This is a genomic window from Gordonia marina (assembly GCF_052036135.1).
GTDB lineage: Bacteria > Actinomycetota > Actinomycetes > Mycobacteriales > Mycobacteriaceae > Gordonia.
In genome coordinates this window covers 57672-168990 of record NZ_JBPSDN010000009.1, presented here as the reverse complement: position 1 = coordinate 168990, position 111319 = coordinate 57672, and the positions used below count along the sequence as shown (strand labels likewise).

Here is a 111319-nt window from a genome sequence, read left to right as displayed (position 1 = left end):
ACCAGTGACACCGAACGCGCAGCGGCCTACCAGCACTGGCTGCACCACTACAATCACCACCGACCCCACACCGGGATCGGCGGCCTCGTCCCCTCAGCCCGCGTTCACAACCTCACGGGGAAGTACATCTAGGCCGTGCGAAGGTCCCTCCGCCGGGTTCGGCGGAGGGACCTTCGTCGTTTCGGGGCGTCGCTCTACGACCCGAACGCGCCGGCGGTGATGCTGCTGAACTGCGTACGCAGGTCGTTCTCGGGGCTGCGCGGAGAATAGAGGTGCACCACGTTGCTCGTCTCGCCTGCGCACCGGACGCTGAACTTCCAGTCGCCCTTGGTCGTGAACGGCGGGCCGGTGAGATATTCGTGACTCAGGGAGAACTTGTCCTTCGCGATCCATGTTCCGCTCATGAGGATGTCGCAGGACGTGGCCGGACTGCCGTCCCAACTCAGCTTCCAGCCGTCCGTTCCGGCGAGTGCGACGGACACGGTGGGCGGGGTCGCCGCGGATACCGGGCCCGCCGCGAGCATCGCGGTGGTGGTCGCGGCGACCGCGGTGGCGACGGCGAGCACCGACCGGGCGGCGGTGCGGCGGGTGACGGCGTGCGGGACTCGCATGGTCTCTCCTCGGATGACAGGTGGCGGCCCCGTGCGGGCCGGCGCATCCAGTGGACCGTGACCGCGGCGAATCCGGTCGAGTAGAGCACTACCCGAATTCCCGGGCTGCGCCGCCCGAGGGCCTCGGCGGCGCGGTCGTCGACGGCCGATCATCCGTGTGACCTGGGGAAACAAGAAATTTCAAAAATTCTTTGAGCGATGTGTAACGCCCCGGCGAGGTCCGGCGACATACGGAATAGCTCCGGCTGAACTGCCTGACCCCCGACCCGGCAGTTCGGCCGGAGTTCTCGTTTCTGCCGTTTTGCGAGACTCCACCTAAGATCGACGACGTTGTGACTCATTCCGATATGCGGCGCGGCGGGCGCCGGACCTCCGCACGCGTGTGGTGGATCCGCGGTGTGCTCGCGGTACTGCTGCTGGCCGGGCTCGCGCTGGCCGCCGATCTGGTGGCCGGGCACGGCAAGACCGCGCGCGGCGCACAGATCGCCGAGTTCTCGATGGGGAATCTCAGTCCGGATCAGGCGCGCGCCGCGCTGGCGAAGCTGTCGGGCGCGGCGGAGGCGCCGGTCGTCGTGCGAACCGATTCCGGGCAGGCCACCCTCGATCCGGCCGCGCTCGGCCTCACCTTCGACGCCGACGCCACTCTGGACCGGCTGCTTCACCAGCCGGCGAACCCGTGGTCACGACTCACCGCGCTGTTCGGGGCGCGCCACCAGGTGGCCCCGGTGGTCCACCTCGACGACGCCGCCTTCGGTGAGGAGCTCGACGCCCACCGCAAGAGCCTGGAACGCGCGGCCGTGGAGGGCGGGGTCCACTTCGACGGTACGACGCCCGTCGCAGACCTGCCGTCGTCCGGTCTGCGTATCGACCGCGCCGCGGCCAAGCGGAAGATCCAGCGGGAATGGCTGACCGGCGGTCCGATCACCCTCGCGATGGAACCCTTCGATCCGACGGTCTCGGCGTCGACCGTGCAGCAGACGATGGACGGTCCGGCGCGGCGGGTCACCGCGTCCGCGGTGCGTCTGACCGGCCGCGGCGCGACGGTGACGGCGAGCCCCACCCAGCTCGGGGCGCTCGTCACCTTCGAGCCGGACGGCCGGGGTGGGCTGGCCCCCGCGATCAGCCAGCGCGGCCTCAAGGGTGTGCTCGGGACGGATCTCAAACGCGCCGAGTCCGCGCCGGTCGACGCGACCTTCCGCATCTCCGGCGGTGCGCCGCGGGTCGTGCCGTCGACCGACGGCGCCAAGGTCGACGCCCCGGCCACCGCCGCCGCGCTCGCCCGGGCCTCCGTCGGCGACGACCGCCGGGCCGACATCGTCTTCACCACGGTCAAGCCTGCGCTCACCACCGCGCGGGCCCGCGGTCTCGGGGTGAAAGAGGTGGTCTCCGAGTTCACCACCGGCGGTTTCTCCGGGCCCTCCGGCGAGAACATCCGGCTGGTCGCCGAGAAGGTGAACGGCGCCGTCGTGCTGCCCGGACAGACGTTCTCGCTGAACGGCTACACCGGGCCGCGCGGCACCGCGCAGGGTTACGTGACCTCGACGATCATCGACCACGGCCACGCCGCGAAGGCCGTCGGCGGCGGGATCTCGCAGTTCGCGACCACGCTGTACAACGCGTCGTACTTCGCTGGACTGGAAGACGTCACGCACACCGAGCACGCGTACTACATCTCGCGGTATCCGGAGGCGCGGGAGGCGACCGTCTTCGAGGGACTGATCGACCTGGCGTTCAAGAACACCACCAAGCATGGGATCTACATCGAGACGGCCTGGTCGCCGTCGTCGGTGACGGTGCGGCTGTGGAGCACCAAACAGTACGACGTCGAGTCGATCACCGGACCCCGCACCGATCCGACCAGCCCGCAGGAGGTGCAGCTCCCGGCCGGCGACGACTGCATCCCGAGCGGCGGTGCCCCCGGGTTCACCGCGTCGAACACCCGGGTGATCCGGGATGCGCGCAGCGGCCGGGAGATATCCCGGCACACCCGGACCGTCCGGTACGCGCCGGAGCCCATCGTCCGCTGCCGCTGAACCGGTGGCGGCCGGGACCACCGACCAAGCACTCGCTTGTGTCCGGCATCACAGCGCCTCGTCGCCGGTGCCTGTGGTGCGCGTCACCGCGCGGGCGATAGGCTCGGCCGCATGGACATCAATGGAGCAAGTGCAATCGTCACCGGTGGAGCCTCGGGCATCGGCGCCGCCACCGCCCGCCAGCTCGCCGCCCGCGGCGCCAAGGTCGTCATCGCCGATCTGAAGGCCGACGACGGTGAGGCCCTCGCCACCGAGATCGGCGGCGCGTTCGTGCCGGTCGACGTCACGAACACGGACCAGATCATCACGGCCATCGAGAAGGCCGTCGAGCTCGGGCCGCTGAAGGCGGTCGTGAACTCGGCCGGTGTCGGCTGGGCACAGCGCACGGTCGGGCGCGACGGCGAGTTCTCCTCGGCACACGACCTGGACCTGTACAAGAAGGTCATCTCCATCAACCTGATCGGCACCTTCGACGTCACCCGCCTGGCCGCCACCGCGATGAGCCGCAACGAGCCGGGGCCGGACAACGATCGCGGCGCCATCGTGAACCTCGCGTCGGTCGCCGCCTTCGACGGCCAGATCGGCCAGGCCGCGTACTCGTCGTCCAAGGGCGGCGTGGTCGGCATGACCCTCCCGGTCGCCCGCGATCTGTCGGCCATCGGTGTGCGCCTGAACACCGTCGCCCCCGGCCTGATCGACACCCCGATCTACGGCAGCGGCCCCGAGTCGGAGGCGTTCAAGGCCAAGCTCGGCGAGTCCGTCCTGTTCCCGAAGCGCCTGGGCGTGCCCGACGAGCTCGCCTCGATGGTCGTCGAGCTGCTCACCAACTCGTACATGAACGCCGAGGTGGTCCGCGTCGACGGCGGCATCCGGATGCCTCCGAAGTAGCCTTCGGCCCACGCGACAGGCAACATCCCGCGGCAGCCGCGTCCCTCCCGGGGACGCGGCTGCCGCGTTGTCGGTCACCCCCGGGCCGGCCCGCGGGCAGCGCAGCCGAGGAGCGCACCGCTCCGGTGCACGCAAACCACCTCGCCGGGCACCTCGAAGTCGTCCCGGCCGGAAGACGCGGCGGGTCCGCAGATCGTCGCGGAAGCGGGAACTGTGACCGCATGTGCGACAGTCTGCGAATCCGCCGTGCGGGGCGGCAACCGGCTGCGGAGACCGGCCTCACGAAATAGGCTTCGGGCCATGCGGAATCTCGTGCTGTCGGTGATCGGCGACGACCGGCCCGGCCTGGTCTCGGCACTCTCGGAGGCGATCGCCCGCAGCGGCGGAAACTGGGAGCGGAGCCAACTCGCGCAGCTGGCGGGCAAATTCGCCGGGATCGTCGCGGTGGCGGTCCCCGCCGAACGCGCCGAGGGACTGATCACCGCCGTCACCGGGCTGGACGGACTCCTCGAGGTCCAGGTGCATTCGGTCGACTCCGCGGCCGCGCCGACCGCGGAGTGGACGGCGCTGACCATCGACGTCCTCGGCAACGACCGGCCCGGCATCGTGCAGGAACTGTCGACGGCGCTGAGCCGCAGCGGCGTCTCGATCGAGAAGCTCACCACCGGCACGCGGCAGGCGCCGATGGCCGGCGGCATGCTCTTCGAGGCGCAACTGCACGTCATGGTGCCGCCGACGGCCGAGGCGGCCACGATCCGCGCCGATCTGGAGAAGATCGCCGAGGAACTGCTCGTCGACCTCGATGTCGACGAAGTCTGACCGGACCGTGACGTAGCGAGAGCCGATCGCCGCGCCGGGGAATCGTTCGCGCTGGTCGGGGGATTCCGGGCCGAGGATGCCCGAAGGCTACGTCACGGTCGGGCCGGTCGTCGGCGGTAGTCGCTCGGGTCGAGCGGCAGACCGACCAGAATCCGCGCCATCAGGTATCCCGAGGTGCGCGGAATGCGCCGGCCGTCGTCACCGGTCGCGCTGCCCAGCCGCGGATAATCGGCGTGCGCGTGCGCGCCCTCGCGGGCGATCCCGTCGGGCGTGGTCCGCGGACCGACGTCGAGCTGCCGGAGCGAGGTCTCGGTCGGTCGCGGCCCGTTGAAGCCGAGCCGCAGGCCGTGGAAGTTCCGGGTCTGGAAGTACCGGATGTAGTCGCGGTCGCCCTCCATCACGTAGCCGTGCCCGTCGGCCAGCCCCAGCTGACTCTCGCTGCCGGCCATGAAACCGGGCGAGCCGTAGAAGACGGCGTCGGCGATCGGATGGCCGGGTTCCCGCAGGGCCATGCCCTGGGTCAGCGACCCGTAGGAGTGGCCGAACGCCACGAAATGCGGTGCCGGATCGGTCGAGGTGACCGCGAGCCCCCGGTAGAAGCGCGCGAGGTCCTTGGCGCCGCGCCGTGCACGACCCCGCGCCGCGGCCTCCCCGAACCGGAAGTACTCGGCGAACGGGCGGGTGTTGTCCTTGTCCGGCGGCTCGTAGCCCAGCCACGAGATCGTCGCGATCGACGGCTCCGGTTCGCCGGGGTGAGCGTCGCGCAGCTGGCGCCGCGCCTCCCGGGTCATGTCCTGCCCCTCGTTGAGCATCCCCACCATGCTGCCGCGGATCGAGGTGTCCATACCGGGGACCAGGATCGCGACGTGGTGGGCGGTGGTCGGGTCGCCGTTGGTGACGACGGCCTTGCCCTGTTCGCCGGTCCGCATGTCCATCATCAGCAGCATCTGCCCGTCCGGATGCTCCGGGGACCACGGATTCCGCAGCACGTGCTGCAACATCTTGACGTCGTCGATCTTGCGCCGCACCTGCTCGCGTTCGGCGTCCTCGTTGGTGAACAGCCCGCGGGTCCGGTGTTTGGCGATCTGCGCGAAGAGCTGAGCCTGCCGGGCCTGGAGCCGGATCAGCTCGGGCCCCAGCCGCAGCAGATTCACCCGGTGGCGCACCTGCGGCGGGATGCCATCGGTGTTCCCGACCCACTCGGGCCGCGCGTGCAGCAGCTCTTCCCGGGCCTGCGGACTCAGCGCGGTCCAGTAGTCGTGCACGACGCCGGGCGACGCCGATGCATCCGGGGGCGGCGGCAGATAGGCGGGTGCCTCGGCGGTGGCGGCATGCTCGGCGGTGAGGATCACCGGGAGTTCTTCGACGCGGGCGCGGCGATCGCCGAACAGTCCGAGGAGCGCGGCGCCCAGGCAGCCGAGCGCCACGGCCGCGGCGAACCAGGGGAAGATCGCGGCGGTGCCGTACCGGCTGGCGAGGGCGCCCGCGACCACCGTCGGCACACCCATCGCGAGGTAGCCGAGCAGGTAGTACGCGCTCATCACCTGGCCGCGCGCGTGCGCCGGTGCGACCTCGCTCAGGTAGCGCAGCGAGCCGCCGAACGCGAGGCCGAAGACCGCGCCGAGGACGAGGGCATCGATCAGCACGGCGACCGTCGAGCCGCTGTGCACGGCGGCCACCGCGAACCCGAGGGCCACCACCATGCCGAGGTCGCCCGCGATCGCGGTGGCGCGCGGAGCGAACCGGCCGCCGATCCACTGTGACGCCGAGGCCGCCCCGGCCATCATGGAGATCACCACGCCCGCGAAGATCGCCGAATGGTGGCCGGTCGTGTGCTGGGTGAGCGCCGGATACAGGCTCAGGTACACACCGAGCACCGACCACGACGTGAGGATGCCGATCCCGGCGAACCAGAACTCGGCGCGGATCTCGTGCGGGATGGAGGGCCGCTGCAGCCGGACCCGCCCGCCGGTGCGTGCGCTGTGCGGCTCGACCAGGGCGATGACGGCGACCAGCAGCACCGCGACGATCACCGCCACGATCGCGTAGGGGATCCGCAGCGGGTACGACGCCCACTGCGCCGCGCACGCCGCGCCGAGCACGGTGATCGCGATGCCCGCGTTGAGCGACGCCCCGCTGACCGCGCCGTTGCGCGCACCGTCGTGCGGACGGACGTCGAGCAATGCGGCGCCGGCGACGACGATCGTCGCGCCGATCGCGGCGCCGTGGATCAGGCGGGCGATCAGGAGCTCCCAGACCTGCGTGGCGGCCAGGAAGATGCCCAGCCCCACCAGGATCATCACCAGCGCCGTGATCAGCACCGGTTTGCGTCCGACCGCGTCGGAGATCGGCCCGACGGTGAGTGCCGCGGCCAGCGCCCCGGCCGCGTAGACGGCGAAGATCACGGTCGTGGTGAGCGGGCTGAAATGCCACTCCTGCGCGTAGATCGGGTACAGCGGCGAGGGCAGCGCGGACGTGCCGAGGGCCAGCGCGAGGAGCGCGAGCAGCAGGGCGAACGACCAGGACTGCGGATGGTCGTGCCGCGGCCGGGCGTCCGCGGCTTCTCCTGTCATGGAGTCGAGGGTAGACGAGCCGCCCGAGCGATCGTTCAGCGGATTTCGGTCGGCCGGGCCCGGGCGTCAGCCGGCCGTGAGAACCACCTTCAGGGCCTTGGTCTCGGCGGCGTTCGCGAACACCTCGTAGGCGTCGAGGATCTGATCGAGCGCGAAGCGGTGACTGATGAAGACGTCGGGGTCGAGCTGGCGGGAGGCGACCATCTTCAGCAGGGTGCCGAGGGTGTTGGTGTTCACCAGACCCATCGAGATGTCGATGTTCGAGATCCACAGATCCTGCAGGTCGAGCTGGACGGGCTCGCCGTGGACGCCGACGTTGGCGACGGTGCCCGCCGGGCGGACCAGGTCGACGCACATCTGCCAGGTCGCCGGGATGCCGACCGCCTCGATCGCGACGTCCACGCCCAGGCCGTCGGTCATGGCCAGGACCTGCTCCTTCCAGTCCGCATCGGAGGAGACGACGCCGTCGGTGGCGCCGAACTTCGCGGCCTCGGCCACGCGGTTCGCATCGATGTCGATCGCGATGATCCGGCTCGGGCCGTAGAGCCGCGCGGTGGCGATCGCGGCCAGCCCGACCGGTCCGGTGCCGACGACGGCGACGACGTCGCCGGCCTTCACGTGGCCGTACTGCACGCCGATCTCGTGGCCGGTCGGCAGGATGTCGGAGAGGATGACGCCCTGCTCGGGGCTGACGGTCGCGGGCAGTTTGTACACCGAGTTCTCGGCGAACGGTACGCGCACGTATTCGGCTTGGGTGCCGTCGATCAGGTGGCCGAAGATCCAGCCGATGCCGGGTGCGCCCTCGGGGGCCTGGCAATGCGAGTAGACGCCCTCCCTGCAGTAGCCGCACTTTCCGCAGGCGCTGACGCAGGCGAGGATCACCTGGTCGCCGACGGCCAGGGTGGTGACCGCGCCGCCGATCTCGATGATGGTGCCGACACCCTCGTGGCCGAGGATCCGGCCGGGCGTCACGGCGGGGACGTCGCCCTTGAGGATGTGCAGGTCGGTGCCGCAGATGGTGGTGGCGTCCATCTTCACGATGACGTCGGTCGGCTGCAGGATCGTCGGATCGGGGACGTCGTCCCACGACTTGCGGCCGGGACCGTGGTAGACGAGTGCTTTCATGCTCTGCTCCTTATGGGTCGTCTACCGGCGACGCTAGAGAGCGGGGCGCGGGTTACGCGGCGGTACGCGCGGAGGCGGGACCAAGGACACTGGGTGCGGCCGCGAGATGCAACGAACCCCGCCGGGAGTACCGGCGGGGTTCGCGGTGGCTCGGGTCCCCTTCGACGTAGCTCAGGGAGCGAGACGTAGCTCAGAGAAGCGAGACGCAGCTCTCAGAGAAGCGAGACGCAGCTCGGGGAGCGAGGCGTCAGAAGGCGGCCTCGTCGAGCTCCATCAGATCGTTGTCGACGTTCTCGACGATCCCGCGGATCGCGGTGAGCAGCGGCAGCATGTTCTTCGCGAAGAAGGTCGCGGTGGCGACCTTGCCCTCGTAGAACGGCTTGTCGGTGTCCGAGGCGCCGGCGTCGAGGGCGGCCAGGGCGACCTCGGCCTGACGCAGCAGCAGCCAGCCGATCACCAGGTCGCCGACGGCCATCAGGAAGCGGACCGAGCCGGTGCCGACCTTGTACAGCTGCTTCGGGTCCTCCTGGGCGCCCATCAGCCAGCCGGTGAGGGTGGCGGCCATGCCCTGGACGTCCTCGAGGGCCGTCTTGAGCAGCGCGTAGTCGGCCGACAGGCGCTCGTCCGCGGCGGCCTCGATGGTGGCGTTGATCTGGCCGGCGACGTGGGCCAGGGCCTGGCCCTTGTCGCGGATGATCTTGCGGAAGAAGAAGTCCTGCGCCTGGATGGCGGTGGTGCCCTCGTACAGCGAGTCGATCTTCGAGTCGCGGATGTACTGCTCCAGCGGGTAGTCCTGCAGGAAGCCGGAGCCGCCCAGGGTCTGCAGCGACTCGGTGAGCTTCTCGTAGGCGCGCTCGGAGCCGACGCCCTTGACGATCGGCAGCAGCAGGTCGTTCACCTTGTGCGCCATCTCGGCGTCGGCGCCGGAGACGATCTGCGCGGCGACGGGATCCTGGTGCGAGGCGGTGTACAGGTACACGGCGCGCAGGCCCTCGGCGTAGGCCTTCTGGGTCAGCAGGGCCCGGCGCACGTCCGGGTGGTGGGTGATGGTGACGCGCGGGGCGGCCTTGTCCATCATCTGGGTCAGGTCGGCACCCTGCACGCGCTGCTTGGCGTAGTCGAGTGCGTTGAGGTAGCCGGTCGAGAGGGTCGAGATGGCCTTGGTGCCGACCATCATGCGGGCGTGCTCGATGACGTCGAACATCTGGGCGATGCCGGAGTGCACCTCGCCGACCAGCCAGCCCACGGCGGGGACGCCGTGCTGACCGAAGGTGACCTCGCAGGTGGCGGAGGCCTTGATGCCCATCTTGTGCTCGACGTTGGTGACGAACGCACCGTTACGCTCGCCCAGCTCGCCGGTCTCGTGGTCGAAGTGGAACTTCGGCACGAAGAAGAGCGACAGGCCCTTGGTGCCCGGTCCGGCGCCCTCGGGGCGCGCGAGGACCAGGTGGAAGATGTTCTCGGTCATGTCCTGGTCGGCCGAGGTGATGAAGCGCTTCACGCCCTCGATGTGCCAGGTGCCGTCTTCCTGCTTGACGGCCTTGGTGGTGCCCGCGCCCACGTCGGAGCCGGCGTCCGGCTCGGTGAGGACCATGGTGGCGCCCCAGCCGCGCTCGGAACAGATGGCGGCCCACTTCTTCTGCTCGTCGGTGCCGTTGTTGTAGAAGATGCCGGCGAAGCCGGAGCCGGCGGCGTACATGAAGACCGGCGGGTTGGCGCCGAGGATCATCTCGCCGAGCGCCCAGTACAGCGAACGCGGGGCGGGCAGGCCGCCGAGATCCTCCGGGATGCCGACCTTGTCCCAGCCGGCGTCGATGAAGGCGTTGTACGACTTCTTGAAGCCCTCCGGGATGGTGACCGAGTGGTCGGCCGGGTCGAAGACCGGCGGGTTGCGGTCGGTGTCGGCGAAGGACTCCGCGATGGGGCCTTCGGCCAGCGTCTTGACCTCGCGGATCATGTCGACGGCGGTCTCGTGGTCGAGGTCACCGAACTCGCCGGACTCGAGCACCTTGTCGAGCTCGTACATCTCGAACAGGTTGAAGTGCAGGTCGCGAACGTTGGACTTGTAGTGGCCCATCAGTCTTCCTTTATCTCAGGTTCTTGGAGTGAGCTGACCCAGCAAGTTACTTGCCGGTAACACTGGACAGAATACTGGGTCCCAGCGAAAGGGACAACCTGGTGAAATGTGTCTCCGCTTACAATTGCAAGCACAAGCTCGACGCGCCGGATGTCGCCTCTTCGCATGCCTCTGACCTGCGGCGACCCCCGGTGCCATGACCGCTATCGGCCGGTGAGGTAGGCGAGGTCGGCCGGGATGCCGTCGGCCGGGGTCTCCAGGATTCCTGGAGCGTCGGCACGGGCCATCAGCTCGGCCAGAACGTCGGCGTCGATGTGCCCCGACTCGAGGTTCGCGTGCCGGTCGCGGCCCGAGTCGAACTCGTCGCGCGAGTTGTTCAGATGCACCAGGTCGATGCGGCCCGTGATGGCCCGGATGCGCTCGACCAGTCCGACCAGTTCCTCGCCGCCGGCCCAGGCGTGGCAGGTGTCCAGACAGAAGCCGGCCTGCTCGAAGTCGCCCACCGCATCCCAGAGCCGCTCGATCGATTCCAGGGTGCGGGCCATCGCGTGGTCGCCGCCCGCGGTGTTCTCGATCAGGATCGGCACGCCGAATCCGCCCTTGTCCTGCTGGCGCTCGAAGAGCTTGCGCCAATTCGCGAAGCCCTCGGCCGCGTCCTCCCCGTCGCGCAGATGTCCCCCGTGCACCACCAGCCCGATCGCCCCGAGCTCGGCGGCCGCGGCGGCCTGCTGCTCGACGGCCTTCCGCGACGGCATCCGCAGCCGGTTGTTCAGGCTGGCCACATTGATCTGATAGCTGGAATGGACGACGACGTCGATGTCGGAGTTCCGGATCTGCTCCGCGAACGGGTGCGGCTCCGGCTTGTTCCACTTCTGCGGATCGGTCACGAACATCTGGAAGATGTCGATCCCCAACTCCTCCGCGGTGGCCACCGGATTCGCGTCCTGTCGCAGATGCGCCCCGACTCGCAGTCCTGTCCGATCTCCCATGCCACCAACGATAGGACAGTCCACCGACACCGGGTCCGATCCGCCGGGAGAGCCGGATTTGCGCTGGCCGACGCGCGGGCCGCTGGTTCGGAGTGGGCGCCGTCGCACTAGGCTGGTCGGGAATGAACGGCCCGTCCCCGGACCGGCCGCGACCGCAGGAGCAACACGACGTGACTGAGCAGAACCCGGCCTCGACCGTCGGTGACGCCGATTCTGACTCGAGTACCGGCGACGTCATCGAAGTCGATCAGGCCCGCGGCACCGAGGCCGCAGAGGCGGCCGAGACCGCCCGCGCCGACGGCGCCGACCAGGACTTTCGCACCGAACAGGACTCCGGCGCCGAGCAGGGCGCCGAGCGGGATTCCGGCGACGGGCCCGATCCGGCGACCCCGGCCGACGGGGAGAACGAACTCGTCGTCGTCGACGAGAAGGGGCACGACCTCAAGTGGGTCCGCCGCGGCCTGCTGCTGATCTGGGCCGCCGCGGTGGTCTGGGAGGTCCAGGCGCACGGTCTGGCGATCGACCGCACCCGGCTGATCCTCTACCTGGCCTTCGGCATGGTGGCGGCGACCGTCGGACGACGCCGGGCGATCACCGTGCTGATCGACTGGCTGCCGTTCGTGCTGATCCTGATGCTGTACGACTGGACGCGCGACGTCGCCGTGTGGCTGAACATGCCGACCCAGTGGACGCTGGCGCCGGACGTCGACCACTGGCTGTTCGGGGTCAACCCGACCGCGTGGCTGCAGTCCGAACTGAAGCAGTCGAAGCCGCCGTGGTGGGAGGTGCTCGTCAGCCTCGTCTACATGTCGTACTTCATCATTCCGTACGCGACGGCGGCGGTCCTCTGGATCCGCAACCGGGCCACCTGGCGCCGATTCGCGGTGTGCTTCATCGCCACCAGCTTCATCGGTCTGATCGGCTACACCCTGGTGCCGGCGGCGCCGCCGTGGGCGGCCAGCATGTGCACCCACGAGCAGGTGGCCGATCATCCGCACGACCCGCCCTGCATGTTCAAGAACGAGCGCGTGGAGGGCAATCTGCTCGGTGACGTCAACCCGAAGCACGAGGGGGCGGCCGACCACGTGGAACGCATCTCCTGGCGTGGGTGGAGCGTGCTGGGACTGGGCACCGCGGGCACGCTGATCAAGACCGGCCAGAGCAAAGCCAACCTGGTGGCGGCGATCCCGTCGCTGCACGCCGGGCTGACGATGATGCTGGCCCTGTTCATGTGGCCGCGCACCAAGGCGCTCGGCCGAACGCTCTTCGTCGGCTATGCCCTGGCGATGGCCTTCGCGCTCGTCTACACGGCCGAGCACTACGTCTTCGACATCCTGCTCGGCTGGCTCCTCGCCGCCTGCGTGGTCGGCACCGTCACCTGGGTCGACAAACGCTACATTCAGCCGCGGAACCGCCGCCGGGCGGAGGAGAAGGAGGCCGAGCGCGAACAGGCGGTCGCCGCCGCGGTGGCCGGGGCTCCGGCGACCGAGTAGAAGTGAAGCCATGACCGTTTCGACCGCTTTCTCTCGCCGCCTCGTCCTCGCCGCCACGACCCTGGCCGCCGCCGGCCTGCTCGCCGCGTGCGGGTCGGGCGACGACGCCGCCGGGCACGACGATCACGCCGCCCACAGCCATGCGCACGGCGCGAGCGATGCGCCGACGTCGGTGTCCGCGCAGGTCAACTCGGCGGACGTCGAGTTCGCCACCATGATGATTCCGCACCACCAGCAGGCGATCGAGATGGCCGACCTGGTGCCCTCGCGCACCCAGAACGCCTGGCTCCGCGGCTTCGCGCAGCAGGTCAAGGGCGCGCAGCAGCCGGAGATCGACCAGCTGACGCAGGCGCTGAAGTCCTGGGGGAAGCCCGTTCCGGACAGCCACGCCGAGCATCAGATGGACGGGATGATGACTCCCGCGCAGATGGCCGACCTGGAGGCATCCTCCGGGGCGGACTTCGACCGGAAGTGGATCACCATGATGATCGCCCACCACGAGGGCGCCGTCGCCATGGCGAAGGTGGAACTCGCCAAGGGCGAGAACCCGCAGCTGCGCACCATGGCGCAGCACATCATCGACTCCCAGCAGGCCGAGATCACCGAGATGCGCGCGCACCTCGACAAGTAGCCGCCGTCAGGCCTGGGGCGTCCATCCCGGTGGCCGCACATCGGTGGAGAAGTCGATGAACGCCCGGCTGTTCTCCACCGCGGTCACCAGCCCGGTTCCGAACCGCCCGCGGGGGTCGTACAGGGTGGCCGTGCCGACCGAGATACCGTCGGATTCGTCGTGCCCGTCGGCCTCCACGCCGATCCGCGGTCCCTCCGGCAGGCGGGACAGCGCGACGGTCAGGTCACAGTTGATGAAGCCGATGCCGCCCTCGCCCCAGTTGGTCATCAGGCTCGTCGACTCCGCGGTGATCACCGCGCGCTGAAACGGGGTCAGCGCGATGTCCGGGGCCACCGGAATCGGCTCCGACCAGAGGCGGTGCCGATGTGCGTGCTGCTGGTCGGCGAGGGACCGGCCCCAGCCGTCGGGGCCGCCGAACCGCGGCGCCGCGTCGGCGGCGGGAACGTCGGGCGGGAAGAAGGTGCGCGCCGATTCCGGCGGCGACCAGCGCGCCCCCGGCGGATTGGTGCTCTCCTTCAGGAAGACGGTGACGCCCTGGGCCACCAGGGTCTGCTCGGCGCCGTCGTCCTGCCGGATCCGGAAGGTGATCACCCGAATCCGCCCGCCGGCCCGTTCGACCTCGGTGGTGACCGTCGTCGGCAGGGCGCGGGCGGATTTGAACAGTTCGACGGTGAAGCGGGCGGGCCGCCATCCGGGCGCGCTGTGCTCTGATTCGACGGCGCAGGCGGCGACGGCGCAGAGTGCCGGGCCGTTGAGGGCGTCGGGTCCCCATCGGCTGTGCGCCACCGCGGTCGGCAGAAAGCGGCCCCGGTCGTCTCGGGTGAAGAAGGTGCTCGCGCTCACGGTCGTGACGCTACGCTGTGCAGGTGATCAACCAAGAACTTCGTCCCTCGCTGCCCGCGGAGGCCGTCAACGCGGTCCGCGCCGGCATCGTCTTCTCCTCGATCGTCGGCATCGTGCTCGGCGTCCTGATCATGGTCTGGCCGGGGGTCACGGTGTTCATCGCCGGCCTCCTGTTCGGCATCGCGCTGGTCAGCGCGGGACTGTTCCGCCTCTTCTTCACCTTCGCCGCCACCGGCGTCACCTTCGGCATGCGGATGCTGATGCTGGTGATGGGTGTTCTGATGGTCGCCTGCGGCGTGATCGCCATCATCAGCCCGGAGAACGCCTGGTGGATGCTCGCCATCTTCATCGGCGTCGGCTGGATCTTCGGTGGCTTCCAGGACATCTTCGGTGCGCGCACCGGTACCTCGATGGCGCCGCGCTGGCTGGTCGTGGTCGGCGGTGTGATCTCGGTGCTCGCCGGCATCGTCATGCTGATCTTCTCGCCCGGCGTCACCCTGCCGACCATCATGTGGGTGCTCGGCCTGATGCTGATCATCGTCAGCATCGTGAGCCTGGTGTCGCTGCCGGCGAAGATCAAGATCGACGCGTAGCCCTGCCTACTGGACCGGCGCCCCATCGAAATCGGTCGATGGGGCATCGTCCGTCAGGCGGCCCTGCAGGTCGCGGAACGCGCCGGCGAGTTCGGTGGTGTGGGCCAGCGTCAGCCCGGCCAGCGGATCGACGACGACGCGCCGCGTGTGCACCGCCGCCGCGCCCAGCAGGCGCCGCGCGGCCGGCAGGTCCACGTCCCAGAGCGCGTCGGCCGTCCGCACGTAGAGCGTGGCGGCGCTGGAGACGGCGTCGAGCTGGACCATCGCCCACGCCCAGTGCTTGGCGACGTCGACGGTGTCGGCCTCACCGGGCCCGTGTGTGCGGACGTACTTCGCGTGGAGTTCGCTGCACAGGAGATCGGTGTCCTGCCACAGGGCGAGGTGCCGCATGCACCGCACACTGTCGTGCAGGGCGCGCAGGTATTTCACCGAATAGGGGCCCTCGCGCCGTCCCCTGACCTCCCGGAGCACCGAGAAGTCGGCGAGCGCGTGTGCGTACTCGCCGGCCGCGTACATCTCGCGGGCCTGGGCTTCCAGCTCGTCGAGCATGACTCCAGGGTGCCCCGCCAGGCGGCCCGGGGGAGTGCCCTCCGGGAATTTGAGACGGATCGACCCATCGGTCTCGCCGGTATCGGCGAGTACCGCGGTGGTGTTGGATCGAAGACGTGGAGAAGAACGCCGACCTCAGCCGCTGGGCCCTGCTGAGCATCGCGGTCGCGATCGTGACGATCGCGCTCAAGACCGGTGCCTGGCTGCTGACCGGATCGGTGGGGCTGCTGTCCGACGCCGCCGAGTCGGTGGTGAACCTGGTCGCGGCGGTCGTCGCCTTCATCGCGCTGCGGGTCGCCGCGCGGCCCGCCGACGACGACCACAACTTCGGCCACGCCAAGAGCGAGTACTTCTCGGCCGTGATCGAGGGCGTGATGATCGTGATCGCGGCCGTGGTGATCATCGTGACCGCCGTCGACCGGCTGCTGCACCCGGCCCAGCTCGAATCGCTCGGCATCGGTCTGCTGATCTCGGTGGTCGCCGCCGTCCTCAATGGGGTGACGGCGCTCGCCCTGCTGCGCGCCGGCCGCACGCACCGGTCCATCACCCTGGAGGCCGACGGCCGACACCTGATGACCGACGTGTGGACCACCGCCGGGGTGATCGTCGGAGTCGGGCTCGTCGCTCTCACCGGCTGGCTGCCGCTCGACGCGCTCGTCGCGATCGGGGTCGCGATCAACATCGTGGTCGTCGGGTTCCGGCTCATCCGGCGGTCCACGGCCGGCCTGATGGATGTCGCGCTCGACTCCGGCGATCTCGCCGCCATCACGGGGGTGCTCGGCCGGTTTCGCGACGGTGACGCGGCGATCGGCGCCGGTCCCGGCGAGATCGAGTTCCACGACCTGCGGACCCGGCAGTCCGGGCGGCTCCGGTTCGCGCAGCTGCACATGCTGGTGCCCGGCCAGTGGCGGGTTCAGCGCGCGCACGACGCCGCCGAGGACGTGGAAGCGGCGCTGCGGGACGTCGTGCCCGGCCTGGTAGTGACCATCCACACCGAACCCATCGAGGATCCGCGGGCATACGAAGCCTGGCGCCGATAGGCTGGAGGCATGAGCGATCCGGACGACGAAGTGGACCAGCGCGAGGACTACGAGACCGACCAGCTGCAGCCCGAGGACACGCTGGAAGCCATGGAGTTGTCCGATGTCCTCGACCGCGGGTACTCGCCGCCGGACCACCGGCCGGCCGAGCACCCCGAGCACGAGGATCTGGACGAGCGGCTGGCCGACGAGGAGCCGGACGTCTTCGCCGCCGAGGACGAGGCGGAGCGCGACCCGGACTTCCCGTCGAACGACGAGGTCGGCGACCGCCGCGCCGGACGCCTGGTGGCTCCGGACGAGGGCAGCCTCCCGGACGTGGACGCGCAGCTGCTCGCCACCGATGCGGGCGTCGACGGGGCCGGAGCCTCCGCCGAAGAGGCCGCGATGCACGTGATCGACTCCCAGTAGGTCATGGATTCGGAAAAACTGGTCGACGTCGGCGTCAACCTGATCTCGAGTTTCGGAGCGCGGGCGCTGAGCCTGACGTCGGTGGCACGACAGGCCGGCGTCGCGCGCGCCACCGCCTATCGCATGTTCGGCGGCCGGGACGCGCTGGTCGCCGCGATCGTGCAGCGCGAGCTCACGCTGATGCGCGAGAAGCTGGTCGAGTGGGGCGCCGATGAGCCCGACGTGGGGGCGCGCGTGCACAAGCGCGTCGTCGAATCGCTGCGCTACATCCGCGAGCACGAGGCCCTGCAGTACGTGCTCACCCATGAGCCGGAGGAGATCGTCGGGGCGCTGGTGACCGCGCGATCCGACACCGAACCGTCGCTCATCGAGATGATCGTGGAGGCCACTCTCCCCGAGCTCGAGGACGACGAGGCCGCTGCGCTGTACCCCAACGCGCGCGCCGGCGTGGAGTTCATGGTGCGCACCGTCTACTCGTGCATGCTGGTGCCGCAGAGCGCGTTGAGCGACAGGGAGATCGCGGACCTCGTGGTTCGCGCCATCGTTCGCCGATGAGTCACGCCGCCCCGATACGCTGAGCGGTATGACTGGCAACGGGACACGGTCCGCGCGCGGGATCTACATCGCCTCGGCCGAGGGGGACACCGGAAAATCGACCGTCGCGCTGGGCGTGCTGGTCCAGCTGGCCGCCACCGGGGGACGCGTCGGCGTGTTCCGGCCGATCTCGCGGGGCGGGGCGGGCGAGCGCGACTACATCCTCGATCTGCTCATCGAGTACACCACCGTCGACGTCTCCTACGAGGACTGCGTCGGCGTCACCTACGACGACGTCCACGCCGACCCGGACGCGGCGATCGCCGAGATCGTCTCCCGCTACCACGCGATGGCGAAGTACTGCGACAACGTGGTGATCGTCGGATCGGACTACACCGACGTCGCCTCGCCCTCGGAGCTCAGCTACAACGCGCGGATCGCGGCGAACCTGGCGGCGCCGGTGCTGCTGGTGGTGAAGGCGCTGGACCGCACGCCCGCCGAGGTCGTGTCGATCATCGAGCTGCTGGTCGCCGACATCCGCGCCTCGCACGCCGCCGTCGCCGGGGTGGTGGCCAACCGCGCCGACGAGCACCAGCTCGCCGAGGTCCACGCCGCGATCGAGGACACCGGCTGCCGCGCGTGGGCCGTGCCGGAGGAGCCGCTGCTGATGGCGCCGACGATGGCCGAACTGGCCGAGGCCCTCGATGCCACGCTGTACAGCGGCGACCCCGACCTGCTCGACCGGGAGGCCATCGGCGTGATGGTCGGCGGCATGACCGTCGAGCACATCCTGGAGCGGCTCAGCGAGTCGATGGCGGTGATCGCCCCCGCGGACCGCTCGGACGTGCTGCTCTCGCTGGTGAACGCCAACGCGGCGCAGGGCTTCCCACGGCTCGCGGGCATCATCCTGAACGGTGGGCTCCGGCCGCACCCGATGATCGACGCGCTGGTCAAGGGCCTGCGGCCGACGCTCCCGATCCTGCAGTGCGACCACGGCACGTACGAGACGGCGCGGATCGCGTCGACCACGCGCGGGCGGATGGCCGCCGGTTCGGTGCGGAAGATCGACGCCGCGCTCGCGCTCGCCGAGCGGTACCTGACGGCGTCGCCGGAACTGCTCTCGGAACTGAACCTGCATGTCTCGGACGTGGTGACGCCGCAGATGTTCGAGTACCAGCTGCTGGCCCAGGCCAAGTCCGACCCGCAGCACATCGTGCTGCCGGAGGGCAACGACGACCGCATCCTCCGCGCCTGCGACCGGCTTCTGCGGCGCGGCGTCGCCCGGCTGACCCTGCTCGGGAACGCCGACGCGGTCCGCCGCCGCGCCGACGAGCTGGGCGTGGACCTCACCGAGGTCGACGTGCTCGACCCGCAGACGTCGCCGCTGGTCGACGAGTTCGCCGCGGCCTACGCGCAGCTCCGCAAGCACAAGGGCGTGACGCTCGACCGGGCCATGGAAGTGGTGCGCGACGAGTCGTACTTCGGCACCATGATGCTGCACACCGGCATGGTCGACGGCATGGTCTCCGGTGCGGTGCACACCACCGCGCAGACCATCCGGCCGGCGTTCGAGATCATCAAGACGCAGCCGGGCGTGTCCACGGTGTCGTCGGTGTTCTTCATGTGTCTGGCCGACAAGGTGCTCACCTACGGCGACTGCGCCGTGGTGCCCGACCCGACGGCCGAGGAACTGGCCGACATCGCGATCTCGTCGGCGGCCACCGCGGAGGCCTTCGGGATCGAGCCGCGGGTGGCGATGCTGTCGTACTCGACGGGCGGGTCGGGCTCCGGCGCCGACGTCGACAAGGTGCGCACCGCCACCGAACTGGTCCGCGAGCGCGCCCCGGAGCTGCTGGTCGAGGGGCCGATCCAGTACGACGCCGCCATCGAGCCGTCCGTCGCGAGCACCAAGATGCCGAACTCGCTGGTGGCCGGCAAGGCGACGGTGCTGATCTTCCCGGACCTGAACACCGGCAACAACACCTACAAGGCGGTGCAGCGCAGCGCGAGCGCCATCGCCATCGGCCCGGTGCTCCAGGGGCTCAACAAACCGATGAACGACCTCTCCCGCGGCGCCCTGGTCTCCGACATCGTCAACACCGTCGCCATCACCGCGATCCAGGCGCAGAACCTCTCTCGCGCCGCCGCCTCCGCCGACTGAGGTCTCGACGGCGATGTCGGTGGCCCTTCGACCCCATGTCCTTCGACCGCGCGTCCTTCGACGGCGCGTCCTTCGACCGCGCGTCCTTCGACGGCGCGTCGTCGCAGGCTCCGCCACGCCTGCTCAGGAACCGTCTTACGCAGGCTCCGCCACGCCTGCTCAGGAACCGTCTTACGCAGGCTCCGCCACGCCTACTCAGGCCCCGCGAAGTCGAGACCACTGTTCCCCGCCGAACCCCTGTCCGCAGCCGGCCGAGCCGGCCCGAGTCCCGTTGCCGAGATCCATCCGCCGCCGGCTGAGCCCTTCGACTTCGCTCAGGAACCACCGGCCGAGGCGCTGGCCGAGACCGTGTCGAAGCCAAGCCGCTAGCAGAGAGCAGAGAACATGACCGCACCCAAGGTCGACATCGCCCCCGGCGCCGTACTGGTGATCAACGCGGGCTCGTCGTCGCTCAAGTACCAGCTGATCGACCCGCACACCGAGCAGGTCTACGCCGACGGCCTGGCCGAGCGGATCGGCGAGCCCACCGGCTCGGCCATCACCCACGAGGCGAACGGCCGCAACCGCCGGATCGACGTCGCGCTGCCCGATCACGCGGCGGCGATCGCCAAGGTCGCCGAACTGCTCCGCGAGGACGGCATCTTCCTGCGCGAATCCGGACTCGCGGCGGTCGGTCATCGCGTGGTCCACGGCGGCCGGACCTTCCACGCCCCGACCGTCATCGACGACGAGGTCCGCGCCGAGATCGAGCGCATCGCGCCGCTCGCCCCGCTGCACAACCCGCCCAATCTGGTCGGTATCCAGGCGGTGTCGGCGCTGCTCCCGGACGTGCCCGCGGTCGGCATCTTCGACACCGCCTTCTTCCACGACCTGCCCGCCGACGCGGCGACCTACGCGCTCGACGCCGAGGTGGCGCAGAAGTACGCGATCCGCCGGTACGGCTTCCACGGCACCAGCCACCAGTACGTGTCGCGCCGGGCGGCGGAGTTCCTGGGGCGCGACTACGGCGACGTGAATCAGATCGTGCTGCACCTGGGCAACGGTGCGTCGGCGTCGGCGATCCGGGGCGGCCGCCCGATCGACACGTCGATGGGCATGACCCCGCTGGAGGGCCTGGTGATGGGCACCCGCACCGGCGACATCGACCCCGGCATCGCCTTCCAGCTCGCCCGCGTCGGCGGCATGAGCATCGACGAGATCGACCACCTCTACAACAAGAGGTCCGGGCTGAAGGGACTGTCCGGCGACAACGACTTCCGCGCCATCCTGGAGCGCGTCGACGCCGGCGACGAGGCCGCCGCTCTCGCCTACCACGTCTATCTGCACCGGCTGCGCCACTACCTCGGCGCGTACATGATCGAGCTCGGCCGGGTGGACGCGATCGTCTTCACCGCCGGTGTCGGCGAGAACGCCGCTCCCGTCCGCGCGGATGCCCTGGCGCACTTGGAGATGTACGGCATCGAGATCGACCCGGATCGCAACGCGGTGCGCTCGCCGGAGCCGCGCCGGATCTCGACGGATGCGTCCTCCGTGGCCGTCCTGGTGGTCCCGACCAACGAGGAACTGGAGATCGCGCGCCAGGCCGCCGCGGTGGTCGCCGGCGCCTGACCGGGTGGCTTCGTCGGCCACCCCCGAATACCGGGTCACGAGGGACGATTCCCCTCGTGACCCGGTATTCGGGAACGACCGACGCGGTATCGCCGCGAGGTGTGGGCCGCTGGGGTGTTCGCTCGACCTGCTCATCGCCGCGCCGCCGCATGTGCACTCTGCGTGCCTGCTCACCGGGAATCCGGCGGACATCGTCGGGCTGGATGACGTGCCCGAGGCCGGGTCGAGCCGAGGGCGGCGTCAGGCGTCGTACAGCCGGAGGAGCAGGCGCAGGACCTTGATCGCCATCGCCTTGTCCAGGGGTTCGTTGCCGTTCCCGCACTTCGGCGACTGGATGCACGACGGGCAGCCGAATCGGCACGCGCACGACTCGACCGCGTCGGCGGTGGCCGCGATCCACGCGCGGAACGCCTCGTAGCCGCGCTCGGCGAAGCCCGCGCCACCCGGAAAACCGTCGTACACGAACACCGTCGGAAGGCCGGTCCCCGGATGGAGATTGGTGGAGAGGCCGCCGATGTCCCAGCGGTCGCAGGTGGCGACCAGGCCGAGCATGCCGATGGCGGCGTGCTCGGCGGCGTGCAGCGCACCGGGGAACTTGTCGGGCGCGATCCCGGCGGCGATCAGCGTCTCGGGCTCGATCGTGTACATCACCGCGCGGGTCGGCAGGGTCTCCTCGGGCAGGTCGAGCGGCACCGAATCGAGGATCTCTCCGGAGAGCGCTTTGCGCAGGTAGCCGACCACCTGATCGGTCACCACCACCTCGGTGAAGGCGACGGTCAGCGGCCCGAAGGTCCGGGCGTCGAGGGTGCGGATCACCTCCACCTCGCTGACCTCGCGGACCGAGGTGGTCCAGTCCGGTTCCTCCGGGTGTGCCAAGGCGAGGCACTCGTCGAGGTCGAGTTCGTCGACCACGAAGCTCTCGCCCTGGTGCAGGTAGACGGCACCGGGATGCACGCTCTGCTTGGCGCGGGCCGAGTCGACGGTCCCGAGCAGCCGCGACGTCGTCGAGTCGACGATGAGCACCTGGCCGCCGATACCGCCGCGGATGTCGATCTCGGACCACGGGTCCAATCCGGGGGCCGGATACCAACCGGCCTTGCGGCGCCGGAGCAGGCCCTGCCGGGTGAGGTCGTCCACGGCCTCGTGCGCGTCGAACGCGGTGACGTCGGCCTCGGTGAGCGGTGATTCCGCCGCGGCGCACAGCAGGTGCGGGCCCAGGATGTAGGGGTTGGACGGGTCGGTGACGGTCGCCTCGACGGGCCGGTCGAGGAGGGCTTCGGGATGGTGCACGAGATAGGTGTCGAGCGGGTCGTCGCGGGCGACCAGCACCACCAGCGAGCCTTCGCCGCGGCGCCCGGCACGACCGGCCTGCTGCCAGAACGAGGCGACCGTGCCCGGGTATCCGGCGACGACCACCGCGTCGAGGCCGCTGATGTCCACGCCGAGTTCGAGGGCGTTGGTGGTGGCGACGCCGAGCAGCTCGCCGTCGGCGAGGGCGCGCTCGAGGCGGCGGCGGTCGTCGGCCAGGTACCCGGCGCGGTAGGCGGCCACCCGCTGGGTCAGGGCCGGTGCGGATTCGGCGAGCAGTTGCTGGGCGCGTAGCGCGGTGATCTCCGCGCCCCGGCGGCTGCGGACGAAGCACAGGGTGCGTGCGCCCTCGATCACGAAGTCGGCGAGTAGCCGGGCGGCCTCGGCGCCGGCCGGCCGGCGGACCGGGGCGTCGTTCTCGCCGCGGTGCGCATCGTCGGTGAAGCCGGGTTCCCAGAGGGCGACGGTGCGCTCCCCGTGCGGGGAGGAGTCGCCGGTCACGGCCACGACCTCGTCGTTGATCAGCCGGGAGAGGGCCTGCGCGGGATTGGCGACGGTGGCGCTGGCACCGATCACGACGGGGTCCGCGCCGTACATGCGCGCCAGGCGAAGGGTGCGTTGCAGGACCAGTGCCGTGTGCGAGCCGAAGACACCCCGGTAGTGGTGACATTCGTCGACGACGATGTAGCTCAGCCGCGCGAAGAACTGACGCCACTTGGCATGGGTGGAATTGATCCCGAGGTGAAGCATGTCCGGGTTGGTGAAGATCCAGCGGGAGTGCAGGCGCGCCCACTGGCGGAGTTCCTGCTCGGTGTCACCGTCGTACATGCACGGCTGCAGATGGCTGTAGGCCGGCCGGCCCGCGATGAGCTGGGAGACGGCGCGCAGCTGATCCGTTCCGAGGGCTTTGGTGGGGGAGAGGTAGAGCGCGGTGGCGAGCGGGTCGTCGGCGAGGCGGCTGAGGATCGGGAGCTGGTAGGCGAGCGACTTGCCCGACGCGGTGCCCGTGCAGATGCACACGTCGCGGCCGGCCACCGCGTGGTCGGCCGCCTCGATCTGATGCCGCCACGGCCGGGCGATCCCGCGCTCGGTGAAGGTCTCCCGCACCTGCGCCGGCACCCACTCCGGCCAGTCGGCGAACTGCGCGGTCCGCGTGGGGATCACCGCGGTGTGGGTGAGGGGACTCTCGGACTCCGGGTCCTCGCCGGCGAGGGTGCGTTGCAGCAGTTCGGTGCCGTAGGTGGCCTGCTCCATTCCATCCCTTCCGGTCGTCGTGCCCGATGTTCCATCGTAGTCGCGGGCGGGTGGTGCGCCTCGTCGCCGTTTCCGCACCGCGCGGCGTTCTCGTCGGTGCGGCCGGTCGTGCTTAGCTGGACCGGCCGGGCCGCGGCGGCGAGTGCGCGTGACCCGGTTCGTCGGCAGGGAGGCAGAAGATGGCACTGGGCACCGTGAAGTGGTTCAACTCGGAGAAGGGCTACGGCTTCATTGCGCCGGACGACGGCAACCGCGACGTCTTCGTCGATTACACCGAGATCGCCGGCGAGGGCTTCCGGACGCTCGCCGAGGACCAGCGCGTCGAATACGAACTCGGGCAGAGCGATCGTGGGCTGCAGGCGACGGGCGTCCACCCCGCCTGACCCCCACACCGGCCGAGGAGTCGAGACCCTGCCCGCGGGCCGAGCCGCACCATGCTGATCGAGCGAAGTCGAGATCGCGTTCACCGTCTCCGGCGAGATCACTCCCCGCCACTGTCCTGACTGTGACGTCCATCCGGCCACCGGACCAGTACATCTCTGAATCGACGCTGGTCGGGCACGGTTGGCCAACGGCAGACCGAATGTCTACGTCACAGTAGGGACAAACGTTGCGCCTGTCGGGCCCCATCCGCCGGTTGAGCCCGACGGGCCGGGCCTCGCTGTTTGAGCGAGTCGGGTCTGGGCCCGCTGGTTGAGCCGGTCGGGCCCGCCAGGGCCCGGCCGAGTCGAGACCTCGGCCCGGACGAGAGTGCGTGGCCTCGACGGGCTCAGCCGACGGCGGGCGCAGTCCGAAGCCCAGGCCGGTCGGCACCACGCAGATCGAGGTCGCCCCCGCCGTTGTCCCGACTGTGACGTCTATTCGGCCACCGGACCAGTACATTTCTGAATCGACGCTGGTCGGGCACGATCGGCCAACGCCAGACCGAATGCCTACGTCACAGTACGGTCAGACGTTGCGCCTGTCGGCCCGAATCGGCGTCCTGCCCGCCGTAGAGTCGTGGGGGTGAGCCAGTTGTCGTTGTTCTCCGCCGAGACGGAGGACCCCGCGATCGACGACCTCGCCGGACTCCTTGCGGCACAAGGGCAGTCGACGCACATGGCCTTCGGTGCGCGGGTATCGGTGGTGGTCGCCGCACGGTGGCGGGCGCAGGCCATCTGCGACGACATCCGTGCCACGGGTCTCGAAGCGGAGATCGCCGAATCCGAGGAGGGTTCGCCGATGGCGCGCACCGAGGCCAACCCCCGGCTCACCGCACTGCACCGGCGCTGGTCGGCGGGCGCGGTGAAGACCGTCCCGGAAGCGTGGGCGCCGTCGCCGCGGGCATTGCGCCTCTGGGTTCTCGCGTCGGGCCACCCGGAGGGTGCGCACTACGTCCTCGGCCTCGACCCGCATGCCCCCGACACTCACGGCCCGCTGGCGACCGCCCTGATGCGGGTGGGCATCGCGCCGACCCTGGTCGGCTCGGGCGGCCAGCATCCGGCGCTCCGGGTGACGGGCCGCAAGCGCCGGACCCGGCTGCTGGAGACCGTCGGCGGTCCGCCCCCGGTGGCCGAGGCCTACGCCTCCTGGCCCACCCCCTAGTCGCCGCGTGACCGCCGGGGACCGTGCAGGCTTCTCCGGGGAGGAGCGCCCCGCGGTGCGAACCAACGGGTCGCGGGCCGGTACGGAATCACCCTCGAGTCAGTGAACGCGGTGGGTTCCCGCGTCGATCGATCGTTGCGCGGGTGCCTGATCCCGGCCGTTGTACGCGGTCCTCGGTGGCCTCAGCGGGCCGACTCGGCGAAGCGGCGATGTGCAGAAGACGCTATATATAAGGTACAACGGCAACGAGCAGCGATTCATCAGAGCGAAGGGCACCCGTGGCCGCCACCGACACCGATTCTCCCGCCGTCCGGCGACTCGTCATCGTCGAGTCCCCGACGAAGGCCCGCAAGATCGCGGGCTACCTCGGCGGGAACTACATCGTGGAATCCTCGCGCGGACACATCCGTGACCTGCCGCGCGGTGCGGCCGATGTGCCGGCCAAGTACAAGGGGCAGCCGTGGGCGCGCCTCGGGGTCAACGTCGACGACCGCTTCGAACCGCTCTACGTGGTGTCCGCGGACAAGAAGTCGACGGTCACCGAGCTGAAGTCCCTGCTCAAGCAGGTGGACGAGCTCTACCTCGCCACGGACGGTGACCGCGAGGGGGAGGCCATCGCCTGGCACCTCCTGGAGACGCTGAAGCCGAAGATCCCGGTGAAGCGGATGGTCTTCCACGAGATCACCGAGCCCGCGATCCGTGCCGCCGCGGAGAACCCGCGCGACCTCGACATCGACCTGGTCGACGCCCAGGAGACCCGCCGCATCCTCGACCGCCTCTACGGCTACGAGGTCTCGCCGGTGCTGTGGAAGAAGGTCATGCCGAAGCTGTCGGCGGGCCGTGTGCAGTCGGTGGCGACGCGCATCATCGTCGACCGCGAGCGCGAGCGGATGGCCTTCGTCTCCGCCGACTACTGGGACATCGCCGCCACCATGGACGCCGGAGCCGAGGCGTCGCCGCGCACCTTCGGCTCGCGACTGCTGTCGGTGAACGACGCCCGCGTCGCCACCGGCCGAGACTTCGGCCCGGACGGCAAGCTCCGCAAGAACGACGTCGTCGTGCTCGACGAATCGGGTGCGAACGCGCTGGTCGCCGGCCTGCAGAACGCGCAGCTCACCGTCACCTCGGTGGAGGAGAAGCCGTACACGCGCCGTCCGTACGCGCCGTTCATGACGTCGACGCTGCAGCAGGAGGCCGGCCGCAAGCTGCGCTTCTCGTCGGACCGCACCATGCGCACCGCGCAGCGGCTGTACGAGAACGGCTACATCACCTACATGCGTACCGACTCGACCACGCTGAGCGAGTCGGCCATCAACGCCGCGCGCAACCAGGCGCGGGAGCTGTACGGACCGGAGTTCGTGCACGCGACGCCGCGCCAGTACAACCGCAAGGTCAAGAACGCGCAGGAAGCACACGAGGCGATCCGCCCCGCCGGAGACACCTTCAAGACGCCCGGGCAGCTCGCCTCGGCGCTGAACACCGACGAGTTCCGGCTGTACGAGCTGATCTGGCAGCGGACCGTCGCCTCCCAGATGGCCGACGCCAAGGGCACCACCATGACCCTCCGGATCGGCGGCACCGCCGCCACCGGTGAGCGGGTGGTCTTCGCGTCGTCCGGCCGCACCATCACCTTCCCCGGCTTCCTGTCCGCGTACGTCGAGGGCGTCGAGGAGCAGACCGACACCAAGGCCGACGACGCCGAGAACCGTCTCCCGAATCTGCGCGAGGGGCAGGCGCTCACCGCGTCGTCGCTCACCGCCGACGGGCACACCACCAACCCGCCCGCCCGCTACACCGAGGCCTCGCTGGTCAAGGTGCTGGAGGATCTCGGGATCGGGCGGCCGTCGACGTACGCGTCGATCATCGGCACCATCCAGGACCGCGGCTACGTGGTGAAGAAGGGCAACGCCCTGGTGCCGTCGTGGGTGGCGTTCGCCGTGGTCGGCCTGCTGGAGAGCTACTTCAACAGCCTCGTCGACTACGACTTCACCGCGGCCCTCGAGGACGACCTCGACCAGATCGCGAACGGCTCCGCCGACCGCACCCGCTGGCTCAGCGAGTTCTACTTCGGCGCCGAGGACCAGGGCGCGGCCGACGACGACGGTTCCGCGCACGAGATCGCCAACCTCGGCGGGCTGAAGAAGCTGGTCGGCGTGAACCTGGAGGGCATCGACGCCCGCGAGGTGAACTCGATCAAGCTGCTCGACGACGAGCAGGGGCGGCCGATCTTCGTCCGCGTCGGCCGCTACGGCCCCTACCTGGAGCGCAATGTCGCCGGTCCGGACGCGGAGCCGGACCTGCAGCGTGCGAATCTGCCCGCCGACATGACGCCCGACGAGCTCACCCTGGAGGTGGCCGAGAAGCTGTTCTCGACCCCGCAGGAGGGGCGCGTGCTCGGTGTCGACCCGGTCACCGGCCACGAGATCGTCGCCAAGGAGGGCCGTTTCGGCCCGTACGTCACCGAGATCCTGCCGTCCGACGACGATGAGGACGGCGGCGAGGCCGCCCCGGCGACCATCCCGCAGGGCCCGACCCCGCGCGACGGCGGATCGCCGCTGCCCAGCACTGCCGGCGAGGAGGTGGTGGCTCTCGACGAGGTCGCCACGGCCGGTTCGGTCGCGACCAAGGCTCCGGCCAAGAAGGCGGCGAAGAAGGTCGCCAAGAAGGCGGCTCCGAAGCCGCGGACCGGGTCGTTGCTGCGCACCATGGACATCTCGACGGTGACCCTCGAGGACGCGCTGAAGCTGCTGTCGCTTCCGCGTGTGGTCGGGGTCGATCCGGCGAGCGGCGAGGAGATCACCGCGCAGAACGGCCGGTACGGGCCGTACCTGAAGAAGGGGAGCGACTCGCGGTCGCTGGCCACCGAGGAACAGCTGTTCACGGTGACCCTCGAGAAGGCGCTCAAGCTGTACGCCGAGCCGAAGCGGCGCGGTCGTGCCGCGGCCGCTCCGCCGCTGCGCGAACTGGGTGAGGACTCGGCCAGCGGGCAGCCGATGGTGATCAAGGACGGCCGCTTCGGCCCGTACGTCACCGACGGCGAGACCAACGCCAGCCTCCGGAAGGGTGACGAGGTCGCCACCATCACCCCGGAGCGGGCGATGGAACTGCTGGCGGAGCGTCGTGCGCGGGGCCCGGCCAAGAAGGCCGCGAAGAAGACCACCAAGAAGGCGGCGGCCAAGAAGGCCCCGGCGAAGAAGACGGCGGCGAAGAAGACCGCCGCCAAGACGAGCGCCGCCAAGAAGTCGACGGCGGCGAAGAAGACGACCGCCACCAAGTCGACGACGGCCAGGAAGACCGCCGCGAAGAAGACGACCTCCACGTCCACTGCCGCGACCAAGTCCACCGCCGCGAAGAAGGCGCCGGCCAAGAAGGCTCCGGCGAAGAAGGCAGCGGCGGAGAAGGCAGCGGAGTAGGCGCCGGAACTCGCGGAATGGCCGGGGCCGTGGTCCCGACTGTGACGTCAGCAGGGGTTCTTCTCACCCCTGACCTGCGATTCCACTGCGGTGAGGCGGGATGGACGTCACGGTAGGGTCAGCGTCGGGTCGTACCTGAGGTCGGCCGCGGGCATCGGCAGGTGGTCGCCTCGCTCCACCACGGCGAGGACGGCCTTCTCGCGTTCGTCCCACTCGTGGACCACGTGCCGGTACGCGAACCGCATCGGCAGATAGCCCAGCCGGTACGCGATCAGGTCGCGCTCCCGGTCGATGTGGAATCGTTCGGTGGAGTAGTGGTACTCCTCGCCGTCCACCTCGATGATCAGCCGGTTGCCCACCAGGAGATCGACGCGGCCGAGTCCGGGGATCTCGACCTGGGTGCGAACCCGCAATCCGCGACGCCGGAGACGGAAGCGGGCCATCGACTCCGTCCCGGCCTCGGCCGTCGCGCATTCGTCGAGGAGCGACTGCACGGACCGTGGAGCGGTGCGGAGCGTCACCTCGATCTGGTCCGGGTCCATCAAGCCGAGATGCCGAATCGAGTCGAGCACCACGACGAGTCCCTCGTCGTCCAGGCAGCGCGCCGCATGCGCGAGGGCCGTCGGTACGTCGTCGACGGCGCCGTCTTCGGCGAGCGGGCGACCGTAGCGACGGCAGTAGCCACGGATCTTCCTGTTGTGCGCCGCGGGACGGGCGCGCTTGTGGACTCCGGTCGGCAGTTCGGGAATCCATACCCCGTGGAGTCTGAGCGCCGAGACGCAGCTGCACACTCCGCCGGCGGCCACCGCGGCGACGACAGCCGGATGCGCCGTATCGGTCGCGTACCAGCCGCGGCGCAGCAGCCGGAGACTTCCCTCGGCCAGCGCGTGCCGAAGCTCCGTCCGGGTCATTCCCGCCTTCTGCAGGGCGGCCCAGGAGGCCACACCACGGCCCTGTGCGAGGAGTCGATCGATACCCATGTGAACCACGCTCGACCACCGGGACCTGCGGCGATAGACCCGATGCGGCGATCCTGTGGACAATTCCGGTTGTCCACAGCGCGGAGGGCGCGGGGCTGGATTCCGGCCGTACCGTGACGTATAAGTCGCGGTCTCCGGGGGCGTCACGACTCGACCAGCGGGTTTGCGGACGGCGCCGAGACTGTCCGTCACGGTAGGGATACGCGTCGTGGCGACGGCTCGGACGGGCCGTCAGATCGGGCCGTCGGCGTTCGTCTCGACGTCCTCATCGGCCGCAACCTCGGCGATCACGTCGGGGGCGGTCTCGACCAGATTCGGCCGCGCGAGCAGGGTCTCGATACCGCGTCCGCGGAGTTCGATGCCCTCGCCGATCTGCCAGTGCTCGGCCTCGGCATCGCTGGCGAGGAAGACCGCGCGAGCCGAGCCGAGCACGCGGGTCGGCTCGTCCTTGGCCAGCTCGGTCAGCCGGGCCGCCTCGTTCACCGGGTCGCCGATCACCGTGTACTCCAGGCGCTGCTGGGCGCCGATGTGGCCGGCGACGGCCTTGCCCGCGGAGACGCCGATGCCCATGTCCACATCGCCCAGCCTGCGGGCCAGCTCGACCCGCAGCTCACGGCCCGCGGCCAGCGCCGCACCGGCGAAGTCGGCCTGATCCAGCGGGGCGCCGAAGACCGCCAGCGCGGCGTCGCCCTGGAACTTGTTGACGAAGCCGCCGTGCCTGCCGACCACCTCGACCACGATCTGGAAGAACTCGTTGAGCAGCTCCACCACCTCGCGCGGCGGGCGGTTCACCGCGAGCCGCGTGGACCCGACGATGTCGACGAAGAGCACCCCGACATAGCGTTCCTCGCCGCCGAGTTCGGTACCGCTCTCGATGGCCCGACGGGCCACGTCCTCGCCCACGTAGCGGCCGAACAGATTGCGGAGCTCCTGCCGTTCGCGCAGGTCGTCGACCATCTCGTTGAAGCCGGCCTGCAGGAGGCCCAGGTCGTTGCCGTCGTAGATCTTCACGGCGACGTTCAGGTTGCCGGCCCGCACCTGCCGCAGCGCGGTGCGCATCTGTTTGATCGGGTCGGTGATGGACCGGACCAGCCGGCTGATCGCGAGCAGGCCGAACACGATGGAGGCGACGGCCATCCACAGGATCGGCCGCTCGAGGTCCTGGGCGGAGGCGTCGATGGTGCCCACGCGCTGCAACACGATCAGCACGACGATGACGGACATCGGCACCGCCACGCTGACGGTCCAGAACGCCGCGATGCGCACCGCGACACCGGGCGCTTTCGCGGTCTCCGGATTGTTGGCCATCGCCGCGACGGTGATGGGCCGCAGCACCTTCTCGGACTGCATGAAGCTCCGCACCGCGGTGACCAGCGCGCCGATCAGGCTGGCGAGGCCCACCAGGATCGCGTTCTTCCCGGAGCTGCGGAGATTCAGCATGGCCAGGAGGACGCCGCCGAACATCCACAAGCCCAGGTTCACCGCGGTCAGCAGGCTGGGCAGGCGCAGAGCGCGCCGCCGGGCCGCTTCGTCGTCGAGCCTGGACCGGCGTCGATGCCAGATGAGCACCGGCATCGACAACTGGATGGAGGCCCAGGCGCCGACGGTGATCGCCACGACCAGATACACCAGGAAGTAGAGCTGATTCTGCGCGTTGATCTCGCCCAGCGAGATGGAGTCGGCGTCGGGCATGCCGAAGCGGAGGAACGCGAAAGTGAAGAGGGCGCCGATCAGGTTGGCGCGCAGCATGTCCAGGGCGAGGATCGGCCACGGAGTGTGCGAGAGCCAGCGCAGGGTATGTCCTGCACTCGCCAGGCGCGACCGATGCTTCACCACAAGACAACGGTACCGGGGTGCTTGCAGTAGTTAAACGCATCACCGTGAGTCCGGCTGTCTGAACAGGGCCTTACTCTGGTCCCTGTGACCAATGTCTTCGACGGGCTGATCGGCCAGGAAGCGCTGGCCGCGGAGCTGGCGGCCGCGGCCCGGGCGGCCCGCGGTGTGGCGGCCGAGCTGGACCACACCGACGCCGGCGCGGTCTCGATGTTCGGTGACGCCGAGCTGCCCGCCCCGAACTCGTCGGTGATGACGCACGCGTGGCTGTTCACCGGGCCGCCGGGGAGCGGTCGATCGGTCGCGGCGACGAGCTTCGCCGCGGCGTTGCAGTGCACCGACCCCGAGCGTGTCGGCTGCGGTGAATGCCGGGCGTGCACGACGGTCATGGGCGGCACGCACGGCGACGTCCGGCACATCGTGCCGGAGGGCCTGAGCATCGCGGTGAGTCAGATCCGGGAGATCGTGAAGCTGGCCGCACGCCGTCCGACGACGGGCCGCTGGCAGATAGTGATCGTGGAGGACGCGGACCGGCTCACCGAACACGGCGCGAACGCGCTGCTCAAAGCGGTCGAGGAGCCGCCGGAGCGCACGCTGTTCCTGCTCTGCGCACCGTCGGTGTCGCCCGAGGACATCTCGGTGACCATCCGTTCCCGGTGCCGGCACGTGGCGCTGACGGCGCCGCCGGTCGGCGCGATCGCCGAGGTGCTGATCCGCCGGGACGGCATCGACCCGGAGCGGGCGGCCTGGGCCGCCGGTGTCGCGGGCGGGCACATCGGCCGTGCACGACGACTGGCCACCGACGAGCTGGCCCGCAGCCAGCGCGAACAGGCGCTCGCCCTGGCCCGCGCCGCGGTCCGCGAGGGTGAGATGTACGCGGCGGGCGAGCTGCTGGTGTCCTCGGCGAAGACCGTCGCCGACGAGATCGCCGCCGAACTGAACGAGCCGGAGACGGCCGAGCTGATGACCGCGCTCGGCGCGGGCGGCACCGGCAAGGGCACCGCCCGGCCGCCCCGCGGGACGGCCGGCGCGATCAAGGAACTGGAGAAACGGCAGAAGGTCCGGCACACGCGGATCATGCGCGACACCCTCGACCGCGCGCTGGTCGACCTGGCGGCGCTCTTCCGCGACGCGCTCGCGCTGTCGATGGGCGCCTCGGTGGCGATGATGCATCCGGACCGGGCGGGTGACCTGTCCGGGCCGATCGCGTCGTTCGCGGCCCCGGAGAATCTGCTGCGCGCGCTGGAGGCGGTGCTGGACTGCCGCGATGCGCTGGAGAAGAACGTCAAACCGCGGTTCGCGGTCGACGCCATGATGGTGCAGCTCAGCCGGGAACTCTCCCGGCGCTCACGTCCGGCCTGAGCGTCCGGCCGGGCTCACCGCACCCCGCCTCCAGGTACCGGTCGTCAGGCGGTGGTCTCGCCCGAATCGCCGGCGTCCTCGGAGTCGTCGTGCTCGGCCAGCGGATCGTCGCCGCCGGCACCCTCGAGCACGGTCAGTTCGTTGTCGATCGCGGCGGAGACGGCCTCGGCCGCTTCCTTGATCTTGTGGGTGAAGTCGGACATGGACCCTCCTGAGTTCTCCGGAATCTCCTGTCGACTATAGGGATCCGGCGGGCGGGGCCGATCACCACTCGTCGAGAGTGGTGTATCCGTCTTGGACGGCGCGGGCGAAGAGCGCGGCCTTGCGTTTCGCCGGACGGCCGACGGCGGCGTACTTGGCGCGGATCCGGATGATGTGGGTACTCACCGTCGCCGGGCTGATGAACAGTTCACGCGCCGCGTCCTCCTTGGACTCGGCGCGCAGCCACGTGAGCAAGACCTCGATCTCGCGCTGCGAGAGGTTGGGGCGGCGGAATCCGGTGTCCCCGGCGGAGCGCTGGGGAGCGACGCACCGCAGCCGCGCCGGATCGGCGGCGTCGACCGGATCGTCGGGGACGGGGCCATGGTCGTCGACAAGCATCTCCGGACTCCTCTGACGGCTGCTGCGAAGGGGTACGGTCATCGTGTCGCCCGGGCTGCGCAGGGCGCGCGTCAAAACGTCGTCGAACCGCAAGTCGATACGCTTGTCGATACGACGACCTGGGGAAACGCAAGTGGGGAAGCGACGATGACGACGCTGGGACCGGACTCGGTCTACGGTCGCGAGGACCTCGGAAAGGCCCTCACCGAGCTGCGGCTCGCCAACGATCTGAGTGTTCGCGAGGTGGCCGCGGAGGCCGACGCGCTGGTCGGCACGGTGGCCGGCTGGTTCGCCGGGCAGCACGCGCCGACCCGGGCGAGCCGGGAGATGTTCGAGCGGGTCCTGACCGTCTGCGGTGTCGTCGATCCGGCCGGCCGCGAGGAGTGGTGGGCCGCGGTGGAGCGGACCGGCCGGCGCGGTGGACGCCGCCGCCAGCGCGCCGCGTCGCCCTACCGCGGATTCGATCCCTTCACCCCCGACGACAGTGCGCGGTACTTCGGCCGCGACGAGGTGATCGCCCGGGCGGTGGCGCTGGTTCGCCGGCGGAGTGAGGCCGCGGTGGATCCGGACCCGGGCGATTCCGGTGCGGTGCTGCGCCGGGCGGTGGTCGTGGTGGGGACGTCCGGGGCGGGCAAGTCGTCGCTGGTGCAGGCCGGCCTGCTGGCGCAGACGCGCGAGGGCGGCGCGCTCGCCGGCATGCCCGCGGTACTGATGACTCCCGGGGACCGTCCGGTGGCCGCGCTCGACGTCGCCCTGGACCGGCTGGCGGCCGCCGACGATGCCGCGAACGGTCCCGCGCTGCTGGTGATCGACCAGTACGAGGAACTGTGGACGCAGAGCACCGGCGCGGACCGCGCCGCGTTCGCCGAGCGGCTCGGCGAACGACTCGCCGGCCGCTCGGTGGTGCCGGTGCTCGCCCTGCGCGCCGACTTCTACTCCCAGGCGTCCGAGGTGCCCGGCCTGGCAGAGGCCTTCGCCGAAGCGCAGGTCGTGGTTCCCCGGATGACCGAGGAGCAGCTGCGGGAGGTGATCGTGCGTCCGGCCGAGACCGTCGGTGCGACGGTCGACGACGAGTTGGTGCAGCTGCTGCTCAGCGACCTGACGGCGCCGGGTTCGGGCGGCCGCGTCGACGCCGGGGTGCTGCCGCTCCTGTCGCACGCGTTGCGGGCCACCTGGGAGCAGTCCGACGGACGACGCCTCACCGTGGCCGACTACGTCAAGACCGGCCGGATCGACGGCGCCGTCGAGCAGACCGCGGAGGAGGTGTACGGCGAACTCGATTCGGGCGAGCAGACGATCGCGCGCGACCTGCTGCTCGTCATGGTGAACGTCGACGAGGACACCGTCACCCGCCGCACCCTGCACCTCGACGAGGTGACCGGCGAACCGGTCCACCGGGTGCTGGAGGCCTTCGCCGATGCGCGCCTGCTGACGTTGAGCGCCACCTCGGTCCAGGTGACGCACGAGGCGCTGCTGACCGCGTGGCCCCGGCTGACCGGGTGGCTCGACGCGGACCGCGAGCGGCTGCTGCTGCAGCGCCGACTGCGCGCGCTCAGCGAACCCTGGGACGCCGACGGGCGGCCCGACGACCTGCTGCCCGGTCGTGCGCGGCTCGAGCTCTTCGCGCCGTTGGAGGCGGGCGCCGAGTCGGGCGTCGCCGATCGGACGAGCCGGGAGTTCCTCCACGCCGGACACCAGAAGGTGGCGCAGGAGGACGCGGCCGAGCGCCGCCGAACCCGCCAGCTGCGGCGGTTCGCCTGGTCGGCGGCGATCTTCGGACTGGTCGCCGTGCTGGCGGCCGTCCTCGCCGTCGTCGCCGGCCGGAGCGCGGTGCACGACCGGAACGACGCCGAGCGGTCCCGCAACGAGACCCTGAGCCGGCAGCTCGCGATCCAGGCGAATCAGTTGCGTGACCGGGATCCGCTGCTGGCCGCGCAGCTCGCGATGGTCGCCTATCGGACGGCCCCCACCATCGAGGCGCAGTCGACGCTGATCGACACCATGGCGATCGGAGTGCCGACGCGGTTCACCGGCGCGGGCGGGTCGTTGCTGCTGTCGCGGGCCGGTTCGCTGATGGTCGCGGCGAGCAGCAGCGGCCAGGTCCGGCTGTTCCGCCTCGCCGACGACGGGATCGACCGGCAGATCGGCGAGTTCCGCGCGGCCGACGGCACCGAGGAACACCTGGGCGGGGTCGCGCTGACCCCCGACGGTCAGACGCTGCTGCTCGGCGGCCACAGCCTGATCCAGGTGTGGGATGTCGCCGATCCCGCGCATCCGCGCAGGACCGGCGCGGTGCCGGACGTGCGCGGTGACGCGAATGCGCTCACCACCAGCCCGAACGGGGAGTATCTGGCAGCCGCCGAGCTCGGTGCCGGATTGCAGGTGTGGCGCCGCGGCGGCGCCTCGGCCGGGAACGCCGACTGGCGGCCGGTCGCGGTCCCGGGCGATCCGGGCACCGTGTCAGGCGCGGTCGAGTTCACCCCGGACGGTCGCGGGCTCGCGTCGAGCACCGTCAACCAGCGGGTCGACCTGTGGGCCGTCGACGGCGACAGCCTGCGGCCGACCGGGCGGATCGATCTCGGCTGGCGTGACAATCAGCTGGCCCAGGGACTGGCCTACAGCCCGGACGGCAAGACGCTGTACGCGGCGCTGCGCAGCCGCACCATCGGCGTCTGGGACGTCGCCGATCCGGCCGCGCCGAAGCGGCTGCCCGACCTGGAAGGCCACACCAGCTACGTCTCGGCCCTCGACATGGGTACCGACGGCGACACCCTGGTCAGCGCGGGTGCGGACAACACCGTCCAGGTGTATCGCCTCGACCGGCCCGGCGGTGCGCCGCGGATCCTGCCGGTCGCCGCGAACTCGTCGTCGGCGTTGCTGGTCGGCGACCACGTGGTCTCCGCGAGCGATGACGGCCGCATCCAGGACTGGCCGCCCGTGACGAACCGGACCGTCGTCGGTCCCAAGACCGTGTTTCAGATCCCGTACAGCGCGCGGAGCCGCCGGCTGCTGGCCGCCGACACCGAGATCGACGGGCGTCTGACGCAGTGGCGGGTGGACGACGGTGCGTTGCACAGTGGCGGCCCGGTGCTGCTGCCGCCCGCCGGGGCGGTGTTCTCCGGCGCGGTGGTCGTGACTCCGGACGGGGACACGGCGACCCTCGGCTCGGTGTCCGGCACCGTCTACTTCGCCGACTACAGCGACCCCGCGCGGCCGCATCTGCTCGGCAGCGTCCTGGCGGGCACGGGACTGAACGAGACGGTGGACTACAGCGCGGCCTCGCATCTGGCGGTGACCGGCGGTACCGATCAGCGCGCCCTCACCGTGGTGGACGCCGCCGATCTGACGGCGCCGCGCGTGGCCGGGACCTTCGATTCCGGCAGCGGGGTCTGGTGGGCGTCGCTCAGCCCGGACGGGCGGCGCGCCGCCGTCGCCACCAACTCCGGGCAGGTACGACTGCTCGATCTGAGCGATCCCGCGCACCCGCGCGCGTACCCGAATCCGCTGGACTTCAACGGTTCCGCGCTGGCCGTGCGGTTCTCCGCCGACGGAAAGCGGATCGTCGCGACATCCGAGGACAAGTCGGTAGCCGTCGCCGACGTGTCCGATCCGGATCATCCGCGGACCGTCGCGGTGATGACCGGTCCGGCCGGGCAGCTCTACAGCGCGGCCTTCTCCCCGGACGGCAAGCGGATCGTCGCCGGGGGCGGCAACTCGGAGATCTGGGTCTGGTCGCTCACCGGCCACGGCGCGCGCGAGGACGTGGTGCTGCATTCGTACCCGGGCACCGTGTTCGACGTGCGGTTCCTGACCGGCGGCGAGATCGTCGCCGCGGGCCAGGGCGGGCTGATCATGTCATGGCAGATCGACTCCGGCGACCTGGTCGGCGCGGCCTGCGCCCGTCCGGGCGACCGCATCAGCCGGGCCGAATGGGACACCTACCTGCCGGGCGTGCCGTACCAGCCGCCCTGCTGACGGGCCGCGGCCGAGCGGTCTCGTCGGTCACCCCCGAATGTCGGGCCACGGCGGAATCGTCCCTCGCGACCCGGTATTCGGGGGTGGCCGACGCGGCCCGACGTGTGGAAGGGCTCACCGGCGATGCCCATGTGGTCCCTGTGCGGCCCGCTCTCGATGGCGGTATCGCAGCAGTTTCACGCCGAACACAGACTTCGACGGTGTCAGGTGGCCGGCTCAGAAGAGCGTGAGGGCGGGCTCCCGGGGTGTGACCTCGGTGTCGTTCGGGTCCGGGGCGGGCGCGGGTTCGGGCCGGGCCAGGCCGTGGCGGGCGACGAGCGGCGCCATCTTCTCGCGCAGGCGGGCCGAATACTCCGGGCGGACGTAGCCGCCGCGGGCGTACAGGGAGCGGTAGCGGCGGACCAGCGCGGGATGGTGCTCGGCGAGCCACTCCAGGAAGACGCCCTGCGTCGCGCCGCGCAGGTGCAGCGGAAACGCGGTGATGCGGGCGGCGCCGGCGTCGGCCAGCGCGGCGAGGAGCGCGTCGAGCTGCGAGGAGTCGTCGGTGAGGTAGGGGACCACCGGGGCCACCATGACGTGCGGTGCCAGGCCGGCGTCGGCGAGTGCGGCGATCAGGTCGAGCCGGGCGCGCGGGGAGGGCGCGCCCGGATCGAGTTGCTTGCGCAGGTCGTCGTCGAGCATGGCCAGCGAGACGCCGACGCTGACGTCGACCGAGCCGCGTGCCGCGCGGAGCAGCGGGAGGTCGCGGCGCAGCAGGGTGCCTTTGGTGAGGATCGACATGCCGGTGCCCGACTCGGCCAGTGCGCGGATCACGCCGGGCATCAGCCGGTAGCGGCCCTCGGCGCGCTGGTAGGGGTCGGTGTTGGTGCCGAGGGCGACGGTCTCCCGCTTCCACGACTTGCGGCGTAATTCCTTGCGGAGCACCGCGGCGACGTTGAGTTTCACGACGATCTGCGAATCGAAGTCGTGCCCGGGGTTCAGGTCGAGGTATTCGTGGGTCGGGCGGGCGAAGCAGTATCGGCAGGCGTGAGTGCAGCCGCGCATGGTGTTGACCGTGTAGGTGAACGGCAGCTGCGCGCCCTCGGGGATCTTGTTCAGCGCGCTCTTCGCGAGCACCTCGTGGAAGGTGATGCCCTCGAACTCGGGAGTCTGCACGGTGCGGACCAGCCCGGCCCGGTCCAGGCCGGGCAGTCCGCCGTCGTCGGCATCCGCCGCCTGACTCGACCACCGCATGATTCAATACGAACATGCGTTCGAGTCTTCGTCAAGGCGGCGTGGTCAGGGCCGGAGAAAGACGACGTAGATCACGGCGGCCACGGCGACGATGGCGATGTTCACGGCCAGGCGGGGCCAGAGGTCGGCCCGACCGCGGAGAAACAGCACGTCGACGCCCGCGACCAGCACGATCATCCCGATCACATAGAGGATGGCGATCAGCTTGGCGCTCATCTTCTGACCCTACCGTGGCGTAGGGCGGGCCGGGAGGCCGCCGGAAGTGTCGAGAATCTTGAACAGATGCGGACCGCCGATACGCGTAACTTCCGGGAAATGAAACTACGTGTAACGCTCGTCACAGCGGTTCTGATGGCATCGGCCCTGGTCGGAGGGGTGATGTCGCCGCGCGCGGCCGCCGATCCGCCACCGTCGGGCAGGGTGTCCGGCGACGTTCCCTACAACCTGTACACGCACGGCTTCCTGAGTACGCCGATCGTCGGCTACCGCACGACCGATCGCGGTCCGGTGCGCAGGATCGGCGGCGATCCGATCGCCGGGATGGGCTCCTGGCCCAAGACGGCCTCCCCGGACGGGCGGTTCCTGGTGGTCGGCGCCGCGGTGCCGGCACAGCTGCGTAGCTACGCGATCGACTGCGCCGGACGCCTCCACCTGCGGCAGAGCGCGTCGTTGCCGGACGTTCCCGTCGGGCTCGAATTCGCTCCGGACGCACGGACCTTCTACGTGACGATGGGGGTGACCGGCGCCAGGATTCAGGCGTACCGGCTCGGCGGTGACGGGGTGGCGCACCGGATCGGGGCGCCCCGTCCGCTGGGTCTGCCCGTCGACGGGCTGGGCACGGTCGCCGTCACGCCGAACGGCAAGTCGTTGATCGTCGGCAGCTACCTGCTGCACCAGTTGCTCCGGTTCGACCTGCGGGCCGATGGCACCGTCGGCGCCCTTCGGCAGCGGCTCGCGACCGGGAGTGGCCCGATCTTCCCGGTCATCACGCCGGACGGCAGGCACGTCTACATCATGAACGAGACCGGCAACAGCGTGTCAGGCTACAACATTCTCGGCGACGGCCGGATCGTTCCGACCGGACAGCCCGAACAGCCGACGGGGCTCTTCCCGCACGTTCCGGCGGTCACCCCCGACGGCAGGTTCATGTACGTGCCGAATCTGGCGTCGACCTTCATCAGCGTGTTCGCGATCAACCGGAACGGCACGCTGCGGGCCCTGCCGAATGCGCAGGCGGGCACCGGTGCGCTCGGCCCGATGCCGGAGTCGGCGTCGCTCTCGCCCAGCGGTAAGGCGCTCTGGACGCTCGGCCAGGACGCGGCGACGGGCACCTGCATCCTGCAGCGGTTCTGGGTGCGGCCGAACGGCACGCTGCGTCACGACAAATCGGTCTACGTCGACACCGGGACCCTGGTGTCCGACGGCAAGATCATCACCATCGCGCCCGGCTACTGACCCGCGCGTTTCGGGTCAGGTCTCGTCGGCCTGATCGTCGGGCCGTCGTGCACGGCGACGCTGTTCCTCCGCTCGTTCGCGGGCCTTGCGGCGGAACTCGGCGTCGTCGTGCGCACGCACGGCCGCTTGATACTCGGGCCGCTCATACTCGGGGAAGCCGGTCGTCCGGGGCGGGGGCGTGGCCGCGGCACCCTCCGGGCGCCCGACCAGCAGCCACATGATGGAGCCGACCAGCGGCAGCAGGATCACGATCACCAGCCAGATCACCTTCGGCAGGTGCCGGACCCGGTATTCGTCGGCGACGATCACATCGACCAGGGCGATCACCCAGATCGCCAGCACGATCAGGCCGAGATACGGCACGACGACCTCCCGAGACGGACATTCCGGATAGTTCGTCTTACTCTAGCGCGGAGACCATCGGGTCGTGGCCGGCCCCGTCGGTGACCGGACGCGAGTGGAGACGGAACGTCGTCGGCGATCGCCCGGACGAACGACGAAGGCCGTGACATCAGAGGATGTCACGGCCTTCGTCGTGGAGCCGCCTGGGGGAATCGAACCCCCGACCTATTCATTACGAGTGAATCGCTCTGCCGACTGAGCTAAGGCGGCGTGCCGCGCGAGACGACAGCGCTCACGATCGTACCGAGCGGGTCGGGCGTGAGGCAAAACGGGGTCAGGCGGTGACGCCTTCGGCCCGGGCGGCGTCGGCGACGGCGGCGGCCACGGCGGGTGCCACCCGCGGGTCCAGGGCGCTCGGGACGATGTAGTCCGCGGCGAGGTCGTCGCCCACGACACCCAGGATCGCCTCGGCGGCGGCCAGCTTCATGCCCTCGGTGATCCGCCGGGCGCCGGCGTCGAGCGCCCCGGCGAAGACGCCGGGGAAGGCGAGGACGTTGTTGATCTGGTTCGGGAAGTCGCTGCGCCCGGTGGCCACGATCGCGGCGTGCTGGGCGGCGACGTCGGGGTGGATCTCCGGATCGGGATTGGACATGGCGAACACGATCGCCTCGCCGGCCATGGCGGCGACGGCGGCTTCGGGGACGGTGCCCGCCGAGACGCCGATGAAGACGTCGGCGCCGGTCAGCGCCTCGGTGATGCCGCCACGGAGACCGCGCGGATTGCTCCAGCTCGCCAGGTCGGTCTTGAACTCGTTCAGGTCGGTCCGGTCGGTGCCGATGATCCCCTTGGAGTCCAGGATGACGATGTCGCCGATCCCGGCCGCGCGCAGGATCTTGGCGCAGGCGACCCCCGCGGCGCCGGCGCCGGAGATCACCACACGCAGGCCGTCGAGGTCGCGTCCGAGATGCCGGGCCGCGGCCTTGAGGGCGGCCAGCACGACGATCGCGGTGCCGTGCTGGTCGTCGTGCATCACCGGGCAGTCGAGCGCTTCGATCAGCCGCCGCTCGATCTCGAAGCAGCGGGGCGCGGAGATGTCCTCCAGATTCACCGCGCCGAAACTCGGCCGCAGGCGGATGATCGTCTCGACGATCTCGTCCGGATCGGTGGTGTCCAGCACGATCGGGATCGAGTTGAGGCCCGCGAACGTGCGGAACAGGGCCGACTTGCCCTCCATGACGGGGAGGGAGGCGCGCGGGCCGATGTCGCCGAGTCCGAGGACGGCGGTGCCGTCGGAGACCACGGCCACCAGGCGATCGGTCCAGGTGTACTCGTCGACCAGCCGCGGCTCGGCGGCGATGGCGCGCGAGACCTGCGCGACCCCCGGGGTGTAGACGATCGAGAGGTCGCGCTGGGTGTCGATCGGAGCGCGCAGTTCGACGGAGAGCTTGCCACCGACGTGGGCGGCGAAGATCTCGTCGTCGGTGATGGGGGTGGCGATGCTGGTATCTGGCGTGGTGGTCACGGTCGCTCCTTCGAGTGGGCGGCGTATCGGCGGCCTGCATCGCACCGTCGCGCCGGTGTGGGGTGGTTCGATTCTGCACCCCGGTGGTGACGGCGCTCACCGTGGCCGGATATTCGGTGGACCCCGGACGCACCCGGAGAGTAGAAATACATCTTGTGTCTATGACGTATTCGGCGGCCGACCGGGTGTACGGCGAGGTCAAGGAGCTCATCCTGACCTGCGCGTTGCCCGGCGGCGAATTGATCAGCGAGGGCGAGATCGCCGAACGCTTTCAGGTCAGTCGCACCCCGGTGCGGGAGGCCTTCCTGCGCCTGGCCGCGGAGGGCTGGATGCGGCTGTACCCCAAGCGCGGCGCGCTGGTGGTGCCGGTCGGCGAGCGCGAGTCGCGGGAGGTCCTGGAAGCGCGGCTGCTGATCGAAGGCCACGCGGTGCGCGGTGTCGTCGAGCGGCCCGAGGCGATCGCGGCGCTCGTCGAACAGTTGCGCGCCAATCTCGCCGAGCATCGCGGGGCGCGGGGCGACGAGTTCGCCCGCATCGACACCGAGTTCCACCAGCTGATCGTCGCCGCCGGCCGCAACAGCCTGCTGCGCGACTTCTACGACTCCCTCGGCGAACGACGGCGCCGGATGACCGCGGCCAGCATGCACCGCGATGAGGGCGTCACCGCCCGGATCCACGACGACCACGCCGCCCTCGCCGACGCGATCGCGGCGGGCGACGCCGCGCGGTTCGACGATCTGCTGGCCGCGCATCTGGCCGGGGTCCACGAGGTTCCGGGGGTCGCCCGATGAGCGCCGCGACCCGGTACGGCTGGCCCGGCGTCAGCCTCGCCGTCTTCACCGCCGCCTGGGGCGGCAACGAGTTCACGCCGCTGCTGGTGATGTACCGCGCCCACTCGCACGTGTCAGCGGTGGTGGTCGACGCGCTGCTGTTCACCTACGTGCTGGGCATCGTGCCGGCACTGCTGATCGGCGGGCCGCTCTCCGACCGGCTCGGCCGCCGTCCGCTGATGCTGCCGTCGCCGATCCTCGCCGCGATCGGATCGGCGCTGCTCGCCGCCGGGGCGCATTCGGTGGCACTGCTGGCGGCCGGCCGGGTGTTCAGCGGGATCGCGCTCGGTCTGGCGATGGCGGTCGGCGGCAGCTGGATCAAGGAACTCTCCGACGCCGCCGGCGCCTCGGTGACCGCCGGGGCACGACGTGCCGCGCTCAGCCTCACCGCCGGTTTCGGGCTGGGTGCCGGCGTGGCGGCGCTGCTCGCGCAGTGGGGGCCGTGGCCCGACCAGCTCGCCTACCTGGTGAACATCGCGCTCGCCGCGGTCTCCTTCGGCCTGCTCCTGCGGACCCCGGAGACCCGCCCCGGCACGCACGACGGCCGCCTGCTCGACGATCTCAAGATCCCGTCGGCCCGCCGGCTCCGCTTCTGGCTGTGCGTGGCGCCGACGGCGCCCTGGGTGTTCGGCACGTGTGCCGTCGCCTACGCGGTGATCCCCGCGCTCCTCACCCCGAAGACCGGTGGCTGGGAGATCGTCTTCGCCGGTGTCTGCTGCGTGGTCGGTCTCACCGCGGGCTTCGGTGTCCAGACGTTCGGCCGGCGGATCGACCGTCCGGGATCGTCGCGCGCCCTGGTGACGGCGATGGGACTGGTCGTGGCCGGGATGCTGCTGGCGGCGTACACCGCGCACGTGCTGACCGTGCCCGTCGCGATCCTGGCCGCGGCGGTCCTCGGCGCCGGCTACGGCATGGCGCTCATCTCCGGGCTGCTGGAGGTCCAGCGGATCGCCGGGCCCGACGACCTCGCCGGACTCACCGCGGTCTTCTACGGGCTCACCTATCTGGGCTTCGCCAGCCCGGCGATCCTCGCCTGGATACACGAGCACTTCGGCATCGGGTATCCGGCGATGCTGATCTTCGGGGCGGCGGTGGCCGTCGTCGGGATGGCGGTCGTGGCGGGGTACCGGCCGTCCGGCGGGGTCGCCGACCGGCACCGCGAGGAGGACGTCGTCCTCGCGCGGGAGGGCGTCGCGAAATAGGGGCCCGGCGGGGCGACTCGCTGCGGGATCGGCATGGCTCTTCGGCCGTCGGCTGAGGTGCGACGAGCCCCCCGGGCGAGGAGCCTCGAAGCCGAGCCGAGGGCGGCGCGGCTCACCTGCGGCCGTGGCTCAGCCGTCGGGTGGCCCCCGGATCGGCGTGTCGCGGGCCCTGTTGCGTGTCGAGTGTCATGCGGAACCCGCGACACGAAGAACGACCCGAGACAGCCCCGGCACGGGGAGCACACGCCGCCCGGCTCCGCCCGGCGGACCGCTCAGTCAGGGTAGCCGTTCGGATTCGACGACTGCCAGCGCCACGAGTCGGCGCACATGTCGTCGACCGTCCGGGTGGTCCGCCAGCCGAGTTCGGCGTTGGCCTTCGACGGGTCCGCCCAGTTCGCGGCCTGGTCGCCGGGACGACGCGGCGCGATCTGGTACGGGATCTCCCGGCCGCTGGCACGGGCGAAGGCGTCGACCAGTTGCAGCACCGAAACGCCTTGTCCGGTACCGAGATTCCACACCGACCACGGGTCGTCGATCACGCCGAGCCGGTCGAGCGCGGCGATGTGCCCGGCGGCGAGGTCTTCGACGTGGATGTAGTCGCGGACCCCGGTCCCGTCGACCGTGTCGTAGTCGTCGCCGAACACCGACAGCTTCTCGCGCCGACCGACCGCCACCTGCGTGATGAACGGCATCAGATTGTTCGGGAAGCCGCTCGGGTCCTCCCCGATCCGGCCGCTGGCGTGCGCGCCGACCGGGTTGAAGTAGCGCAGCACCGCGATCCGCCAGCTCGGGTCCGAGGCGGCGAGATCACGCAGGATCTGCTCGATCATCACCTTGGTCCAGCCGTACGGGTTGGTGGCCGAGGTCGGCATGTCCTCGGTGCGTTCCAGCACCGGATTCTCGCCGTACACCGTCGCCGAGGACGAGAACACGAACTTCCGCACCCCGTGCGCACTCATCGCGCGCAGCACCGACAGGGTGCTGTCCAGGTTGTTCTCGTAGTAGTCGAGGGGTTGCGCCACCGACTCGCCGACGGCCTTGAACCCGGCGAAGTGGATCACCGCGTCGACCGGCTCCGCGTCCAGCAGCGCCGCGGTCGCGGCGCGGTCGGTCAGATCCACGCGGTGCACCGGGATCGACTGCCCGGCAAGCGATTCCAGCCGCGGCACCACCGAAGGCTTGGCGTTGCTGAAGTCGTCGGCGATCACCACCTCGTGGCCGGCGCCGAGCAGTTGCAGCACCGTGTGCGAGCCGATGTAGCCCGCGCCGCCGGTCACCAGTACACGCATGTGTTCTCCCGTCGAATGAGTCAGTTCAGGACGCGCTGCGTCGTCGCGTACGACGCTTCGACGCCGGCCTTCACCGGCTCCCACCAGTCGCGATGGTTCCGGTACCAGTCGACGGTCGCCGCCAGACCCGCGTCGAAGTCGGTGTAGCGCGGCGACCAGCCGAGTTCGGTCCGCAGCCGGGTCGAGTCGATGGCGTAGCGGCGGTCGTGCCCGGGGCGGTCGGTGACGAAGTCGAACGCGTCCGCCGGCTGCCCGAGCTGCCGCAGGATCGTCTCGACCACCGTCCGGTTGTCCACCTCGCCGTCGGCGCCGATCAGATAGGTCTCGCCGAGTTCGCCCCGCTCGATGATGGTCCAGACGGCGTCGTTGTGATCGTCGACGTGGATCCAGTCGCGCACGTTGCGGCCGTCGCCGTAGACCTTCGGCCGTATCCCGGTCAGCACATTGGTGATCTGCCGCGGAATCAGCTTCTCCACGTGCTGATACGGCCCGTAGTTGTTGGAGCAGTTGGAGATCGTCGCGCGTACCCCGAAGCTGCGGACCCACGCCCGCACCAGCAGGTCGCTGCCGGCCTTGGTGGAGCTGTACGGGCTCGACGGGTTGTACGCCGTCTCCTCGGTGAAGCGCGCGGGATCGTCGAGCGCCAGGTCGCCGTACACCTCGTCGGTGCTGATGTGGTGCAGCCGGGTGTCGTGCCGTCGTACCGATTCCAGCAGCGTGTAGGTGCCGACGAGGTTGGTGGTCACGAACGACGACGGATCGCGCAGCGAATTGTCGTTGTGCGACTCGGCGGCGAAGTTCACCACCAGATCCGACTCGGCGACCAGCGGATCGACGACGGCCGCGTCGCCGATGTCACCGCGCACCACCGTGACCCGTCCGGCGACCGGTTCCAGGGTGTGCGGGTTGGCGGCGTAGGTGAACTTGTCGAGCACGGTGATCTGTGCGTCGGGCCGGGTCTCGAGGGTGCGCAGCACGAAATTCGCGCCGATGAAGCCGGCGCCGCCGGTCACGAGCACCCGCATGTAAGGCTCCCCTTGGTTGACGATTCGCTCCTGCCGACTCTACCGATCGCTCCGACGCTTCCTACAGATGAATGAATCTGTGTTGATTCTCGCGGCGCCGCCCCCGGCTGGAATCCCAGCTGTTTTATCGTCGGCGCATGAAGTCGGCACACAACATGCATGCAGGAAGAATCGGCCTGATCGTGGTATTGATCGCCCTGATCTCGACCATCCTCGCACCCAACGCCTCGGCCGCGCCGAGCTACGCCAGTGGCACCGTTCAGTGCGCGAGCGGTAATGAGGTTGCGGGTGTCTGGGTCGCAGCTAAGAACGGTGGGTCGAACTGGGCCAAGGTGACCAAGACACGAGGTCTTGCGTCACACGCGCGATTCGAATACAAGCTCCCCAAGGGTGGGCAGTACCTCGTCAACGTGGGCTGCGGCTGGAAAAACAAGTCGCTATGGGACCACACCAAGGTGTGGAAGACCACCAACCGCAGCGTGATCTACGTTAGCGGCGCCAGGAACTTCCTCTGCTACGACGTCAAGGCATACATCCCGAAGAATCTGAGCAACTCCGTCTACCAGACCTGCATCGTTTAGGCTGAGCGCCCGAAACGACCTAGCCGAAACGCCCGCGGCACGTGCTGCCGCGGGAGTTGGGCGAGTTGCTGGGCACCGGGACCGCCCGCCGCGAGAACGTTTCTCCCCGGTGGAGCCGATAGGGTGAACGCATGCGCGGAATCATCCTGGCCGGCGGCACCGGAACGCGCCTGCATCCGATCACGCAGGGCGTCAGCAAGCAGCTGGTCCCCGTGTACGACAAGCCGATGATCTACTACCCGCTCTCCACGCTGATGCTGGCCGGGATCCGCGACATCCTGGTGATCACCACTCCGCGCGACCGCGCCGCCTTCGAGTACCTCCTGGGTGACGGTTCCCGCTTCGGGATCTCGCTGAGCTACGCCGTGCAGTCGGAGCCGAACGGCCTCGCGCAGGCGTTCGTCATCGGCGCCGAGCACATCGGCGACGACTCGGTCGCGCTCATCCTGGGCGACAACATCTTTTACGGCCCCGGCCTCGGCAGTCAGCTGACGGGCTTCGGTGACGTCGACGGCGGCGCGATCTTCGCCTACCGGGTGGCCGATCCGGGGGCGTACGGCGTCGTCGAGTTCGATGACGCCGGCCGGGCGATCTCGCTCGAGGAGAAGCCCGCCTCGCCGAAGTCGGGCTACGCGGTCCCGGGTCTCTACTTCTATTCCAGCGACGTGGTCGACATCGCCCGCGAGCTCGCGCCCTCGGCGCGCGGCGAGTACGAGATCACCGACATCAACGCCGAATACCTGCGTCAGGACCGGCTCGCCGTCACGGTGCTGCGCCGCGGCACCGCCTGGCTCGACACCGGCACCTTCGATTCGCTCCTCGACGCCGGGAACTTCGTGCGGACCGTCGAACAGCGGCAGGGCCTCAAGATCGCGGTGCCCGAGGAGATCGCGTGGCGGCTCGGCTATCTGTCCGACGACGAGCTGCGCGCCCGGGCCGGGGAACTCACCAAGTCGGGCTACGGGCGGTACCTGCTCGACGTGATCGACCGCGGTCCGGAACTGTAGCTGTAGGGTCCCCTGACGTGGCCGTGTCGCGCATGTGGCGGTCGGGCGAGGCCTGTGGCGGTCGAGCGAAGGCCTATGACGGTCGAGCGAAGTCGAGACCAACGAAGGGAACACGGTGCAGGTACGAGAGCTGAGTATCGAGGGCGCGTGGGAGTTCACCCCGACCGTCTACGAGGACGACCGCGGCCTCTTCCTGGAGAGCTTCAAGGCGGAGGTCGTCGCCGAGACGATCGGCCACGACCTCACCCTCGCGCAGGTCAACACCTCGGTCTCCGCCGCCGGGGTGATCCGCGGGATCCACTTCGCGGACGTCCCGCCCGGCCAGGCCAAGTACGTGACCTGCACGGCCGGCGCGGTGCTCGACGTGATCGTCGACCTGCGCGCCGGGTCGCCCACCTTCGGCCTGCACGACGCGGTACTGCTCGACGACGCCGACCGCAAGGCCGTGTACCTGTCCGAGGGGCTCGGCCACGCGTTCTGCTCGATGCGGGACGGCTCGGTGGTCACCTACCTCTGCTCCACCGGCTACAACCCCGGTGGCGAGCACGGGATCCATCCGCTCGACGCCGAACTCGGTATCGGCTGGCCGACGGTCGGCCGCGACGGCACCCCGCTGGCCTTCGTGCTGTCGGAGAAGGACGCCGCCGCACCCTCGCTGTCCGGCGCGCTCGCCTCCGGGCTGCTCCCGGAATTCGGTGCTGTCGTGGAGTACCGCGGGTCGTTGGCCCGCTGATTCGACCGGGCCGCAGCGCTGATGAGGGCGCCGAGCGACGCCTGACCCGGACGGGCCGCGACAGATCGCCGCGTCCTCGTCGGCCATCCCCGAATATCGGGTCACGAGGGGAATGGTCCCTCGTGACCCGTCATCTGGGTGTGGCCGACGAGGCTACTTCCCGAGGACCTTCGACAGCAGGCCACGCAGGCCGGAGGAGGAGCGGAAACGGGGGCACGAACCGTCCGCGCAGAGCGAGCAGTCGGTGCCGTCTCGGTAATGTGCGTGGGCTGCGCGGTCGTGACCGCAGACGCACAGAGCACTGGCCATGCCACGAGACTACTCGGCGGTAGCGCCGCCGGGGGCTTCTCTCCGGTCAGCCGGAGAGAGTCGGCGATATGCCCGTTCGCGGGGCGCCGGCCGGTCGCCCAGACCGATGAATCTCGGCTTCCCAGCAGTGGTTTCGGGGGATGACGTCAGTAGCGTGTGCGTTCTGGAACGCCGTGCCCGACGCGGTGGGAACGACGGAGGAGGCGCACGTGAGATCGATTGTGACGAGGACTCTGGGGGCGGCGGCGCTGGCGGCAGCGGCGATCGGCTTGGCCGCGTGCGGGCCGTCTGGCTCCGGAGACGGTAGCGGGCACGGTGGCGGCGAACACCAGAGTCAGCCGATGCGGTCGAAGGATGGTTGTCTGTTGCCCGATCCGCACTTGTCCTACAGCGAAGTGAATGCAGCGCTTCGTGGCGAGCAGGGGATGACCTCCCGCCCGGCTCCGTCCGGCAGCAGCGGTGACCCAGAAATGGACGAGCTCGATGCGGGGACCGCGAAGCTGTGGAGTGAGATTCCGGAGGGCGGAACGGTGAAGGCCGTCGAGTACATGTGCCCGATGATTGTCGAGGCTTCGCGGGCGGACGCCGAATCCGGTGAATTGGTCAACGAGCCCTATCTGTGGTTGCTTTCCTACTCCTTTCCTGCCTGTGTGGCCACCGATGCCGAGATCGGGCACTTCGTGAGTTCGGATCCGTCGGTCGCCGCGAACTATCGGAGCACCTATCAGGCGGGTAAGAACAAGACGGCGGAGCAGGTTGGAGCCACGAGTTCGGCGACCGTGGCAGCGGGCAAATATCTCTGTCCGCAGAACTTCGGATGATAGGTGTGTCCGCGGCCTTCGCCTACTGGTGACTGGTCCCGGTCGGCCGGACCGCGTACACCACACGGTGCGCCACGTCGCCGGGCGGGCCGTCCATCGCGAAGCCGTACCGCTCGGCGAGGGCACCGAAGAACGTGCCGTCCGAATCGGGGTCGATGCGCTCGAGGACGCCGCGCACTTCGAGGTAGCGGTAGGGCTGGTCGGGATCGTTCACGGAGAACGCGACCTCGGGGTGGGCGGTCACGTTCTTGTACTTCTGCCGGACGGTGGTGTTGGTGAAGTAGACGAGCTCGCCGTCCCAGGAGAACCACATGGGGTTCACCTGCGGCGTGCCGTCGGGCCGGATGGTCGCGAGGTTGGCGTAGAGGGGGCGTTCCAGCAGATCGCGGTGGGAATCGGGGATCACGGACACGGGCCTCGCCTTCCGAGGGTGGAGAGTCATTCACGGCCCGCGGAGATCCAGGCCGGGTCGGCGACGATGTTGCGCCCGCCGACGACCAGTCCGGCGACCTCGTCGAGCGCGGCGACCGCTTCGTCGTCGAGCACCAGGTCGACGGCGGCCGCGTTCTCGGCGACGCGGGACACCGAGCGGGTGCCGGGGATGGGGACCACCGGCAGCCCGGCGCGACGCCCGGCGGCGTACAGCCAGGCCAGGGCCACTTGTGCGTTGGTGGCGCCGACGCGGCGCGCGACTCCGGACACCACCTCGACCACGCGCTGATTCGCGTCCCAGTTGTCGCCGGTGCGGGCGGTGGCGCCGCGGAAGTCGGACGCGATCTGCTCGCGAGTCAGGGTTCCGGTGAGAAAGCCCCGGCCCAGCGGGGAGTAGGGGACGAAGCCGACGCCGAGTTCGGCGCACGCCGGCACGACCCGCCGCTCCACGTCGCGCGACCACAGACTCCACTCGCTCTGCACCGCGGCGATCGGGGCGACGGCGCACGCGGCGCGCAGTTCGTCCGCGGTCACCTCGGACAGTCCCAGATGGCGGACCTTGCCCGCGGCCACCATCTCGGCCATCGCGCCGACGGTCTCCTCGATCGGGACGTCGGGATCCCGGCGATGCATGTACCAGAGGTCGATGACCTAGGTCTTCAGTCGTCGCAGCGACGCATCGCAGGCGGCCCGGACGTACTCGGCGTCGCCGCGCGTCCGCTTCCCGGCACCGAGGCCCGGCCGGCCGTCGGCGGCGCTGCGTCCGGTGATCCCGAACTTGGTGGCGAGCACCACCTCGTCGCGGCGGTCCGCGAGAAGCCGGGCGACCAGCCGCTCGTTGGTGCCCGCCGGACCATCGGTGCCGGGGAGAGGTTCGCCGTAGACGTCGGCGGTGTCGATCAGCGTGATCCCGGCGTCGACCGCGGCGTTCAGGACGGCGAGTGCGGTGTCGCCGTCGGTCCCGCCGTAGACGTGCGTGACGGCCATCGCGCCGAAGCCCAGCGCGGAGGTGACCAGGCCGTCGCCCAGTTCGGTGGTGTGCATATCGGTTGCTCCTGTCGGTATCGGTCAGTCGTCGGTGCGACGCTGCTCGGTGAGTTCGTCGGGGTCGGTGATCGGTCGCTCGGCGCAGTCCAGGCCGGCGTCGATCAGCCGCGAGTAGTGGGCGATCTTGGCGTCGACGGCCTCGAGATCCCCGATCAGCTCGCGGATCCGGGACTCGATCTCCTCCCGGTGGTCGGCGAGCAGCCGCATCCGGCGGCCGTGGGTGCGGGATCCCTGACCGACCATCGTCACGAAGTCGCGCATCTGGGCGACCGGCATTCCGGTGCGGCGCAGCCGGACCAGAAGGTCGATCATCGCGACGGTGGCGTCGTCGTAGCGCCGCACTCCGGCGGAGGTGCGCGGGACGGCGGGGATCAGGCCTTCGGACTCGTACCAGCGCAGGGTGTCGCGGGAGAGGCCGGTGCGCGCGGAGACGTCGGAGATGGTGAGGCCGGTGTCGTCGTGGGGCATGCTGCCACGCTAGGACCTGGAGTGCACTCCAGCGCAAGGCGGGATCGTACTGACCCGTATAGGGGCCGCCGACCGCAATAGGAGGTCGGCCGCTCCTATAGGGGTCAGTACGCTCGGGCGGAGAGTGTGGTCTCGACTCCGCTCGACCATCATGGCTTCGCTCGACCGGCTTGCGTTCCGCTCGGTAGGTCAGGGTTCGGGGAAGGGCGGGAGTTCGGGGACGAACAGCCAGTCGCGCCAGAAGTCGTTCAGTGACTCCCCGATGTAGGTGCCGGCCAGGGCGATGAAGTCCTCGGTGATCACCGCGCGGTAGCGGTACTTGTCGGTCCAGCGGCGCAGCAGCTGGAAGAACGCGCTGTCGCCGAGCCGCAGCCGGAGGGCGTGCAGGGTGATGGCGCCGCGCTTGTACACCCAGTCGTCGAACATCAGCTTGGGGCCGGGATCGGCGAGCGGCACTTTGACCGGGTTCGCGGCGAGCTTGGCGTAGTAGTAGCGCGCCCATTCGTCGGCCGACTTGCCGCCGCTGCGCTGGCTCCACAGCCACTCGGCGTAGCAGGCGAAGCCCTCGTTGAGCCAGATGTCGCGCCAGCGTCCGAGGGTCACCGAATTGCCGAACCACTGGTGCGCCAGCTCGTGCGCGATCAGCCGCTCATGCGTCAACGATCCGTCGCAATGATTGGCCCCGAACGTCGAAAAGCTCTGCGCCTCGAGCGGAATGTCCAGATCCTCGTCGACCACGACCGCCGTGTACAGCGGAAACGGGTACGGCCCGAACAACTCGCTGAACACGTCCATCATGGCGACCTGGTTGCGGAAGCTCGCGTCGAACTGCCGGGTCAGCCGCCGCGGTGCGAGCGCGTAGACCGGCACCGGGGCGCCGGCCAGCTGCCGGTGCTCGTACTCGCCGATCTGGAGGGTGGCGAGGTAGGTCGCCATCGGCTCCACCTGCTCGTACACCCAGGTGGTCTGCGCCGCCGCCCGCTTCTTGGAGATCAGGACACCGTTGGCGAGCGCGTAGTACGGACTGTCGGTGGTCAGTGTGATCTGGAAGGGTGCCTTGGCCTCGGGATGGTCGTCGCACGGGAACCACGTCGGCGCGCCGTTGGGCTGGTTGGCGGTCAGCGCGCCGTTCTCCAGTTCCTCCCAGCCGACCTCGCCCCACGGCGAGCGCAGCGGACGCGGGGTGCCGGCGTAGCGCACGACCACGGTCAGCGCACCGCCCGGCGGAATCGCCGCGGCGGGGGTGATCGCCAGTTTCCCGCCGCGATGGCTGTACCGCGACTGCTTGCCGTTCACCGTCACCCGCTCGACGCGCATGCCGCCGGCCAGATCGAGGGTGAACCGGCTGAGCTGCTGGTACGACGTCGCCGTGACCGTCGCGGTGCCGCGCAGCCGGTTGGGAGCGACGCGATAGTCGAGCGTGAGGTCGTACCGGGAGACGCGGTACCCCAGATTCCCGTTGTTCGGCAGATACGGATCGAGCTCGTGAGAGGTGCCGCTGAGGGTGGGGGTGTGCGAGAAGCCCTTGAGCCTCTTGTTCGGCACCTGTCCTCATCTCTGTTCGCCGGGAAGTAAGTCGGTGCTCACCCTACCGGGGGTCGTGACGGGCCGCTTGCCGATGGCGCTGACCGCAGGCGTGGCGTAGCAATCCGGCATTCGCGGTGAACGTCGCTGGACTCGCCAGTCGGTCGCCGAACGGCCGCGGCGGACCGGCGCAGCGACGTCACGCCTGCGGTCAGCCGGGCGATTGCTCGCCGGGCCGGCGTTGCGGGGAGGGGTGCTCGGTCGGACTCCGCGGTCCACGGGTGCCGGACGGCCGGAACGACCTGTGCCGGGATCGGCGTGGAGGTCAGTCGTGCGGCCAGGGGGCGATCGGGTTGCCCTGCCAGCGGGTGTGCGCGGGCACGTGGTCGCCGCGCATCACCAGTGAGCCGGGGCCCACGGTGGACGCCGCGCCGAGCTGCGAGGCGGGCAGCGCCACGCAGTGCGGGCCGAGCGTGGACCCGGCTTCCAGGCGCACCGAGTCGATGGCCATCACCCGGTCGTGGAACAGATGCGTCTGCACCACGCAGCCGCGCTGCACGTTGGCGCCGTCGCCGACCTCCACCAGATCGGCCTCGGGCAGCCAGTACGACTCGCACCACACGCCGCGGCCGATCTTCGCGCCGAGTGCGCGCAGCCACAGGTTGATCACCGGCGTGCCCGCGGCGGCGTTGGCGAACCACGGCGCGGCCACGGTCTCGACGAACGCGTCCGACAGCTCGTTGCGCCAGATGAACGAACTCCACAGCGGGTGCTCACCGGCCCGGACCCGGCCGATCACCAGCCACTTCGCGCAGGCCGCGACGACGCCGGCTACCCCGCCCGCGACCAGCAGGATCAGCCCGCTCACCACGGTGGCCACCGCCGCGTTCGACGACGACGCCACCGCCTGCAGCGCGGCCAGCACCCCGACCCCGATCAGGAACGACACCCACACCGCGATCAGGCGCAGCGTCTCCACCACCGAGCGCGCCACCTTCAGCCGCAGCGGCGGTGCGAAGGTGCGCGAGGTGTCGGCCTCCCCGGCCGTGCGGCGCAGCCGCTGCGGCGGGCTGCCCAGCCAGCTCGACCCGGACTTCGCCTTCTCCGGCGCGGCCGACAGCACCGCGACCAGACCGCCCTTGGGCACCTTGCGGTCGGGGGCGACCATCCCGGAATTACCGAGGAACGCCCGCTTGCCGACCCGTGCCTCGCCGATCCGCATCCAGCCGCCGCCGAGTTCGTACGACGCCATCAGGGTGTCGTCGGCGAGGAACGAGTCGTCGCCGACCACGGTGAACTTGGGGACCACCAGCGCGGTGGAGATCTCGGTGCCCTTGCCGATCCGCGCGCCCAGCGCCCGGAACCACACCGGGGTCAGCAGGCTGGCGTACAGCGGGAACAGATAGGTGCGCGCCGAATCCATCACCCGCTCGGTGAGCCACACCTGCCAGCCCACGCGGCTGCGCACCGGATACGACCCCGGCTTCAGCCCGAGCGATGCCAGGCGCACGACGATCAGCGTGAGCAGTGCGAACACCGCCAGCGCCGCGAGCACCCCGAGCGGGCTCAGCGAGAGGGCCCGTAACAGCGCCGCGCCGAGCGAGTCGGCCGACAGCGCCCAGCAGAAGGTGACGACCAGTCCGGCGGCCAGCGAGACCAGCGGGATCCCGGCGATCAGCAGCGCACTGCCCGCGTAGATCGGGACCCAGTGCCGCCGCGACGCCGGGCGCTGCGCCGGCCACGACTTGCGGGCCTTGCCGAGTTTGCCCGCGGGCGAGCCGCCCCAGCGCTGCCGGGCCTTGACCTTGCCGATCACCGTGGACCCGGGGTCGACGATCGCATCCCGCCCGACGACGCTGCCGGGCAGCAGCGTGGACCGGGAGCCGACGGTCGCGCCCGGCTTGACCTCGACGGTGCCCAGGTGGAGGACGTCGCCGTCGAGCCACCAGCCGGACAGATCCACTTCCGGCTCGATCGCCGCGCCGTCGCCGACGCGGAGCAGTCCGGTGACCGGTGGCAGCGAATGCAGGTCGACGCCGCGGCCGATCCGGGCACCCAGGGCGCGTGCGAGCGTCGGGATCCACGGCGCGCCGGACATGTTGTGCGCGCCGCTGGCCACCATCAGCCGCTCGGCGGTCCACAGCCGGACGTGGACGCTGCCGCCCCGCGGGTGGTCGCCCGGAGTCACACCGCGCAGCAGCAGCCGGGCCCCGCCCGCGGCGATCAGCAGGCGGCCGAACGGCGTGACGAAGATCAGGAACGCGACCAGCAGCACCCACCAGTCGACGTGCACCAGCCAGCTCGCGCGATAGCCGAGCGCATCGGCGACGGCGCGGCCGGCGTTGTTGGCGACGCCGAGCCAGGTCATCCAGGCGAAGCCGGTGAGGGTGGCCAGCGGGATCGCGGCGAGGGCCTGCGCCAGTCCGGTCGATGCCGGCATCGGCACGACGTCCCGTTCGGCGATCGCCTCCGACGGTGCCAGCGAGTCGAGGAGTTCGGCGAGAGAACCGAGCCGCGGGTGGTCGTACAGGTCGGCGACGGTCACCTCGGGGTGGCGGCTACGCAGCGCGCTGACCAGCTGGGCTGCGGATAGCGAGCCGCCGCCCTCGGTGAAGAAGTCGGCGTCGGCGCTGGTCACCTCGGTGCCGAGGATCGCGGTCCACTGTTCGGCGAGCCAGGCCTGCGTGGGGGTGAGGTCTTCGGCCGCGGCCGAGTCGGCGCCGCCCGCACCGGGCACCGGCCACGGCAGCGCGTCGCGGTCCACCTTGCCGGAGGTGCGGGTGGGGAGTTCGTCGAGCAGGACCAGCCGCGGAACCATGGCGGCGGGGAGTTCTTCGCGCAGCCGCATCTGGGCGGCGGTGAGGTCGAACGCGGAGTCGGTCGACGCCAGGTAGCCGACCAGCAACGACGTGCCCGCGGCGTTCTTGCGCACCGCGCACGCGCCGCCGCTCACGCCGGGCAGGTTCTGCAGCGCGTTGTCGATCTCGCCGAGCTCGATGCGGCGCCCGCCGATCTTCACCTGGTCGTCGGCGCGGCCCACGAACAGCAGCCCGGCCGGGTCTAGCCGGACCACGTCACCGGACCGGTAGGCGCGCTCCCAGCCGAGCGACGGCAGCGGCGCGTACTTCTCGGCATCCTTGGCCGGGTCCAGATAGCGGGCCAGGCCGACGCCGCCGATCACCAGCTCGCCGGTCTCGCCGACCTCGACGGGCTCGCCCTGGGCGTCGACCACCACCAGGTCCCAGCCGATCAGCGGCAGGCCGATCCGCACCGGTTCGCCGGCGCGGAGCTGCGCGGCGGAGGCGACGACGGTCGCCTCGGTGGGGCCGTAGGTGTTCCAGACCTCGCGGTCGCCGGTGGCCAGCCGGTCGGCCAGTTCCGGCGGGCAGGCCTCGCCGCCGAAGATCAGCAGCCGGACCGCTTCGAGCGCTTCGGCCGGCCACAACGCCGCCAGCGTCGGGACGGTGGAGACGACGTTGACGTCGCGCATCACCAGCCACGGTCCCAGGTCCATGCCGCTGCGCACCAGGGCCCGCGGCGCGGGCACCAGGCAGGCGCCGTTGCGCCAGGCCAGCCACATCTCCTCGCACGACGCATCGAAGGCGACGGACAGTCCGGCGAGTACCCGGTCGCCCGGGCCGAGCGGCGCATCCTGCAGGAACAGCGCGGCTTCGGCGTCGACGAAGGCCGCGGCGTTGCGATGGGTCACCGCGACGCCCTTCGGGGTACCGGTGGACCCGGAGGTGAAGATGATCCAGGCGTCGTCGTCGACGGTGACCGGCGACGACGCGAGTTCGGCGGCGTCACCGGACGCGCGATGCCGGCCGCCGCGCGCATGCAGGCCGTCGGCGTCGAGCAGAGCGTCGATCTCGGCCTCGCCGAAGACCAGATCGGCGCGCTCATCGGGGTCGTCGGCGTCGACCGGGACGTACGCGGCGCCCGCCCAGAGGGTGGCCAGGATGGCGATGTACAGATCGCGGTGCCCGGACGGCATCCGGATCCCGACACGGTCGCCGCGGCCGACGCCGGACTCGCCGAGGCGGCCGGCGACGCGGCGGATCACCGCGATCAGCTCGGAGTAGGTGAGGATCTGCTCTCCGTCGTCGATCGCGGGCGCATCGGGATGCGCGAGGGCGGTCGCGAGCAGGACGTCGACGAGCGTGCGCGGCGGCGTCGCCTGCCCGGCGCGCAGAAACTCCACGGGTATCGGCACAGCGTTGATTGTGCACGAGCATGTCGGGTTTCGTGCGGTCCCCCGGGTGCGCGTCGATGGTTGATGACGCCTGGGTTGCGCAGGGCTGAACGGTGCGCATCTCCGGTGGTGTGCGGCGGTGCGAAGTCCGGACCTTCGGCCCCGTCGAGGGGGCACGATCCGGGCGTACATTGCAGGGATGACGACGGAGTCGGCGGCGGTTCATCCGCTGCGCGCGGGTCTGATGATCGGCGCATTGGGCGTGGTGTTCGGCGATCTGGGAACCAGTCCCATCTACACGCTCCAGACGCTGTTCGACCCGCGCGATCCCCACCCGATCGCCCCGTCCCGGGAGAACGTCGAGGGCGTGGTCTCGCTGATCTTCTGGTCGGTGATGGTCATCGTCACGGTCACCTACGTGCTGCTGGCGATGCGGGCCGACAACGACGGCGAGGGCGGCATCCTGGCGCTGATGACGCTGCTGCGCCGCTGGTCGAGCGGTATCCGGCCGCGTGTGATGGCCGTGCTGGTGGCGCTCGGCGTCCTCGGGGCGGCGCTGTTCCTCGGCGACAGCATGATCACCCCGGCGATCTCGGTGCTGTCGGCGGTCGAGGGCGTCAAGGTGGTGGATCCCGGGCTGCGGGAACTGGTGGTGCCGCTGACCGCGCTGATCGTGTTCGTGCTGTTCCTGGTGCAGCGATTCGGCAGCGGCCGGGTGGGGGCGGTGTTCGGCCCGGTGATGGCGGTCTGGTTCGCCGCGATCGCGGTGCTCGGTGTCCGCGGGATCCTGGTGGAACCGGGGATCGTCGCCGCGCTGTCGCCGTCGTACGCGATCGGTTTCGCCGCCGGTCATCCGGGAGTGGCGTTCTTCGCGCTCGCCGCGGTGGTGCTGGCGGTGACCGGCGCGGAGGCGCTCTACGCCGACATGGGGCACTTCGGCCGGCCGTCGATCTCGATGTCGTGGGCGGTGTTCGTCGCCCCGGCGCTGACGCTGTGCTATCTCGGCCAGGGCGCGCTGATCCTGCACGACCCGCGCGATGCCTCGGCGCCCTTCTTCCTGCTCAGCCCCGACTGGGCGCGTATCCCGCTGGTGGTGCTGACCACCTTCGCCACCGTGATCGCCGCGCAGGCGGTGATCTCCGGGGCCTTCTCGGTCGCCGCGCAGGCCGCGCAACTCGGCTACATGCCGCGGCTGCGGGTGGTGCACACCTCCGACCGCACCTACGGCCAGATCTACGTGCCGTGGCTCAACTGGCTGCTGATGGTCTCGGTGATCACCCTGATCTTCGCGTTCCGGCGGTCGGCGGCGCTGGCCTACGCCTACGGAATGGCGGTCACCGGCACCATCGCGATCACCACGCTGCTGTTCTTCGTCGTCGCCCGGCACCGGTGGAGACTGTCGTGGTGGCTGTTGCTGCCCGCCGCGATCCCGCTGCTCACCGTCGACGTGCTGTTCTTCGCGGCCAACTGCACCAAGGTGCTGCATGGCGCGTGGCTGCCGGTGGTGATCGCCGTGACGGTGTTCGTCATCATGACCACCTGGGACCGCGGCCGCCGGCTGGTCGCCGACCGCCGCAGCGAGATGGAGGGGTCGCTCACCGGCTTCCTCGACAAGCTGTGCCGCGGTAGGGAGATCGCCGTCGTCGACGGCACCGCCGTCTTCCTCAACCGCGACCTCGATTCGGCGCCGCTGGCGTTCCGGGCGAACGTCGCCCACAACCGGGTCCGGCACTCCCGCGTGCTGATCGCCACCGTCGAGGTGGCCACCGTGCCGCGGATCGCCGAGGCCGACCGCATCCGGATGCGGGAACTGGGCACCGAGGCCCGGGGGATCCGGGGTGCGCAGATCCGCTTCGGCTACGCCGAGCCGCCGGACGTGCCCGCCGCCCTCGCACTCCTCGGGCCGGAGCAGACGGGACCGATCGACACCGACGACGTCACCTACTTCCTGTCCACCGCGGAACTGGAATACAGCACCGAGCCGGGCATGGCGGGCTGGCGCAAGCGGCTGTTCATCGCCACCTCGCACGTGAAATCGGATGTGAGCGACCACTTCCGGCTGCCCCGTGAACGGGTGGTCGTGCTGGGTTCCCGGATTCCGGTCTAGCCGCCGGGCGAGTCGTATGGTGGTGCCATGAGTGAGCTCAAGACCACCGAACAACTCTTCGGCATCGACCGACTGCTCGACGACGACGAGCGCGCCATCGCCAAGACGGTCGCCGATTTCGGCGCCAAGCGGCTGCGCCCGCACGTGGCGCAGTGGTTCGAGGACGGTGCCCTCCCGGTGCGCGAGCTGGCCGTCGAACTCGGTGAACTCGGCCTGTTCGGCATGCACCTGGAGGGCTACGGCTGCGCCGGGACGTCGGCCACCGCGTACGGCCTGGCCTGTCTGGAAGCCGAGGCCGTCGACAGTGGTTTGCGCAGCTTCGTCTCCGTGCAGGGGTCGCTGTCGATGTTCGCGATCCACCGCTGGGGCAGCGAGGAGCAGAAGCAGGAGTGGCTGCCGCGGATGGCCGCGGGCGAGGCGCTCGGCTGCTTCGGGCTCACCGAGCCGGACTTCGGCTCCAACCCGGCGGGCATGCGCACGCACGCCCGGCGCGACGGCGACGACTGGATTCTGAACGGCTCCAAGATGTGGATCACCAACGCGCCGGTCGCCGACGTCGCGGTGGTCTGGGCGCGCACCGAGGAGGAGGCCGGTTCACGCGGGATCCGCGGTTTCGTCATCCCCACCGACACCCCCGGATTCAGCGCCCCGGAGATCAAGCACAAGATGTCGTTGCGGGCCTCGGTGACCGGGGAGATCGCGCTCGACGACGTCCGGCTCCCCGCCTCGGCGCTGCTGCCCGAGGCCCGCGGCCTGCGCGGTCCGCTCAGCTGCCTGAACGAGGCGCGCTTCGGCATCGTCTTCGGCGCGGTCGGCGCCGCCCGCGACTGCCTGGAGACGGCGATCGACTACGCCGCCACCCGCGAGGTCTTCGAGAAACCGCTGTCCGGGTACCAGCTGACGCAGGCGAAGATCGCCGACATGTCGGTGGAACTCGGCAAGGCGTACCTGCTGGCGATCCAGCTCGGCCGGATCAAGGACGCCGGGCACGACGGCGGTACCCCGATCGCGCCGGAACAGGTCAGTCTCGGCAAGCTCAACAACGTGCGTGAGGCCATCGCGATCGCCCGGAAGTGCCGGACCATCCTGGGCGCCAACGGGATCACCCTCGAATACCCGGTGATCCGGCACGCCAACAACCTGGAATCGGTGCTCACCTACGAGGGCACCAGCGAGATGCATCAGCTGATGATCGCCAAGGCCCTCACCGGCCAGGACGCCTTCCGCTGACGGGCTGTTCGACGATCCTCGAGCCACCCGATTCCGTGTCGCCGATCCCCGAGCCGCCGACGACGCAGGAGCGTCACGACGATCCCTGATCCGCCTAGACGCAGGCGCGTCACGACGATCCCTGAGCCGCCGACGAAGGAGGCGTGTCGAAGGGACGACCCCCATACCGAAGGAGCACACCCGATGACAGCGCAACTCAAACTCGGACTCAAGGCCTCGGCGGAGCAGTTCGCTCCGCGCGAGCTGGTGGAGGTCGGCGTGGCCGCCGAGGAATTCGGCCTCGACTCGGTGACCGTGAGCGACCACTTCCAGCCCTGGCGGCACGACGGCGGCCACGCCCCGTTCTCCCTCGCCTGGCTCACCGCGGTCGGTGAGCGCACCGAGCGCGTCCAGCTCGGCACCTCGGTGCTCACGCCGACCTTCCGCTACAACCCGGCGGTGATCGCGCAGGCCTTCGCGACCCTCGGCTGCCTGTACCCCGGACGCGTGATGCTGGGCGTCGGCACCGGCGAGGCGCTCAACGAGTACGCCACCGGCTTCACCGGCGACTGGCCCGAATTCAAGGAGCGGTTCGCCCGCCTGCGCGAAGCCGTGCGGCTGATGCGGGAACTGTGGACCACCGGCGCCGGGAGCGAAGCGAGCGGGCCGAATGGCCGCAGCGCTGTTGATTTCGACGGCGAGTACTACCGCACGCAGGGCGCCTACATGTACGACGTGCCCACCGAACCGATCCCGGTGTACATCGCCGCCGGTGGCCCGGTGGTGGCGCGCTACGCCGGTCGCGCCGGGGACGGATTCATCTGCACCTCGGGCAAGGGGATGGATCTCTACACCGAGAAGCTGATCCCGGCGGTGCGGGAGGGCGCGGCGAAGGCCGAGCGGAACTTCGCCGACATCGACCGGATGATCGAGATCAAGATCTCCTACGACCCCGATCCGGAGCGGGCGCTGGAGAACACCCGATTCTGGGCGCCGCTTTCACTGACCCCGGAACAGAAGCACTCGGTCAACTCCTCGGTGGAGATGGAACGCCTCGCCGACCAGCTGCCGATCGAGCAGGTCGCCAAGCGCTGGATCGTCGCCTCCACGCCCGACGACGCCATCGCGCAGATCAAGCCGTACATCGACGCCGGTCTCAACCACCTGGTGTTCCACAATCCGGGGGCCGATCAGCGCCGCTTCCTGGAGGCGTTCACCGCCGAGGTGGTGCCCGGCCTGCGAGAACTGGCCGTCGTCACGGACTGACCGACACGCGCACCGGTCCACGCCCCAGCCAGCGGCTGAGCCCGCTACCAGCCGGCTGAGCCCGTCGAGCCCGCTACCAGCCGGCTGAGCCCGTCGAGCCCGCCACCAGCCGGCTGAGCCGGTCGAGCCCCGCAGGGGCGAGATCGTGTCGAAGCCAAGTACCTGGCTGGGTGGTTGCTTCGACAAGCGCCTCGCCCCTGTGGGGCTCGGCGCTGCTCAGCCGGCTAACAGTGGGCCGGTTGGTGGTGTTCGGTCGGTTGCGTCTGCCGCTAGCCGGCTGAGCCGGTCGAGCCCCGCGGGGGCGAGATCGTGTCGACCCTTCGACCGCGTGTCGTCGCAGGCTCCGCCACGCGAGCTCAGGACCCGCCAAGCACCAGTCCGGGGCGGTGGCTTGGACGAGCGCCTCGCCCTGCTCAGCCGTCGTGGGGCAGACGCCCCGGGTGGGGCGTCTGCCGCTGCTCAGCCGACGGGGCTACTGACAGACGGGGCTGCCGCCGTCGGTGACGGTGCAGGTCACCGTGGGGCCGGGGACTTGGACCTGACTGGTCACCGTGACCCGCCTCGTGACCGTCTCGGTCTCGGTGCGGACCTGCGTCTCGCGCTCGGTGTGGGTCGCGGTGGCGGTCTCGCGCTCGGTCTGTGTCGCGGTCTTGGTGTCGGTGCGGGTCACCGGGACGCCCTCGGTCTCCGAGGTCTCGGTGACGGTGGTGGTCACCGGGGCCGCCTTGGCGCCGCGCCCCTGCTGGCCGAACAGGAAGAAGCCGAGGACCACCAGGACGGCGGCGGCGACGGCGAGCGCCGCGATGAGCTGCCAGCGCCGGGTGGCGGCGTCGGCGCGCCGGGTCAGTGCGACGACGGCGGTGGCCTGGTCGTCCGGATACCCGGCGGGCGGCGCGGACGCATAGCCGACGGTCTGGTCGGTGTAGGGCGGGTACGCGGGAGGCTGGGTGGACGGCGCAGCCGGTGGCTGACCCTCGGTGGGCTGACCTTCGATCGGCTGATCGGGCGGCTGCGGCGTGCTCAACTGATTTGCTCCTCACGCGACCGGCCGGGAACGCCGGGATCGCTGTCGGGAATTCAGGTTACCGGGGCGGCCGTCGAGGTCAATCCGCTCATCGTGGCGCCGGAGCCCGGTGGACGATCCGGCCGAACGCGCATTTTGTGCCAGACGACGTCGTATATGTGCCAAGGTTTCGGCGTGACGGTACCGCCCGGTGGCGCGTTCCGCCCGGCGAAATCCACAAAACCACTGCTCGGAGGCATGAATGACGGACCGGTCGGCGGTGGTGGGTCGAATCGGTGAGAGTCGCCTGCGACCGATAACGTCTGATTCATGGAACGATCCGGGCCCGCGACGCGACATCTCCGTCGGCGCGGGGACGGCTCGCTGCAATCGTGACGATGTTCTAACCCCAATCAATTCCATGCGTAGCTGGAATGGGAGACAATCGCCACGAGGTGCCGATCGGAGGTGCCCAGGAGAAAGCCGAGGTGACGACGTCTGATGTCGATCGATCCCACCGGGAAGTTCGGTCCCGCCGGTGAGCCGGAGTCGCCGACCGAGGTACTCGCCGTCGAGGCGGACTACCACGCCGGAACCGCTCCCCACGGAATGCCCCGTGACGTGATTCTGGTCGCGGACGGGATCGGCGTCGATGCGTCGTGGGGGCACGTCTACGGCCCCGTCGACCTGACGGTGCGGCGCGGCGGAGTCACCGTGCTGGTCGGCTCCGGCGGCCGCGGTCGCACCGCGTTGCTGCTCACCCTCGCCGGCCGGATGAAACCGACCTCCGGCTCGCTCACCGCGTTCGGCCGAACCAACAGGGCGCAGAAGCTGTTCGACGATGCCGCGCTCGGCTTCATCGACGAGGTCGACGGCATCGGTCAGACCATCCGGGTCCGGGACGTCGTCACCGAGCAACTGCGCTGGGGTGCGCCCTGGTACAAGTTCGTGGGCGTCGCCAAGGAAGACGACCTGGAACGGTTGTGCCGTCCGGTCTTCGGGCCGCTCACGCTGCCGTCGCTCGATGCCTACGTCGAGGAACTGCCCGAGCTGACCGCCGCGCTGTTCCGGGTGGCGATGGCCAACACCGAGAAGCCGCCGCTGCTGGTGGTCGGCGGCATCGACAACCTCAACCGGGTCGCCAGTTCCGGGCTCTTCCTGGAACGACTCGCCGATCTGGGCCGTGAGCAGACCGTCATCACCGCCGATGTGAACGGCGTGCAGCCGATTCCCGGGGTCACCGACGTGATCCGGGTGCACAACCTGACCGACAACGAATTCGTGCGTCTTGAACAAGGGGACCGAGTCCAGTGAAGATGCTTGCCGCCTTCTCCCCGGGCAGCGATTTCAAGCGCTATTACCGCGGCCGCATGCCGCGGCTTGCGTTGCTGGTCATCATGGTGATGCCGCTGATGTACGGCGCGCTGTACCTGTGGGCGTTCTGGAACCCGTTCAACGAGGTCAACCGGATGCCGGTGGCCGTCGTGAATCTGGACAAGGGTGCCGAGGTGAACGGTCAGCGGCTGGACGCCGGAAAGCAGGTGATCGACGGCCTCGTCGCCTCCAAACAGCTCGACCTGCACATCGTCTCCGAGGACGAGGCCACCAACGGCCTCTACGAGGGCAAGTACTACTTCAGCATCACCCTGCCCGCGAACTTCAGCGAGTCGCTGGCCTCGCCGATGAGTGGCAACGCCAAATCGGCCGACCTGATCTTCACCTACAACGACGCCAACAACTACCTGTCCACGGTGATCGGTCAGGACGCGGCGGCGCAGGTGGTGAACCAGGTGGGTGCGCAGGTCGGCGCGCAGACCTTCGGCATCGTCTTCCAGCAGGCCGGGCCGATGCTGGGCAAGATCACCGAGGCCGCCGACGGCGCCGGTGAACTCGCAACCGGCCTGAAGCAGGCCAAGGGCGGCGCCGACGAGCTGAACGCGGGCGTGCAGGAACTGGCCGGTGGCGTCATGTCCGCCACCGACCCGCTGCTGGCCGCGGCGCAGGAACAACAGAGCACCGGGCCGAGCGCCGCCGAACTGAAGGCCAAGGCCGACCGCCTCGGCCGCACCGCCGACACCATCGACAAGCGGCTCGGCCAGGCGTCCACCGCGCAGTCGCAGGCGTACGACGCCGTGGTCGCGCTCAGCGGCCAGCTGAAGAACAGCCCGGATCCGAATGTGCGCGCCCTCGCGCCCGCGCTGGAACCGGTCAAGAACGTCCTCTATTCGGAGGGACTGGGCCCGAACGCGCAGAACGACCTCACCGAACTCAAATCGGATTCGGCGCTGCTGGCCGCGCAGCTGAACAATCCGTCGAGTCCGCTGCGGAAACTGCTGGCGCTGATCGAGTCGGGCAATCTGGTGAACGACATCGAGCAGGTGCGTTCGGCGGTGACGCAGCTCAGCGACGGCACCGATCAACTGGCCTCCGGTCTCGGGCAGCTCAGCACGGGCGCCGACCAATTGGCCGCCGGGCTGAAACAGGGCGCGGATGCGATTCCGCACTGGTCCAAGAAGCAGCAGGAACAGCTCGCGCAGGTGCTGGGGAATCCGGTGCAGCTCAAGGAGCGCTACGAGAACCGGGCGGCCACCTTCGGCACCGGCTTCGCGCCGTTCTTCTTCGGGCTGGCGCTCTTCGTCGGCAGCATCATCGCGTGGATGCTGTTCACCCCGCTGCAGGCGCGGCCGATCGCGCACGGGCTGAACTCGTTCCGGGTCGTGCTCGCATCGTTCGCGCCGACCCTGGCGGTCGGTGCGGTACAGGCGGCGATCCTGTACGTGGTCACCGTGTTCGCGGTCGGGCTGCGTCCGCTGTCGCCGTGGGCCACGTTCTTCTTCATGGTGCTGATGGTGGCGGTGTTCATGGCCCTGATCCAGATGCTCAACGCGGTCTTCGGATCCTCGGTCGGCCGCGTCGTCACCCTGGCATTGTTGATGCTCATGCTGACCTCGGCAGGCGGAATCTATCCGGTGCAGACGACGGCGAAACCATTCCAATGGATGCATCCGTTCGATCCGATGACGTACACGGTGAACGGTCTGCGCATTCTGATCTCCGGCGGAAACTCGACGCACCTGTGGATCTCCGTCGGGGTGCTACTCGGTCTCACGCTGGTCTTCCTGGCGATCTCGACCTGGGCCGCACATCGTAACCGCCAATACAACATGGAACGTCTCTATCCGCCGGTGGAAGTGTGATCTCCCGGCTCCTCCATCCGTCCGCCCCGCGCCGATCAGGCGCCCGACTGCAGGCAATACCCATCACCCGAAAATGGAGAAGTAATGACTGATCTGGACAACGATCGCATCGACGTCCCGGTGTTCGCACAGGGCGGACTGGCGACGACTCTGCCGCGCAACGAGATCGCCGACGGGATGCTGCCCGCCGAGGCCGCGTACCAGCTGGTGCACGACCAGGCGATGCTCGACGGCAACGCCCGCCTGAACCTGGCGACCTTCGTCACGACCTACATGGACAAGGAAGCCAAGCTCCTGTACATGCAGACCGTCGACAAGAACATGATCGACAAGGACGAGTACCCGGCGACGGCGGCCATCGAGGATCGCTGCTGGCGGATGCTCGCCAACCTGTGGCACGTCCCGGATCCGACCGACACCATCGGCACCTCGACCATCGGTTCGTCGGAGGCCTGCATGCTCGGCGGCCTCGCGCTGAAGCGCCACTGGCAGGAGGCCCGCAAGGCCGCGGGCAAGTCGATCGAGAAGCCGAACATCGTGCTCTCGACCGCGGTCCAGGTGTGCTGGGAGAAGTTCTGCAACTACTTCGAGGTGGAGCCGCACTGGGTGCCGGTCACCGAGGATCACCTGTACCTCGATGGGCACGACCTGGAGAAGTACGTCGACGAGAACACCATCGGCGTGGTCGCCATCATGGGTCAGACCTACACCGGTGCGTACGAGCCGGTGAAGGAGATCGCCGCCAAGCTCGACCAGATTCAGAAGGACACCGGCTTCGACGTGAAGATCCACGTCGACGGTGCGTCGGGCGCGATGATCGCCCCGTTCTGCCAGCCGGAGATCGAGTGGGACTTCCGCGTCGACCGCGTGGTCTCGATCAGCACCTCGGGCCATAAGTTCGGCCTGGTGTACCCGGGTGTCGGCTGGATCGCCTGGCGGAACAATGAGCGCCTGCCCGACAGCATGGTGTTCCACTGCGCCTACCTCGGTGGCGACATGCCCACGCTGGCGCTCAACTTCTCGCGCCCGGGCGCGCAGGTGCTGCTGCAGTACTACCAGTTCCTGCGTCTGGGCAAGGAAGGCTACCGCGCCGTCCAGCAGAACTCGCTCGACGTCGCGCAGTACCTGTCGTCCGCGATCGAGGCCATGGGCCCGTTCGAGCTGGTGACCCGCGGTGACACCATCCCGGTGTTCGCCTGGCGCCTGAAGAAGGACGCCAGCCCGAACTGGACCCTGTACGACCTGCAGGATCGTCTCCGGATGAAGGGCTGGCAGGTGCCGGCCTACCCGCTCGCCGACGACCTGGCCGACGTGACGCTGCAGCGCATCGTCGTCCGCAACGGCCTGAGCCGTGATCTGGCGACCAAGCTGCTGGCGGACATCGAGACCGAGGTGAAGTTCCTGGAGCAGCTCGACGGCCCGATGCCGCACGAGGAGCACCAGGGCGGCTTCCACCACTGACCCATCGGTCGAGGGGGAGGGTGACGCGTTCGCGTCGCCCTCCCTTTCGGTGGTCGGTGTGACGCCCGCGGGCGCGGAGAGACGGCAGACCGGGGTGGCGGTGCCTCGGGGGTGACGGGAAGGACCTTCTGACATGTCGGATGTTCAGCAGCACGAATCGCGGGTGGGTAACCGGATTCTGACGCCGACGCTGGCCAAGCAGTGCTGGCTGTTCATGATCGGCGCCGCGCTGTTCGCGCTCGGCGCGGCACCCGGGTTCCAGTCGGCCTTCGGGAGCAACGGCGCGAACGCGGCCAACCTCAGCTACTTCATCGGTGCGTGGTTCTTCACCGCCGGTGCGCTGATTCAGCTGGTGCTCAGCGGTCCGATGATGGTCAAGGTGTCCTATGAGCCGGGCCAGATGTTCCGGTCCGAGTGGCTCGCGGCCTCGACGCAGTTCTTCGGCACCCTGTTGTTCAACGTCAGTACGACGTCCGCGCTGATGGCGCACACCGTGAAGGGCGAGCAGCACCTGGTCTGGAACCCGGACGCCGGCGGGTCGGTCGCCTTCCTCCTGAGCGGCGGCTTCGTGCTGCTCGCCCTGTGGCGCGCCGGGCATCCGTTCTGGTCGCCGCGCCTGCCGGACTTCTGGTCCGGGCACGTTAACCTGTGGGGCTGCATCGCCTTCGGTGTCGCGGCGGCCGGCGCCTTCGTCGACAACACCGGCGGCACGCTCGACGCGGCGCTCGCCAACTGGGGCACCTTCATCGGTGGCCTCTGCTTCCTCGTCTCGTCCGCGATCTCCCTGCCGGGCTGGCGCTGGAACCGGAAGTGATGTCGGGAAAGCGGGCCGACAGACGACGAGATCGAGTTGCTGTCGATGGGGTTCGCGGCGATCCTGGCCGGGTGATTCCTGATCGCGTCATCGCGGCATGGCGGCGACGTTTGCGCGCGATCGCGGGCACCGAGGTGGGAGCTCCGGATATCCACCTCTCCGGGGAGGAAGCGATCGCGCTGCTGGGCATCGAGCCCAGCACGCAGCCGTCGTCGGTCTCTGCCAAATACGAGGTCATCGTCCATACGAGGCGATTGAGTATTCTGACGTCGGCATTCGCCTCGCTGCGCAGTCCGGACACGCTGACCAGGAAGAAGGCCGGCGGCCGTCAACGAGACGATGACCTCATGGTCGCGACGCTCGTCGAGCCTGGCGACGTTGAGTTGGAGGGGAGTGGCCACCCGCTGCGTTACCGGCGCGGCGAACTGCTCATCACCAGCAATACGGACGAGTATCTCGGGCCGGCGTTCGGGCCCGTGGCGGCGGCTGGCGTCCTGATTCCGCGGCGTCTTCTCGGTACGCGCCGGCGGGTCCTCAAGCGGGTGGAGCAGCCGTATATCGCCAGTAGTCTGCTCGCCCGGTCGACGGCCGCGTTCCTGGCCGGTTTCGCCGTGTCGGTCGCGACCGGGGTCATCGCGGAGCCATCGGCGGAGACCGAGCAGGCCGTGCTCGGCCTGGTGATCTCGGTACTCAGTGAGTCGCCGGGGCGGGACATCAAGCTCACCGACCCGGCGTTCGTCCGCGAGGCCGTCGCGGACCTGATCGAGCGCTACTATTCCGACCCGGACTTCGGGGTCGACGTGATCGCCGATGCGCTGCATCTGTCCCGGCGGCAGGTGTATCGCTACTTTGAGGCCACCGAGCAGTCGCTGGCCGCCCGCATCGCCGATCGTCGGTTGCAGGCCGCGGTCGATCTCCTCGAAACGCAACCGCGGATGTCGGTCAGCGCGCTCGCCCGGCAGAGTGGGTTCGCCTCGGAGGCCGCCTTCCGCAGCCGGTTCCGGGCCGGGCTGGGCTACGGTCCGACGGAGGCGCGGGTGCGGGTGCTCAACGGGGAGGCGCTGCCCACAATCGGCCCAGCGGACTGACCGGTCCGTGCCCGGCGCCGAGCGGATAGGCGGCGCGCAGGCATTGCGTCACCCAGTCCTTCCCGAACGCGACGGCCTCGGGGACGTTCCGTCCATGGGCGAGCGCCGCCGCGGTCGCCGCGGCGAGGGTGTCGCCGGCACCGTGGTCGTGGGCGGTCGGCACGCGGGGGGCGTCCAGGAGTGAGAACCGCGCGCCGTCGAACAGCAGGTCCGGGCTGCGGTCGCTGCCCCGCAGATGACCGCCCTTGACCAGCGCCCAGCGTGCGCCGAGCCGGTGCAGTTCCCGGGCCGCCGCCTGCTGGGAGGCGTCGTCGACCACGTCGATGCCGGTCAGAATCCGCGCCTCGTCGAGATTCGGGGTGACCAGCGTGGCGCGCGGAAAGAGCAGTTCGACGAGGGTGGCGCGGGCGTCGTCGGCGAGCAGCGGGTCGCCGTGCATCGAGGCGCAGACCGGGTCCACGACCAGCGGGATCGGTCCGGCCCCGCCGATGCCCGCGGTGTCGAAGGCCTCGGCGACCGCCGCGATGATCGGCGACGACGCCAGCATCCCGGTCTTGACCGCACCGACGCCGATGTCGGCGGTGACCGACGCGATCTGCGCGGCGACGATCTCCGGCACGACCTCCTGCACCCCGGTGACCCCGAGCGAATTCTGCACGGTGACCGCGGTGAGCGCGACGCAGCCGTGCACACCGGCGAGCGCGAAGGTGCGCAGGTCGGCTTCGATTCCGGCGCCGCCGCCGGAGTCCGAACCGGCGACGGTCAGCACGCGCACCGGTGTCGTGCCCGGCGGCGGCAGCGGGAGCGGCGCCGGTGTCACACCGCCTCCACCGGCAGATAGATCTCGCTGCCGGAACGGCGGAACTCGTCGGACTTGGCGGCCATGTCCGCGGCGATCCGGCGGTCGATGTCCTCCTGCGTGACCAGACCGTTCTCCTCCGCGTATGTGCGCACATCGGCGGAGATCCGCATGGAGCAGAACTTGGGGCCGCACATCGAGCAGAAGTGCGCCGTCTTCGCGGTCTCGGCGGGCAGCGTCTCGTCGTGGTACTCGCGGGCGGTGTCCGGGTCGAGCGCCAGGTTGAACTGGTCGGTCCAGCGGAACTCGAAGCGCGCCTTGGACAGGGCGTCGTCGCGCTCCTGCGCCCGGGGGTGGCCCTTGGCCAGGTCGGCGGAGTGCGCGGCGATCTTGTAGGTGATCACGCCGACCTTGACGTCGTCGCGGTCGGGCAGCCCGAGGTGCTCCTTCGGGGTGACGTAGCAGAGCATGGCGGTGCCGGCCTGCGCGATCATCGCGGCGCCGATCGCCGAGGTGATGTGGTCGTAGGCGGGCGCGATGTCGGTGGCGAGCGGGCCGAGCGTGTAGAAGGGCGCCTCCTCGCAGAGCTCCTCCTCGAGCCGGACGTTCTCGACGATCTTGTGCATCGGGACGTGGCCGGGGCCCTCGATCATCACCTGCACGCCGTGGCTCTTGGCGATCTTCGTTAGCTCGCCCAGGGTCCGGAGTTCGGCGAACTGCGCCTCGTCGTTCGCGTCGGCGATCGATCCGGGGCGCAGGCCGTCGCCCAGGGAGAAGGTGATGTCGTAGCGGGCGAAGATCTCGCAGAGCTCGTCGAAGTGCGTGTACAGGAAGCTCTCGGTGTGGTGGGCGAGGCACCACGCGGCCATGATCGAGCCGCCGCGGGAGACGATCCCGGTGACCCGGCGCGCGGTGAGCGGCACGTAACGCAGCAGCACCCCGGCGTGCACGGTCATGTAGTCGACGCCCTGCTCGGCCTGCTCGATGACGGTGTCGCGGTAGATCTCCCAGGTCAGCGCGGCGGGATCGCCCTTGACCTTCTCCAGCGCCTGGTACATCGGCACGGTGCCGACCGGAACCGGGGAGTTCCGCATGATCCACTCGCGGGTGACGTGGATGTCCTTGCCGGTGCTCAGATCCATGATGGTGTCGGCGCCCCAGCGAGTGGCCCAGACCATCTTCTCCACCTCCTCGGCGATGGAGGAGGTGACGGCCGAGTTGCCGATGTTCGCGTTGACCTTCACCGCGAAGGCCTTGCCGATGATCATCGGCTCGGACTCCGGGTGCCGGTGGTTGGCCGGGATCACCGCGCGGCCCTCCGCGACCTCGCGGCGGACCAGCTCGGGGTCGCAGCCCTCGCGGGCGGCGATGAAGGCCATCTCGTCGGTGACGATGCCCGCGCGCGCCCAGGCCAGCTGGGTCGACGCGGTGTGGCCGCGCTCGGTGGGGACGGGCCCGGGCCGGTGCCACTGCGCGCGGGCCGGCTCCAGACCCGCCTCGAGATCGATCTCGGCGGCGTCGTCGGTGTACGGGCCCGAGGTGTCGTACAGGTCGAGGTGGTCGCCGTTGGTGAGGTGCACCCGGCGCGACGGAACGCGCAGGTGGCCGACGGTCTGGTACTGCTTGGTGCTGCCCTCGATGGGGCCGCGGGTGACGGTGGATGCAGAGACAGCGGTGCTCAAGGCAGACTCCCTACGCCGGCATTACCCGGACAGGTTCGTGCGGTCGGCGACCGCCCGTCGCCCTCTCAGCCCTCGGTTCGCGAGAGCCCCCGTGTGTGATGTGTGCGCGCGTATCGGCGCACTGCCGAGACTACGCGAACGACTTCCCGGCTTTCCAGTACGCCATGGACTTCACGCCCTTGCGGCCGAGCTGGAAGTCGTTGCGGAGGATTCCGGTGACCGCCCGGGTGCTCTTGCTGTCCAGCGCCACCCAGCCGCGGTGGCCGGATGCGTCGAACGCCGCCGCGCGGACGGCGTCGACCAGCGCGGCGCCGTCGTTCTCCCGGCGGATCCAGGTGAGCGTGTCGTGTTCGCTCACGTGGACGTCGAGGTCGCGGTCGTCGTCGTGCTGGTATTCGAACCAGATGGTCGCCGGGGCGCTCGACCCGGCGGCGTCGCGGGCGTCGAGCAGCGAGTTGATCGCCGGGAGCGACGCGGTGTCGCCGGCGATCAGCCAGCCGGCGGGTTCCGGGTCGAGGGAGAAGTCGCTGCCCATCACCGTCACCTGGAGGGTGTCGCCGGGCTGGGCGCCGCGCGCCCAGCGCGCGGCGGTGCCGTCGTGGATGGCGAATTCGATGTCGAAGGTGTCGGTGTCCGGGTCGGGATCGACCAGGGTGTAGCCGCGCTGGTGCAGCGCGCCGTGATCCTCGAACCAGAGACGGATCCACATGGTCGGGTGCTTGGGCATCTTGGCCAGCAGTCCGCCGCCGGTGAAGCCCAGTCGGAGGTAGTGGTCGGTGACGGTCTCGGTGCGCGTGACGATGATCTCGAAGTCGTCCGCGCCCATCAGCTTCATCACCGCGCCCTGCCAGCCGCGGCCGGGTGTCTTGGTCTGCGTCGCCATGTCGGCTCCCTCCGTGTCGTCACTACTGAAAGGTAAGCCTACGCTAACTAGTTGTCCGGGGTCCGCCGCCCGGCCCGCGGTCCGGCGTCGACCGGGATTCGCGGCGGTCGTGGACGGGCGCGGCGGTCGCCGGTGACTCGGGTCTCGACCGGTGCCGCGGAGACGATGCCGACTGGCTCGGGGGTGGCGGCGGTCAGGCGCCGAGGCGGGCGCGGACGGCGGCCTTGTCGACCTTGCCCACCGCGGTCACCGGCAGGCCGGTGGCGAACTCCAGGCGGTCGGGCAGCTTGAAAGCGGCCAGACCGCGGTCGGCGAGGAACGCCCGCACGGCGGGCAGGTCCAGCCGCGACGACGGCCCGGACGGCACGACCACCGCGCAGATCCGCTCGCCGAGGGCGTCGTCGGGCACGCCGACGACCGCGGTCTGCCACACCGACGGATGCGCGAGGAGGTGCTCCTCGATGTCGTCGGCGGCGACGTTCTCCCCGGCGCGGATGATGGTGTCCTTGATCCGGCCGGTCACCGCGAGGTGGCCGGACGGCAGCCGGCGGACGCGGTCGCCGGACCGGTAGAAGCCGTCCGGGGTGAAGCTGCGGGCGTTGTGTTCGGGGGCCCGGTAGTAGCCGCGCAGTGCGGTCGGCCCGCGCACCAGCAGCTCGCCGTCCTCACCGTCGGCGACGTCGTGGCCGTCGTCGTCGACGATCCGCACCTCGTCGAACGACGACATCGGCGCGCCCTGGCTCACGTGCACCAGCTCGCGCGGATCGTCGAGTCGCGTGTAGCAGATGAAGCCCTCGGCCATGCCGAAGACCTGCTGGACCACATCGCCCAGGGCGGCGTCGAGGGCGATCGCATCGGATTCGGCGAGGCGGGCGCCGCCGACCTGCAACAGGCGCAGCGACGACAGGTCGGCGGGCTCCCACTCGGTGGCGGCGCACCACAGCTGGGCGAGCGCCGGGACCAGCGAGGTCACCGTGACGCGGTAGCGCTCGATCAGCGCGAAAGCGCTGTCCGGGCTGGGGTTGCCGGTCATCACGGTGTGCGCGCCGACGTCGAGCGCACCGAGCAGGCCGGGGCTGACCATCGGGAAGTTGTGGGCCACCGGCAGCGCGGCGAGGTAGACGTCGGCGGCGGTGAGGCCGGCGATCTCGGCCGAGCGGCGCGCGGTGTAGGCGTAGTCGTTGTGCGATCGCGCGATCAGCTTCGGCAGGCCGGTGGTACCGCCGGAGACCTGGAACAGCGCGGGGTGATCGGGGTCGGCGCGGTGGTCCCGGCAGCGCGCGGGGTCGTCGTCCGGGAGCGGAGCGAAGGCGCCGGAGTCGCCGTCGATCAGGACCTGCGCGACGCCGGGCACCCGGCGGCGGAGTTCGGCGGCGAGGTCGCGGTAGTCGTAGCCGCGGCGGTCGTCCTCGGTGACATAGGCGACGGCGCCGGACCCCGCCGCGAGGTGCGCGATCTCGTTGATCCGGTGGGCCGGAAGGGTCAGGACCGGGGCGGCGCCGGCGCGGAGCAGAGCGAGCACGGTGACCACGAAGGCGGCCGAGTTGCCCAGCTGCACCACCACCCGGTCGCCGGGTTCGATGCCCAGCGCCGCGAAGCCGGCCGCGCGCCGCGCGCTCGCCCGCCACAGCTCGCCGTAGGTCAGCGTGGTTCCGGTCGCCGCATCGGTGACGGCCGGGGCGTCCGGAGTGCGCTCGGCGGACGCCGCGGCGGGCGCCCAGAGGGGCGCGCCCGACATCAGTCCGGCCTCGCGGTAGGCGGCCTGACGCACCGGGTCCGGCGGCAGGTATCCGTCCGTGAGTGAGGCCGCCGCGGGGTCCGGGGTCATCGAAGTCACCACCTCCAGGAATGGGAGTTTAGGGAAGCCTTAGCTATCGTATATGTCATCGAACCCTAGTCCACGAGGAGCGACGGCATGACGGCAGCGCACCCGCGGCCAGCGGCGCCGGATTCGGCCATCGAGGTCGCCGGACTGGTCAAGACCTACGGAGACGTGCATGCCCTGGACGGCATCGACTTCGCGGTGCCGCGCGGGCAGATCCTGGGTCTGCTCGGACCGAATGCGAGCGGCAAGACGACCACCGTCTCCATCCTCGCGACGCTGCAGCGCCCGAGTGCCGGCGTCGCGCGGATCGACGGATACGACGTCACCGCGCACCCGGGCCGGGTGCGCGAACTGATCTCGCTCACCGGCCAGTACGCGGCACTGATGGAGGGTCTGACGGCCGCGGAGAACCTGTCGTTCTTCGGCCGCCTCACCGGTCTGCGGCGGGGCGACGTCGCCCGGCGGACCGCCGAACTGGTGGAACTCTTCGACCTCGGCGAGGTGGCCGACCGCCGGGTGGGGCAGTTGTCCGGCGGCATGCGCCGCCGCGTCGACATCGCGGCCGCACTGGTGACCAGGCCGAGCGTGCTCTTTCTCGACGAGCCCACCACCGGTCTGGACCCGCGCAGCCGCAACGCCGTCTGGGAGACCGTGGCCGGATTGCGCGCCGAAGGCATCACGGTGCTGCTGACCACCCAGTATCTCGAGGAGGCCGATCGGCTCGCCGATTCCATCGTGATGCTCGGCGCCGGGAAGGTGGTGGCCGCGGGGACGCCGGAGGAACTCAAATCTCAGGCCGGTGCGCAGACCTGCGAACTGGTGCTCGCGCCCGGCACCGATCCGGCCGCCGTCGCCGCGCTGCTCGGGAGCTTCACCCTGCTGCCGCGGACCGACGACGGCGTCCTGGCGGTCCGCGCCCCGGACGGCATGGCGACGGTCGCCGAGGTGATCGAGGTCCTCCAGACCGCACGGATCGACGTCGCCGACATCGGGCTGCGCCGCCCCTCGCTCGACGACGTCTTCCTGCAGCTGACGGACGCCGGATGAGCGTCACCGCCGTCGTCGCCGACCCGCCCGCGACCGCGCTGGGTGCGGTTCCGCATCGCGCCGGAGTTCCGCTGCCGCGCGCGGTGTGGGTGCTGTTCGTCGAGAAGGCGCGCGAGGCGTTGCGCAGCGGCGATCTGGTGATCGCGCTCGGCAGCCCGCTGGTCTTCTTCGCCTGCTTCTACGTGCCGCTGCACCGGCAGTTCGACCTCGGCGGTGGCGACTACGCGCAATTCCTCACTCCGATCATCCTGTTGCAGGCGGCGCTGTTCGCGGCGATCGCCGCCACCGAGGTGGCCGGTGCGGACGCCCGCGCCGGGGTGGCCGAGCGTTTCGCCAGCCTGCCCTTCCACCGGACCGCGCCGCTGCTCGCCCGGATCGGCTGGGCGGGGCTGCGGATGACGGTCAGCCTGGTCGCCGGGGTGCTCCTGGGCTGGGCGCTCGGTTTCGGTTTCCACGGCGGTGCCGGCGCGGCGGTCGCCTTCCTGGTCGTCCCGGTGGTGCTGGCGGTCGCGCTGTCGATGCTCACCGACGCGGCGGGCACCGCGGCCGGCGACGCCGTCGGGGTGGCCCACGTGCTGATGATCCCGCAGCTCATCCTGGTGATGGCGTCCACCGGTCTGGTACCGGCCGCGGCGTTCCCCGGCTGGGTGCAGCCGTTCGTCCGCAACCAGCCGTTGTCCGTGCTCGCCGACACCATGCGGGCGCTGGCCGACGGGGCGACCGCGCACTGGACGGTCGCCGACTGGGTCGCACCGATCGCCTGGCTGCTCGGGCTGCTCGCCGCGGGCACGCTCGCGGTGATGGCCGCCGGGCGCAGGCAGGTGCGGCGATGACGAACGCGGAACTGACCCGCACCCGTGCCGCGGCGGGTGCCCGCCGCCGGGTGCCGCTGATCCCGGCGACCGCGGGCATCGCGGGTGGACTCCTGCGCAGCTGGGTGCGCGACCCCGGCATCGTGGTGCAGTCCCTGGTCTTCCCGGCGTTCCTGCTGGCGATGTTCCAGCTGGTCCTCGGCAAGACGGTGACCATGATGGGCGGCGGCGACAGCGTCTACGCCAACGCCGGGCTGGTCGCGCTGACCGGCGGCCTGTTCGGGTCGCTGTCGACCGCGGTGGCGCTGGCCGCGGAACGGGAGAGCGGCGTGATCGGCAGGCAGTGGACGCTGCCGGTGCCGCGCGCCTGCTTCCTCGGCGGCCGCCTGGCCGCCGAGATGGTCCGCGTCGCGATCGCGACCGTGGTGCTGTATCTGATCGCGATGACCATGGGATTCCGCTTCGACCAGGGCTTCTTCCCGGCGCTCGGGGCGATCGCGGTGCCCATGCTGTTCACCGCCGGGCTGACGGTCCCGATCGTGGCCATGGCGCTGCGCACCAACGGTGCGCAGACCGTGCAGCTGGTCGGCGGGCTGTCGCTGTTCCTGCTGTTCTTCAACAGCGGGTTCGCGCCGGTCAGCGCCTACCCGGACGCCATCGCGCCGTTCGTGCGCTACCAGCCGATGACGCCGGCCGTCGACGCCGTGCGCGCACTGACCGAGGGCGGCCCGGTGACCGGGCCGGTGCTGGCGACGATCGCCTGGACCGTCGGGCTGACGGTGGTCTTCGGGCCGCTGGTGGTGCGCGGTTACCGGCGGGCCGCGGCCGACGCCTGAGCGCACGCGCCGTACACACCACAGTGAGGAAGGACCAGTCGTGACGACGAGCGACACGCAGCGGACCGAGACGACGCAGAGCCTGAAGGCCGAGATCGCCGAGGAACTGGGGCTGGACCCGGCCGACGTCGGCGACGACGCCGACCTGATCGGCCTCGGCCTGGATTCGATCCGCATGATGCGGCTGGCCGGTGGATGGCGCCGGCGGGGCTACGACATCGACTTCGCGCGGTTGTCGGCGGAGCCCGTCGTATCGGCGTGGCTGCGGCTGCTCGGTGCCGCCGGCGACGTCGCGCCGAGCGTGCCCGACGAGGCCCCGCCGGCACCGGTCGACGAGACGGTGCCCTTCCCGTTGGCCCCGATGCAGCACGCCTACTGGGCCGGCCGGACGGCCACCGCGGAGCTGGGCGGCGTCGGCGCCCACCTGTACGTCGAGTTCGACGGCGCCGGGCTGGATCCGGAACGGCTGACCGCGGCGGCCAGGTCGCTGGTGCAGGCGCATTCGATGCTGCGGGCCCGCTACCTGCCGGACGGGACGCAGCTGGTGGAACCGGCGGCGCGCCGCGACCCGGTGACCGTGGTCGACCTGCGGCAGGCGTCCGCCGAAGACGCCGAGCGGCGACTCGAGCAGCTGCGGGCCGAGAAGAGCCATCAGCTGCTCGACATCGCCGCCGGCGAGGTCTACGACCTCACGCTGTCGCTGCTCCCCGGCGGCCGGCACCGGCTGCACTTCGACATCGACATGATCGCCGCCGACGCGATGAGCTACCGCACGCTGCTGCGGGAACTGGTCGCCGCGTACGACGGCGCGCCGCTCAGCCCGCCCGGCGTGACCTATGCCCAGTACCTGAATCACTGTGCGGCACAACCTGATCCGCTGCTCTCGGCGGCCCGCGACTGGTGGACCCGCCGTCTCGACGACCTGCCCGGAGGACCGGTGCTGCCCGCCCCGGCCGTACCGCCGGCCGGCCCGGCGCGCGTACAGCGGATGAACCACTGGCTGCCGCCGGCGGCCAAGGATTCGCTGCTGGCCGCCGCCCGGGAACACGGCGTGACACCGGCCGCCGCACTCGCCGCGGTCTTCGCGGCGACCGTCGGCGCCTGGTCGGCGACCCCGCGGTTCCTGCTGAACGTGCCGCTGTTCCAGCGCCGCCGGGTGCACCCGGAGATCGATCGGGTGTCCGGCGACTTCTCGTCGTCGGTGCTGCTCGACATCGATGTCACCGCACCCGGGACGATCCTCGACTTCGCCCGCGAGGTGCAGCGCACCATGCATGTGGCGAGCGCGCACGGCGCCTACGGTGCGCTGAACGTGTTGCGCGACCTGGGCCGTCATCGCGGCGAGCAGGTCCTCGCTCCGGTGGTGTTCACCAGCGCGATGGGACTCGGCGAGCTCTTCGCCCCCGAGGTCGCCGAGCGCCTCGGCGATGCCGGCTGGATCGTCTCGCAGGGGCCGCAGGTGGTGCTCGACGCGCAGGTCACCGAGGTCGACGGCGGTCTGCTGACCAACTGGGACGTGCGGATCGACCAGTTCGCCGACGGCGTGGTCGAGGCGATGTTCGGCGCCTACCGGGCCGCGGTCGATCGGCTCGCCGATCCGGCCGGATGGACCGCGCCCGCGCTGCCCGAGCTGCCCGCGGAGCAGCGCGCCGTCCGCGATCGGGTCAACGCCGTGGCGGCGCCGTCGTCCGGGCGGCTGCTGCACCAGGAGTTCTTCGCGCTCGCCGCGCAGGATCCGGAGCGGCCCGCGCTGATCTGGGCCGACGGCGAGCTGAGCTATGCCCAGCTCGCCGAGCGGGCGCTGCGCATCGCCTCGGCGCTCCGGGCGGCCGGGGTGCGGCCCGGCGACGCGGTCGGCGTGCACCTGCGCAAGGGCTACCGGCAGGTGATCGCCACCCTCGGCGTGTTCGCCGCCGGAGCCACCTGGATCCCGGTCGCCTACGACCAGCCCCCGGCCCGCCGCGAGGCGATCTGCCGGGACGGCGGGATCGCGGTGCTGCTGACGGATCGCGACCTGCCCCCCGAGCCCGAGTCCGCGCTCCCTGAGCCCGGTGCCGCGCTCCCTGAGCCCCGTCGAAGGGTCCTCACGCTCGACGCCGCCCTGGCCCATCCGCCGGCCGCGGAGCCGGTGCTGGGCGACTCCGAGGACGTCGCCTACGTGCTCTTCACCTCCGGCTCCACCGGCACCCCCAAGGGCGTCGAGGTGCCGCACCGGGCGGCGATGAACACGATCGACGCGGTCAACGCGCACTTCGGGGTCGGCCGCGATGATCGCTCGCTGACGGTCGCGGCGCTGGAGTTCGACATCTCCGTCTACGACATCTTCGGTCTGTACAGCGCGGGCGGCGCGGTGGTCGCGGTCGGCGCCGACGACGCCAAGGACCCGGCGCGCTGGCGGCGGCTGCTCCTGGATCACCGGGCGACGGTGCTGACCTGCGTGCCGAGCGCCCTCGACATGCTGCTGACCGCCGCCGAACCCGACGATGGTCTCGGGACCCGGCTCAAGGCGGTGATCCTCGGCGGTGACTGGGTCGGCGTCGACCTGCCCGGGCGGCTGCGGGCGCAGGCCCCGCAGGCCCGGTTCGCCGGGCTGGGCGGCGCCACCGAGCTGGCGATCCACTTCAGCCTCTGCGAGGTCGACGGTGAGCCGCCCGCGCACTGGACGGCGGTGCCCTTCGGCACGCCGCTCGCCAATGTCCGGTGCCGCATCGTGAACGCGGCGGGCGAGGACTGCCCGGACTGGGTGGCCGGTGAACTCTGGGTCGGTGGCGCGGGCGTCGCGCACGGCTACCGCGGTGATCCGGAGCGAACCGCCACGCGATTCGTCACCCGGGAGGGTATCCGCTGGTACCGCACCGGTGACCTGGCCCGATACCACCCGGACGGCACCCTCGAATTCCTCGGTCGCGCCGACCACCAGGTCAAGATCCGCGGCTTCCGGGTGGAACTCGGCGAGGTCGAGGGTGCGCTGCGCGCCGTCGACGGCGTCCGGAACGCCGTCGCCGCGGTGCTGGGCACCGGCGGCGCCGAGCGCGGCACGCGGCTGCTCGCGGCCGCCGTCGACGCCGAACCCGGTGCGCGCCTCGACGCCGACGCGGTGCTTTCGGCGCTCGCCGACCGGCTGCCGTCGTACATGATCCCGGCGCGCCTGCTGGTGGCCGACGAGCTGCCGCTCACTCCGAACGGCAAGCTCGATCGCCGGGCCGTCACCGACCTTCTGAACCGCGCCGCGGGCGACTCCGCGGATACGGTGGCGCCGCGCACCGATCTGGAACGCGCGCTGACCGACCTGGTCGGCGGGGTGCTGGGGACGCCGTCCGGCGCACTCGGGGTGACCGACGACTTCTTCGCGGCCGGCCTCGACTCGGTCCTCGCCACCACGGTGATCGCCCGGATCCGGGAACTGCTCGACGCCCCGCAGGCGGGCATCGCGGACATGTTCGCCGCCCGTACCGTCGCCGATCTGGCGGCACGCCTGGACGCGGCCGATGCGCGGCCGGGCCGCCTCGAGGAGGTCGCCGGGGTGTACCTGGAGATCGCCGCCCTGGACGAGGACGAGCCCGGCGACGAATCCGGTGGCGACGAATCGGATGCCGGGGAGGTTCGCGCGTGAGCGTCCCGCCCGGGTGCGGAACCCTCCTGGTGCTGGGCGCCGGGCCGAAAGGTGTCGCGGTGGCGGCCAAGGCCCGGGTCCTCGCCGAGCTCGGGCTCCCCGCGCCCCGGGTGGTGCTCATCGACCAGCACACGATCGGCGCCAACTGGCTGCCCCTCGGCGGCTGGACCGACGGCAGGCATCGCCTGGGCACCAGCCCGGAGAAGGACATCGGCTTCCCCTACCGCGGAGGACCGGACCGGGCGAGCGCCGCCGAACTCAACCGGCGGATGCTCGACTACAGCTGGATGAGCTTCCTCGTCGAGCACGGGACCTACGCCGAATGGGTCGACCGCGGGCGGCCGCACCCGCACCACCACGTCTGGGCGCGATACCTGGAGTGGGCGGCGCGTCGTGCCGGGGCCGAATCGATCCGCGGCGAGGTGACGCAGATCGACACCGCCGGCGGGTCCTGGCGGCTGCGCTACACCGGCGGCGACGGCACCACCGCCGAGGTCACCGGCGACGGCCTGATGATCACCGGCCCGGGATCGAGCGCCGAAGCGATGCTGGACGATCCGCGGATGCTGTCGGTGGCCCGGTTCTGGGAACTCGCCGCGCAGCGCGCCATTCCGGCGTCGTCGCGTGCGGCGGTGATCGGCGGCGGCGAGACGGCCGGCTCGGTGCTCGACGAACTGGCCCGGCACGACATCATGACCGTCTCGGCGATCGCACCCGGTGCCACCATCTACACGCGCGGTGAGAGCTACTTCGAGAACGCGGTGTTCAGCGACCCGACCGGCTGGCCCTCGCTGAGCGCCGCCGAACGGCGCGACGTGATCCGCCGGACCGACCGCGGCGTCTTCTCCGTCCGCGTGCAGGAGAACCTGCTGGGCGACAACCGGATTCACCATGTGCGCGGACGCGTGACGCGCGCCCGTGCCGACGGTGACCGCATCGTCCTGGTCCTGGAGAACGACGGCCACGCCCCGGTCGAGCACTCCTTCGATCTGGTCGTCGACGCGACCGGTGGGCGCCCGCTGTGGTTCCTGGAGCTGTTCTCGGCGGCCGCCGCCGATCTGCTGGAACTGGCGCTGCGCGCGCGGCCGCGGACCGAGACCGTGGAGCACGCGATCGGGCACGACCTGGCCGTCATCGAGCTGGATCCGCCGCTCTACCTGCCGAATCTCGCGGGGTTCGCCCAGGGACCGGGTTTTCCCAATCTCAGCTGCCTGGGCGAGCTGTCGAACCGGGTCCTGCGCGGTGCGCGGCAACGGTCCGGAGCCGCAGACCCGGCATCCGTCACCGCAGGAAGTGGAGCACGATGAGCACGCCCGACGCCGCCGAGTACCGGATCGAGCGGGAGATCGTCGACGTCGGTCCCGAGGTGGTGGCGGCCGGACCGCCGCCGGTGCCGCCGCGGGCCGGCGACTTCACGCTGCGGCTCGCGGACCCCGACTCCGATGATCCGCAGCTGCTCGCCGAATGGTTCGCGCGCCCGCATCTGATGGCGACCTGGGACCAGGCGTGGCCGGCCGAGCGCCGCCGCGCGGATCTCGCCTACAAGCTCGCCGGGGACTATGTGCGGCCGGTGATCTTCTCCTACCGGGGCCGCGAGGCCGGCTACCTGGAGCTGTACCGGGTGGCCCGCGACGAGATCGCCCGGCTGTACGACGTCCACCCGCACGACCTCGGCTTCCACGTCGCCACCGCCGACACCGAGCTGCTCGGCCGCGGACTGGTGTCGCAGTTCCTGCTCGACGTCTCCCTCGGGATGCTCGCCGCCGACCCGGAATGCCGGCGCATCACCCTCGAACCGGCCGCCGAGAACGGCCCCATCCGCCGTGCGCTGACCAAACGCGGCTGGATCGACGTCGGCGAGTTCGACGTCCGCCCCGACCGCCGGATCGCCCTGCACATTCTCGACCGGCCCGGCGATCCCTGCCCCGCCGACCAGGAGGAACTCGCGTGAGCACGCCCACCACCACCCCCGACCCCGGCCCGGCGCCGCGCCGCGCCGCCCCCGCGCTGCGCGCCTTCCACCGCCCCGGCACCCCGGAGGCGCCGCTCCTGCTGGTCTTTCCGCACGCGGGCAGCGGCGCGTCGTCGTACCGCGGCCTGTCCGGGCGGGTGTCGTCGCGGTACGAGGTGGCGGTGATGCAGTACCCGGGCCGCCAGGACCGCGGCCGCGAACCGGCCGCGACGGACCTGACGGCGCTCGCGGCCGAGGCCTTCGCCGAGTATTCGGCGCGCTTCGCCGGCCGGCCCGTCGTGGTCTTCGGGCACAGCATGGGGGCGATCGTCGGCTTCGAGTTCACTCGCCTCGCCCGGGACGCCGGTGCCCCGGTGACCATGCTGGTGGCATCGGCCGCGACCGCACCGGGCAAGGTCGTCGACCTGCCTCGGCATCCGACCGACGACGACTCGCTGCTCGCGCACCTGGGTGTGCTGCAGGGTACCGGCGGCGCGGTCCTGGGCGATGCGGCGCTGATGCGGATGGCGCTGCCGGTGCTGCGCGCCGACTACGCGGCGTTCGACACCTACACCTGCCCGGAGACGGTGCGGGTGGACGTGCCGATCCGGGTGATCGGCGGCGCCGACGACCAGGTGATCGCTCCCTATCTGCTGCACGGCTGGTCCGCGCACGCCGACGACGTCACGGTGACCGTCGTCGACGGCGGGCACTTCCATCTCGACGAGCACCCGGAGACCCTCGCCCAGATCCTGCTGGGACTCACGCCGTGAACGATCCGATCGTCATCGCCGGCATGGCGGTGGAGGCGCCCAGCGGGATCGAGAGTCCCGAGGAGTTCCACCGGGCGCTCGCCGAGGGGGCCGATCTGATCGGGCCGATTCCGCGGGACCGCGGCTGGCCGATCGAGCAGTTGCTCTCGCTCGGGCGGCTGCCCGGCTGGGGCGAGGTGCCCGACGCGGGTGGCTTCCTGACCGGCGGCGCGCGGTTCGATCCGCAGTTCTTCGGGCTGAGCCCCCGCGAGGCGGCGGCGATGGACCCGCAGCAGCGCGTCGCGATGCGGGTCGCGTGGCGTGCGCTGGAGAACACCGGGATCGATCCGTCGTCACTGCGCGACACCGAGGTCGGCGTGTACTTCGGGGCGTCGATCACCGAGTACGGGCCGCGGGCGGCCGCGGTCAACGAGTTCAGCGGCCACCGCATCGCGGGTACCGCGCTCGGTGCCGTGGCCGGGCGCGTCTCGCACGCACTGGGCACGATCGGCCCGTCGATGACGGTCGACTCGGCCTGCGCGTCGTCGATCAACGCACTGCACCTCGCGGCCGGCGCCGTCCGCGGCGGCGAATGCGACTGGGCGATCGCCGGCGGCGTGTGCGTGATGGGCTCACCCGCGGCGTTCTTCGAGTTCTCCCGCAACAACGCGCTGGCCCCGGACGGCCGCTGCCACGCGTACGCCGCCTCGGCCGCCGGAACGATCTGGGGAGAGGGCGCGGGCGCGGTGATCGTCGAACGCGCTTCGCGCGCCCGGGAACTCGGGCACCGGGTCTACGGGATCGTGCGGGGCTCGCGGGTGAATCACAACGGCGCTGGCGGGCCGATCGTGGTGCCGAGCGCACAGGCTCAGCGGCGGCTGATCGAGGGCACCCTCGCCGCCGCCGGGGTGGATCCCGCCGACGTCGACTACATCGAAGGACACGGCACCGCGACCCTCGGCGACGCGCTGGAACTCGACGCCCTCGCCCAGACCTACGGTGCCGCGCATCGCCGCGGTGACCCCGCGCTGATCGGCTCGGTCAAGTCCAACGCCGGGCACGCGCAGGCCGCCGCCGGCATGCTCGGGCTGATCAAGGTGCTGCAATCCGCCGGCCACGGCGAACTGCCCGGCACCCGCTTCGCCGAGCACCCGGCCGACGACTTCGACTGGGCCGGTTCGGGACTGGCCCTCGCCGAGGGCACCCGGGAGTGGCCGGCCCGGGACGGACGACGATTCGCCGCCGTCTCCAGCTTCGGCGTGTCCGGCACCAACGCGCACGTCGTGCTGGAGCTACCGGAGGTCGTCGCCGAGGCGCCGGCGGACCGTCCGCGCCACCGGCTGCCCGACGGCCGGGTGCCGGTACTGCTGACCGGGGACGCCCCGGAACTGCTCGTGCAGTCCGCGCGCGAGACGGCCGAGTACCTGCGCGCCCATCCGGAGGCCGGCGCGGCCGACGTCGCCGATCTCCTGCTCACCACTCGCCGCCGGCTGCGGCACCGCGCCGTGGTGGCCGCCGACGGGCGCGAGAACCTGCTCGGGGCACTCGACGCGGTCGCCGAGGGAGTTCCGCATCCGGCGGTGGTCACCGGGACCGCCGCCCGGCGCAAGACGGCCTACGTCTATCCGGGACAGGGCAGCCAGCGTCCCGGCATGGGGGCGCTCGACTACCGCGAGTCGCCCGCGTATCGCGCCGCGGTGGACGAGTGCCACGAGGCCGCGCTGGCGCTCTTCGGGGCGTCGTCGCGCGACTACGTCCTCGGGGACATCACCCGCGACGACCCCGCCGCGTCCGACGTCCGGGTGGTCCAGCCCGCACTGTTCATGCACATGATCGGCCTGACCGCGATGTGGGACGCGGCCGGCGCCCGGCCGGACGCCGTCATCGGCCACAGCCAGGGCGAGATCGCCGCGGCGGTCCGCAGCGGCGCGATGACCCTCGACGAGGGACTGGTCATCGTCACCGAACGGGCCCGGCTGGTGTACGAGCTGGCCCCGCGCGGCTACACCATGGCCGTGCTCGGCGTCGACCAGGACGAATGCGAACGGATCCTCGCCCGCAACTCCGGCTGGGCGGAACTGTCGGTGGTCAACTCGGCGCACCTGCTGTGCATCTCCGGTGAGCGGCAGATGGTCCTCGGGATCATCGAGGCCCTGGAGGCGGAGGGGAAGTTCGCCCGGGAGATCCGTGTCGAGTACCCCGCGCACACCAGCGTGGTCAGCCGCTACCAGCCGGAATTCCTGGAGGTGCTGGCCCGGTATCCGATCGGCGAACGCTTCGCGCCCGGCGAACTGCCCTGCTACGGCGCCACGCTCGGTGAGCCGATCGACGCATCGATGTCGCTGGGCGACTACTGGTTCTGGAACCTGCGCAACCGGGTCCGCTTCGACGCGGCGATCGCCCGTGCGGCGGCCGACGGCGTGGAGGTCTTCATCGAGATGGCCGAGAATCCGACCCTCGCGCTCGCGATGGCGGAGACCCTCTCGGGGGTCGAGCGGCCCACGACGGTGCTCGCCACCCGCCGCCGCGACTGCGAAGACCTCGCCCTGTTCACGCGGAACGTGGCCACTCTCGCCGTCGCCGATCGGGACTTCGACTGGTCGGCGCTCGCCGCCGATCCGGCCCCGTCCGGGCCGGTGCTCGACGGTTTCCCGAACACGCCGATGCGCCGCACCCACCTGTGGGCCGACCGCGACGCGGGACTGTTCGACGCGGTGAACCGGCTCGGTGCTCCGGCGCCCGGCCGGGACGCGCGGGTGCTCCTGCGGCGCTGGGAACGGCTCACGCAGCGGACCCTGCTGCCGCCTCGCCGCATGGCGGTCCTCGACCCCACCGGCCGCTGCGCGTCGTGGGCCGAGGCGCTGTGCGCGTCGGCGGGGGAGCAGGGGGCGCGGGCGGAGCCGGTCGTGCCCGGCGAACCGCTGCCGGACGGCACCGACACGCTGGTGCTGCTGGTCCCCGAGCAGGACTCCGGGCCGGCCGCCGAGTCGATCGCGGACGTGCTCGCCGACGCCGCCTGGCATGGCGCCGGTGAGTTGCCGCGCGAGTTCGTCTGCGTCACCGTGCGGGCGGTGGCCGTCACCGACGACGAAGATCCCGATCCGGTCGGCGCCGCGGTCGCCGCGGCCCTGCGCTGCGGTGCGGCCGAATTCACCGGTACCCGGTTCCGGCAGGTCGACGTCGCCGATCCGCTCGACGGCCGGGCGCTGGTCTCGGCGCTGCACGTCGACGCCCCGGAGCTGGCGGTGCGCGACGGCGGACTGTTCGCGAAGGTTCTCGAGGAGATCGCGGACGACGCGCCGGACTGGACCCCCGAAGACCTCGCCCACGTGTTGATCACCGGCGGTACCGGTCGCCTCGGCGTCGAATTCTGCGAGCACCTGGCCGCCCGCGGCTCGGGCCGGATCACCCTGATCTCGCGGTCCGGCGGCGACGACGGCACCCGGGCCCGGATCGCCGGGATCACCCGCCGCCACCGGGTGCCGGTGGACGTGATCCGGATGGACCTGACCGAGCCCTTCGACTCCGCTCAGGAACCACCGGGCGAGATCGCCGCGCACCTCGACGCCCTCGATGTGCCGGTGACGCTGGTGGTGCACGCCGCGCTCGACTACGTCTCCGCCGACCTGGCCGCCGTCGGTCGCGAGGACGTGCGGCGCGCGCTCGACGCCAAGGCCGCCGGGCTGCGGCGCGTCCTCGGCGCGGTCGGCGACGGCCTGCGCGGTGTGCTGATGTGCTCGTCCCTGGCGGCGACACTCGGCGGACGCGGACAAGCGCTCTACGCGGCGGGCAACGCGCTGCTCGAGGCCGAGGCCGCCGCGCTTCGTCGTCGCGGCGTTCCGGCGACCGCGGTCGCCTGGGGGCTGTGGCGGACGGTCGGACCGCTCGACGACGACGCCGTGACGCGGGTGACGGCGACCGGCGTGATCCCGATGGCGCCGGACGTCGCCCTCGCCGCCGGGGCGCGGCCGCGCGGCGCCGACCCGATCGTGATGAGCGCCGACTGGCCTGCGCTGCGCGAGTTGCTCGCGCTGTCCGGACAGGACGGGTTGCTGGGCGAGGTCGGCGCGGCGGCGCCCGCACCCGAGGCGACCGCGGTCGTCGAGGCGGAGCCGGAGACCCCGGAAGAACCGCCGATCGCCGAACCGGTGGCCGTGCCGGACACGGCCGTCCCCCGGGATCTGGCCGGCGCGCTGTGCGCCGAGCTGGCGGCCGCGATGGGAATGGCCGCGTCCGACCTGGACCCGCAGTTGCCGCTGGTGGCGCTCGGGCTCGATTCGCTGCAGGCCCTCGACTTCCGCAAACGCGTGAAGGGCACGCTGGGCCACGACCTCCCGGTGGAGGCCATCCTCGGCGGCGCCACCTTGGACGAGGTGGTCGAACTGATGACGGCCGCCTGACCTCCGCCCGGTCGGGCGGCCCCTCGCCCGTCGAGCCGCGCGAGTCCCCGCAGCCCGTAGCCCGTTGAGCCGATCGAGCCTCCATAGCCCGTTGAGCCGATCGAGCCGCTAGGCGAGATCGAGTCGAAACGCGCCCCCTGATGGTGGGTCGTTTCGACTCGGCCGGGCCTTGGGGGCCCGTCCGGCTCAACGGGCTGTGGGCTGGTCGTTGAGCGGATCGGGCTGCGGCCCGCCCGTTGAGCCGATCGAGCGTCCGTGGCCCGGTGAGCGGATGGAGCCTCTGTAGCCCGTTGAGCCGTTCCGAGCCCCGCAGGGCGAGGAGCGTGTCGAAACGCACTGTGGTGGTGGTTCGTTTCGACTCGGCCGGGCCCTGGGGCCCGTCCGGCTCAACGGGCTGTGGGCTGGTCGGGCCGTGTGCCCGCCCTCTGAGCCGATCGAGCCTCCGTAGCCCGGTGAGTGGATGGAGCCGCTGTGGGCCGACCGAGTACCCGCGAGCGGTAGGTCTGACTTCGTCTAATAAGGTAAGCCTTTGTTAAAATCAGGGAATGGCGAATGACCTCTCCGCGCGCAAGAAAGAACTGCTCAAGCGGCGTCTGGAAGCGCGTGGCCTGCGAGCGGCGGAGACCCCCGGGCCGGCGCGGCAGCGCGCGGAGGGAGAGCGGACGCCGATGCCCGCCGGGCTCGCCCGGCTGTGGTTCATCGGGCACCGCGATCCGTCGGACACCACACTCAACGTCGGTGTCGCGTTCGCGCTGACCGGTGACGTCGACGCCGGCCGACTGCGCCGGGCGTTCGGCGCGGTGGCGGCAAGGCATCAGCCGCTGCGCGCCACCTACGACTCCGACGCCGACGGCGTCCCGGTGATGGTGCATCACGACGCGGTCGAGGTGCCGTGGACCGAACACGACCTGAGCCAGGACGGGCCGTTCGACGACGAGACCGTGCGTCGCCGGGTGCGGGTCCTCGCTCAGCGCGACCAGAACCGGCCGTTCGACCTGCGGCGCGAACCACCGCTGCGGGTCACGCTGATCCGCTGCGCGGACCGGCATGTGCTGCTGTTCACCGTCCACCACATCGCCTGGGACGACGAGTCCTGGCGGGTGCTGTTCGACGATCTCGCCGCCGCCTACACCGGCATCGAGCGCGAGCCGTCGCCGGTCGCCTTCGCCGATGCGGCGCACCCGGACGCCGAACGGATCGCCGCGGATCTGGACTACTGGCGCCGGGAGCTCTCGCCGGTGCCTGCTCCGCTCGACCTGCCGCCGCTGCCCGTGCGAGCCGCCGAAGCGGCCCCGGCGAACGGACACGTCGCCGTCGACCTTCCGCCGGAGGTCCTCGAGCGCGCCGCGGCGGTGGCCCGCACCGCGGGAACCACCCGATTCGCGGTGGTCGCCGCAGCCACCCTCGCCTTCCTGCAGCGGACCTTCGGCACCGCCGGCGAGGACCTGCTGCTCGCCGTCCCGGCCACCACGCGGCCGGACGGTGCGCACGAGCTGATCGGCTACTTCGGAAACTCGCTGCTGCTGCGCGGAACGGTGACCCCGGAGACCGTCTTCGCCGAGCTCGCCCGGGACACCGGACAGCGGCTCGCCGACGGCCTCGCCGCGTCGGAGGCACCGATCGACCAGGTGGTCGCGGCACTCGGCCGCGCCGGGGGCGACGGCCTGACCGGCCTGGTCGGCGCGAGCCTGTCGGCGCGCAGCGAGATGGCGCCGGTGCCGCTCGGCGACGCCGAACTGACCCACTTGCCCGAACTGGCCGCCACCAACAGTCAGCTGCCGGTGGAGTTCACCCTGGTCGACGGCGGCGTCCCCCGGCTGGAACTGGAGTACGACGTCCGGCGGTTCGGCGAGCCGGTAGCCCGCGGCCTGGTCGCCGCGCTCGCCGGATTCCTCGACGCGGCGGTCACCGCGCCGGATACCGTCGTCCGCGGTCTCCCGCTGCTCACCGGACCGGCGCGCGAGGCGGCACTCGCCGCCGCCCTCGGCCGGCCGGTGCGGCCCGGCGCGCACACTCTGGTCGACCTGCTGGCGGCGGCCGTCGCCGCGCGGCCCGCGCATCCCGCGCTGGTCGCCGACACCGAGACCCTGACGTACGCGGACCTGGACGAACGATCCAACCGGCTCGCCCGCTGGTTGCTGGCCCAGGGCGTGGGGCCGGGTGACATCGTCGCTCTCCGGCTGCCTGCCGGCACCGGCTTCGTGGTCGCCGTGCTCGCCGTCCTGAAGGCCGGTGGCGCCTACCTGCCCGTCGATCCGGACTATCCGGCCGACCGCATCGCGTTCGTCCTGACCGACGCGGCCCCGGCACTGGTGCTCGACGCCGAGAACGCCGCCGATCCGGCGGCCGGGTTCAGCGCCGCGCCGCTCACCGACGACGAGCGCGGCGGACCGATCGCGCCGGAATCGCTCGCGTACGTGATCTACACCTCCGGGTCCACCGGTACGCCCAAGGGCGTCGGCGTGGAGCATCGCGCCATCGCCGAACACCTGCGGGCGATGGACGCGCTGGGCGTCGTCGGCCCCGGCGACCGGATGATCCAGACCTCGTCGGTCAGCTTCGACGCGTCGATGTTCGAGATCTTCGCCACCCTGACCTCGGGGGCGACGCTGGTGCTGCCGCGCCCGAAGGCGCTCACCGACATCGCGTACATCGCGTCGATCCTGGTCCGCGAGCAGGTGACCGTGATGCACATGGTGCCGAGCCTGCTCTCCACCTTGCTGCTGATCCCCGAGGTGAAGCAGTGGACCACGCTGACCACCGTCCCGGTCGGCGGCGAGGCGCTCGCCGGTGACGTCGCCGACGCCTTCACCACCGCCTTCACCGCCGCGCTGAGCAACAACTACGGCCCCACCGAGGCGGTGGTCGCCGCCACGCACTTCCCGGTCGACGGCCCGCAGGGCGGGCGGACGGTGCCGATCGGCCGCCCCAACCCCGGCGTCGCCGCGTACCTGCTCGACGCCGCGCTGGCACCGGTTCCCGACGGCGTGGTCGGCGAGATCTACCTCGGCGGCGATCAGCTGGCCCGCGGCTATCTCGGGCGTCCCGGCCTGACCGCCGAACGCTTCGTCGCCGATCCGCATCGGCCCGGAGCACGCATGTACCGCACCGGCGACCTCGCCCGCCGCACGGCGAGCGGCGACCTGGAGTTCGCCGGGCGTGCCGACGGCCAGGTCAAGATCCGCGGCCACCGCATCGAGCTCGGCGAGATCGAAGCGGTGCTCGCCGGGGCCGCGGGCGTGGCGCGGGCGCTGGTCGTCGTCGACCGCGGCGGGCCCGACGATCGGTTGCTCGCCTACGTGGTGCCCGGCGATCCGGCGGCCGACCCGGAGGCGATCCTCGGTCACGCCCGGGCGTCGCTCCCTGCGCCCCTGGTCCCCGACGCGGTGGTGCTGATCGACGAGGTCCCGGTGACCGTGCACGGCAAGCTCGACCTCGCCGCGCTGCCGGTCCCGGACCTCGCCGCGACCGAGTTCCGGGCGCCCTCGACCCCCGCACAGGAGCGGGTCGCCGCGGTCTTCGCCACACTGTTCGACGCCGAACGCATCGGCGTGGACGACTCGTTCTTCGCCCTCGGTGGGCACTCGCTGCTCGCCGCGCGGCTGGTCACGGCGCTGAGCGCCGAGTTCGGGGTGCCGGTGGACGTGCGCCTGCCGTTCGACCATCCGACCGTCGACGGGCTGGCCGCGGCGCTGACCGACCTGGTCGCCGAGCGGCTGGGCGTCGATCTCGACGCGGCCGACGACTGGGCCGACGACTGGGCCGACGACGACTTCGGCGGGGTGTCCCTGGGCGAGGTGTCCCCGGTTGAGCCGACGGCGCCGCGCGCCGTGACCCGGCCGCCGCTGCGCGAGGTCGTCGCCGACGATCCCGCGCCGCTCGCCTTCTCCCAGCTCGCGATGTGGTTCGCGCATCGTTTCTCCGGGCCGTCGCCGGCGGGGCACATCCCGCTCGCATTCACCCTCGACGGCCCGGTCGACGACGCCGCGCTGGGTGCGGCCCTGCAGCGCGTGGTCGACCGCCACCCGGCGCTGCGGACGTCGTTCCACGAGCGCGCCGGACTGCCGGTGCAGCGGGTCGCCGACCGGGCCGAGCCGATGCTCGACGTGCGCCGCGTCGACGACATCGAGGCGGCACTGGCCGCGGCGGGCGCGCAGACCTTCGACCTGGAGGCCGCGCCGCTGGTGCGCGCCGCGCTGCTGCGCGGCGCCGACGAGGCGCAGGTGCTGTCGCTGGTGTTCCACCACCTCGTCGTCGACCATGCGAGCGTCGAGCTGATCGTCGACGATCTGGTCGCCGAGTACCGGGCCGCCGCGGCGGGCCGGCCGGCCCTGCCGCCGTACGACGGACCGAGCTACCGGGCGTACGCCACCTGGCAGCACCGGCTGTTCGGGGTGGCCGCCGATCCGGCGGCCGGTGGGCGATACGGGCAGGCGGAGCTGGATCACTGGCGGACACGGCTCGCCGGGATCCCGGACGAGATCCTGGTGGCCGCCGACCGGCCGCGCCCCGACGGGCTGTCGCGGCGCGCGGTGATCGCCGACACCGAACTGACGCCGGACGCGCGGGCGCGCATCCGGACCGTCGCCGATCGGGCCGGGGTGAGTGAATTCATGGCGGTCACCGCGGCGCTCGCCGCGACCCTGACAACGCTGGGTGGCGGCACCGACGTGGTGATCGGCACCCCGTCGGCCGGTCGCGACGACCCGGACACGCACCGCCTGGTCGGGCTGGTGGCCGACATGGTGCCGCTGCGCAACGACCTCTCCGGCGACCCCACCCTGCACGACGCCCTGCGCATCAGCCGGGATGCCGTGCTCGACGCCTTCGCACACCAGGACACGCCGATCGAACGGCTCGTCGAGGCGCTGAATCCGCGCCGTACCCGCGCTCGGAACCCGCTGTTCCAGACCATGATCCACTTCCGCGATCGCAGCGCCGACGTCGACGGACGCCCCCTGTCCGGCGACGGTTCGACGACGCTCACGCTGCGCCCGATGGTGATGGACACCTCGCTGCTCGACCTCAACGTGATGGCCACCGTCACCGCCGACGGCGGGCTGCACCTGCGGCTGGTGGCCGCCGCCGACCTGTACGACGAGGACACCGCGGCGGTCGTCGCCGACCGGCTCGCCGCCGTCCTCACCGCCGTCGGCGCCGCACCCGAGACCCGGCTCAGCGCACTCGGCCTGCCCGGACTTCCCGCGACGCTCGGCCCGGCCGACCACGGAGACGACCCGGCACGACTGGCCGCCCTCATCGCCGAACGGGCGCCGCGCCGAGTCCAGGCGCGCCCGGCCACGCTCGCCGCACTCCCGCACACCGGGTCGACGCACTGTCCGTCGGTCACCGTCTGGATCGTCGACGGTCCGGGCGCGCCGGACGGGCTGGCCGAGACGCTGCGGGCACTCGCGCCGTCGTCGCACGTCATCGACAACCACGGCGGTGCGACGGCGGCCGTCGCCGAGGCGATGCCCGCACTCGGCGGTGAGCCGAACACCCCGACGCAGCGAGCACTGGTCACCATCCTCGCCGAACTGGTCGACGTCGACGGCCTCGGCGTGGACGACAACTTCTTCGCGGTCGGCGGCGACAGCGTGATCTCCATCCAGTGGTGCGCGCGGGCCGCGGCCGCCGGGATCGCGCTCACCCCGCAGCAGGTGTTCGACTGCTACACCATCGCCGAACTCGCCGAGGCGGTCGACGCCGCGGCGGCCGCCGCTTCGGCCGATCCCGTCGCTGAAGTGGCCGACGAGCCCGCCGAATCCGCACCGATGAGCGCCTCGGGGCTGAGCGCGGATGCGCTCAGCGCCCTCGGCGCGGCCTGGGAGGCCCGCCGATGACCGCGCAGATCGAGGACGTGATGGCGCTCTCGCCGCTCCAGGCGGGCCTGTTCTCGCTGTCCGAGATGGCCGGCGACGGCCTGGACGTCTACAGCATGCAGTTCGTCGTCGAGATCTCCGGCCCGCTGCGGCCGGAGACACTGCGCGAGAGCCTCGCCGAACTGCTGCGGCGGCACCCGAACCTGCGGGTGAGCCTGTGGGACACCGACGTTCCGCAGCCGGTGCAGATCGTGCCGTCGCACGTCGAGCTGCCGTGGCGGACGATCGCCGTCGACCTCACCGACTTCGACGCACTCGCCCGCGCCGAACGCGCCCAGCGCTTCGACCTGCGGCGCGGCCCCGCGCTGCGGGTGGTGCTGGCCGACCTCGGCGGCGACCGGCGCCGCCTCCTGCTCACCGCCCACCACATCCTGATGGACGGGTGGGCCGTCGCGGTCTTCTTCTCCGAACTCCTCGCGATCTACAACGACGACGGCTCCGCGCGTTCGCTGCCGCCCGCGCGGCCCTACCGCGACTACATCGCCTGGCTCGCCCGGCAGGACTCGGGTGCCGCCCTCACCGCCTGGGCCGCCGAACTCGACGGGGCATCGCCGCTGCTCCTGGGGTCGCCCGGCACCCCGGTCACCGAACCGGTCCGCCGTCGCGGCGCGCTCGACGCCGGGGCCACCGGCGCGCTCACCGGCTGGGCCGCCGGACTCGGGCTGACCCCGGCGACGGTGGTGTCGTACGCGTGGGCGCTCGTCCTGGGCCGTCTCGCCGGTACCCACGACGTCGTCTACGGCACCACCATCTCCGGCCGCCCGCAGTCGCTGCCCGGCGCCGAGCAGATGGTCGGCCTGTTCATCAACACCGTGCCGACCCGGGTGGTCGTCGACGACGAGCGGACGATCGCGCAGGCATGCCGCGACCTGCAGCGGACCTCCGCATCGCTGCGCGATCTCGGGCACGTCGGACTCGCCGAGATCGCCCGCGCCGCCGGGGCCCCGGCGGGCGGCCTGTTCGACACCCTCTTCGTCTTCGAGAACGCACCCATCGGCAGCGCCACCGGCCCGGTCTCCGCGGCCGACGGCACCCGCTTCCTGCCGCTCGCCATGGAATCTCTCGCCCACTACCCGCTGACCGTGGCCGCGTATCTGCTCGACGGCGAGCTGGTCGTGATGACCGAGTCGATTCCGGACGCGCTCGGCGGGATCGACCCGGCCGCCGTCGTGGACCGGCTGCTCGCGGTGCTGCGCGCGCTGCCGACGTGCGGTGACGCGCGGCCGTCGCAGATCGACGTCCTGCTGCCGCGCGAGCGGGACCGCGCGCTGGCGCCGCCCCGCGGCCCGGCCCTGCCGGCGGGGGAGGAGACCGCGATCGGGCGGTTCGTGGCGCAGGTGCATAGCGCCCCGGACGCCGTCGCCCTGGTCGGCGAGGACGTGAGCTGGTCGTACCGGGAACTGCTGGGCCGTGCGCGGCGGCTCGCGGCCGATCTGCGGTCGGCGGGGGCGGTCGCCGAGAACGTCGTCGCGATCGGGCTGCCCCGGTCGGCCGACTCGATCGTCGCGATCCTCGGGACCATGCTGGCCGGTGGCACGTACGTGCCGGTCGATCCGGCGCTGCCCGGGGAACGGGTGCGACTTCTGCTGGAGCGTTCGGGGGCGTCGTACGTGGTGGCGCGACCCGATTCGTCGGTGGCCGCACAGGCCGGGGATCGCCGGGTGCTGGACGTCTCCGGGGAGGCCGCGGAAACGGCGGAGCTCCCGGAGATCGGCGTGCGCCGCGACTGTGCCGCCTACGTGATCTTCACATCCGGGTCCACGGGCGAGCCCAAGGGCGTCGTCGGCACGCAGGGCGCGCTGGCCAGCTACGCCCGCGACCACGCCGACCGGGTGCTCGCCCCGGCCCGGGCGAAGCTCGGCCGGCCGCTGCGGGTGGCGCACGCGTGGACGCTGTCGTTCGATGCGTCGTGGCAGCCGCTCGCCGCGCTGCTCGACGGCCACGAGGTCCACCTGTTCGGCGAGACCGAGATGCGCGACGCCGGGCTGCTGGTGCGGGCTCTCGCCGCGCGGCGGATCGACCTGATCGACACCACGCCGTCGATGTTCGGCCAGCTGTCGGCCGCCGGACTGGTGTCCGGTGACGCCGATGCGGCCGGCCTGACCGCCCTGGCTCTCGGCGGGGAGGCCATCGGCCCGCCGCTGTGGCGCCGGCTCGCGGCGCTGCGCAGCACCGACGTCTACAACTGCTACGGACCCACCGAGACCACGGTCGAGGCGCTGGTCGCGCGGGTCGCGGACTCGCCCGGTCCGACCGTCGGCGGCCCGACCGACCGGATGAGCGCCCGCGTTCTCGATCCCTACCTGCGCCCGGTGCCCGACGGCGTGCTCGGCGAGCTGTACCTCACCGGCGCACAGGTGACCCGCGGCTACGCCGGCGCCCCGGCGCTCACCGCGGCACGGTTCGTCGCCGATCCGCACGTGCCCGGCGCCCGCATGTACGCCACCGGCGACCTGGTGCGCTATCACGCCCGCGGCGACCTCGAATTCGTCGGCCGCCGCGACGACCAGGTGAAGATTCGCGGCTACCGGATCGAACTCGGCGAGGTCGAGACCGGGCTGCGCGGCCTGCCGGGCGTGCGGGAGGCCGCGGTGGTGGTCGCCGCCCGGCCGACCGGACCGGCGCTGGTCGGCTTCGTGACCGGTGACGGGCTGCGCGCGGACGGTCTGCGCACGCGTCTCGCCGACCACCTGCCCGCCCACCTGCTTCCGGCCCGGATCGTGCTGCTTCCGGTGCTGCCGACCAACGTCAACGGCAAGCTCGACGCCGGAGTGCTCGCCGAGTCGGCGGCCGCGGCGCTCGCACCCGCCGGCGACGGTGCCGATCTCACGCCGGAGCAGGCGAGCGTCGCCGATGCGGTCGAACGGGTGCTGGGTGTCCGGCCCGGCCCGGACGACGACTTCTTCGATCTCGGCATGGATTCCATCGTGGCGATGGCCCTGGTCACGGGTCTGCGTGACGGGGGACTACGGGTCGCCGCGCGCGACGTGCTCGCCAATCCGACCGTGCGCGACCTGGCCGAGGCGCTCGCCGTCGCCGAGCGGGCGGAGCGGCGGGCCGCCGCCCGCGAGTACGGTGTGGTGCCCCGGCTTCCGGTGGTGGCGTGGATGCACGAGGGCGGGTACTTCCGCCGCTTCACCCAGACCGTGCTGCTCACGCTGCCGGACGGCCTGGCCGACGACGACCTGTGGGCGGTGCTGCAGGCGGTGATCGACGCGCACGACATGCTCCGGGCCACGCTGGACGGCGAGGTACTGGCGACCCGGCCGCCGGGCGCCGTCGACGTCGCCGCGCTGGTCGCTGAGGGCGTGCTCACCGCGATGCCCGCCGGCGACGGCGCCGGTGTCTCGCGCGAAGCGATCACGCGGGCCGCGCACCGCGCCAACGATCACGTCGACCCAGCCGCCGGCCGCATGCTGTCCGCGGTCAGGCTCACCGCCGATGGCGGGCACGTGCTCCTGCTGGCGATCCACCACCTCGCCGTCGACGCGGTGAGCTGGCAGGTCTTGTTCACCGACCTGTTCGAGGCCGGCATCGCCGTCACCTCGGGTCAGCCGATCGAGCTGATGTCCGAGTACACCGACTACCGGTCGTTCGCGCAGCTCGTGGCGCGGCGCGCGACGTCCGGTGCGGTCGAGGCGCAGCGCGGGTACTGGCGGCGGCAGGTGACCGGGCCCGATCCGGTGATCGGGCATCGCCGGACCGCGATCGGGACGGACACCTGGGCCGACCTCCGTTCGCACGTCGTGCTGTCCGGGCACGACGAGACCGCGCGCGTGCTGGCGGCCGCCGGCCGCGAGCGAGGTGTCCGGGAGTTCCTGCTGGCCGCGCTGGCGACGACGCTGTCGGCGTGGCGGACCGAACGCGGCCAGGACGCGCGGGCCGGGGTGCTGGTCGCGCTGGAAGGACATGGCCGCGAGGACCGGGTGGTCGGCGACGACGTCGACACCGGCCGCACGCTCGGCTGGTTCACCACCGTGTTCCCGGTGCGGATCGGTCTCGGTCGTGCCGTCGGCCCGGCCGGGCTCTGTGACGACGCCGACGGCCGTCGGGAGCTGCTCGACGCCGTCGCCGCCGAGGTGGCCGCGGTGCCGAACCACGGCCTCGACTACGGTCTGCTCCGCTACGACCGCGCCGACGAGGTACTGACCGCCGCCGATGAGCCGCAGATCGAGCTCAACTATCTGGGCCGCTTCGACCTCGGGATTCCGGGTGGCGGAGCCGGCGCCGCGTGGGCGCCGATCACCGACCTCGACGTGAACGAGGCGTTGCCCACCGACCCCGAGCCCGACCTGCCGCTGCGCTACACGATCGACCTGGTGTGCGTGGTCCGCGCCACCGACGACGGCCCCCAGCTGGTCGCCAACTGGCGCTACGCGTCGGGCGCGATCAGCGAGGCCGCCGTGGCGCGGCTGGGACGGCTCTGGTCCGAGGCGGTGGCCGCCCTGGCCGCTTCCGCCGACCGTTGAGCCGGTGCCCAGTAGCCCGTTGAGCCGTGTCGAAACGCGCCTGTCGGTGGGTCTTTTCGACTCGCCCCTCGGCTAGCGCCTCGGGTCGGCTCAAAGGGCTGTAGAGCAGTCGCCCGTCGTGCCGGTGGCTGTGTGTAGCCCGTTGAGCCGGTGAGGAACGAAGTGACGAACCGTGTCGAAACGTACCCCGGATTGGTGGGCGTTTCGACTCGCCGCCTCGCCCTGGCGGGCTCGGTGGCGGTTCAACGGGCTGTTGGGGGGTCCGTTGTAGCTCGTTGAGTCGGTGAGGAGCGAGGTGACGAGTGGTGTTGAAACGCGCCTGTCGGTGGGGCTTTTCGACTCGTCCCTCGGCTGGCGCCTCGGGTCGGCTCAAAGGGCTGTAAGACAGCAGCCTGTCGGGCTGGTTGCTCCAGCAGCCCGTTGGGCTGGTGGCTGCGGGTAGCCCGTTGAGCCGGTGAGGAGCGAAGCGACGAACCGTGTCGAAACGACCCCCGACAAGCCGCCGTCAATCGGTCTGAGAACGGCGCTTCCCGCGCCTCGCCGACAGTCCCGGCAGCAGGTCGAAGCGCCCGTCGATCACGGCTTGGCGCTTGGCGCGGCTCCATCCGTGGAGTCGTCGTTCCATCGCCCACGCGTCCTGAATGTCCGGGAACTCTTGGCTGAACACGAGTTCCACCGGTAGTCGTTTCGACGTGTACACGGCTCCGCGGCCGCTCTGATGCTGCGCGATCCGCGGTCCCAGGTTCCGGGTGCTCCCGACGTACAGACTGTCGTCGGAACATCGGAGTATGTACAGATATGCCCCCATGAATCGAGTGTCGGCGGTCGATCGCCCGTACGCCACCCGGTTGTCCACAGGTGGAGGCGAACCCTGTGGACAACTATCGTCGAGGTGGTCTTTTCGACACGCCCCTCGGCTGGCGCCTCGGGTCGGCTCAAAGGGCTGTAAGACAGGCCGCACCGTGTCGAAACGACCCCCGGCCTACGACTCCCTCCGCGAGCCGACGACGAAGCTGCCCACGATGCACTCGGCGAGCTCGTCGCGACCGGTGGCGTCGGCGAAGGCGGCGGTGTCGCCGTAGCCCTGGGCGACGCCGCCAAGGCCCATCGCGGTCGCCGCGAGGTACAGCGTCTGGGTCAGGACGCCGACGTGTTTGAGGATCACCGCGTAGGGCATCGACTCATAGGTCCACATCAGGCGGCCGGTGCGGGCGGCGAGCGCGAGCAGCACCTGTGGCTGATTCTGGTCGGCGAGGGTGTACGCCGCGGGCGCGAGCAGCCGCTGGACGGCGTCGTCGTCGAACTCGGCGACCGGTTCCAGGGCGTGCGCGAACGAGTCGTAGTGGTACATGCCCGGCGCGATGCCGTCGACGCTGCGGATCACCGGGTACACCTCGAGCTCGTACAGCGACCCGCCGGACGGATACGGCCGTGACGGGAGCTCCTCGGGCACCGGCCGGTCGGGGCCGACGGTGCGGACCGACCGGGTGCGCGCGCAGCGGTACAGCAGTTCGCCGAGCTGCGCAGCGGTGAGCGGGTGGTCGTCGTCGAAGCTGCGGGTGGAGACACGGTCGTCGATCACCGCGGCCAGCGGCGGGTCGTTCCGGTAGCGGTCGTCCAGGTCTGGTGCGGGCAGCGGTAACGGGACGCCCGGGTACGGTTCCGGCCGCGCGGGGAGCGGTTCGAAGCGTCCGTCGGCCCATTTGGTGGGCCCGAAGTCGCCCCACGCGGTGCCGCGGTCTCCGACGGTGCTGCGGCGGTGAAACCACAGCTCGTGGGGCCGCCAGCCCGCCGTGGACAAGGCCGCGTCTTCCTCGGCCGGGTCGGCAACGGCGTGCCCGGTCCAGCGCAGATCGGTCCACAGGCGCGCGGTGAGGGCGTCGTCACCGGAGGCGAGACCCGTCACGATCGCGACGGCGCGCGGTCCGGTCAGCACCACGTCGCACCAGGCGCGCGGGTTCTCCGCGACCAGCCGGTCGCCGTCGCGGCGCAGCACGGTGAACTTCGACAGCGCGTAACTCCCCGGGGCGGTGGGCGCCGGGCGCGGTCCGGGGGCGGCGCGGAACGGCCGGATCGAGTACTCGCCGGGGACGTCGACGGTGAGCACGCCGCTGCTCAGCAGCCGGTCGAGGAGTTCGGCTACGTCGCCGGGCGGCTCGGTGTCGAAGCGGACCGGTCCGCGCCCGAGCGCCTTGAGCGCCGCGCCCTGCTTCCCGGTCAGTCCGGTGAGGCGTTCTCCCGACGGCAGGAGGGTGGCGGTTCCGGGTGAGCCGAGCACCGCGCTCGCGGGTGGCTGCCACGCGTAGACGACGCACTCCGCGTCGGTGAGGCTGGACGTCATACGACTAGATTAGTCGAGCCTTACCTAAGGTCCCGAGTGCGCGGGGTCTGGGTTGCGGCGGACGGCTCGGCGCACGACCTCGCCCGCCACTGAGCCGGTGGTCTCCGCGCGCCGGCTGAGCCGGTCGAGCCCGCCAGGGGCGAGAGCCCGAGCGACCGCGAGACCTGAGACCGTCACATCTGTTGGTCGGCGACCAACAGAAGTGACGGTCTGAGAACCGTGCAGCCGAGAGTGGGCGGACCCTGCGATGCCTCAGTCGCCGAAGCCCGGCGACGAAACGTCCAGGACCAGCGGGGCGTGGTCGCTCGCACCGGCGGCGGCGCGCGCATCCGTGTCGATGAAGGCGTCGAAGATCCGGTCGTCGAGCGCGGGGGAGCAGAGGGCGAAGTCGATGCGCATGCCCTCGTTCTTGGCGAAGCGGCCCGCCGTGTAGTCCCAGAAGGTGTACACGCCGGGACCGGGGGCGAACGGCGCGGCGCTGTCGACGAATCCGGCGGCACCGAACCGGGCGAACGCGGCCCGCTCGGCGGGGGTCACGTGGGTGCGTCCGGCGAAGTACTCGGGATCCCACACGTCGTCGTCGGTGGGTGCGACGTTCCAGTCGCCGGCCAGCACCACCTGGGCGGCCGGGTCGTGCCCGAGTTCCAGGCCGGTCACCCCGGAGAGGGCGTCGAGCCAGGAGAGCTTGTAGGGGAAGTGCGGGTCGTCGAGTGCGCGGCCGTTCGGCACGTACAGGCTCCACACCCGGATCCCGCCGCAGGTCGCCGAGATCGCGCGGGCCTCCGGTGCCGCGCCGGGCCGTGGCACGGGCTGGCCGTCGAAACCGCGGTGGACGTCGCTCAGGCCGACCCGGGACGCGATCGCCACGCCGTTGTAGCCGCCCTCACCGTGCAGGGCGACGTCGTAGCCCTCGGCGAGGAAGCTCATCACCGGGAACTGGTCGTCGTGGCACTTGGTCTCCTGCAGCGCGAGCACGTCGATCGCGTGCCGCGTCATCCACGCGACCACCTGCTCGCTGCGGGCGCGGATGGAATTCACGTTCCAGGTGGCGATGCGCATCAGCGGTCCCCCGGGGCGTCCGGCTCGGCGGGATGGGTGAGAAGCACCGTCGGCGTCCCGGCCGCGGTCCACCGCCGGCGCACGGCGCCGAGCCGGTCCGGCGTGGTCCGCAGCACCAGCGCGTACTCGAGTGCTGCGGGACGGTCCGCGTTGTCGGCGTACGGCGTGCGGTAGCGGTCGCGGTACTGCGGCTGCGACTGCGCGAACCAGGTGAAGACCCGGTCCGGCGCATCGGCCAGCAGTTGCTCCGCGTGGTCGACGACGGTCAGGAAACCGCCCGGCACCGAACCGGTGGCGGTGACCAGCGGCGCCGGGTGCCCATCCAGGTCGGTCATGCAGTCGTTGAAGGCGTCCATGCCCCAGCCGAAATACCCGGGGAAGTCCCACGCTTCGGCGAACTGGCCGAACAGGCCGTCGGTGGTGCGCATCAGGGCGCCGTCGAGCCGTCGCACCACCAGCCGATGCTGGACGTCGATCGACGGGGTGACCGGCGCCGTGGTCACCGCGACGGCCGGGCCGCCGGTGCGGGTGGCGTGCAGGAAGCGGTTCAGCGTGGTGCTCATGCCGACGGTCCCCGGATCTTGATGAAGGTGCGGTAATGGTCGAGCGTGTACCAGGCCGAGCCGTCGTCGGCGGTGATGATCCGCTCGGCGTCGCGGCCGCGTCCGGGCTGCTTGGCGTTGACGTCCCACTCGGTGAAGCGCAGGCGCTGCCCATGAGCGCCGGTCGCGGGCAGCCGGCCCTCGAAGTTGCCGAAGTTGGTCCCGCCCTTGGTACCCGGGGTCGCCTCGTCGGGCCAGCGGCCGGCGTCGATCAGGGCGAGAGTGCGGGTCACGCGCGCCGGGACCTGCGCCGACGGGGTGGCGGTCCGGCTCGTCGGCTTCGGCGTCTTGCCGGGCGTGCTCTTCTTCGGCGCCGTCGTGTTCGGCGCCTTGCTCGACGCCCCGGTGCCCGCGACGGAACTGGTCGACGTCGCGACGGCCTGCTTGGCCGCGCCGTCCCCGCCCGATTCGCTGAGCCACACCGCCGCCACGACGATGGCGATCAGCACGACGAGACCCGCGACGGACGTCAGCAGGCGTCGTCGCCGGTCGGGCGGGTTCGGGGTGCGCACGGGATCAGTCATGTTCGGGTCCACCGTAGGCGACCGGCCGGACCGGGCTACAGCTCGAGTACCTGAAAAGTGTGGTGCAGGCCGTATCCGCGGGCTCGCCACGACCGCCGCGCGTCCCGGTCGTCGCCCGGCACCTCGACGGCGGCACCGGCGTCGTCGACCAGCACCTCGTATTCGGTGCCGGGCCGCGGGGCGATCTCGGCGGTCCGCAGCAGTCGCTCGGGCACCACGACGCGCGCGCTCAGGCCGCGCCGGGTGTACCAGTCGCGTACCCGGCCGACGTCGGCGGCGCGGGCCTCGCGGCCCAGGGGCACCGCGGTGTTCGCGCGCAGTGCCGTCGACTCCGGATCGGCCGAGACCGTCCAGCCGTCGAACTCGTCACGTTCGGCGGCCGGTGCCGCCTCGGTGAGGACGCGTTCGACGTCCCGGATCGCCGAATTGCGCACGACCCGCCGGGACAACTGCCGGATCGACGTGATCGCCGCGCGGGGCAGCCGCTCGACCGTTCCGTCGCGCTCGACCAGCAGCGCATCCGCCGTCTCGTCGACCAGGATCCCGGTCAGATCCGACAACGACGGCGACCGCTCGAGTGCCGGGTTCGGTGCCGGCCGCCAGTCTCCCGGGCCGCCCTCGCCCAGGCGATAGCGGACGACGATGCGGTCACCGGCGAGCGGATCCATCGCTCAGTCGTCGTGCCCGAACGGGTCGGCGACCGTTCCGGGCAGCCACGTGAGACCGGGAACACCCCAGCCGTTGCGCTTGATGGCCTTCTTCGCGGCGCGCGCGTTGCGGCCGATCAGCACGTCGACGTACAGGAAGCCGTCGAGGTGGCCGGTCTCGTGCTGGAGCATCCGGGCGAAGAATCCGTTGCCCTCGATCTCGACGGGATCGCCGTTGCGGTCGACGCCGGTGACCTTGGCCCAGTCGGCGCGGCCGGTGGGGAAACCCTCGCCCGGGACCGACAGGCAGCCCTCGTCGTTGCTGTCCGGATCGGGCATGGTCTCCGGGATCTCCGACGTCGTCAGCACCGGGTTGATCACCTCGCCGCGGCGGCGGACCGGCCCGTCGGGGCAGTCGTAGACGAACATGCGCAGGTCGCGGCCGACCTGGTTCGCGGCCAGGCCGACGCCGTTGGCCGCGTCCATCGTCTCGTACATGTCGTCGAGCAGGGCCACGATCTCGGCGGACGGCTTGCCGTCGGCGTCGAGCTCCACCGGCGTGGTCGGGTGGTGCAGGACGGGCTCGCCGTAGATGCAGATGGGGAGAATCGCCATGAATATGGACTGTACTGGGCGCCGCACCGGTGCGTCCCCGCGCCGGGGCCGGGCGGGCGTGATTAGATACTCAGCGAACCACACCGCCGTCATTCGCCCGTCCGGGCGGCCGGCCCGCGCGGCGTGGAAACACACTCACCAGGGCAGAAAGGGGAGGCGAACCGGTGTCGAACGGCGCAGCCGCAGAGCAGCAGTCGTCGCAGCCCGATCCGCATGAGGTCGGCGCCGACGGGCTCACCCGCCGCGAGCACGACATCCTCGGCTTCGAACGCCAGTGGTGGAAGTACTCCGGCTCCAAAGAAGACGCCATCAAGGAGCTCTTCGGGCTGTCGGCCACCCGCTACTACCAGGTGCTCAACGCCCTGGTCGACCGGCCCGAGGCGCTCGCCGCGGATCCGATGCTGGTCAAGCGGCTCCGCCGGCTGCGGGCCTCCCGGCAGAAGGCACGGGCCGCCCGGCGCCTCGGTTTCGAGATCACCTGAGGTCTTTCGGCCTCACCCGAGAGTGTTTCCCTTGTCCGCCCGAGCCTCTTGAAACGATGGCCGGGTCCCGTGGGTTAAGGTTGCCGTGATGAAAGCTGACCGCGAAACCAATCGTCTGCCGCTGCGCGCCGGCGCCATGCTGCTGCTGGCCGTCGCCGTGGTGTTCATCGCCCTGGGCTGGCATTCCGCGGCATCGAGCGGCAAGGAATCCGGCAAGGACAAGCTCGAGCAGGCCGGCCAGAGCGTCGCGAGCACCGAGCAGGCCTCCGGTACGACGACCGCGCCGGCCAGCACGAAGCCGTCCGACACGACGTCGACCCAGGCGGCCGACGTGCCGAAGCTCTGTGTGCTCAACGCGGGCACCGAGACCGGCCTGGCCAAGAAGGTGTCCGACGACCTGAAGTCGAAGGGCTTCGCCATCGGCACCGATCCGTCGAACCTGTCGACCAGCAGCGTCACCGAGAACACGATCTTCTACGGCGAGGGTGAAGAGGCCGCGGCCAAGAAGGTCGCCGAGGCCGTGCCGAACGGCGCCGACGTGACCGTACGGCCGGACAACTTCACCAAGTGCCCCGGCGAGCTCGTCGTCGTCGTGGTCAACTGACGTCCGACGAACGCTTCCCCAACAGCAGCCCACACCTCGAAGGAGCCGACATGACCGCCCGCCAGACTCACGGTGTCACGACCCCGCGTGCCCTCGCCGCGCTCGCCGCGACCGGCCTGGCCGCGGTCGCGCTGACGGCCTGCACGCCGGACGAGCACCCGACCGATGCCAAGGGCACCACGCCCGCCGTGGTCACCGGCAACCAGGTGATCCCGGGCGATCTGATCAACGCCGACGACATCCCGGCGTCGCCGGGCTCGGCCGTCGGCACCGTCTCGCTGTCGGACTCCTCGGGCAACAGCGTCGGCGCCGCCAGCTTCGTGCCGGCCGGTTCGCAGGCCAAGGTCAACCTCCGGGTGACCGGCATGAAGAAGGGCCAGCACAAGGTGGAGGTCCGCTCCGGCGGCACCTGCGACGCCAAGGACTCCTACTCGGGCACCGGCAACGCGATCGCGGGCGGCTCGCTGCCGGGTCTCTCCGTCGGCGACGACGGCACCGGCTCGGTGACCCAGACCGTGAGCGTGACGGTCGCGGACCTGAACGACAAGACCATGGTCGTGGTGGACGGCGGCACGCCGATCGCCTGCGGCGTGATCACGGCGAACTGACGCGGCGCGGCGTCGTCGAGCAGAACGGGCCGTCCCGTGAGCGCCGCCTCGCCCATCGAACCGATCGAGTTCCGGCCGTCGCCGGAACCGACCCTCGGTGTCGAATGGGAACTCGCGCTGGTCGACCGCGAGACGCGTGACCTGGTCAACGCCGCGGATCCGCTGTTCGAGCTGATCGCCCGGCGCGGTCTGGAGCGCAGTCCGCGGATCCACCGGGAACTGCTGCGCAACACCGTGGAGCTGGTCACCGGCATCTGCCACACCGTCGGTGAGGCGATGGACGACCTCGGCGCGACTCTCGAGGAGGTTCGCGCGCTGACCGGCGAACTCGGGATCGACCTGTACGGCGCGGGTACGCACCCGTTCGCGGAGTGGTCCACGCAGCAGCTCACCGAGGGGCACCGCTACGCGGAACTGATCGAGCGCACCCAGTGGTGGGGCCGTCAGATGCTGATCTGGGGCGTCCACGTCCACGTCGGGATCGACTGCCGCGACAAGGTCTTCCCGATCCTGACCAGCCTGCTGCAGTACTACCCGCACCTGCTGGCGCTGTCCTGCTCGTCGCCCATGTGGGCCGGGCAGGAGACCGGGTACGCCAGCAACCGCGCCATGATGTTCCAGCAGCTGCCGACCGCGGGCCTGCCGTTCCAGTTCCAGGAGTGGTCCGAGTTCGAGTCCTTCGTGCACGACCAGAAGACCACCGGGATCATCGATCACCTCAACGAGATCCGCTGGGACATCCGGCCGTCGCCGCACCTGGGCACCATCGAGGTGCGGGTCTGCGACGGGGTGTCCAATCGCCGTGAACTCGCCGGTCTGGTGGCGCTGACCCACTGCCTGGTGGTGGATCTGTCGCGCCGGATCGACGCGGGCGAGTCGTTGCCGCAGATGGCGCCCTGGCTGGTTCAGGAGAACAAGTGGCGGGCCGCCCGCTACGGCCTGGACGCGATCATCATTCAGAACGCGGCATGCGACGAGCGCCTGGTCACCGACGACCTGCGCGACCTGCTTGAACGCCTCGCCCCGGTCGCCGACTCCCTCGGCTGCGCCGCCGAACTGGCCTCGGTGTCCGACATCGTCGAACGAGGTGCCAGCTACCAGCGGCAGCACGTGGTGCACGAGGCGACGGGGTCGCTGCGCGACGTGGTGGCCTCGGTCGTCGCCGAACTGGACTGATCGATCCCGGCCCGCGCCACTGACTCGCGTGTCGCGGGTCCTTCCGTGTGTCGCCGGTCGTGCACGACGTGCGACACGACAAGGGACCCGCGACACGGAACGGTAGGCCAGGTCCGTGATGCGCCCGGTCGCCGGACTGTGATCCCGTTCTCCGGGAATTCGCGGTCGACGAGCCAAGCCAGCGAATGGCCCACTCACTACCAGGCGATCGGCCACGCATCTGTCAGGCAAATGGCCGGAACCCGGCCAGACGACGCCCGCCCCCCCGCATCGACGGCGAAGGTCCGTCGGCGGTGACCTCATAGCGGTCACAGATCCCGGGCCTTCCTAGCGGGCTAGGGGCTAGGGGCAGGCCGAGGGGCCGGGGGCCGCAGTCAGGTCAGGGGTTCGGACGGGGGTTTCGGGTCGCGGCGCTGGACGCAGAGCTGCGACTCGTCGAGCAACTGCTCGCCGCCGCGCTGCTCCCGGTACACCAGCCGGCCGACGCGCTGGGCGATCACCGGCGCGGTGATCAGTGCGAACAGCCCGGTCAGGATCAGCATGCCGCTGTCGGCGTGGCCGGACATCTCGATCAGGGTGCCGATGAGCACCAGGATCATGCCGAAGGTCTGCGGTTTGGTGGCCGCGTGCATCCGCGAGAGGGTGTCCGGGAAGCGCGCCATGCCGAGCGCCGCGGTGAGGGCGAGGAGGCTGCCGGTCAGGATGAAGGCGGCAGCGACGATGTCACGGATCATTCGTCGTCCCTCACTCGGAAACGGGCCACCGAGATCGACCCGATGAAGCTGACCAGCGACAGCGCCACGATGGCCGGGACGATGGTGGTGTCGCCGGTCGCGGCCACCCACACCGCCAGGCCGCAGATCACCATGGCGACCAGGGTGTCGATGCCGACCAGGCGGTCGAGGGTGGTGGGGCCGCGCAGCGACCGGAACAGGGTGAGCACGATCGCGACCGACAGCATGGCGCCGCTGATCGCCCAGACGACGTTCACTCCGGATCACCGTCCTTCCGGTGCTTGCGGTCGGCCTCCCCGGCGGCGACGCGCTGGCGGTCGGCGAACGGGACGTGGTGGTAGTCGTCGTCGATGCCGTGGTACGGGCTCGGATGCCATTCGCTGTCGCGCTCGAAGGTCTTGATGAACTGCCGCTCCACGTAGGCCATCTGCTTGCGGAAGTTGTCGACCTGACTCTGCTTGCGGACGTCGAAGACGTGCACGTACAGCATGCGGTGAATGTGGTCGATCTCCACCACCATGGTGCCCGGGACCAGGTTGAGGTAGTCGACGGCCAAGGTGAGCACCAGGTCGGACTTGATCGCGATGTGTACGCGCACCACGCAGCCGAGCGGCGGCGGACCCGGCCGGATCGCCGCCCAGGCCACCTGCGCGGACGACACGAAGAAGTTCCAGACCAGGCTCGCCAGCAGGTGCAGCGCGGCGATCGGGTGGATGCGGCCCTCGACCGGCACCCGCGGGAGCGGCAGCACGATCATGATGATCGCGCCGATCACCGCGCCCGTCACGATGTTTCCCCAGGTCGGGTCGCCCCACAGCAGCACCCAGACGAAGGTCAGCCACGCCAGGCCCCACAGCCGGACGCCGAATTCGCGGAGGTCGGCGCCGGCCCACTTCGGCATGTGCAGGTGGTTCGACAGCCACACGATCGCGGTGGTCAGCGGCCACGCGAAATAGACGACGGCCGACCGCCACAGCATGCCGAAGAACGCCGGGATCGGGCGTTTGCCGACCGGCTTCGGGTGCGGGCGGTCCGGGTACGGGGTGTTCACGAGGCCTAATCCCCTCCCAGCACGGCGCCGATGTACACCTGGCGGTCGAGCACGTTCTCCGCGGCGCGATCGGTGAAGCCGAAGATCGGCCCGGCCCACAGGGTGAGACAGAGTCCGACGGCCACCAGGGCCGCGGTCGGCAGCACCATGGTGGCGGGCATCCGGCCGACGTCCTCGCGCTCGGCGAGGGTGACGTCGGTGCTCTCCAGGACCAGCGCGGACGGGGTGCTGTCGGCGCGGTCGCCGTCGGGGGCGTCGGCCCGCGGCCGCCAGAACGCCTTGGTCCAGACGCGCGCGACCACGTACAGGGTCAGCAGGCTGGTGATCACGCTGCCGGCCACCAGCATCCAGGCCAGCACCGAACCGTCGGCCACACCGCCCTCCAGCAGCGCGACCTTCCCGATGAACCCGGAGAACGGCGGGATCCCGCCGAGGTTCAGCGCCGGGATCAGGAACAGCGCGGCGAGCACCGGGCTGGCGATCAGGCCGCCCAGCCGCCGCAACGACGACGATCCGGCCTGCCGCTCGATCAGGCCCACCACCAGGAACAGGGTGGTCTGCACCAGAATGTGGTGCGCGACGTAGTAGATCGCCGCCGACATCGAGATCTCCGACCCGACCGCGATACCGAAGATCATGTAGCCGATATGGCTGACCAGCGTGAACGACAGCAACCGTTTGATGTCCGACTGCGCGATCGCACCCAGGATACCGACCAGCATGGTCGCCAGACCGGCCACCATCAGCAGATTGTTCATGCTCCCGCCCGGGAACAGCAGGGTGTCGGCGCGGATGATGGCGTACACGCCGACCTTGGTCAGCAGGCCGGCGAACACGGCGGTGACCGGTGCCGGGGCGGTCGGATACGAGTCGGGCAGCCACGTCGACAGCGGGAACACCGCGGCCTTGATCCCGAAGGCCACCAGCAGGACCGCGAACAGCGCGTTGCGCACACCGGACGGGACGGGATCGGCGGCGTCGTTCAGCCGGACCGACATCTCGGCCAGATTCAGCGTCCCGGTGGTCGCGTAGGCGAACGCGATGCCGGCCAGGAAGATGAGCGACGACACCATCGAGACCATGATGTACGACGCCCCCGCGCGCACCCGGTCGGCGCTCGCCCCCAGCGTGAGCAGCACGAAGCTGGCGGCGAGGAGCACCTCGAACGACACGTACAGGTTGAACAGGTCGCCGGCCAGGAAGGCGTTGCACACGCCCGCGGTCAGGATCAGGTACGACGGCAGGAAGATCGACACCGGCTGCTGGGTGGTGCCGTCACGGATACCCTGGCCGATCGCGTAGAAGACGACGCACAGCAGCACCGTCGTCGAGATGACCAGCATCAGGGCGGCGAGCCGGTCGACCACGAGCGTGATGCCGAGCGGGCCGTTCGGGTAGCCCTTGCCGCCCCAGCCGCCGATCCGCACGGCGAAGGTGCCGTGCACGTTGGTCAGGTACAGCATCATCGCCGACGCGATCAGCGACGCGCTGATGGCGCCGACGGTCACCGCGCGCTGGAAGCGGGGATGTCGTCCGCGCAGCAGAGTCAGCGCCGCGCCGAGCAGCGGCACCAGCGTCGGCATGGCGATCAGGACGGGGATCCAGGACGGCTGGGGGATCATCGGGGCTCCCCCTCGGCGGTCTCGTCGTCCCCGGTCTCGTCGTCGGAGGGCATCTCGTCGGGACTGGATTCGGGCAGGTGATCGATGACGGCGGCGTCCTCGGGCATCAGGTCGGTTTCGATGACGCCCTGGTGGAGCGCCGCGAACTCCTCCGGCGTGAGCGGGTTGCCGCGGTCGTCGAAGAGGTCGCCGGCCACGGTGTCGGCGCCGGTCGTGGGGTCGTCGCTGCGGTCGCGGTCGCCCATGTCCTTGAGGGTGCCCTTCAGCAGCTTCACGTCCTCGGTGTCGTCTTCCACGTCGTCGTCGCGGCGGTTGATCAGGAACAGCCGGTAGGTGAGCGCGAGCACGAAGGCGGCCACACCCATGGTGATGACGATCGCGGTGAGCACCATGCCCTGCGCGAGCGGATCGGCCTGGGTGTCGGCGCCCTTGGAGGAGGCGCCGCGGATCGGCGGGACCCCCGGCGGGCCCGCGAGGGTGATGATCAGGATGTTGATGCCGTTGCCGACCAGCATCAGGCCCAACAGCATCCGGACCAGGCTGCGTTCCATCAGCAGGTACACGCCCGCCGCGCCGAGGACGCCGGCGACGATCACCAGTCCGAGGTTCATCGTGCCGCCTCCTCGGTCGCCGGGGCCGCGGCCACCGGGGTGCCGGCGTCCGGGGCGTCGGGCAGATCCAGTCGGGCGCCGAGGCTGCGGAGCACGTCGAGCACCAGGCCGACGACGATCAGGTACACGCCGACGTCGAAGAACATCGCGGTCACCAGGTGCACGTCGCCGAAGATCGGCAGGTGCAGGTCGATCACCGCGGAACTGAGGGCCGGGGCGCCCAGCGCCAGCGAGGTGACGGCGGTGGTCGC

General features: G+C 70.9%; 86 protein-coding genes, 1 tRNA gene, 1 pseudogene and 1 riboswitch (1 of these 89 running past the window's edge). Of the genes and pseudogenes, 46 read left to right on the top strand and 42 right to left on the bottom strand.

Annotated elements, in window-relative coordinates:
- Positions 1-132: integrase core domain-containing protein (locus tag ACSEEN_RS08005; protein WP_440712874.1), on the top strand; the 132-nt coding region annotated here is incomplete at its 5' end.
- A gap of 62 nt (positions 133-194) precedes the next feature.
- Here ACSEEN_RS08005 and ACSEEN_RS08000 read toward each other — a convergent pair.
- The gene (locus ACSEEN_RS08000) at positions 195-611 is read right to left on the bottom strand and encodes a hypothetical protein (protein WP_440712869.1); all 417 of its coding nucleotides are present in this window, start codon (positions 609-611) and stop codon (positions 195-197) included.
- A gap of 347 nt (positions 612-958) precedes the next feature.
- On the opposite strand from ACSEEN_RS08000, the gene ACSEEN_RS07995 reads away from it, so the two are divergent.
- The 3 genes from ACSEEN_RS07995 (at position 959) to ACSEEN_RS07985 (ending at position 4351) form a co-directional block, all read left to right on the top strand.
- A complete protein-coding gene (locus ACSEEN_RS07995; RefSeq protein ID WP_440712873.1) occupies positions 959-2644 on the top strand; it encodes a VanW family protein in 1686 nt (561 codons plus the stop codon).
- Positions 2645-2755: 111 nt separating this feature from the next.
- Positions 2756-3532: an SDR family NAD(P)-dependent oxidoreductase gene (locus ACSEEN_RS07990; RefSeq protein ID WP_247865399.1), complete on the top strand. Its 777-nt coding sequence runs from the start codon at positions 2756-2758 to the stop codon at positions 3530-3532.
- A gap of 300 nt (positions 3533-3832) precedes the next feature.
- Positions 3833-4351 carry a glycine cleavage system transcriptional repressor gene (locus tag ACSEEN_RS07985; RefSeq protein WP_440712868.1) on the top strand — a complete coding sequence of 173 codons (519 nt, stop codon included), beginning with the start codon at positions 3833-3835 and terminating at the stop codon, positions 4349-4351.
- A 92-nt stretch (positions 4352-4443) separates the two neighbouring features.
- On the opposite strand, the gene ACSEEN_RS07980 is transcribed toward ACSEEN_RS07985, so the two are convergent.
- The 4 genes from ACSEEN_RS07980 to ACSEEN_RS07965 form a co-directional block, all read right to left on the bottom strand.
- Positions 4444-6924, bottom strand: a complete 2481-nt coding sequence (locus tag ACSEEN_RS07980; RefSeq protein WP_440712867.1) for an MFS transporter — start codon at positions 6922-6924, stop codon at positions 4444-4446.
- Between the two features lie 66 nt (positions 6925-6990).
- Positions 6991-8049, bottom strand: coding sequence for a zinc-dependent alcohol dehydrogenase family protein (locus ACSEEN_RS07975; RefSeq protein WP_440712866.1), 1059 nt, complete (start codon positions 8047-8049; stop codon positions 6991-6993).
- 247 nt (positions 8050-8296) lie between these two features.
- Positions 8297-10126, bottom strand: coding sequence for an acyl-CoA dehydrogenase (locus tag ACSEEN_RS07970; RefSeq protein WP_440712865.1), 1830 nt, complete (start codon positions 10124-10126; stop codon positions 8297-8299).
- A gap of 203 nt (positions 10127-10329) precedes the next feature.
- The gene (locus ACSEEN_RS07965) at positions 10330-11097 is read right to left on the bottom strand and encodes a deoxyribonuclease IV (RefSeq protein WP_440712872.1); all 768 of its coding nucleotides are present in this window, start codon (positions 11095-11097) and stop codon (positions 10330-10332) included.
- 188 nt (positions 11098-11285) lie between these two features.
- Here ACSEEN_RS07965 and ACSEEN_RS07960 point away from each other — a divergent pair, with 188 nt between their 5' ends.
- On the top strand, positions 11286-12608 hold the full coding sequence (locus tag ACSEEN_RS07960; protein ID WP_440712864.1) for a phosphatase PAP2 family protein: 1323 nt from the start codon (positions 11286-11288) through the stop codon (positions 12606-12608).
- Positions 12609-12618: 10 nt separating this feature from the next.
- Entirely contained in the window at positions 12619-13239 is a 621-nt protein-coding gene (locus ACSEEN_RS07955) for a DUF305 domain-containing protein (RefSeq protein ID WP_440712863.1), read from the top strand.
- A 6-nt stretch (positions 13240-13245) separates the two neighbouring features.
- Here ACSEEN_RS07955 and ACSEEN_RS07950 read toward each other — a convergent pair whose 3' ends face one another.
- Positions 13246-14082, bottom strand: a complete 837-nt coding sequence (locus ACSEEN_RS07950) for an acyl-CoA thioesterase domain-containing protein (RefSeq protein ID WP_440712862.1) — start codon at positions 14080-14082, stop codon at positions 13246-13248.
- A gap of 23 nt (positions 14083-14105) precedes the next feature.
- Here ACSEEN_RS07950 and ACSEEN_RS07945 point away from each other — a divergent pair, with 23 nt between their 5' ends.
- The gene (locus tag ACSEEN_RS07945; protein ID WP_247865393.1) at positions 14106-14675 is read left to right on the top strand and encodes an HdeD family acid-resistance protein; all 570 of its coding nucleotides are present in this window, start codon (positions 14106-14108) and stop codon (positions 14673-14675) included.
- Positions 14676-14681: 6 nt separating this feature from the next.
- Here ACSEEN_RS07945 and ACSEEN_RS07940 read toward each other — a convergent pair whose 3' ends face one another.
- Entirely contained in the window at positions 14682-15224 is a 543-nt protein-coding gene (locus ACSEEN_RS07940; protein WP_298441477.1) for a hypothetical protein, read from the bottom strand.
- 116 nt (positions 15225-15340) lie between these two features.
- On the opposite strand from ACSEEN_RS07940, the gene ACSEEN_RS07935 reads away from it, so the two are divergent.
- From ACSEEN_RS07935 to ACSEEN_RS07915, 5 genes are all read left to right on the top strand, one after another.
- Positions 15341-16264, top strand: a complete 924-nt coding sequence (locus ACSEEN_RS07935) for a cation diffusion facilitator family transporter (RefSeq protein ID WP_298441479.1) — start codon at positions 15341-15343, stop codon at positions 16262-16264.
- 9 nt (positions 16265-16273) lie between these two features.
- A complete protein-coding gene (locus tag ACSEEN_RS07930; protein WP_247865390.1) occupies positions 16274-16672 on the top strand; it encodes a DUF5709 domain-containing protein in 399 nt (132 codons plus the stop codon).
- Positions 16673-16675: 3 nt separating this feature from the next.
- Positions 16676-17227 carry a TetR/AcrR family transcriptional regulator gene (locus ACSEEN_RS07925; RefSeq protein ID WP_440712861.1) on the top strand — a complete coding sequence of 184 codons (552 nt, stop codon included), beginning with the start codon at positions 16676-16678 and terminating at the stop codon, positions 17225-17227.
- Positions 17228-17255: 28 nt separating this feature from the next.
- Positions 17256-19367, top strand: coding sequence for a phosphate acetyltransferase (pta, locus tag ACSEEN_RS07920; RefSeq protein WP_440712860.1), 2112 nt, complete (start codon positions 17256-17258; stop codon positions 19365-19367).
- 384 nt (positions 19368-19751) lie between these two features.
- Positions 19752-20975, top strand: a complete 1224-nt coding sequence (locus ACSEEN_RS07915; protein WP_440712859.1) for an acetate kinase — start codon at positions 19752-19754, stop codon at positions 20973-20975.
- 240 nt (positions 20976-21215) lie between these two features.
- On the opposite strand, the gene ACSEEN_RS07910 is transcribed toward ACSEEN_RS07915, so the two are convergent.
- Complete coding sequence (locus ACSEEN_RS07910) at positions 21216-23537, bottom strand: DEAD/DEAH box helicase (RefSeq protein ID WP_440712858.1); 2322 nt, start codon at positions 23535-23537, stop codon at positions 21216-21218.
- A gap of 179 nt (positions 23538-23716) precedes the next feature.
- Here ACSEEN_RS07910 and ACSEEN_RS07905 point away from each other — a divergent pair, with 179 nt between their 5' ends.
- The 3 genes from ACSEEN_RS07905 (at position 23717) to topA (ending at position 28534) form a co-directional block, all read left to right on the top strand.
- Positions 23717-23920, top strand: a complete 204-nt coding sequence (locus ACSEEN_RS07905; protein WP_440712857.1) for a cold-shock protein — start codon at positions 23717-23719, stop codon at positions 23918-23920.
- Between the two features lie 622 nt (positions 23921-24542).
- Positions 24543-25121, top strand: coding sequence for a hypothetical protein (locus ACSEEN_RS07900; RefSeq protein ID WP_298441491.1), 579 nt, complete (start codon positions 24543-24545; stop codon positions 25119-25121).
- A 278-nt stretch (positions 25122-25399) separates the two neighbouring features.
- Complete coding sequence (topA, locus tag ACSEEN_RS07895; protein ID WP_440712856.1) at positions 25400-28534, top strand: type I DNA topoisomerase; 3135 nt, start codon at positions 25400-25402, stop codon at positions 28532-28534.
- 107 nt (positions 28535-28641) lie between these two features.
- On the opposite strand, the gene ACSEEN_RS07890 is transcribed toward topA, so the two are convergent.
- Together ACSEEN_RS07890 and ACSEEN_RS07885 are read right to left on the bottom strand one after the other, a co-directional pair.
- A complete protein-coding gene (locus tag ACSEEN_RS07890; protein ID WP_440712855.1) occupies positions 28642-29514 on the bottom strand; it encodes a DUF559 domain-containing protein in 873 nt (290 codons plus the stop codon).
- 231 nt (positions 29515-29745) lie between these two features.
- On the bottom strand, positions 29746-31263 hold the full coding sequence (locus tag ACSEEN_RS07885; protein WP_440712871.1) for an adenylate/guanylate cyclase domain-containing protein: 1518 nt from the start codon (positions 31261-31263) through the stop codon (positions 29746-29748).
- Positions 31264-31434: 171 nt separating this feature from the next.
- On the opposite strand from ACSEEN_RS07885, the gene ACSEEN_RS07880 reads away from it, so the two are divergent.
- Positions 31435-32709, top strand: a complete 1275-nt coding sequence (locus ACSEEN_RS07880) for a DNA polymerase III subunit delta' (RefSeq protein WP_440712854.1) — start codon at positions 31435-31437, stop codon at positions 32707-32709.
- Between the two features lie 44 nt (positions 32710-32753).
- Here ACSEEN_RS07880 and ACSEEN_RS07875 read toward each other — a convergent pair whose 3' ends face one another.
- Complete coding sequence (locus ACSEEN_RS07875; RefSeq protein WP_440712853.1) at positions 32754-32912, bottom strand: hypothetical protein; 159 nt, start codon at positions 32910-32912, stop codon at positions 32754-32756.
- 61 nt (positions 32913-32973) lie between these two features.
- Complete coding sequence (locus tag ACSEEN_RS07870) at positions 32974-33309, bottom strand: LuxR C-terminal-related transcriptional regulator (protein ID WP_440712852.1); 336 nt, start codon at positions 33307-33309, stop codon at positions 32974-32976.
- 147 nt (positions 33310-33456) lie between these two features.
- Between ACSEEN_RS07870 and ACSEEN_RS07865 the strand changes: the two genes are divergently transcribed.
- A complete protein-coding gene (locus tag ACSEEN_RS07865; protein WP_440712851.1) occupies positions 33457-37284 on the top strand; it encodes an nSTAND1 domain-containing NTPase in 3828 nt (1275 codons plus the stop codon).
- A gap of 216 nt (positions 37285-37500) precedes the next feature.
- On the opposite strand, the gene ACSEEN_RS07860 is transcribed toward ACSEEN_RS07865, so the two are convergent.
- Positions 37501-38517, bottom strand: coding sequence for an Rv2578c family radical SAM protein (locus ACSEEN_RS07860; protein ID WP_440712850.1), 1017 nt, complete (start codon positions 38515-38517; stop codon positions 37501-37503).
- 45 nt (positions 38518-38562) lie between these two features.
- Positions 38563-38733, bottom strand: a complete 171-nt coding sequence (locus tag ACSEEN_RS07855) for a hypothetical protein (protein WP_440712849.1) — start codon at positions 38731-38733, stop codon at positions 38563-38565.
- A gap of 135 nt (positions 38734-38868) precedes the next feature.
- Between ACSEEN_RS07855 and ACSEEN_RS07850 the strand changes: the two genes are divergently transcribed.
- On the top strand, positions 38869-39972 hold the full coding sequence (locus tag ACSEEN_RS07850) for a lactonase family protein (RefSeq protein WP_440712848.1): 1104 nt from the start codon (positions 38869-38871) through the stop codon (positions 39970-39972).
- Between the two features lie 15 nt (positions 39973-39987).
- Here ACSEEN_RS07850 and ACSEEN_RS07845 read toward each other — a convergent pair whose 3' ends face one another.
- The 3 genes from ACSEEN_RS07845 to ACSEEN_RS07835 all read right to left on the bottom strand — a co-directional run bounded on the left by ACSEEN_RS07845 (position 39988) and on the right by ACSEEN_RS07835 (position 41836).
- Positions 39988-40335, bottom strand: a complete 348-nt coding sequence (locus tag ACSEEN_RS07845) for a PLD nuclease N-terminal domain-containing protein (protein ID WP_440712847.1) — start codon at positions 40333-40335, stop codon at positions 39988-39990.
- Between the two features lie 173 nt (positions 40336-40508).
- A tRNA-Thr gene (locus tag ACSEEN_RS07840) sits at positions 40509-40584 on the bottom strand.
- A gap of 64 nt (positions 40585-40648) precedes the next feature.
- On the bottom strand, positions 40649-41836 hold the full coding sequence (locus tag ACSEEN_RS07835; RefSeq protein WP_440712846.1) for an NAD(P)-dependent malic enzyme: 1188 nt from the start codon (positions 41834-41836) through the stop codon (positions 40649-40651).
- Positions 41837-41997: 161 nt separating this feature from the next.
- Between ACSEEN_RS07835 and ACSEEN_RS07830 the strand changes: the two genes are divergently transcribed.
- Both ACSEEN_RS07830 and ACSEEN_RS07825 read left to right on the top strand, forming a co-directional pair.
- Entirely contained in the window at positions 41998-42627 is a 630-nt protein-coding gene (locus ACSEEN_RS07830) for a GntR family transcriptional regulator (RefSeq protein WP_440712845.1), read from the top strand.
- The gene (locus ACSEEN_RS07825) at positions 42624-43868 is read left to right on the top strand and encodes an MFS transporter (RefSeq protein WP_440712844.1); all 1245 of its coding nucleotides are present in this window, start codon (positions 42624-42626) and stop codon (positions 43866-43868) included. The genes ACSEEN_RS07830 and ACSEEN_RS07825 overlap by 4 nt, the downstream gene beginning before the upstream one ends.
- A 272-nt stretch (positions 43869-44140) precedes the next feature.
- Here ACSEEN_RS07825 and galE read toward each other — a convergent pair whose 3' ends face one another.
- Complete coding sequence (gene galE, locus ACSEEN_RS07820; RefSeq protein ID WP_440712843.1) at positions 44141-45157, bottom strand: UDP-glucose 4-epimerase GalE; 1017 nt, start codon at positions 45155-45157, stop codon at positions 44141-44143.
- Between the two features lie 20 nt (positions 45158-45177).
- Entirely contained in the window at positions 45178-46182 is a 1005-nt protein-coding gene (gene rfbB, locus ACSEEN_RS07815; RefSeq protein WP_440712842.1) for a dTDP-glucose 4,6-dehydratase, read from the bottom strand.
- A gap of 137 nt (positions 46183-46319) precedes the next feature.
- On the opposite strand from rfbB, the gene ACSEEN_RS07810 reads away from it, so the two are divergent.
- The 4 genes from ACSEEN_RS07810 (at position 46320) to ACSEEN_RS07795 (ending at position 49633) form a co-directional block, all read left to right on the top strand.
- Positions 46320-46763 carry a hypothetical protein gene (locus tag ACSEEN_RS07810; protein WP_371308332.1) on the top strand — a complete coding sequence of 148 codons (444 nt, stop codon included), beginning with the start codon at positions 46320-46322 and terminating at the stop codon, positions 46761-46763.
- Positions 46764-46894: 131 nt separating this feature from the next.
- Positions 46895-47770: a glucose-1-phosphate thymidylyltransferase RfbA gene (gene rfbA, locus ACSEEN_RS07805; protein WP_298444333.1), complete on the top strand. Its 876-nt coding sequence runs from the start codon at positions 46895-46897 to the stop codon at positions 47768-47770.
- A 115-nt stretch (positions 47771-47885) separates the two neighbouring features.
- On the top strand, positions 47886-48503 hold the full coding sequence (locus tag ACSEEN_RS07800) for a dTDP-4-dehydrorhamnose 3,5-epimerase family protein (RefSeq protein WP_371308333.1): 618 nt from the start codon (positions 47886-47888) through the stop codon (positions 48501-48503).
- Positions 48504-49021: 518 nt separating this feature from the next.
- Positions 49022-49633, top strand: a complete 612-nt coding sequence (locus ACSEEN_RS07795) for a hypothetical protein (protein ID WP_371308335.1) — start codon at positions 49022-49024, stop codon at positions 49631-49633.
- A 22-nt stretch (positions 49634-49655) separates the two neighbouring features.
- On the opposite strand, the gene ACSEEN_RS07790 is transcribed toward ACSEEN_RS07795, so the two are convergent.
- The 5 genes and pseudogenes from ACSEEN_RS07790 to ACSEEN_RS07770 all read right to left on the bottom strand — a co-directional run bounded on the left by ACSEEN_RS07790 (position 49656) and on the right by ACSEEN_RS07770 (position 57317).
- Positions 49656-50045 (bottom strand): PPOX class F420-dependent oxidoreductase, encoded by a 390-nt coding sequence (locus ACSEEN_RS07790; RefSeq protein WP_371308336.1) that lies wholly within the window; start codon positions 50043-50045, stop codon positions 49656-49658.
- Positions 50046-50071: 26 nt separating this feature from the next.
- Positions 50072-51109, bottom strand: a pseudogene (locus tag ACSEEN_RS07785) (aldo/keto reductase).
- 24 nt (positions 51110-51133) lie between these two features.
- The gene (locus ACSEEN_RS07780; RefSeq protein WP_247865354.1) at positions 51134-51580 is read right to left on the bottom strand and encodes a MerR family transcriptional regulator; all 447 of its coding nucleotides are present in this window, start codon (positions 51578-51580) and stop codon (positions 51134-51136) included.
- 189 nt (positions 51581-51769) lie between these two features.
- Entirely contained in the window at positions 51770-53125 is a 1356-nt protein-coding gene (locus ACSEEN_RS07775; protein WP_247865353.1) for a M1 family metallopeptidase, read from the bottom strand.
- Positions 53126-53429: 304 nt separating this feature from the next.
- Complete coding sequence (locus ACSEEN_RS07770) at positions 53430-57317, bottom strand: Pls/PosA family non-ribosomal peptide synthetase (protein ID WP_440712841.1); 3888 nt, start codon at positions 57315-57317, stop codon at positions 53430-53432.
- 178 nt (positions 57318-57495) lie between these two features.
- Here ACSEEN_RS07770 and ACSEEN_RS07765 point away from each other — a divergent pair, with 178 nt between their 5' ends.
- The 3 genes from ACSEEN_RS07765 to fgd all read left to right on the top strand — a co-directional run bounded on the left by ACSEEN_RS07765 (position 57496) and on the right by fgd (position 61878).
- Positions 57496-59403 (top strand): potassium transporter Kup, encoded by a 1908-nt coding sequence (locus ACSEEN_RS07765; RefSeq protein WP_440712840.1) that lies wholly within the window; start codon positions 57496-57498, stop codon positions 59401-59403.
- A 27-nt stretch (positions 59404-59430) separates the two neighbouring features.
- Entirely contained in the window at positions 59431-60633 is a 1203-nt protein-coding gene (locus ACSEEN_RS07760) for an acyl-CoA dehydrogenase family protein (protein ID WP_247865350.1), read from the top strand.
- Positions 60634-60816: 183 nt separating this feature from the next.
- Positions 60817-61878, top strand: a complete 1062-nt coding sequence (gene fgd / locus ACSEEN_RS07755; protein WP_247865349.1) for a glucose-6-phosphate dehydrogenase (coenzyme-F420) — start codon at positions 60817-60819, stop codon at positions 61876-61878.
- 472 nt (positions 61879-62350) lie between these two features.
- Here the strand turns inward: fgd and ACSEEN_RS07750 are convergent, their stop codons facing one another.
- Positions 62351-62902 carry a hypothetical protein gene (locus ACSEEN_RS07750; protein WP_247865347.1) on the bottom strand — a complete coding sequence of 184 codons (552 nt, stop codon included), beginning with the start codon at positions 62900-62902 and terminating at the stop codon, positions 62351-62353.
- Positions 62903-63490: 588 nt separating this feature from the next.
- Between ACSEEN_RS07750 and ACSEEN_RS07745 the strand changes: the two genes are divergently transcribed.
- The 5 genes from ACSEEN_RS07745 to ACSEEN_RS07725 all read left to right on the top strand — a co-directional run bounded on the left by ACSEEN_RS07745 (position 63491) and on the right by ACSEEN_RS07725 (position 69441).
- Positions 63491-64195: an ATP-binding cassette domain-containing protein gene (locus ACSEEN_RS07745; protein WP_247868112.1), complete on the top strand. Its 705-nt coding sequence runs from the start codon at positions 63491-63493 to the stop codon at positions 64193-64195.
- Between the two features lie 2 nt (positions 64196-64197).
- A complete protein-coding gene (locus tag ACSEEN_RS07740) occupies positions 64198-66078 on the top strand; it encodes a YhgE/Pip domain-containing protein (RefSeq protein WP_298446503.1) in 1881 nt (626 codons plus the stop codon).
- Between the two features lie 84 nt (positions 66079-66162).
- Positions 66163-67539: a glutamate decarboxylase gene (gene gad, locus ACSEEN_RS07735; RefSeq protein ID WP_247865346.1), complete on the top strand. Its 1377-nt coding sequence runs from the start codon at positions 66163-66165 to the stop codon at positions 67537-67539.
- A gap of 133 nt (positions 67540-67672) precedes the next feature.
- Positions 67673-68353 carry a hypothetical protein gene (locus ACSEEN_RS07730; protein WP_440712839.1) on the top strand — a complete coding sequence of 227 codons (681 nt, stop codon included), beginning with the start codon at positions 67673-67675 and terminating at the stop codon, positions 68351-68353.
- A gap of 71 nt (positions 68354-68424) precedes the next feature.
- Positions 68425-69441: a helix-turn-helix domain-containing protein gene (locus ACSEEN_RS07725; protein ID WP_440712838.1), complete on the top strand. Its 1017-nt coding sequence runs from the start codon at positions 68425-68427 to the stop codon at positions 69439-69441.
- Here the strand turns inward: ACSEEN_RS07725 and thiD are convergent.
- The 4 genes from thiD to ACSEEN_RS07705 all read right to left on the bottom strand — a co-directional run bounded on the left by thiD (position 69401) and on the right by ACSEEN_RS07705 (position 74633).
- Positions 69401-70261 (bottom strand): bifunctional hydroxymethylpyrimidine kinase/phosphomethylpyrimidine kinase, encoded by an 861-nt coding sequence (thiD, locus tag ACSEEN_RS07720; protein ID WP_440712837.1) that lies wholly within the window; start codon positions 70259-70261, stop codon positions 69401-69403. The genes ACSEEN_RS07725 and thiD overlap by 41 nt on opposite strands.
- Positions 70258-71922: a phosphomethylpyrimidine synthase ThiC gene (gene thiC / locus ACSEEN_RS07715; RefSeq protein WP_440712836.1), complete on the bottom strand. Its 1665-nt coding sequence runs from the start codon at positions 71920-71922 to the stop codon at positions 70258-70260. Before thiC ends, thiD begins: the two co-directional genes overlap by 4 nt.
- Positions 71913-72025, bottom strand: a riboswitch (TPP riboswitch). Its footprint overlaps the gene before it by 10 nt.
- A 27-nt stretch (positions 72026-72052) precedes the next feature.
- Entirely contained in the window at positions 72053-72805 is a 753-nt protein-coding gene (locus ACSEEN_RS07710; protein ID WP_440712835.1) for a siderophore-interacting protein, read from the bottom strand.
- Positions 72806-72998: 193 nt separating this feature from the next.
- Positions 72999-74633, bottom strand: coding sequence for a (2,3-dihydroxybenzoyl)adenylate synthase (locus ACSEEN_RS07705; protein ID WP_440712834.1), 1635 nt, complete (start codon positions 74631-74633; stop codon positions 72999-73001).
- A gap of 87 nt (positions 74634-74720) precedes the next feature.
- On the opposite strand from ACSEEN_RS07705, the gene ACSEEN_RS07700 reads away from it, so the two are divergent.
- The 10 genes from ACSEEN_RS07700 to ACSEEN_RS07655 all read left to right on the top strand — a co-directional run bounded on the left by ACSEEN_RS07700 (position 74721) and on the right by ACSEEN_RS07655 (position 98392).
- Positions 74721-75677 (top strand): ATP-binding cassette domain-containing protein, encoded by a 957-nt coding sequence (locus ACSEEN_RS07700; protein ID WP_440712833.1) that lies wholly within the window; start codon positions 74721-74723, stop codon positions 75675-75677.
- Complete coding sequence (locus ACSEEN_RS07695) at positions 75674-76510, top strand: ABC transporter permease (protein ID WP_440712832.1); 837 nt, start codon at positions 75674-75676, stop codon at positions 76508-76510. The genes ACSEEN_RS07700 and ACSEEN_RS07695 overlap by 4 nt, the downstream gene beginning before the upstream one ends.
- The gene (locus ACSEEN_RS07690) at positions 76507-77325 is read left to right on the top strand and encodes an ABC transporter permease (RefSeq protein WP_298441459.1); all 819 of its coding nucleotides are present in this window, start codon (positions 76507-76509) and stop codon (positions 77323-77325) included. Before ACSEEN_RS07695 ends, ACSEEN_RS07690 begins: the two co-directional genes overlap by 4 nt.
- A 40-nt stretch (positions 77326-77365) precedes the next feature.
- A complete protein-coding gene (locus ACSEEN_RS07685) occupies positions 77366-80938 on the top strand; it encodes a non-ribosomal peptide synthetase (protein ID WP_440712831.1) in 3573 nt (1190 codons plus the stop codon).
- Positions 80935-82245 (top strand): SidA/IucD/PvdA family monooxygenase, encoded by a 1311-nt coding sequence (locus ACSEEN_RS07680; RefSeq protein WP_298440895.1) that lies wholly within the window; start codon positions 80935-80937, stop codon positions 82243-82245. The genes ACSEEN_RS07685 and ACSEEN_RS07680 overlap by 4 nt, the downstream gene beginning before the upstream one ends.
- Positions 82242-82889: a GNAT family N-acetyltransferase gene (locus tag ACSEEN_RS07675; RefSeq protein ID WP_298440894.1), complete on the top strand. Its 648-nt coding sequence runs from the start codon at positions 82242-82244 to the stop codon at positions 82887-82889. Before ACSEEN_RS07680 ends, ACSEEN_RS07675 begins: the two co-directional genes overlap by 4 nt.
- Entirely contained in the window at positions 82886-83662 is a 777-nt protein-coding gene (locus tag ACSEEN_RS07670; protein WP_440712830.1) for a thioesterase II family protein, read from the top strand. Before ACSEEN_RS07675 ends, ACSEEN_RS07670 begins: the two co-directional genes overlap by 4 nt.
- The gene (locus ACSEEN_RS07665; protein ID WP_440712829.1) at positions 83659-88041 is read left to right on the top strand and encodes a beta-ketoacyl synthase N-terminal-like domain-containing protein; all 4383 of its coding nucleotides are present in this window, start codon (positions 83659-83661) and stop codon (positions 88039-88041) included. Before ACSEEN_RS07670 ends, ACSEEN_RS07665 begins: the two co-directional genes overlap by 4 nt.
- A 545-nt stretch (positions 88042-88586) precedes the next feature.
- On the top strand, positions 88587-93884 hold the full coding sequence (locus ACSEEN_RS07660; RefSeq protein WP_440712828.1) for a non-ribosomal peptide synthetase: 5298 nt from the start codon (positions 88587-88589) through the stop codon (positions 93882-93884).
- On the top strand, positions 93881-98392 hold the full coding sequence (locus ACSEEN_RS07655; RefSeq protein ID WP_440712827.1) for a non-ribosomal peptide synthetase: 4512 nt from the start codon (positions 93881-93883) through the stop codon (positions 98390-98392). Before ACSEEN_RS07660 ends, ACSEEN_RS07655 begins: the two co-directional genes overlap by 4 nt.
- Positions 98393-98897: 505 nt before the next feature.
- Here the strand turns inward: ACSEEN_RS07655 and ACSEEN_RS07650 are convergent.
- The 7 genes from ACSEEN_RS07650 to ACSEEN_RS07620 form a co-directional block, all read right to left on the bottom strand.
- On the bottom strand, positions 98898-99200 hold the full coding sequence (locus ACSEEN_RS07650; protein ID WP_440712826.1) for a GIY-YIG nuclease family protein: 303 nt from the start codon (positions 99198-99200) through the stop codon (positions 98898-98900).
- A 174-nt stretch (positions 99201-99374) separates the two neighbouring features.
- Positions 99375-100733 carry a SagB family peptide dehydrogenase gene (locus ACSEEN_RS07645; protein ID WP_440712825.1) on the bottom strand — a complete coding sequence of 453 codons (1359 nt, stop codon included), beginning with the start codon at positions 100731-100733 and terminating at the stop codon, positions 99375-99377.
- Positions 100734-100985: 252 nt separating this feature from the next.
- On the bottom strand, positions 100986-101792 hold the full coding sequence (locus tag ACSEEN_RS07640; RefSeq protein ID WP_298443075.1) for an exodeoxyribonuclease III: 807 nt from the start codon (positions 101790-101792) through the stop codon (positions 100986-100988).
- Positions 101792-102355 carry a barstar family protein gene (locus ACSEEN_RS07635; RefSeq protein ID WP_440712824.1) on the bottom strand — a complete coding sequence of 188 codons (564 nt, stop codon included), beginning with the start codon at positions 102353-102355 and terminating at the stop codon, positions 101792-101794. The genes ACSEEN_RS07640 and ACSEEN_RS07635 overlap by 1 nt, the downstream gene beginning before the upstream one ends.
- Positions 102352-102918: a guanyl-specific ribonuclease gene (locus ACSEEN_RS07630; RefSeq protein WP_247865336.1), complete on the bottom strand. Its 567-nt coding sequence runs from the start codon at positions 102916-102918 to the stop codon at positions 102352-102354. Before ACSEEN_RS07630 ends, ACSEEN_RS07635 begins: the two co-directional genes overlap by 4 nt.
- A 35-nt stretch (positions 102919-102953) precedes the next feature.
- Positions 102954-103586: a GNAT family N-acetyltransferase, cg3035/Rv0428c family gene (locus tag ACSEEN_RS07625; protein ID WP_440712823.1), complete on the bottom strand. Its 633-nt coding sequence runs from the start codon at positions 103584-103586 to the stop codon at positions 102954-102956.
- 3 nt (positions 103587-103589) lie between these two features.
- Positions 103590-104180, bottom strand: coding sequence for a peptide deformylase (locus ACSEEN_RS07620; protein ID WP_247865334.1), 591 nt, complete (start codon positions 104178-104180; stop codon positions 103590-103592).
- 164 nt (positions 104181-104344) lie between these two features.
- Between ACSEEN_RS07620 and napA the strand changes: the two genes are divergently transcribed.
- The 4 genes from napA to ACSEEN_RS07600 all read left to right on the top strand — a co-directional run bounded on the left by napA (position 104345) and on the right by ACSEEN_RS07600 (position 107050).
- On the top strand, positions 104345-104662 hold the full coding sequence (gene napA / locus ACSEEN_RS07615; RefSeq protein WP_247865333.1) for a nucleoid-associated protein NapA: 318 nt from the start codon (positions 104345-104347) through the stop codon (positions 104660-104662).
- Positions 104663-104750: 88 nt separating this feature from the next.
- Complete coding sequence (locus ACSEEN_RS07610) at positions 104751-105266, top strand: LytR C-terminal domain-containing protein (RefSeq protein ID WP_440712822.1); 516 nt, start codon at positions 104751-104753, stop codon at positions 105264-105266.
- 50 nt (positions 105267-105316) lie between these two features.
- On the top strand, positions 105317-105874 hold the full coding sequence (locus ACSEEN_RS07605; RefSeq protein ID WP_298443063.1) for a superoxide dismutase family protein: 558 nt from the start codon (positions 105317-105319) through the stop codon (positions 105872-105874).
- Positions 105875-105910: 36 nt separating this feature from the next.
- The gene (locus ACSEEN_RS07600) at positions 105911-107050 is read left to right on the top strand and encodes a glutamate--cysteine ligase (protein WP_440712821.1); all 1140 of its coding nucleotides are present in this window, start codon (positions 105911-105913) and stop codon (positions 107048-107050) included.
- 374 nt (positions 107051-107424) lie between these two features.
- Here the strand turns inward: ACSEEN_RS07600 and mnhG are convergent, their stop codons facing one another.
- The 6 genes in view from mnhG to ACSEEN_RS07570 are tightly spaced (at most 5 nt apart) and all read right to left on the bottom strand, a layout consistent with a single transcriptional unit that may run on beyond the window.
- Positions 107425-107784: a monovalent cation/H(+) antiporter subunit G gene (mnhG, locus tag ACSEEN_RS07595; protein WP_440712820.1), complete on the bottom strand. Its 360-nt coding sequence runs from the start codon at positions 107782-107784 to the stop codon at positions 107425-107427.
- Positions 107781-108041 (bottom strand): monovalent cation/H+ antiporter complex subunit F, encoded by a 261-nt coding sequence (locus tag ACSEEN_RS07590; protein ID WP_440712819.1) that lies wholly within the window; start codon positions 108039-108041, stop codon positions 107781-107783. Before ACSEEN_RS07590 ends, mnhG begins: the two co-directional genes overlap by 4 nt.
- A complete protein-coding gene (locus ACSEEN_RS07585; RefSeq protein ID WP_371307273.1) occupies positions 108038-108835 on the bottom strand; it encodes a Na+/H+ antiporter subunit E in 798 nt (265 codons plus the stop codon). The genes ACSEEN_RS07590 and ACSEEN_RS07585 overlap by 4 nt, the downstream gene beginning before the upstream one ends.
- 5 nt (positions 108836-108840) lie before the next feature.
- Positions 108841-110457 (bottom strand): Na+/H+ antiporter subunit D, encoded by a 1617-nt coding sequence (locus ACSEEN_RS07580; RefSeq protein ID WP_247865326.1) that lies wholly within the window; start codon positions 110455-110457, stop codon positions 108841-108843.
- On the bottom strand, positions 110454-111068 hold the full coding sequence (locus tag ACSEEN_RS07575) for a Na(+)/H(+) antiporter subunit C (RefSeq protein WP_440712818.1): 615 nt from the start codon (positions 111066-111068) through the stop codon (positions 110454-110456). The genes ACSEEN_RS07580 and ACSEEN_RS07575 overlap by 4 nt, the downstream gene beginning before the upstream one ends.
- Positions 111065-111319: the 3' end of a Na+/H+ antiporter subunit A gene (locus ACSEEN_RS07570; RefSeq protein ID WP_440712817.1), read on the bottom strand. 2637 nt of this gene lie beyond the right edge of the window; only the last 255 of its 2892 coding nucleotides appear in the window; its start codon lies off the right edge, out of view — the gene reads right to left on this strand; its stop codon occupies positions 111065-111067. Before ACSEEN_RS07570 ends, ACSEEN_RS07575 begins: the two co-directional genes overlap by 4 nt.

Bases quoted from the DNA above. Each gene is read 5' to 3' on its own strand.
- ACSEEN_RS07705 (WP_440712834.1), bottom strand. From the start codon at position 74,633: ATGACCCCGGACCCCGCGGCGGCCTCACTCACGGACGGATACCTGCCG.
- ACSEEN_RS07810 (WP_371308332.1), top strand. From the start codon at position 46,320: ATGAAGTCGGCACACAACATGCATGCAGGAAGAATCGGCCTGATCGTG.
- ACSEEN_RS07875 (WP_440712853.1), bottom strand. From the start codon at position 32,912: ATGTCCGACTTCACCCACAAGATCAAGGAAGCGGCCGAGGCCGTCTCC.
- ACSEEN_RS07650 (WP_440712826.1), bottom strand. From the start codon at position 99,200: ATGGGGGCATATCTGTACATACTCCGATGTTCCGACGACAGTCTGTAC.
- ACSEEN_RS07955 (WP_440712863.1), top strand. From the start codon at position 12,619: ATGACCGTTTCGACCGCTTTCTCTCGCCGCCTCGTCCTCGCCGCCACG.
- ACSEEN_RS07925 (WP_440712861.1), top strand. From the start codon at position 16,676: ATGGATTCGGAAAAACTGGTCGACGTCGGCGTCAACCTGATCTCGAGT.
- ACSEEN_RS07580 (WP_247865326.1), bottom strand. From the start codon at position 110,457: ATGATCCCCCAGCCGTCCTGGATCCCCGTCCTGATCGCCATGCCGACG.
- ACSEEN_RS07975 (WP_440712866.1), bottom strand. From the start codon at position 8,049: ATGAAAGCACTCGTCTACCACGGTCCCGGCCGCAAGTCGTGGGACGAC.
- ACSEEN_RS07765 (WP_440712840.1), top strand. From the start codon at position 57,496: ATGACGACGGAGTCGGCGGCGGTTCATCCGCTGCGCGCGGGTCTGATG.
- ACSEEN_RS07780 (WP_247865354.1), bottom strand. From the start codon at position 51,580: ATGCCCCACGACGACACCGGCCTCACCATCTCCGACGTCTCCGCGCGC.
- ACSEEN_RS07865 (WP_440712851.1), top strand. From the start codon at position 33,457: ATGACGACGCTGGGACCGGACTCGGTCTACGGTCGCGAGGACCTCGGA.
- ACSEEN_RS07605 (WP_298443063.1), top strand. From the start codon at position 105,317: ATGACCGCCCGCCAGACTCACGGTGTCACGACCCCGCGTGCCCTCGCC.
- ACSEEN_RS07660 (WP_440712828.1), top strand. From the start codon at position 88,587: ATGGCGAATGACCTCTCCGCGCGCAAGAAAGAACTGCTCAAGCGGCGT.
- ACSEEN_RS07855 (WP_440712849.1), bottom strand. From the start codon at position 38,733: ATGAGCGCCAAGCTGATCGCCATCCTCTATGTGATCGGGATGATCGTG.
- fgd (WP_247865349.1), top strand. From the start codon at position 60,817: ATGACAGCGCAACTCAAACTCGGACTCAAGGCCTCGGCGGAGCAGTTC.
- ACSEEN_RS07870 (WP_440712852.1), bottom strand. From the start codon at position 33,309: ATGCTTGTCGACGACCATGGCCCCGTCCCCGACGATCCGGTCGACGCC.
- gad (WP_247865346.1), top strand. From the start codon at position 66,163: ATGACTGATCTGGACAACGATCGCATCGACGTCCCGGTGTTCGCACAG.
- ACSEEN_RS07630 (WP_247865336.1), bottom strand. From the start codon at position 102,918: ATGACTGATCCCGTGCGCACCCCGAACCCGCCCGACCGGCGACGACGC.
- galE (WP_440712843.1), bottom strand. From the start codon at position 45,157: ATGCGTGTACTGGTGACCGGCGGCGCGGGCTACATCGGCTCGCACACG.
- ACSEEN_RS07915 (WP_440712859.1), top strand. From the start codon at position 19,752: ATGACCGCACCCAAGGTCGACATCGCCCCCGGCGCCGTACTGGTGATC.
- ACSEEN_RS07990 (WP_247865399.1), top strand. From the start codon at position 2,756: ATGGACATCAATGGAGCAAGTGCAATCGTCACCGGTGGAGCCTCGGGC.
- ACSEEN_RS07610 (WP_440712822.1), top strand. From the start codon at position 104,751: ATGAAAGCTGACCGCGAAACCAATCGTCTGCCGCTGCGCGCCGGCGCC.
- ACSEEN_RS07930 (WP_247865390.1), top strand. From the start codon at position 16,274: ATGAGCGATCCGGACGACGAAGTGGACCAGCGCGAGGACTACGAGACC.
- ACSEEN_RS07645 (WP_440712825.1), bottom strand. From the start codon at position 100,733: ATGACGTCCAGCCTCACCGACGCGGAGTGCGTCGTCTACGCGTGGCAG.
- rfbA (WP_298444333.1), top strand. From the start codon at position 46,895: ATGCGCGGAATCATCCTGGCCGGCGGCACCGGAACGCGCCTGCATCCG.
- ACSEEN_RS07970 (WP_440712865.1), bottom strand. From the start codon at position 10,126: ATGGGCCACTACAAGTCCAACGTTCGCGACCTGCACTTCAACCTGTTC.
- ACSEEN_RS07985 (WP_440712868.1), top strand. From the start codon at position 3,833: ATGCGGAATCTCGTGCTGTCGGTGATCGGCGACGACCGGCCCGGCCTG.
- ACSEEN_RS07625 (WP_440712823.1), bottom strand. From the start codon at position 103,586: ATGGATCCGCTCGCCGGTGACCGCATCGTCGTCCGCTATCGCCTGGGC.
- rfbB (WP_440712842.1), bottom strand. From the start codon at position 46,182: ATGCGGGTGCTCGTGACCGGCGGCGCCGGCTTCATCGGCGCGAATTTC.
- ACSEEN_RS07860 (WP_440712850.1), bottom strand. From the start codon at position 38,517: ATGCGGTGGTCGAGTCAGGCGGCGGATGCCGACGACGGCGGACTGCCC.
- ACSEEN_RS07940 (WP_298441477.1), bottom strand. From the start codon at position 15,224: ATGCTCGACGAGCTGGAAGCCCAGGCCCGCGAGATGTACGCGGCCGGC.
- ACSEEN_RS07575 (WP_440712818.1), bottom strand. From the start codon at position 111,068: ATGAACCTCGGACTGGTGATCGTCGCCGGCGTCCTCGGCGCGGCGGGC.
- ACSEEN_RS07740 (WP_298446503.1), top strand. From the start codon at position 64,198: ATGCTTGCCGCCTTCTCCCCGGGCAGCGATTTCAAGCGCTATTACCGC.
- ACSEEN_RS07885 (WP_440712871.1), bottom strand. From the start codon at position 31,263: ATGCTGCGCGCCAACCTGATCGGCGCCCTCTTCACTTTCGCGTTCCTC.
- ACSEEN_RS07635 (WP_440712824.1), bottom strand. From the start codon at position 102,355: ATGAGCACCACGCTGAACCGCTTCCTGCACGCCACCCGCACCGGCGGC.
- mnhG (WP_440712820.1), bottom strand. From the start codon at position 107,784: ATGATCCGTGACATCGTCGCTGCCGCCTTCATCCTGACCGGCAGCCTC.
- ACSEEN_RS07745 (WP_247868112.1), top strand. From the start codon at position 63,491: ATGCCCCGTGACGTGATTCTGGTCGCGGACGGGATCGGCGTCGATGCG.
- ACSEEN_RS07730 (WP_440712839.1), top strand. From the start codon at position 67,673: ATGTCGGATGTTCAGCAGCACGAATCGCGGGTGGGTAACCGGATTCTG.
- ACSEEN_RS07690 (WP_298441459.1), top strand. From the start codon at position 76,507: ATGACGAACGCGGAACTGACCCGCACCCGTGCCGCGGCGGGTGCCCGC.
- ACSEEN_RS07830 (WP_440712845.1), top strand. From the start codon at position 41,998: ATGACGTATTCGGCGGCCGACCGGGTGTACGGCGAGGTCAAGGAGCTC.
- ACSEEN_RS07905 (WP_440712857.1), top strand. From the start codon at position 23,717: ATGGCACTGGGCACCGTGAAGTGGTTCAACTCGGAGAAGGGCTACGGC.
- ACSEEN_RS07710 (WP_440712835.1), bottom strand. From the start codon at position 72,805: ATGGCGACGCAGACCAAGACACCCGGCCGCGGCTGGCAGGGCGCGGTG.
- ACSEEN_RS07890 (WP_440712855.1), bottom strand. From the start codon at position 29,514: ATGGGTATCGATCGACTCCTCGCACAGGGCCGTGGTGTGGCCTCCTGG.
- ACSEEN_RS07695 (WP_440712832.1), top strand. From the start codon at position 75,674: ATGAGCGTCACCGCCGTCGTCGCCGACCCGCCCGCGACCGCGCTGGGT.
- ACSEEN_RS08000 (WP_440712869.1), bottom strand. From the start codon at position 611: ATGCGAGTCCCGCACGCCGTCACCCGCCGCACCGCCGCCCGGTCGGTG.
- ACSEEN_RS07910 (WP_440712858.1), bottom strand. From the start codon at position 23,537: ATGGAGCAGGCCACCTACGGCACCGAACTGCTGCAACGCACCCTCGCC.
- ACSEEN_RS07655 (WP_440712827.1), top strand. From the start codon at position 93,881: ATGACCGCGCAGATCGAGGACGTGATGGCGCTCTCGCCGCTCCAGGCG.
- ACSEEN_RS07620 (WP_247865334.1), bottom strand. From the start codon at position 104,180: ATGGCGATTCTCCCCATCTGCATCTACGGCGAGCCCGTCCTGCACCAC.
- ACSEEN_RS07760 (WP_247865350.1), top strand. From the start codon at position 59,431: ATGAGTGAGCTCAAGACCACCGAACAACTCTTCGGCATCGACCGACTG.
- ACSEEN_RS07640 (WP_298443075.1), bottom strand. From the start codon at position 101,792: ATGCGCATCGCCACCTGGAACGTGAATTCCATCCGCGCCCGCAGCGAG.
- ACSEEN_RS07675 (WP_298440894.1), top strand. From the start codon at position 82,242: ATGAGCACGCCCGACGCCGCCGAGTACCGGATCGAGCGGGAGATCGTC.
- ACSEEN_RS07825 (WP_440712844.1), top strand. From the start codon at position 42,624: ATGAGCGCCGCGACCCGGTACGGCTGGCCCGGCGTCAGCCTCGCCGTC.
- ACSEEN_RS07850 (WP_440712848.1), top strand. From the start codon at position 38,869: ATGGCATCGGCCCTGGTCGGAGGGGTGATGTCGCCGCGCGCGGCCGCC.
- pta (WP_440712860.1), top strand. From the start codon at position 17,256: ATGACTGGCAACGGGACACGGTCCGCGCGCGGGATCTACATCGCCTCG.
- ACSEEN_RS07980 (WP_440712867.1), bottom strand. From the start codon at position 6,924: ATGACAGGAGAAGCCGCGGACGCCCGGCCGCGGCACGACCATCCGCAG.
- ACSEEN_RS07700 (WP_440712833.1), top strand. From the start codon at position 74,721: ATGACGGCAGCGCACCCGCGGCCAGCGGCGCCGGATTCGGCCATCGAG.
- ACSEEN_RS07995 (WP_440712873.1), top strand. From the start codon at position 959: ATGCGGCGCGGCGGGCGCCGGACCTCCGCACGCGTGTGGTGGATCCGC.